The 88,904-nt window shown below is 34.0% G+C and carries 77 protein-coding genes and 1 riboswitch; of the genes, 54 read left to right on the top strand and 23 right to left on the bottom strand.

From position 1 onward, the window contains the following. Positions 1-78: 78 nt before the first annotated feature. Positions 79-519, bottom strand: coding sequence for a hypothetical protein (locus J2S19_RS18235; RefSeq protein WP_307344699.1), 441 nt, complete (start codon positions 517-519; stop codon positions 79-81). Then, positions 516-1,226: a response regulator transcription factor gene (locus tag J2S19_RS18230; RefSeq protein WP_307344697.1), complete on the bottom strand. Its 711-nt coding sequence runs from the start codon at positions 1,224-1,226 to the stop codon at positions 516-518. The genes J2S19_RS18235 and J2S19_RS18230 overlap by 4 nt, the downstream gene beginning before the upstream one ends. A 151-nt stretch (positions 1,227-1,377) precedes the next feature. On the opposite strand from J2S19_RS18230, the gene J2S19_RS18225 reads away from it, so the two are divergent. The 11 genes from J2S19_RS18225 (at position 1,378) to J2S19_RS18175 (ending at position 14,507) form a co-directional block, all read left to right on the top strand. Further along, the gene (locus tag J2S19_RS18225; protein WP_307344695.1) at positions 1,378-2,568 is read left to right on the top strand and encodes a DUF418 domain-containing protein; all 1,191 of its coding nucleotides are present in this window, start codon (positions 1,378-1,380) and stop codon (positions 2,566-2,568) included. Positions 2,569-2,877: 309 nt separating this feature from the next. Then, entirely contained in the window at positions 2,878-3,870 is a 993-nt protein-coding gene (locus J2S19_RS18220) for a beta-ketoacyl-ACP synthase III (protein ID WP_307344693.1), read from the top strand. Continuing rightward, entirely contained in the window at positions 3,860-5,020 is a 1,161-nt protein-coding gene (locus tag J2S19_RS18215; RefSeq protein WP_307344691.1) for an ATP-grasp domain-containing protein, read from the top strand. The genes J2S19_RS18220 and J2S19_RS18215 overlap by 11 nt, the downstream gene beginning before the upstream one ends. Position 5,021: 1 nt before the next feature. Then, a complete protein-coding gene (locus tag J2S19_RS18210) occupies positions 5,022-6,014 on the top strand; it encodes an NAD-dependent epimerase/dehydratase family protein (protein WP_307344689.1) in 993 nt (330 codons plus the stop codon). Then, the gene (locus J2S19_RS18205; protein ID WP_307344687.1) at positions 6,004-6,855 is read left to right on the top strand and encodes an MBL fold metallo-hydrolase; all 852 of its coding nucleotides are present in this window, start codon (positions 6,004-6,006) and stop codon (positions 6,853-6,855) included. The genes J2S19_RS18210 and J2S19_RS18205 overlap by 11 nt, the downstream gene beginning before the upstream one ends. Continuing rightward, positions 6,848-8,197: a F390 synthetase-related protein gene (locus J2S19_RS18200; RefSeq protein ID WP_307344685.1), complete on the top strand. Its 1,350-nt coding sequence runs from the start codon at positions 6,848-6,850 to the stop codon at positions 8,195-8,197. Before J2S19_RS18205 ends, J2S19_RS18200 begins: the two co-directional genes overlap by 8 nt. Before the next feature lie 166 nt (positions 8,198-8,363). Continuing rightward, positions 8,364-9,434, top strand: coding sequence for a GGDEF domain-containing protein (locus J2S19_RS18195; protein ID WP_307344683.1), 1,071 nt, complete (start codon positions 8,364-8,366; stop codon positions 9,432-9,434). Between the two features lie 386 nt (positions 9,435-9,820). After that, complete coding sequence (locus J2S19_RS18190; protein WP_307344681.1) at positions 9,821-11,485, top strand: hypothetical protein; 1,665 nt, start codon at positions 9,821-9,823, stop codon at positions 11,483-11,485. Between the two features lie 222 nt (positions 11,486-11,707). After that, positions 11,708-12,325, top strand: coding sequence for a class D sortase, LPxTATN-specific (srtD, locus tag J2S19_RS18185; protein ID WP_307344679.1), 618 nt, complete (start codon positions 11,708-11,710; stop codon positions 12,323-12,325). Positions 12,326-12,473: 148 nt separating this feature from the next. Further along, positions 12,474-13,451, top strand: coding sequence for an aldo/keto reductase (locus J2S19_RS18180; protein ID WP_307344677.1), 978 nt, complete (start codon positions 12,474-12,476; stop codon positions 13,449-13,451). A gap of 24 nt (positions 13,452-13,475) precedes the next feature. Beyond that, complete coding sequence (locus J2S19_RS18175; RefSeq protein ID WP_307344675.1) at positions 13,476-14,507, top strand: phosphotransferase; 1,032 nt, start codon at positions 13,476-13,478, stop codon at positions 14,505-14,507. 51 nt (positions 14,508-14,558) lie between these two features. Here the strand turns inward: J2S19_RS18175 and J2S19_RS18170 are convergent, their stop codons facing one another. Both J2S19_RS18170 and fbpA read right to left on the bottom strand, forming a co-directional pair. Beyond that, positions 14,559-14,702: a hypothetical protein gene (locus tag J2S19_RS18170; protein ID WP_307344673.1), complete on the bottom strand. Its 144-nt coding sequence runs from the start codon at positions 14,700-14,702 to the stop codon at positions 14,559-14,561. 318 nt (positions 14,703-15,020) lie between these two features. Continuing rightward, complete coding sequence (gene fbpA / locus J2S19_RS18165; protein WP_307344671.1) at positions 15,021-15,188, bottom strand: Fur-regulated basic protein FbpA; 168 nt, start codon at positions 15,186-15,188, stop codon at positions 15,021-15,023. A 347-nt stretch (positions 15,189-15,535) separates the two neighbouring features. Between fbpA and J2S19_RS18160 the strand changes: the two genes are divergently transcribed. From J2S19_RS18160 to J2S19_RS18150, 3 genes are all read left to right on the top strand, one after another. Further along, complete coding sequence (locus J2S19_RS18160; protein WP_307344668.1) at positions 15,536-16,423, top strand: AraC family transcriptional regulator; 888 nt, start codon at positions 15,536-15,538, stop codon at positions 16,421-16,423. Positions 16,424-16,529: 106 nt separating this feature from the next. Further along, positions 16,530-17,813 (top strand): glycoside hydrolase family 27 protein, encoded by a 1,284-nt coding sequence (locus J2S19_RS18155; protein ID WP_307344666.1) that lies wholly within the window; start codon positions 16,530-16,532, stop codon positions 17,811-17,813. 62 nt (positions 17,814-17,875) lie between these two features. After that, positions 17,876-19,045 carry a serine hydrolase domain-containing protein gene (locus J2S19_RS18150; RefSeq protein ID WP_307344664.1) on the top strand — a complete coding sequence of 390 codons (1,170 nt, stop codon included), beginning with the start codon at positions 17,876-17,878 and terminating at the stop codon, positions 19,043-19,045. Between the two features lie 129 nt (positions 19,046-19,174). On the opposite strand, the gene J2S19_RS18145 is transcribed toward J2S19_RS18150, so the two are convergent. Next, positions 19,175-19,915 carry a L,D-transpeptidase family protein gene (locus tag J2S19_RS18145; protein WP_307344662.1) on the bottom strand — a complete coding sequence of 247 codons (741 nt, stop codon included), beginning with the start codon at positions 19,913-19,915 and terminating at the stop codon, positions 19,175-19,177. 496 nt (positions 19,916-20,411) lie between these two features. Here J2S19_RS18145 and J2S19_RS18140 point away from each other — a divergent pair, with 496 nt between their 5' ends. Genes J2S19_RS18140 through J2S19_RS18130 form a run of 3 tightly spaced genes read left to right on the top strand, consistent with a single transcriptional unit; the run spans position 20,412 to position 23,367 of the window. Then, entirely contained in the window at positions 20,412-22,070 is a 1,659-nt protein-coding gene (locus tag J2S19_RS18140) for a PTS transporter subunit IIBC (protein WP_307344660.1), read from the top strand. A gap of 3 nt (positions 22,071-22,073) precedes the next feature. Continuing rightward, complete coding sequence (locus tag J2S19_RS18135) at positions 22,074-22,865, top strand: endonuclease/exonuclease/phosphatase family protein (protein ID WP_307344658.1); 792 nt, start codon at positions 22,074-22,076, stop codon at positions 22,863-22,865. A gap of 13 nt (positions 22,866-22,878) precedes the next feature. After that, complete coding sequence (locus J2S19_RS18130) at positions 22,879-23,367, top strand: PTS sugar transporter subunit IIA (protein ID WP_307344656.1); 489 nt, start codon at positions 22,879-22,881, stop codon at positions 23,365-23,367. A 72-nt stretch (positions 23,368-23,439) separates the two neighbouring features. On the opposite strand, the gene J2S19_RS18125 is transcribed toward J2S19_RS18130, so the two are convergent. Then, positions 23,440-24,315 (bottom strand): helix-turn-helix domain-containing protein, encoded by an 876-nt coding sequence (locus tag J2S19_RS18125; RefSeq protein WP_307344654.1) that lies wholly within the window; start codon positions 24,313-24,315, stop codon positions 23,440-23,442. Between the two features lie 282 nt (positions 24,316-24,597). Here J2S19_RS18125 and J2S19_RS18120 point away from each other — a divergent pair, with 282 nt between their 5' ends. Continuing rightward, on the top strand, positions 24,598-26,883 hold the full coding sequence (locus J2S19_RS18120; RefSeq protein WP_370875174.1) for a beta-L-arabinofuranosidase domain-containing protein: 2,286 nt from the start codon (positions 24,598-24,600) through the stop codon (positions 26,881-26,883). A 206-nt stretch (positions 26,884-27,089) separates the two neighbouring features. Here the strand turns inward: J2S19_RS18120 and J2S19_RS18115 are convergent, their stop codons facing one another. Next, entirely contained in the window at positions 27,090-28,871 is a 1,782-nt protein-coding gene (locus tag J2S19_RS18115; RefSeq protein ID WP_307344650.1) for a methyl-accepting chemotaxis protein, read from the bottom strand. Between the two features lie 430 nt (positions 28,872-29,301). On the opposite strand from J2S19_RS18115, the gene J2S19_RS18110 reads away from it, so the two are divergent. Both J2S19_RS18110 and J2S19_RS18105 read left to right on the top strand, forming a co-directional pair. Continuing rightward, a complete protein-coding gene (locus tag J2S19_RS18110) occupies positions 29,302-29,835 on the top strand; it encodes a nitroreductase family protein (RefSeq protein WP_307344648.1) in 534 nt (177 codons plus the stop codon). 297 nt (positions 29,836-30,132) lie between these two features. Continuing rightward, entirely contained in the window at positions 30,133-30,717 is a 585-nt protein-coding gene (locus J2S19_RS18105; protein ID WP_307344646.1) for a YitT family protein, read from the top strand. A gap of 3 nt (positions 30,718-30,720) precedes the next feature. Here the strand turns inward: J2S19_RS18105 and J2S19_RS18100 are convergent, their stop codons facing one another. Together J2S19_RS18100 and J2S19_RS18095 are read right to left on the bottom strand one after the other, a co-directional pair. Further along, positions 30,721-31,956 carry an MFS transporter gene (locus J2S19_RS18100; protein WP_370875173.1) on the bottom strand — a complete coding sequence of 412 codons (1,236 nt, stop codon included), beginning with the start codon at positions 31,954-31,956 and terminating at the stop codon, positions 30,721-30,723. Positions 31,957-31,982: 26 nt separating this feature from the next. Then, positions 31,983-32,483 (bottom strand): DUF3231 family protein, encoded by a 501-nt coding sequence (locus J2S19_RS18095; protein WP_307344644.1) that lies wholly within the window; start codon positions 32,481-32,483, stop codon positions 31,983-31,985. 591 nt (positions 32,484-33,074) lie between these two features. Between J2S19_RS18095 and J2S19_RS18090 the strand changes: the two genes are divergently transcribed. Next, the gene (locus tag J2S19_RS18090; RefSeq protein ID WP_307344642.1) at positions 33,075-33,602 is read left to right on the top strand and encodes an NfeD family protein; all 528 of its coding nucleotides are present in this window, start codon (positions 33,075-33,077) and stop codon (positions 33,600-33,602) included. Between the two features lie 12 nt (positions 33,603-33,614). Beyond that, positions 33,615-35,150: a flotillin lipid rafts scaffold protein FloT gene (gene floT, locus J2S19_RS18085; protein WP_307344639.1), complete on the top strand. Its 1,536-nt coding sequence runs from the start codon at positions 33,615-33,617 to the stop codon at positions 35,148-35,150. 323 nt (positions 35,151-35,473) lie between these two features. Here the strand turns inward: floT and J2S19_RS18080 are convergent, their stop codons facing one another. Next, the gene (locus J2S19_RS18080; RefSeq protein WP_307344637.1) at positions 35,474-36,298 is read right to left on the bottom strand and encodes an STAS domain-containing protein; all 825 of its coding nucleotides are present in this window, start codon (positions 36,296-36,298) and stop codon (positions 35,474-35,476) included. A 268-nt stretch (positions 36,299-36,566) separates the two neighbouring features. On the opposite strand from J2S19_RS18080, the gene J2S19_RS18075 reads away from it, so the two are divergent. After that, positions 36,567-37,832 carry a DEAD/DEAH box helicase gene (locus tag J2S19_RS18075; RefSeq protein ID WP_370875175.1) on the top strand — a complete coding sequence of 422 codons (1,266 nt, stop codon included), beginning with the start codon at positions 36,567-36,569 and terminating at the stop codon, positions 37,830-37,832. Between the two features lie 66 nt (positions 37,833-37,898). Here the strand turns inward: J2S19_RS18075 and J2S19_RS18070 are convergent, their stop codons facing one another. Together J2S19_RS18070 and J2S19_RS18065 are read right to left on the bottom strand one after the other, a co-directional pair. Further along, complete coding sequence (locus tag J2S19_RS18070) at positions 37,899-38,027, bottom strand: hypothetical protein (protein ID WP_307344635.1); 129 nt, start codon at positions 38,025-38,027, stop codon at positions 37,899-37,901. 135 nt (positions 38,028-38,162) lie between these two features. Beyond that, positions 38,163-38,531, bottom strand: a complete 369-nt coding sequence (locus J2S19_RS18065; RefSeq protein WP_307344633.1) for a hypothetical protein — start codon at positions 38,529-38,531, stop codon at positions 38,163-38,165. 347 nt (positions 38,532-38,878) lie between these two features. Beyond that, positions 38,879-39,071: riboswitch (cobalamin riboswitch) on the top strand. 346 nt (positions 39,072-39,417) lie between these two features. Here J2S19_RS18065 and metE point away from each other — a divergent pair. Then, the gene (gene metE, locus J2S19_RS18060; RefSeq protein WP_370875172.1) at positions 39,418-41,703 is read left to right on the top strand and encodes a 5-methyltetrahydropteroyltriglutamate--homocysteine S-methyltransferase; all 2,286 of its coding nucleotides are present in this window, start codon (positions 39,418-39,420) and stop codon (positions 41,701-41,703) included. Between the two features lie 530 nt (positions 41,704-42,233). Beyond that, complete coding sequence (locus tag J2S19_RS18055) at positions 42,234-42,533, top strand: hypothetical protein (RefSeq protein WP_307344631.1); 300 nt, start codon at positions 42,234-42,236, stop codon at positions 42,531-42,533. A 117-nt stretch (positions 42,534-42,650) separates the two neighbouring features. On the opposite strand, the gene J2S19_RS18050 is transcribed toward J2S19_RS18055, so the two are convergent. Then, positions 42,651-42,812 (bottom strand): hypothetical protein, encoded by a 162-nt coding sequence (locus J2S19_RS18050; protein ID WP_307344629.1) that lies wholly within the window; start codon positions 42,810-42,812, stop codon positions 42,651-42,653. 98 nt (positions 42,813-42,910) lie between these two features. Between J2S19_RS18050 and J2S19_RS18045 the strand changes: the two genes are divergently transcribed. Next, complete coding sequence (locus J2S19_RS18045) at positions 42,911-44,332, top strand: NAD-dependent succinate-semialdehyde dehydrogenase (RefSeq protein ID WP_307344627.1); 1,422 nt, start codon at positions 42,911-42,913, stop codon at positions 44,330-44,332. 397 nt (positions 44,333-44,729) lie between these two features. After that, complete coding sequence (gene katA / locus J2S19_RS18040; protein ID WP_307344625.1) at positions 44,730-46,184, top strand: catalase KatA; 1,455 nt, start codon at positions 44,730-44,732, stop codon at positions 46,182-46,184. Between the two features lie 157 nt (positions 46,185-46,341). Here the strand turns inward: katA and J2S19_RS18035 are convergent, their stop codons facing one another. Further along, complete coding sequence (locus tag J2S19_RS18035) at positions 46,342-46,848, bottom strand: acyl-CoA thioesterase (protein ID WP_307344624.1); 507 nt, start codon at positions 46,846-46,848, stop codon at positions 46,342-46,344. A 222-nt stretch (positions 46,849-47,070) separates the two neighbouring features. On the opposite strand from J2S19_RS18035, the gene J2S19_RS18030 reads away from it, so the two are divergent. From J2S19_RS18030 to J2S19_RS17980, 11 genes are all read left to right on the top strand, one after another. Next, entirely contained in the window at positions 47,071-47,448 is a 378-nt protein-coding gene (locus J2S19_RS18030) for a sensory rhodopsin transducer (RefSeq protein ID WP_307344622.1), read from the top strand. 97 nt (positions 47,449-47,545) lie between these two features. Further along, entirely contained in the window at positions 47,546-49,318 is a 1,773-nt protein-coding gene (locus J2S19_RS18025; RefSeq protein ID WP_307344620.1) for a sensor histidine kinase, read from the top strand. A gap of 4 nt (positions 49,319-49,322) precedes the next feature. Further along, a complete protein-coding gene (locus J2S19_RS18020; RefSeq protein ID WP_307344617.1) occupies positions 49,323-50,864 on the top strand; it encodes a response regulator transcription factor in 1,542 nt (513 codons plus the stop codon). 223 nt (positions 50,865-51,087) lie between these two features. Further along, on the top strand, positions 51,088-52,389 hold the full coding sequence (locus J2S19_RS18015; protein ID WP_307344616.1) for an ABC transporter substrate-binding protein: 1,302 nt from the start codon (positions 51,088-51,090) through the stop codon (positions 52,387-52,389). A 268-nt stretch (positions 52,390-52,657) separates the two neighbouring features. Further along, a complete protein-coding gene (locus J2S19_RS18010; protein WP_307344614.1) occupies positions 52,658-53,557 on the top strand; it encodes a carbohydrate ABC transporter permease in 900 nt (299 codons plus the stop codon). A 3-nt stretch (positions 53,558-53,560) separates the two neighbouring features. Then, positions 53,561-54,454 (top strand): carbohydrate ABC transporter permease, encoded by an 894-nt coding sequence (locus J2S19_RS18005; protein WP_370875171.1) that lies wholly within the window; start codon positions 53,561-53,563, stop codon positions 54,452-54,454. Between the two features lie 4 nt (positions 54,455-54,458). Beyond that, the gene (locus J2S19_RS18000; protein ID WP_307344612.1) at positions 54,459-56,525 is read left to right on the top strand and encodes a glycosyl hydrolase 115 family protein; all 2,067 of its coding nucleotides are present in this window, start codon (positions 54,459-54,461) and stop codon (positions 56,523-56,525) included. 38 nt (positions 56,526-56,563) lie between these two features. Further along, on the top strand, positions 56,564-57,193 hold the full coding sequence (locus J2S19_RS17995; protein WP_307344610.1) for a YesL family protein: 630 nt from the start codon (positions 56,564-56,566) through the stop codon (positions 57,191-57,193). Positions 57,194-57,294: 101 nt separating this feature from the next. Then, on the top strand, positions 57,295-58,584 hold the full coding sequence (locus tag J2S19_RS17990; RefSeq protein WP_370875170.1) for an ABC transporter substrate-binding protein: 1,290 nt from the start codon (positions 57,295-57,297) through the stop codon (positions 58,582-58,584). Between the two features lie 22 nt (positions 58,585-58,606). Continuing rightward, positions 58,607-59,641: a glycoside hydrolase family 88/105 protein gene (locus J2S19_RS17985; RefSeq protein WP_307344608.1), complete on the top strand. Its 1,035-nt coding sequence runs from the start codon at positions 58,607-58,609 to the stop codon at positions 59,639-59,641. Between the two features lie 43 nt (positions 59,642-59,684). Then, complete coding sequence (locus J2S19_RS17980; RefSeq protein ID WP_307344703.1) at positions 59,685-60,368, top strand: rhamnogalacturonan acetylesterase; 684 nt, start codon at positions 59,685-59,687, stop codon at positions 60,366-60,368. Between the two features lie 54 nt (positions 60,369-60,422). Here J2S19_RS17980 and J2S19_RS17975 read toward each other — a convergent pair whose 3' ends face one another. Then, positions 60,423-61,223, bottom strand: coding sequence for a hypothetical protein (locus J2S19_RS17975; RefSeq protein WP_307344606.1), 801 nt, complete (start codon positions 61,221-61,223; stop codon positions 60,423-60,425). 263 nt (positions 61,224-61,486) lie between these two features. After that, positions 61,487-61,615 carry a hypothetical protein gene (locus J2S19_RS17970; RefSeq protein ID WP_307344604.1) on the bottom strand — a complete coding sequence of 43 codons (129 nt, stop codon included), beginning with the start codon at positions 61,613-61,615 and terminating at the stop codon, positions 61,487-61,489. 216 nt (positions 61,616-61,831) lie between these two features. Here J2S19_RS17970 and uxaC point away from each other — a divergent pair, with 216 nt between their 5' ends. The 4 genes from uxaC (at position 61,832) to J2S19_RS17950 (ending at position 67,470) form a co-directional block, all read left to right on the top strand. Continuing rightward, complete coding sequence (gene uxaC, locus J2S19_RS17965) at positions 61,832-63,220, top strand: glucuronate isomerase (RefSeq protein WP_307344701.1); 1,389 nt, start codon at positions 61,832-61,834, stop codon at positions 63,218-63,220. A gap of 202 nt (positions 63,221-63,422) precedes the next feature. Beyond that, positions 63,423-64,424: a LacI family DNA-binding transcriptional regulator gene (locus tag J2S19_RS17960; protein ID WP_307344602.1), complete on the top strand. Its 1,002-nt coding sequence runs from the start codon at positions 63,423-63,425 to the stop codon at positions 64,422-64,424. Between the two features lie 87 nt (positions 64,425-64,511). Beyond that, positions 64,512-65,996 carry a tagaturonate reductase gene (locus tag J2S19_RS17955; protein ID WP_307344600.1) on the top strand — a complete coding sequence of 495 codons (1,485 nt, stop codon included), beginning with the start codon at positions 64,512-64,514 and terminating at the stop codon, positions 65,994-65,996. Next, positions 65,980-67,470: a UxaA family hydrolase gene (locus J2S19_RS17950; RefSeq protein WP_307344599.1), complete on the top strand. Its 1,491-nt coding sequence runs from the start codon at positions 65,980-65,982 to the stop codon at positions 67,468-67,470. Before J2S19_RS17955 ends, J2S19_RS17950 begins: the two co-directional genes overlap by 17 nt. A gap of 246 nt (positions 67,471-67,716) precedes the next feature. On the opposite strand, the gene nadE is transcribed toward J2S19_RS17950, so the two are convergent. From nadE to J2S19_RS17920, 6 genes are all read right to left on the bottom strand, one after another. Next, on the bottom strand, positions 67,717-68,535 hold the full coding sequence (gene nadE, locus J2S19_RS17945) for an NAD(+) synthase (RefSeq protein WP_307344597.1): 819 nt from the start codon (positions 68,533-68,535) through the stop codon (positions 67,717-67,719). A gap of 14 nt (positions 68,536-68,549) precedes the next feature. Next, the gene (gene nadD, locus J2S19_RS17940; RefSeq protein ID WP_307344595.1) at positions 68,550-69,164 is read right to left on the bottom strand and encodes a nicotinate (nicotinamide) nucleotide adenylyltransferase; all 615 of its coding nucleotides are present in this window, start codon (positions 69,162-69,164) and stop codon (positions 68,550-68,552) included. A 42-nt stretch (positions 69,165-69,206) separates the two neighbouring features. Continuing rightward, positions 69,207-70,691 (bottom strand): nicotinate phosphoribosyltransferase, encoded by a 1,485-nt coding sequence (locus tag J2S19_RS17935; protein WP_307344593.1) that lies wholly within the window; start codon positions 70,689-70,691, stop codon positions 69,207-69,209. A gap of 49 nt (positions 70,692-70,740) precedes the next feature. Continuing rightward, the gene (locus J2S19_RS17930) at positions 70,741-71,289 is read right to left on the bottom strand and encodes a cysteine hydrolase family protein (protein ID WP_307344590.1); all 549 of its coding nucleotides are present in this window, start codon (positions 71,287-71,289) and stop codon (positions 70,741-70,743) included. A gap of 26 nt (positions 71,290-71,315) precedes the next feature. Beyond that, positions 71,316-72,095 (bottom strand): NUDIX domain-containing protein, encoded by a 780-nt coding sequence (locus J2S19_RS17925; RefSeq protein WP_307344588.1) that lies wholly within the window; start codon positions 72,093-72,095, stop codon positions 71,316-71,318. 333 nt (positions 72,096-72,428) lie between these two features. Beyond that, a complete protein-coding gene (locus J2S19_RS17920) occupies positions 72,429-73,148 on the bottom strand; it encodes a 3-ketoacyl-ACP reductase (RefSeq protein WP_307344586.1) in 720 nt (239 codons plus the stop codon). A gap of 449 nt (positions 73,149-73,597) precedes the next feature. Here J2S19_RS17920 and glnA point away from each other — a divergent pair, with 449 nt between their 5' ends. The 11 genes from glnA (at position 73,598) to J2S19_RS17865 (ending at position 85,526) form a co-directional block, all read left to right on the top strand. Next, on the top strand, positions 73,598-74,962 hold the full coding sequence (gene glnA / locus J2S19_RS17915) for a type I glutamate--ammonia ligase (RefSeq protein WP_307344584.1): 1,365 nt from the start codon (positions 73,598-73,600) through the stop codon (positions 74,960-74,962). Positions 74,963-75,887: 925 nt separating this feature from the next. Beyond that, positions 75,888-76,979 carry a non-hydrolyzing UDP-N-acetylglucosamine 2-epimerase gene (gene wecB, locus J2S19_RS17910; RefSeq protein ID WP_307344581.1) on the top strand — a complete coding sequence of 364 codons (1,092 nt, stop codon included), beginning with the start codon at positions 75,888-75,890 and terminating at the stop codon, positions 76,977-76,979. Then, the gene (locus J2S19_RS17905; RefSeq protein WP_307344579.1) at positions 76,972-77,958 is read left to right on the top strand and encodes a polysaccharide biosynthesis protein; all 987 of its coding nucleotides are present in this window, start codon (positions 76,972-76,974) and stop codon (positions 77,956-77,958) included. The genes wecB and J2S19_RS17905 overlap by 8 nt, the downstream gene beginning before the upstream one ends. Then, complete coding sequence (locus tag J2S19_RS17900) at positions 77,959-78,789, top strand: SDR family oxidoreductase (RefSeq protein WP_307344576.1); 831 nt, start codon at positions 77,959-77,961, stop codon at positions 78,787-78,789. It begins immediately after the preceding gene. Then, positions 78,782-79,678 carry an NAD-dependent epimerase/dehydratase family protein gene (locus J2S19_RS17895; protein WP_307344574.1) on the top strand — a complete coding sequence of 299 codons (897 nt, stop codon included), beginning with the start codon at positions 78,782-78,784 and terminating at the stop codon, positions 79,676-79,678. Before J2S19_RS17900 ends, J2S19_RS17895 begins: the two co-directional genes overlap by 8 nt. Positions 79,679-79,744: 66 nt before the next feature. After that, positions 79,745-80,464 carry a glycosyltransferase family 2 protein gene (locus tag J2S19_RS17890; RefSeq protein WP_307344572.1) on the top strand — a complete coding sequence of 240 codons (720 nt, stop codon included), beginning with the start codon at positions 79,745-79,747 and terminating at the stop codon, positions 80,462-80,464. 34 nt (positions 80,465-80,498) lie between these two features. Further along, positions 80,499-83,015, top strand: coding sequence for a glycosyltransferase (locus J2S19_RS17885; RefSeq protein ID WP_307344570.1), 2,517 nt, complete (start codon positions 80,499-80,501; stop codon positions 83,013-83,015). Between the two features lie 131 nt (positions 83,016-83,146). Then, the gene (locus J2S19_RS17880; RefSeq protein ID WP_307344568.1) at positions 83,147-83,860 is read left to right on the top strand and encodes a glycosyltransferase family 2 protein; all 714 of its coding nucleotides are present in this window, start codon (positions 83,147-83,149) and stop codon (positions 83,858-83,860) included. 306 nt (positions 83,861-84,166) lie between these two features. Beyond that, a complete protein-coding gene (cysC, locus tag J2S19_RS17875) occupies positions 84,167-84,763 on the top strand; it encodes an adenylyl-sulfate kinase (protein WP_307344566.1) in 597 nt (198 codons plus the stop codon). Positions 84,764-84,888: 125 nt separating this feature from the next. Further along, entirely contained in the window at positions 84,889-85,296 is a 408-nt protein-coding gene (locus tag J2S19_RS17870) for a DUF2642 domain-containing protein (protein WP_307344564.1), read from the top strand. Between the two features lie 17 nt (positions 85,297-85,313). Continuing rightward, positions 85,314-85,526 carry a hypothetical protein gene (locus J2S19_RS17865; protein ID WP_307344562.1) on the top strand — a complete coding sequence of 71 codons (213 nt, stop codon included), beginning with the start codon at positions 85,314-85,316 and terminating at the stop codon, positions 85,524-85,526. Here the strand turns inward: J2S19_RS17865 and J2S19_RS17860 are convergent. Further along, a complete protein-coding gene (locus J2S19_RS17860) occupies positions 85,523-86,809 on the bottom strand; it encodes a glycosyltransferase family 2 protein (RefSeq protein ID WP_307344560.1) in 1,287 nt (428 codons plus the stop codon). The genes J2S19_RS17865 and J2S19_RS17860 overlap by 4 nt on opposite strands. A 574-nt stretch (positions 86,810-87,383) precedes the next feature. On the opposite strand from J2S19_RS17860, the gene xylA reads away from it, so the two are divergent. Further along, positions 87,384-88,706: a xylose isomerase gene (gene xylA, locus J2S19_RS17855; protein ID WP_307344558.1), complete on the top strand. Its 1,323-nt coding sequence runs from the start codon at positions 87,384-87,386 to the stop codon at positions 88,704-88,706. Positions 88,707-88,904: the final 198 nt, after the last annotated feature.

Below are 88,904 nucleotides of genomic sequence, written 5' to 3'. Positions count from 1 at the left end.
GTGCTTACTAAATTCGACATTTTGGGGAGGTACTCCTTTTTTTAGTGCTTGAAAGCCTTGAGCCCGTAGGGCTCAGATTTACGAAATTGATTCACCTAATATAAAATAATAAAGTTCTTCATAAGTGTTATCAAGTCTTGATAATACTGTATAACCCTCTAATTCTTGATTCTTCTCGATTGAAAGTATATCACTAATATCATAATTGCTAGGTAGGTCCCGGGGAGTATTAAATTCTCCAATCACGTCGCCATTATTATTTATTACTTGGACCCACATTTGTCTAGGTTTTAGTATTTCTTTCCAATTATTAGGGATGATTGCTTTATCTTCATATAATTCAGTCTCGTTAAAAATGCCCTCTAACGTTCCAACAGCAATATTCCGTTTCATTTCATCTTTAGCTATGTAATTGAGTAATATAAACAACAAGACGATTACAATTAAAGCAATCGCAATAGATATTGTAATAAATTGCAAGGTGAAATGGAAAATTAGTCGATTCCGTAGCTTTTTCATTGTTTCTTTTCCTTCACCAGCTTGTAGCCAAGTCCTCGAACCGTGAGTAAAAGTTCAGGTTTACTTGGATCCGTTTCAATACGCTCTCTTATTCTCCTAATATGGACAGCGACAGTATTATCATCGACATAATGATCAAAGCCCCAGACTGCTTCAAGTAATTCATTTTTTGATAAGATTTGATTCGGATGCTTGCAAAAATAAAGCAGCAACATATATACCTGAGCGGGGCAAGGAGTTAACCTACCGTTCACAAATAATTCACCTGAATTACTATGCAAAGTAAAACGTCCAAAATCATAATTGTGAGAAGGTTTATTCGCCTGTTGTTCATCAATCGGATTCCGTCGTAAGTAAGCTTTTAGCCTTGCAACGATTTCTAATGGATTGAAAGGTTTCGTTACATAATCATCTCCACCGATTGCAAAGCCTGTCAACACATCTAAGTCAGATACTTTTGCTGTTAAAAATAAAATATAGGCATTTGTTAGCTGTCTAATTTTCGGACATAAGTCAAAACCGCTCTCATCAGGAAGCATAACATCCAAAACAATTATATCTATTGCATGTTCCTTAAGGATATGTAGTGCTTCCTTTGCGGTATAAGCTGTATATATTTTTGTGAAGCCTTCTTTGCGCAATACTGTTTCGAGCATTTTTACAATAGAACGCTCATCATCGACGAGTAGTATTTTTTTCATTTCCAAGTTAAGTCACCTCTCCAATTATCCTAGCATATGAACATTACGAGAAGTTGAACAAAAATTGAAAAAGTTTACTTACTTGTTAACTAGTCGTTTCTTTTAGGAAAACTACAGCATGTAGAGTAAGGGCATAACAGAATAGAGGAGAGTTGTAATGAGTATACAAAACCGTATTCATGCGATAGATGGATTAAGAGGCTTAAGTTTGTTCGGAATTTTAATGGCTAACATGCTAATTTTTCAATATGGAATGTGGGGAAAAGATGATTTGGACTTTTTCACATTGAGTCAAGTGGAGCATATCGCATATTATCTGCTAAAGATTTTCATTGAAGGAAGTTTCATGCCGATATTTGCATTTTTATTCGGATATTCAATGGTCATAATGCAAAAGGGTCTGAAAAAAAGAGGAATAAAGATTAAGCGAACATTCTTTAGAAGGGCGATATTTTTAATAATCGTAGGGTTATTACATTCATTTTTTCTTTGGGAAGGTGATATTTTATTATTATATGGAGTGATGGCAATTTTCCTGCTCTTATTCCTAAACCGTAAACCAAAGACTTTACTTATATGGACAATTATATTGCTTTGTTTAGTACCGTTATCAGGTTATGGTGGTAGTAATTTTGAAACTGCAGCTGAAAAAAAGAGTACAGAAGACTATATACAAAATACGATAGAAGTTTACGGTAATGGTAGTTATTTTGAAATTATGGACCATCGACTTAATGAGACACCAATTGATTTTCCTATATATTTTGTTATGTTTGGATTGCTTTTGACACCACTGCTTTCTGCTACACTTTTTTTATTAGGTATATATTGTGCGAAAAAAGAATGGTTCGTTACACCAAATATTGAAAAGAAAAGGTATTTCCTTTTCGCTGCTTTTTTAATACCTGTTGGATTAATATTAAAAAGTATCGTTTACATGTTACCAGAAAGTAATTGGGGAATGGTCTTTAATATATTTGGTGCTAATTTGTTATCATTTGGTTATATATGTCTATTTGCACTTATGTACATTGGTACAAGAAGGATTATGATTGTAAAAATGTTTGAGAGTGTCGGAAGACTATCGTTTACAAACTATATATCACAGACGGTAATATGTACTACGATTTTTTACGGTTATGGGTTCGGTTTATTCGGTGAACTAGGTGTAGGTTTAGGCATTGGCCTTTCACTACTCATCTACATGTTGCAAATGGTTGGAAGCTATTGGTATTTAAAGTGTTTTAGAATTGGACCATTAGAAAGATTATTACGAATGTTTACTAATTTAACATGGAATGGAGCACCAAAGGGTAAAACAAGTAATAATCAAACAGTTAGCATGTAGTATTTTAATTAGATTGATAAATTGGTTGTTTTTCTTCAGCATAATTATGCTGGAACGATCGTATATTATAAAGCAGCTCAGTCCGCATAATCCAGATAGTAACGTGACCATATATTTTACAGTGATTAAAATCGACATAAATAGGTAATTGGCTACATGACCAATTGTCTATTTGTGTCGATTTTATTTGTAATACCAACTAAGTTGAAAATTGATTATTTCCGAAATAAGCAAAAAGCGGTAAGATAGCATCATATGAATCTTACTAATCAAAGTTTTCTTGATTATCATTATATATGGGGTGCTATTATGTTTAAAAGAAATATAAAAATAAGTGGAATTGGCACATATGTACCAAATCGAACTGTATATTCTTCAGAAATTGATAGTTTGATAGGTGCTAAATCTGGATGGTCGGAAAGAAAGTCGGGTGTTAAGAAACGATATTTTGTTACGGATGAGACTGCTTCTTTTATGGGTGCAGAAGCAGCTAAAAGGGCAATCGAAGATGCTTCTATTAAGCTGGAAGAAGTAGATTGTATTGTTAGTGGTAGTGGTACGATGGAGCAAGCGATACCTTGTAATGCTGCGCTCATCCAAAAGCAATTAGGGTTACAACATTCTGGAGTTCCTTCATTTGATGTGAACTCGACATGCCTAAGTTTTCTTACTGCATTAGATATGATTTCTTATGCTATAGAAAGTGGACGTTTTCAAAATGTATTAATTGTTTCTTCTGAGATAGCTTCAGTAGGTCTGAATTGGAAGCAGGATGAAAGTAGTATCTTATTTGGTGATGGGGCTGTTGCAGTTGTCGTTTCAAAGTCAAACGGTCAATCAAAAATTATTTCATCACATATGGAGACATATAGTGTCGGAGCACATCTATCAGAAATTAGAGGCGGGGGAACGAAACTTCATCCACGGGAGTATTCAGAACAGAAGAAAGAGGACTTTTTATTTGATATGGATGGGAAAGCAATTTTTAAGCTTTCGTACAAAATAATGCCAACATTTATTAACAAATTATTTAAAGATACAAATCTTGCAATGGACGATATCAAAATGGTGATACCACACCAGGCAAGTGCATCTGCAATGAGGATTATCCGTAAAAAACTTGGTGTAAATGAGGATTCTTTTATGACGATTATTGAGAATTACGGAAATATGATAGCAGCTTCAATTCCAATGGCTTTATTTGAGTCGATAAAACAAGGGAAAGTACAAAGAGGGGATAAAGTTCTATTTTTAGGTACTTCTGCAGGCTTATCAATAGGAGGAATCATCCTTGAGTACTAATTCAAAAAGAGTCTTAATAACAGGGGCAAGAGCCCCTGTTACATTGCATTTTTGTAGATTATTGGCCGAATCCGGAATGGTTGTCTATACAGCAGATAGTATTCCTTATGCCTTAACGAAAACATCAAACTCTGTTCAGGAGTTTTTCTTATATCCTTCACCAAAGTTTGAAACGAAGCAATGGTTAGAAATATTAATACAATATATAAAGAAAAATAAGATTGACTTATTAATTCCAACATGTGAAGAAACTTTTTATATTTCAAAATTTAAAGAACAATTAAGTAGTTATTGTGAAGTGTTTGTTGATGAATTTGTAAAATTGGATTTGCTCCATAATAAATATAAATTCATTCGGTTTATCCGTGAAATTGGATTAAAAGCACCGAAAACATATTTACTTTCCGAAACATACAACATGTCCAATCTTCGGACTACCTTTTTAACTAAGAAACTTGTATTGAAAAAAGTGTTTTCGCGATTTTCTGATGGAGTACATTTTCTGAACAATATAGATGAGTTACCTGAAAAAATGCCGAAAACATCGTCAACTTCGTGGATTATTCAGGAGAAGGTTGACGGGGAACAATATTGTTCATATAGTATCGCGAAAAACGGTGAATTAGTAGCCCATTCGATTTATCGTTCTGAATTCACAGCTGGATTAGGTGCAACATTATCATTCGAAAATATAGATAATGAAGAAATTGAGGCTTTTATTAGACAAGTAGTGAAAAAACTTTCGTTTACTGGACAAATTTCGTTTGACTTTATTATGAATCAAGATGGTGTACCGATTCCAATTGAGTGTAATCCAAGAACGACAAGTGGATTACACTTATTTGATGAGGATTTAGGTTTGATATTTCAAAACAATCTGTCGAAGAAAATTACTCCGAAATCTGGTAGGAAAGAGGCGATTAAATTGGGGATTTGCATTTACGGATTAAGTCAAATAACATCCCCTAACCGCTTTAGACGCATAGTTCAGATTCTCTTTTCGTTTAAAGATATTACATTTCGAAAAAATGATCCTAAACCATTTTTTTATCAATTTATTAGTATGTACCAGTTTTGGAAAGAAAGCAAAAAATCGAATTTAAACGTAATAAGCCAATCGACAATCGATATAAATTGGGATGGTGAATAACTTGAACGTGTTAGTTACTGGTGCAACAGGTTTTTTAGGCAAACATTTAGCAGAGCGGCTTGTTAGAGACGGACACACTGTTACTGGAATAGGGCGAAACCATGTAGTAGGAAATCAACTTATAAATAATGGTATTATTTTTAAACAGGCAGACCTCGAAAATAGACAAGAAATGATAAGACTGTGTGAAAAACAGGATATTGTATTTCATTGTGGGGCTCTTTCTTCACCATGGGGGAAATATATCGATTTTTACAATGCAAATGTACTTGGGACAATGAATGTTATTGAAGGATGCAAAACAAACAATGTGAAACGGCTTATTCATGTTTCGACTCCTAGTATTTATTTTGCTTTTGATGAACGAAGAGATGTAAAGGAATCAGATTCAATTCCTGCTCAAGCAGTCAATGCCTATGCAAAAACAAAATATTTAGCAGAACAAGAAATTGATAAAGCATTTATGGAGGGATTGCCTACGATTACAATTCGACCACGTGCGATATTTGGTCCAGGTGATAATGCGATCCTTCCTCGGCTAATAAAAGTATGTGAAAAAGGAATTTTCCCTAAAATTGGTGATGCAACTGTAGAAATTGATTTAACCTATATTGATAATGTTGTTGACGCTCTTATCCTTTGTATTAATTCTAATGAAATAACGTTAGGGCAAAAATATAATATTACAAATGGTGAAACGGCAGACTTATATGAACTAATTGATAATGTTACAAGTCTACTTCGCTTAAAAGTTAACTATATAAAAATATCTGCTAAGAGTGCTTTCTTAATTGCTGGAATTTTAGAGAAGTGTTCTATTCATTTTTTAAACGGTAAAGAACCACTATTAACACGGTATACAGTTAGTTTGTTATCACAATCTCAAACCTTATCAATCGAAAAAGCAAAATTAGAATTAGGTTACCAGCCAAAAGTATCGATAGAACAAGGGATTAATACGTTTATAGAATGGTGGGAAGAACATGACAGTTAGCTCATTATCATTTTACGAATGTGGGTATTGTACGCATAGTAAAAAAATCATCTATTCAAAAGGTTCATACCAACAGATGAAGTTTCCTGCGACTGTTGCCTTGATAAAACACGATAAAATTGGATATATCCTTTTCGATACAGGATATGCATCGCATTTTTTTGAAGCCACAAAATCATTTCCGTATTCTGCATATGCTAAAATCACGCCAGTATACTTTTCGGAGGAGAAGTCCATCAAACGTCAATTAGAGAAAGATGGAATTGACCGTAGTCAAATTAAATATATAATTCTCTCACATTTTCACGGAGATCATACAGCAGGTTTAAAGGATTTTCCTGAAGCAAAAATTCTCTCATTTAATAAGGCATATCAAAATATATCAACGAAATCCAAATTTCATGCAATAACGAAAGGTTGTTTACATGATTTACTTCCAGATGACCTTGAAGCTAGAATTTCCTTTATTGATAAAATGATAGAATTACAGCTGGATAAAAGTTACGGTGAGTTTACTATCGGTTTTGATATTTTTAATGATAATAGTTTGATTGCAACAGATTTGACAGGTCATGCAATCGGACAATTTGGAATATTTGTCAATTTGAAGAGCGGGAAAAGAGTTTTTCTTGTTGCAGATGCAGTGTGGATTAGTGATACGTATGAGAAACTTGTATATCCACATTGGCTGGCAAATATAATCATCGAAGATAAAAAGTCATACAGAAGAAATGTCGAGAGATTAAACGACTTACATACTCGTTATCCTGAGATAGATATAGTACCAACACATTGTTATCGGACAGGTGAAAAGGTAAAGCGAGGAATTATCTATGAATAAATTTAACATTTTAAAACAATATCTAGTCATTAAATACTTTCGTAAATTTAAAACGAAAGAACAACTGGAAACCTACCAAAACAAAAAGATAGCAAAGCACTTGAAGTATGTTGTACGCACTTCGCCATTTTACCAAGAACTTTATAAAGGGTACGAGGATGAAATAAAAATCAATAACTGGGCTAAACTTCCTGTAGTAAATAAAGAAATTATGATGGCTAATTTCGATACATTCAATACTGTAGGAATAAAAAAGAATAAAGCGTTAGAATTTGCTTTTTCAGCAGAAAAAACGAGAGACTTCTCGTCAAAATTACAAAATATATCAATTGGATTATCCTCAGGAACTAGTGGGAATAGAGGGATTTTTTTAGTGAGTGATGAAGAGTCAGAAATGTGGTCTGGGGCTGTTTTAGCAAAGTTATTGCCGGGTAGCATACTTGGTCGTCATACGATTGCCTTTTTTTTACGTGCGAACAATAACCTTTATTCCTCTACAGAAAACGGTAGGATTCGTTTTCATTACTTTGATTTATTTGATGATATTAACTCACACCTTTCAAGATTACAAAAAATAGAGCCAACAATATTGATTGGCCCTCCTTCGATGTTAAGAAAAATAGCTGAATGGCAAACTGAAAATGTACTAAAGTTAAGGCCGAAAAAAATCATTTCAGTCGCAGAGGTTTTAGAAGACATTGACCGTGGTTATATCGAAAAAGTCTTTGGACTAAAAATCGACCAAGTGTATCAATGTACAGAAGGATTTTTAGCATCCACATGTTCATATGGAACATTACATATAAACGAGGATTTGGTTGTGGTCCAAAAGGAATACCTTGACCAGGAGAAAGGGATATTTGTCCCAATAATTACTGACTTTACAAGGAGAACTCAACCAATTATCCGATATAGGCTAAATGACCTCCTTATAGAGAAAAAGGATGCATGTCCGTGTGGATCTCCCTATCTTGCCTTAGAACGTATTGATGGTCGGTGTGATGATTTGTTTTATGGATATACTAACAACTCGAAACAAATAAAAGTTATTTTTCCTGACTTTATTCGCAGAGCTATAATGAAGGCTTCCGATAATATTTCAGAATATAAAGTAATCCAAAAAGATTTTTTGAAAATCGAGGTGCAATTTGAGGTTAATACTGGTCATTATGAGGATAACACAAAACTATCTATCATTAAGGAATTATTAGAATTGTGGGAACAACTACAATTAGAATCGCCTAACATACACTTTTCTGCTTATAATAGAAATCCATCAGCTACTAAATTGAGAAGAGTTGAATGTCACTTAAAACAGCAGTTTGAAGGGAAAATTCATTAATTTATGGAACAACTGGAATTGTCTTTTTGTTTTTATGTACTAATAATACATTCTGAGTAAATAAACATGTACAAATTTATATATACTAACTAAATAGTATCTTTTACTTTATCATGCCTAAACTTGTGATATTATCACTTATTGAGTGTCCTAGGAGGCTTTAAGATTGTTACAGGATTTATTTGTACATGTTTGTATACTAGTTACATTTATTTTTATTGGTGGAGTCATCTTTAAAAATACTTCAGAAAATACAGCAAAACAAAACAGATTAATTTTAGGGTTGCTTACAGGTGTGTTAGGAACGTTATTAATGGCCTTTAGTATTCAAGTAGACGTGGAAACGATTATTGATTTACGCCATCTTGCAATTATTATCGCTGCTTTTTTTGGAGGTTTAACTTCAAGTGTAATTTGTGCAATTATTATTGCGCTTAGTCGGTTAATATTTAGTCCATTATCATCCATGATGTTATTAGTAGCATTTACCTCGATTTCTATCGGTATTATATTGGGATTAATTAGTAAGTTAAAGATTACATATAAATCAAAATGGTCCATTATGATATTGGTTAGCACATTGCTATATACGGGACTGTTAATGATACGGATACATGATGTTAATAACTACCTCCAAATTGTCATTTATTATTGGTCTTTATCCATTTTTGGTAACTTATTTACATATGTTTTGGTCATGTATATTAGTCATTCAAATTTTTTATTTAATGAGTATAAAAAACAGGCGACGTTCGATTTTCTTACTGGCTTAAAAAATGTGAGACAATTTGATCATGATATGACTAACTTGAAACTATCTAATAAGGCAAAAGGTCAATTTGCATTAATGCTGTTAGATATTGATTATTTTAAGAAAATAAATGATACATATGGACATCAAGCGGGTGACTTTATCTTAAAGCAGTTTGCCAATATTTTAAGGGGGGCATTTCCGGAACAAGAGAAAGTGTTCAGAATTGGAGGGGAGGAGTTCTCAATATTATTATTGAACACGAAATGTTCTACCGCTGTACTTGTTGGTGAAGAAATAAGAAAAAAGGTGGAAAATCATAAATTTATCTTACCGGATTTAAAAGAAATTCATATATCTATATCTATTGGTGTTACGATTAATCATGTTGCTGATGAATCTAAAGAAGATATCATTCGACGGGCAGATATTGCTTTATATGAGGCGAAAAAAAGCGGCAGAAACAGAGTATGCTGCAATTGTTAAGCATAAAGAAAATATACGATTTGATACTAAAGGACGATAAAGTTACGGGTGGAAATATTGATAGGAGTTAACTCCTATTTTTTTCTATTTTTAATAAAAAGTAAATGTAAATGATAAGCTAGAAAATCCCTAAAATAATAGCTTTAACGAAAAAAGAAACATATTCATACTCCTGTAATTGTGACTATTTCCTAAGTATGTCAAAAGTTTCATTTCTCCTTGTATAGATTGATATAAATAATCTTCATCCATTAATATAATGTGAGAAGTATGTAGCTACCTTTCAAAATAGATTACTAGGGTTTGAACATTAAGAATTGATCCAAATAATTAGTATTTTGAGTTTGATATAGCTACTGAAAAATGTTTAAAGGGGAGTGGATTTTTTGTTAAAAAAGGCATCAATTGTCACGATAGGATTAGCGGTAGCAATAGCTCCAGGAGTTGCAGCAGCAGAAGAAAACAATGAGAATCAAAATCAACAAACTATCGTCGAAGCTGAAGTAGAAACAACTGAAAATGGGGTAGAGTCTGCTGAATTAACAACGGATCAAAATGAAGAGGATACGGTTGTTGAAAATGAAGATGGAAACTCTACTGAAGAAAATTCATCAGGCGAGGAATTAGTAGAAGACGAAACAAACGATTCTGAACAAACTGATTCTGCGACAGATGAACAAAGCGATAATCAAGAAAATACAGATGAAGTTCCAGTAGAAAATGACCAAAGTCAAGAAGAAGTTGCTCAAGATGATGAAGCAGGTCAAGATGATGGACAAGCTGTACCAGTTGATGAAGACGAAGAAAAGGTTGAGGACGAAAATGATGAACAACCTGAATTAACGGTTGAAGATATCGTTGCGCAAATGAAGGCATTTGTATCTGGTGGAGTTTCTGAATATGATAAAGAAAAAGGGTACTATACATTAGAGCTTAAGGCGTCTGTTACAAACAACTCTTCACAAGAAATTTCGGACATCTATACATCCTTTGATATCCCTAGTGATATTATGGTATTGGATACAGCGGAGACACCTGAAAACTTCGAATTATTGAATGTTGGAGATAAAACAGCTATTGCATTACCTGTTGGAAAAATTGGAGCAGGTGAAACGAAAGATATATCACTTAATATCCCTGTAATCGGCAAAACTTCAGTTCAAGAAGTAAGTCCTACTATAACAGCAGTTTACATTTCACAGGGAGGTTATGCTCCGATTGGAGAAATCTCTGGGTCAAGTTCGATCGATTATACTTCGATGAACCAAACAACATATTTCGAAGGAAGAGCACAAGCAGTTGTTGACCATCCAGGTTTAGAGAAGAATCAATTTGCCATGCAATTTGGTTTCAAATTACATAATCTAACCACGGAAAATATAGATAATGTAAAAATTGAGTATATCGTTCCTAATGGTGTGACGATTCAAAAACCAGATGGTTATAAAGAAGGAGAAGTTCCTGATGGATTAGATGGCTTCCTAGATGGTGGGATTGACCTTGGTCTAGGTTCAAGCTCAATGGATATTGAATGGAATGGAAACACAGCTACAGTTGACATCGGGTTACTTGAAAGAGCTAATGGATACCAAGGATTTTTCTCGGCATTTGGTAAAAGTGAGTTAGGCTTTAACCAATTAACAGGCTTGAAGGTAAAAATAAGTTTATACAGTGGAAATGAAGAAATTGACTCGTTTACTACTCCAATTGAACTTGTGAAATACCAAGGAAACGACAAACCTGAGGATGACAATACTGAAGATGATAAAGAACAAAATAACGGTGGGGTAAAACCTGTAGTTAATAAACCAGTCACCGATTCTACAAAAGATGACCAGGAAAAAGGTCAAAATAAAGGAAACGACAAGCAAAGCAGTGAAAAACCAGATGAAGACGTAACTGTTACTCCAGTAGACGGAGATAGTGACGATGAACAAGGTGGCAAACTACCTAAAACCGCAGGAACTAACCCTGTTGGAGCTTTAATGGGTGGAGTGATTGCAGCATTTGGTGCAGCAGTACTCGCTGTAAGAAAGAAATTATTTCAATAAAAAAATAACGAGAGGGTAACTCAGGAAGGGTCTGTCCACACAAACACATGGTTTGTTAGAATGTGAGTATTTTTAATCTATGTTTAGTGTTTGTGAGGTCTGTCCCTTCGTTTTGAGTCACCCTTTCTATTCTTCTATTATTTTGAAATTTATAAAATTCTTGAACTGTGGATAAGCGCTCTACATCAGCTTTTAGCGCTTTTGTTCTTGGGAGGGTTATTAATGTCCCGATTAATTGGCTTACTTGCTGTTGTATTAGTAATTGGTGGTGTTACTTATTCAGTATGGAATTTATATCAGTGGAATGAAAGTAAGCAATCCGTTCAGGCAATTGACCATTCTAAGTCAGTAACTGTAAAGAATACAGAATTACAACCTAAAAAGGCTTTAGAAAAAGAGAATTCATCTAAAGGTACATCAACCTTAGTATACGATTATCAAGATGGAGAAAAAATTGCCAACCTCGAAATACCTAAAATTAATTCTAATTTTGATGTTTTTTGGAATACAGATGACTCAACGTTAGAAAAAGGTGTAGGTATGTACGTTAGTAAATGGACTACTATACCAAATGAAACAGGTGGACACACCGTTGTAAGTGGACATCGTGATACTGTGTTTACTGAGCTCGGTAACTTAGAAAAGGGAGATACAATTAACGTCGATTATGATGAGGATTCTTATACATATATCATCAAAGATATTTGGATTACTGATGAAGAAGATCGGACTGTCATTGTGAAAAAAGACAAACCTACGTTGACATTAACGACGTGCTATCCCTTTGATTATATAGGTGCTGCACCAGACCGGTATATTATCCAGGCTGAGTTAGAATAAAGATTATATGTAGTTAAAGGCTGATTATTGTTATCAGTCTTTTTTAATTGTATGATAAATGTGGTGTAAATGAGAATTATTAAAACCAATGTTTATTTTAAAAAAGGCTCTTTTATAAAACAGCTTTAAAAAAGAAAGGAAGTATAGAATGAGAAAAATGCCTTTACAAGAAAGAGGAATATCTTCAAGCAGGCTTGTTTTGGGATGTATGGGATTTGGAGGTGGATGGGACAATCAGTCAATTACGAAAGAGAATATATTAGTAGCTGAAAAGGCAATTGATGCCGCTTTATCAACCGGGATAAGTATGTTTGATCATGCTGACATTTATAAGATGGGAAAAGCAGAGAAAATATTTGGAGATATTTTAAAGAATCAACCACAGCTACGTGAAAAGATTATAATTCAGTCAAAATGTGGAATTCGGTTTCCGAGTGAACATGCACCACACCGCTTTGACTTTTCAAAGGAGCATATCATCAAGTCGGTAGATGGTATTTTAAAACGTCTTCAGACAGAATATCTCGATATTTTATTGTTGCACCGTCCAGATCCGTTAATAGAGCCAGAGGAAGTGGCGGAAGCATTTGACTATTTAAAGTCAGCCGGTAAAGTAAAACATGTTGGCGTATCAAATATGAGTGCAGCACAAATGAAATTTATAAGATCATTTAGTAAAGAGCCGATTATTGTGAATCAACTGGAAATGAGTTTAAAGAGGATAGATTGGCTTGAGCAAGGGATATTAGTTAACCAAAAAGCAGGAACATCCATCAATTTTGCGGATGGGATTATTGAGCACTGTCGCCTCGAAAACATCCAATTACAAGCATGGGCACCGTTAGCTTATGGTCTGTATTCAGGAAGAGATGTGAACAATCAATCACAAGCAGATATCACTACGAAAAATCTCGTTCGTCAAATGGCTGAAGAAAAACAAACTTCTCAAGAAGCGATTGTACTTGGATGGCTAATGAAACATCCTGCTAAAATCCAACCTGTTATAGGTACAACAAATCCAGAACGAATTAAAAATTGCCAGGACTCTATTCGTCAAGCTGAATTGATGACGAGAGAAGAATGGTACACTTTGTACACTGCCTCACGTGGTGAAAAGCTCCCATAAAATTGTAGCAAAGGATTAACCTACATGAATATAAAAACTGAGACGTTAAAGGAAATTTTACAACAGTATTTTCCGAATACTCTACATACGATAAATGTAAGGAATGGAAAGAACGGTTACAATAATACAACAAAATATATTGAAGATGGTAGAAACAAATACGTACTAAGGATTTATGAAACACATAAAGATGAAGAAAAAGTTAAAATAGAGCATGAAGTCTTAATGAAATTAAATGAACGAAAGCAATTACCATTTAATGTCCCAAAACCTGTTATACATAACAACGGACAATCATTTTATCGACTGCGAGATGAAACTAATAAAATTGTGAGTCTTTTTTATTATATTGATGGTCAGAATCCCCAGCTTGATAGTGAAGGACAAGTATATGAGTTTGGATATTTAGCGGCGTCATTGCTACATGCATTTGATAAACTATCAATTACTCAACCGTTTATTTATCGACCGTACTATGAAATTGAAAACGCTCATCCTAAATGTGGAATGACAGACATGATAAATTGGTGTTCAACACCGCCTGATGAATTTAAAACATACAAATCAAAGCTACTTTTGATAAAAGAACAATTGATGACAATTCAAAAGGTTATACCTAGATTAAAGACATTACCTCATCAAATTATACATGGCGATTTAAATCACTCGAATATCTTGCAAGGCAAAAATGGCCATATAAATACAATACTAGACTTTGAGTTTGCAACAAACGATTTACGAGCCATGGAAGTTGCTGTTTGCTTATCCGAATTAAGTGTAAAAGAGGCAAATATTGATGATAGATTTTGGCGAAAAGTAAGTGCATTTCAGTCAGGATTCTCGTCTGTGATGAAACTAACAAACGAAGAAATCGAAGTATTGCCAACGTTGATTCATTTAAGAAGATTAGATGTATTTGTCCACTTCTTAGGTAGATATTTGGATGGAATAGATGAAATTGATGTATTAATCGAGCAAATTGAAAATTTAGAGAAAAATCAGCAATGGTTAAGTGAAGGAAAACAAAAGATTCTTCAAATATGGGGGTATCAATAAGAGGATTAATTATTTATTAGGTTAACGAGGGGAAATATGACCCCTCGTTTATTACTCGATATTTCCATCCATTTCATCTTCCTGAGCTCGTTCCACTTCTTCCTTAACACAAATCCTAGCAATTTGCTCATTCAACATATGGTGGAGATAGTCAATATCTTTATTACATAATTCATCTTGTTTTTCTTTCGACATATACGATCCCTCGCATTTAATGTTATAGTTATTAGCAATTCGAAGAGGTATCTTACTTATCTACTACTATTAACCGCTATTCAATTTTGTTTGACAATTTTATATTGCTTTGATAATGAACTTAACTTTTATATCTTGACAAATACACTTGCTTTTTATACAAGACTTACCTAAAAAAGAAGCTATTAATTCAAGTGAAAAAATTTTACGTTTAATTAATCCAAGTTGCGCTTAATAACCGTGAAAAAACAAAAAACAAACCAAATTCAAGTTTATCTTTGAATCTGGCTTGTTTAGAATATATTATGACTATATGTTTTAGCATAAACCCTCAGCGTAGGCATAAGTATTTAGTATGTTTTTTAATTCCTTTTCTGATGCTTCATATAATTGTCTTCCATCTGGCATTTTATATAAGTTCATATTAAGTAAGATTTCGATGATGTCACCCTTATTAGCATTCATTTCAGTTGTGATTGTTGACATTCAAATCACCTCGCGATTTGTAAGCGTTTACAATATAAATTATAATAAAGATTATTTCATTTGTCAACTAAACATCACCATAATTATGATATGTTACCTTTATTTGACTACCTAGTTTTATTGTGCAATTTTCTAAAGATGTACTTTGGCAAAGTTACCTTTTTGTAAGACGTTATAAAAAGACTTGTAATGTAACTGACTTATTAGAAAGTAAAATTCATCAGAAATGAATTTTGCCTTGGAAATGTATATTTATCTACTGATTTTTAGTTAAGTACTTTATATACTATTAATGTATTTTATAATTGAAAGTGTCATCCAAAATTTAAAAATACTGAGGTAATGGTATGAACCGAAAAGAATTAATAAATACATATGGATTTCGATTTTTAGATACATTAAATGGACCATTTTGTCAGTTATTTGCAATTGGTTATGACATTGTAAAAAGAGGAAGTGCATATGATTGGGACGGACTTAAACGTATCGATGGTCCATTATTATTATTTCAATATACGTTGTCAGGGGTAGGGGAAATAATCATTAATGATATTCCTCATCAAGTAGGGGCTGGAACAGCATTTATGGTCGATATTCCAAGCAAGCATCGTTATTATCTACCGGAAGAAAGTGATAGCTGGGAATTTTATTTTATCTTAATAAGACCTACAAACATTTACGAGCAATGGATTGAATTAGTAAATCAGTTGGGCAATGTTTATAAAATACATGATCATCATTTAATAATTCAATTTATAAAAAATACGTATTTCTCTGCTCGTATGAACTATATTACAGACGGGTATCAGGCTTCTTCTATCGTTTATCAATTTATTATGGAGCTCTATCGTTTCGCGAATGAGTACAAAAAAGAAAAGCATAGCTGGCCATTGAAAGTTCGTGAAGCAGTTATGTATATGGAAGAAAATTACAAAGAAATACAAAGCTTAGAAGAATTAGCAAGTGCTGTCGGCCTATCAAAATATCATTTTACGAGAATCTTTAAAAACGCAACGGGATTAACTCCAATTGAATATTTAACAAAAGTTAAAATGGAAAAGTCAGTTACGCTCCTTCGACAATCTAATTTAACAATTGATGAGATTGCAAAGCAAGTTGGTTATTCAAACGGCAGTTATTTTATTAAAGTGTTTAAGAAGTGGTTAGGATTTTCACCTGGAGAATTTAGATTAGGCAAAGATTTAGCGGTAGTTAATCAATTAAAATTTGATTAAGAGCAATATATTACATATGAGAGCAAAAGGTTATTGTAGCTAATGACGATTCCTTCATTTTATTATATTAATAGGATAGCAATAATTAATAGGAAGGAAGATGAAAATGACTCATCAACAATTTGCTGTGACTCCTCCAATGGGATGGAACAGCTGGGATTGCTACGGGGCAACAGTGACCGAAGAAGAAGTAAAAGGAAATGCCGAATATATGGCGAAATATTTAAAAGAGTATGGCTGGGATTATGTAGTTGTTGATATACAATGGTATGAACCTGGAGCTGTTTCTTCAGTTTATCGCCCTTTTGTTCCGTTAGAGATGGATGATTATTCAAGACTGATTCCAGCGACGAACCGTTTTCCATCTGCAGAAAATGGGAAAGGATTTAAAGCGTTAGGTGAATATATCCATCAACTTGGACTGAAGTTTGGAATCCATATTATGAGAGGTATACCTCGCCAGGCTGTACACGCAAATACGCCGATACTTGGAACAAATATACGAGCAAGAGACATTGCACATCCAAATTCTATTTGTCCTTGGAATACGGATATGTATGGAGTTGATGCCTCAAAGCCAGGTGCACAGGAATATTACAATTCATTGTTTAATCTATATGCTGAGTGGGGTGTCGATTTTATTAAAGTCGATGATATTGCTGCATCTCGTCTTTATGATATCCATGTTGATGAAATAAAACTAATCCGTAATGCAATCGACCAATGTGGCAGAGATATCGTATTAAGCTTATCTCCTGGCCCAGCACCTTTAGAGTTTGCAAATGTATTAAAGGAAAACGCGAATATGTGGAGAATGACAGATGATTTCTGGGATACATGGGAATTGCTGTATGGAATGTTTGAAAGATGTGAGAAATGGAGTGAACATGTAGCGATCGGAAATTGGCCGGATTGTGACATGCTGCCATTGGGACATATAGGGATTCGCTCTGTCGATGGAGGTGGCAGTGACAGATATACTCGGTTTACTAAAGATGAACAGCTTACGATGATGACACTTTGGTCAATATTTAAATCCCCGTTAATGTTTGGTGGAGAGTTAAGAGATAATGATAAATGGACGCTTTCTTTACTTACAAATAAAGAGGTATTAAATATGCATCGGAATAGTACTCAAGCAAAACTCATTTTTAGGGAAGATGATAAAATTGTTTGGTCTACTAAGGTAGAAGATACGACATATGTTGCACTTTTTAATGCTACTGATAATGTCGAGACAGTGAGAGTTACTTTCGAACAACTGCAACTTCAGTCACCACTTAATAAACTTGACGTTTGGAAGGAAAATGAAGAAGGAATTATCGACAAGGAAATGAATGAAGTCATTCCAGCACATGGGGTGAAATTGATTAAATTATATAACGAATAGATTTTTTAAACTAAAATTAAAAATAATATTCCGAAAATTGAGGTAATTAATGAGGTGAAAAGATGAATGGATTAGCTGACAGACTAGATCCTTTGTTAAGTAATATTATTAAAAATGGACCCCCAGGTTGTGCTTGTTTAGTAACGTATCAAGGGAAAACAGTGTATGAAAATTATCTAGGATTATCTGATATAGAAACAAAAAAGCAAATAACACCTAACACAATTTATCGGTTATTTTCCTTGACAAAGATAGTAACATGTGTGGCGGCACTTATTTTATATGAACGTGGAAAGTTTCTACTTAATGACCCGTTAGAAGAGTACTTGCCAGAATTCAAGAATTTAAAAGTATTTAAAGAGACTAATGGTAAAGTATATACAGTTCCGTCTTCAAAAAAGCTAACGATAAAAGATTTATTTACAATGACTTCAGGTATAACATATCCAGGCGTGGGTAATGAAACAGAACGAATGACAGAGTCAGTAATGAAGGGTATACAAAATAGAATTGATAATGGACAAAAAATTAGTCTACGAGATATTTCACGTGAAATAGCGGAAGTACCATTAGCATTTGAACCAGGGACCGAGTGGCAATATGGGTTAAGCCATGATATTTTAGGAGTATTGATTGAGGAGATATCTGGAAAACGCCTTGGCCAGTTTATGGAAGATGAGATTTTCCAGCCTTTATCTATGAGCGATACTTTTTTTACAGTTCCTAAAGATAAAATAGAAAGAATTGCTTCTGTTTATTCTATCGATGCAGATGGAGTTTTATCTACCGGAGTTAATACAGTAGGTCCAATACGAATTAATCAGCCATATGAAAGTGGCGGTGCTGGTTTGTACTCTACATTACATGATTACAGCCAGTTTGCACAAATGCTTGCAAATGGTGGAAGCTTAAATGGTGTTCGTATAATCGGAAGAAAAACAATTGAACTTATGGCTCAAAATCATTTAACTGTAGAGAATAATAAAAACTATAACTGGGACTATTTGAAAGGTTATGGATATGGTCTTGGTGTGAGAGTAATGGAAGATTTAGCGTTAGGGGGTATCAATAGTTCGAAAGGTGAGTTTGGTTGGTCTGGTATTTTAGGTACATGGGCATTAATTGACCCAAAAGAACGAGTATCTGCTGTTTATATGCAACAATTATTTCCTAATTTTGAAGCGCATTATCAACCACGACTTCGAGCTGTGATTTATAGTTCAATACCTTAAACGATAAAGAAAGCCTACCAATTACGTATTGGAGGCTTTCTATTTTTCTTTTATTTAAGAGGATAAGATTCTTTGTAAATTTTGCTAGAAGATATTTAAGTGACGACTTCACTACAGGTAGGACAAAATTTAATATTTATTAAGAGCCTTATTTGTCATAGGACCTACAATTCCGTCAGCTGTTAATCCATTATTACGTTGGAATTGAATAACTGCCTGCTTCGTTTGTGTACCAAAAATACCATCAATACCACCTGTACTGTAACCGTTGTTAGTCAATTGTTGCTGTAATTCACGTACTGCTACCCCTTGACTTCCTATTTTTAATAAGCCAGAAACACTCTGAGCTTGAACTTGTTGAGTTTTATAGTCTAAAGATGCAGCGATATCCTGAAATGATTTAGAACTACTAGTGATATGAACAGTCGTATGAACAGGCACACGATTAAATAACCACTCAATCTCTTCATCATACATCCGAATACAGCCATTACTTACATATTTACCAATCGAATTAGGATTATTGTTTCCGTGGATTGCATAAGTATCTCCGTTTGTGCCGCGGGCATTTAACCCTAACCATCGATTCCCTAATGGATTGTTCGGGTCACCACCAGCAATATTACCTGAATAATAGGGCCTGTTTTTAATTTTGTTAACAATTGTAAAAGTACCTTCAGGCGTATATGATGCTTGCTTTCCAGTTGCTACAGAAAAACTTCGTATAAATACTCCATTCTCGAAATAGGCTAGTTGATTAGTAGTCTTATTAATAATGATGAGACTACCCTCGACAGCATCTACTTTAGGACTATGGAATGAAAATATAACAAAGAAAGATAAAGTACAAAGTAAGATAAATTTTTTCATGAGTACATCTCCTATTATGAACCAATTTTAGTATATATTCACTCAATTACATGCAATTGTTAGTCGACAACAATCTTTATTTTATTACATTTATCTCAGGGTAAAAGTTATAATAGACATAGTATATTTGCCTTATGGAACATAGAATGAATCATTTGTCTCATCTCTGATATGAATTGTTATATGATTATGTAGGAAGGCATTGATTAGTAGTGCAAATTACTCCTGATTTTATGTAAGGTATGATTAAAAGACTATGATTAATAGAATTTTGTAAGATAATTGAAGTAAAAGTCGGATATTCTTCTTAGATAAGATTTTTTAAGTCTTAATAAATATATATACTAGTAAAATGTTAATATAAATATAATGCAAACGATTGCGCTAATATTTTATATGTGGTAAATTAGTAACTGTAAAAAATAAATATATTAATTAATACTTCTAGATTTAACATTATGCAAACGGTTGCTCTAGTGGTTGTAGGAGGTAAACAATGAAAATTTTATCTTTTGATTTCTGGCAAAAATTTGGTAAGGCATTATTGGTTGTTGTGGCAGTCATGCCTGCAGCGGGGATAATGATTTCTTTAGGGAAATTAGTTGGAATGGTAGGTGTAGATATATCGCTAATCCAGACGATAGCTTTAGTGCTTGAAGAAATAGGTTGGGCTATAATCGGAAATCTTCATATTCTTTTTGCTGTTGCAATTGGGGGTTCCTGGGCAAAGGAAAGAGCTGGAGGAGCTTTTGCAGCATTAATAGCTTTTGTTTTAATTAACCGGATAACTGGAGCTTTATTCGGTGTGAATAGTGGTATGTTAAGTGATGAAACAGCGACAGTTCAATCTTTATTTGGTAGCGATTTACTAGTTAAAGATTACTTTACATCAGTATTAGGCGCACCTGCATTAAATATGGGGGTATTCGTCGGGATTATTTCCGGTTTCATTGGTGCAAATATTTTTAATAAATACTATAACTATAGTAAATTACCACAATCATTAGCATTCTTTAATGGTAAGAGGTTTGTTCCCTTCGTAGTGATTGTCGGCTCTATTATAGCGGCAATTATTTTAGCTGTAGTTTGGCCATTTGTTCAAGGTTTACTAAATGATTTTGGTAAATGGATCGCAACTTCAAGAGATACAGCGCCTATTGTTGCCCCATTTATATTTGGTGCACTCGAGCGTTTGTTACTACCATTCGGATTGCACCATATGTTAACGGTTCCTATGAACTATACTGAATTAGGTGGCACATATACGATTTTAAGTGGAGCAAGTGCAGGCCAAACAGTTGCTGGACAAGACCCTTTATGGCTGGCATGGATTGCTGATTTAAATAATTTTCTTGCTAATGGTGATACAGAAGGGTATAAAGCTTTGTTGAATGATGTAACTCCTGCGAGATTTAAAGTAGGACAAATGATTCTCTCTTGTGCGTCACTAATAGGGATCGCACTTGCAATGTATCGAAATGTTGATAAAGAAAAACGCACGAAATATAAGTCAATGTTTTTTTCAGCTGGTTTAGCCGTGTTTTTAACAGGTGTAACAGAACCGATTGAATTTATGTTTATGTTTGCAGCACCAGTACTATATGTTGTTTATGCAATTATGACAGGTTTGGCTTTTGCTATCGTTGATATCATTGATATTAGAGTGCATGCTTTTGGAATTATCGAGCTATTTACGAGAACACCAATGATTATTAAAGCGGGTCTCTGGCTCGACTTATTAAACTTTGTTATCGCATGTCTTGTATTCTTTGGTCTGAATTTTGCGGTAGCCTCTTTCATGATAAAAAAATTCAAATTACCAACACCAGGTCGATTAGGTAATTATATAGAAGAAGAAAATAATGATACAAATGAAGAAAGTAACCAAAATAAACAAGTAGGAATGCAAAATGACGACAGTCAGGCATCTGTTATTATTAGTTTATTGGGTGGTAAAAGTAATATTGAAGAAGTTGATGCATGTATGACAAGATTAAGAGTGACAATAAAGGATTTGGATAAAGTTGCAGATGAACACGAATGGAAGAAAAATGGTGCATTAGGTTTAATTTTAAAAGATAAAGGTGTCCAGGCTATATATGGACCTAAAGCCGATGTTCTAAAATCCGATATTCAAGATAAACTAGGAGAATAAGCGATGAAGTTGTTAACGCTTAATTGTCACTCATGGCAAGAAGAAGACCAATTGAATAAAATAAAGATACTAGCTAATACAATAAAGGAACGTGACTATGATATAATTGCCCTTCAAGAAGTTAGTCAATTAGTAAAAGGAAATAATATCGGTTTAAAGGTTAATGAAGGTAACTTTGTTTCGGTACTGCTTGATGAGCTTCAAAAAATTGGTGTTACTAATTATGTGTATCATTGGGATTGTTCTCATATTGGCTATGATAAATATGAAGAAGGATTAGCGGTTTTATCTAAGCATAAGATCGTTAATAAAACCTCATTTTACATCTCGCATTCTAATGATATTGAATATTGGAAGACTAGAAAAATTGTTGGGATATCAATTAATAATGGAAATGAGGAAATATCATTTTATTCTTGTCATTTAGGTTGGTGGAATGATGAAGAAGAGCCTTATTCAAATCAAGTTGATACGCTTATTAAAGAAGTTGAGACAAAAGGAAGATATTTTTTGATGGGAGACTTCAACAATGATGCAAACAAGCGTGAAGAAGGCTATGATTATATTTTAAATAAAGGTCTGTTTGATTTATATCATCTAGCACCAATAAAGGATGATGGATATACTGTTGATGGAAATATTGCCGGCTGGGAACAAAATGTACAGGCAATTCGAATTGATTGTATATTTTCAAATTTCCCAGTTGAAACAGTGTCATCACAGGTTATTTTTAATGGAAAAAATAAGCCGATTATTTCCGACCATTATGGTGTGGAAGTCGAAATAAAGCTATAAAGGTGGAATCGTAATGCTTGGATCATTATTTAATAAGAAAAAAGAAATCATATTAGTAGCACCATTAACAGGCAAAGTCGTTTTACTTGAAGATGTTCCAGATCAGGTGTTCTCACAGAAGATGATGGGAGATGGAGTTGCAATTATTCCTACAGATAATGAGTTAGTAGCTCCATTTGACGGTGAGGTAGTTGATGTATTTCCTACAAAACATGCGATAACTCTTCGCTCAAAAGAAGGGCTAGAAATATTAATCCACATGGGATTAGATACTGTTAATTTAAATGGAGAAGGATTTACTGTTCATGTTAATGGTGGCGATAAAATTAAAAGCGGTCAAAGCTTAGCTAATTATGATATTCAACATGTAGCAAATGCTGGATTAAATGTCATTACCCCAATTATCATTATGAATCAGGACCGTTTTGAAATTAGCGACAGAAAAAATGATGTAAATATAATAAATGGTAAAGATGTCATATTAGAAGTTAAAAAACGATAATAAAGATTAAAAGAACTAGGGTCTATACTCTAGTTCTTTTTTTATGAATCGACATATAAGCAATAAGTGAATCTAACTTCGATATGTTTGATTTAAGTAAGTAGTAGGGGCGACACCAGTAATTCTTTTAAAAACCCTGCTGAAATAAAATGGATTAGAAAAGCCTAGCACATCACTGACTTCTGAAACATTGACAGACTCTCTTTTAAGTAGAGTTATTGCTTGCTCAATTAAGAGCTCATCCTGAAATTGTGTGATACTTTTACCTGTTTCTTTTCGGAATAAAGTAGATAAATAGGCATAATTCATGCCTAATTCCTGTGAAATCTCTGAGCTAGTTAACTTCCTCTTGGCATGATGAGTAAATAGCTCAATCATTTTTTGGACGGTCCTATTTTTTTTCGATGTCTTTACTTCTTCTAGTTTTTGTGCATACAGGTCAATGAAGAATTCAAAAGTTGAAACAGATAAAGATAATGGTCGAATTGGATGTGGTGAATGATAAGCATCGACTAATTTTTTTAATTGTAGTTCTGTATACTCGCAATTGGTCACCTTTCCCTGTTTAGGTAAAATAATTTGAGATGCGTAGGTTTCTTCTAATATGAGGGAGGATTGTTGATAAAATTGTGTATATTCAATTGTGTCTTTCGATTCCTTTAAATATGGCGAGTCGTAAAAGTGAATATAAAACCATTCAGTTCCAGGTGAATATAAGGAACCACCCCAATGATGTATGTTTTTTCTAAGAAAAAGATATGAGCTATCATATAGATTGTATTCATGATTATCTTCAAATACTTGAATATGCCCCTTCTTAACATAAACGAAGACGTTGATTTTTTCCATAAGTCGATCTGGATGCCCGCTTGTTCCATCATTATCCTTCATATGTCCGATTTCTCTAATAAGTGGAAGAGAAGTAGAATTTATACTAACTTCATACATTTAATGGTATTCCTCCTAACGTTTTTTTCAGTTTTATTAATGTATGGTTATGTTCTAATTATGTAATATCTCTAGTAAATGGATGGATAGCGAGTTAAATAGCGGAGACGGCTCTGTAACATAAAAAAAGAACAATGCTTATAAAAACAGTTTTGTCTCAGCCTCTTATTGAATTATATCAAAAAAGCTAAAAATAAGATATGGATTCTAATATTTTGTGAATTCCGTTTCAGGCCTATAAGTATCATAATAGAGGTAGCCAAAATGTGAATGGGGGACATCATGTTGAAAAATGTAAATTTGCTAGAAGGTCTTTTTAAAGATTCACAAATAAAGGGTAAAGAGTATTTACTATACCTTGATGTTGATAGATTAATTGCGCCGTGTTATGAAGCAGTTTCTCATACACCAAAAAAGCCAAGATATGGAGGGTGGGAATCAACAGGAATTAGTGGGCATTCTATCGGTCATTGGCTATCTGCAACAGCTACAATGTATTCGATTACGTCAGATTTACTATTAAAGAGTAAACTTGAATATGCAGTTGATGAGCTTGAACTTGTCCAACAGCTGGATGATGAAGGGTATGTTAGTGGCTTTAGTCGGTCTTGCTTTGACAAAGTATTTAGCGGGGATTATGAAGTAGATAACTTTAGCTTAGGCGGAGGCTGGGTACCTTGGTATAGCATCCATAAAATATATGCTGGATTAATAGATGTATATAATTTAACAGGGAATGAAAAGGCACTTTCAATCGTTACGAAACTCGCTAATTGGGCAAAAAAGGAAACAGATAAATTAAGTGAAGAGCAATTTCAAAGAATGTTAATTTGTGAGCATGGAGGAATGAATGAAGCTTTAGCTGATTTGTATCTGATTACGAACAATGAAGATTATTTAAAACTAGCTAAACGCTTTTGTCATCAAGCGGTACTAGAACCTCTATCTAAAGGAGTCGATGATCTCCAAGGAAAACATGCAAATACACAAATACCAAAAGTAATTGGTGCGGCAAAATTATACGAAATCACTGGAGAATATACTTATCGTAATATGGCTGAGTATTTCTGGAGTCAAGTGACAAATCATCGTTCCTATGTTATTGGTGGTAATAGTATTAATGAACATTTTGGACCAGAGGATACAGAACAACTTGGTATCCAAACAACGGAAACATGTAATACTTATAACATGTTAAAGTTAACAGAACATCTTTTTAAGTGGAGTAAAGACGTAAAATATATTGATTATTATGAAAGAGCCCTCTATAATCATATTCTTGCATCGCAAGATCCTGATTCTGGAATGAAAACCTATTTCGTTGCTACTCAACCTGGACATTTTAAAGTTTACTGTTCACCAGATGAATCTTTTTGGTGCTGTACAGGTACGGGAATGGAAAATCCAGCGAGGTATAACCGAAATATCTATTATTACGAAAATAATGAGTTGTATATAAATTTATTTATAGCTTCAGAGCTTTCTATACCAGAACACAATCTTAAGCTTAGACAAGAAACAAACTTCCCAGAATCTAATTTCGCGAAGTTAACGTTTACACAAACTACGAATGAAGAGGTTACAATCCGTATACGTGTTCCAAAGTGGATAGCTGGACCAGTGTTAGCTACGGTAAATGGAAAGACTGAATATAAATGCTATGAAAATGGATATTTAACAATAAGTGGTAAGTGGAAAGATGGAGATGTGATTGAGATTCAGATCCCGATGAATTTATATCTCGAACATACAAAGGATGATAAACGGAAAGCTGCAATATTATACGGACCAATAGTTTTAGCAGGTGCTTTAGGAAGAGAACAATTCCCAGAGTCAGATATTTTAAAAGACCATTTATCCCTGAATAATCACCCATTAATTGAAGTACCTGATTTAATTACAGATGAAAGGGATATAACAAAGTGGATTAAACGAACAAATGATAACTCTTTATCATTTATTACAGCACCAATCGGACAACCAGGTAACATAAGGATTACACTAATTCCTTTTCATAAGCTACACCATCAAAGGTACAATCTATATTGGAACATAATGGATGAAGGTGCATATCAAACGTTTATTGACAAAGAATTAGAAGAAGCAAAAAAAATAAATGAAATGACAATAGATGTTGTAAGTCCACATGAGCAGCAACCTGAAGTTGAACATTCAATAGAGAAGAAAAACTCACGATCCGGTTACTTAAATCTATTTAATCGTGGTTGGAGAGATAGTATTGGTGAAGGATATTTTAGTTATCAAATGAAAGTTGACCCTGAAAAAACGTCATATTTAGTTGTCACCTATAGTGGAAATGATACGACTGTACATGAAAATGGAAGGGCATATGATAGAGAGTTTGATATCATGATTGATAATCAAACTATTACATCAGTTAGTCTTAAAGCAAATCAACCTGGACAATTATTTGATTGTTTATATGAAATTCCGCTATCGTTAACATTAGGAAAACAAAGTGTTAAGGTTAAATTTGCATCTAGTGAAGGAAAGGTTGCAGGTGGAGTGTACGGAGTAAGGATTGTTAAAGGAACAGACTACAAATAATAAACAATGATAACCGGCAAGGGAATTGTTCTAACAAAAAGAACAAGAAAGTCGATAACACGACATTTCTTGTTCTTTTTGTATTGTTATTAGGGTTAGACACATATCGCATGAACGTGCTTTGTGTGCATTGTTAGTGTAAACATACATTAATCTAACCTTCCTACGCGTTTCGTTATTTGCAATTTGCATCGGCAAACCTGGCCTTATAATTTAAACCGTTCAATAACAGTTCTTAATTCTTCGGCTTGTTTAGATAGATGAGAGGTTGAGATCGTTATTTGTTCCATTGCTGCAGAACCTTGCTCTGAAGCTGCAGCTGTATTTTCAGTATATGATGCAGTTTCTGTTGTAATTTCAATAACTTTCTCAAATGATTCGGATACTTCTTTACTTAATTTTAGTGTTTGTTGAATATGGTCAACCATTTCATTGACGACGATTGTTGTTCGCTGTGTTTGATTGATGATATCGCTCAAAGATGAATTCGTTTGATTTGTCATTTCAACACCAGCAATAACTTCTTTTACACCTTGTTGGTTCTGTTGGACAATATTTTTTACTTCAGTTTGAATTGAGTGGATAATATCTTTCACACCTTGTGCGGCTAGTTGTGACTGTTCAGCTAGTTTTCTAACTTCTTTTGCAACGACAGCAAAGCCTTTCCCATGTTCACCAGCACGTGCAGCCTCAATTGCCGCATTTAATGCTAGCAAATTCGTTTGTTCAGCAATATCTGTAATCGTTCCAATAATCGAAGTAATTTCATTTGATTTATTTCCAAGTGCTTCAACGGTTTGACTTGTGTTTAACATAATTTCTTCTATAGAATTAATCTTTTCAGATGAGGCCTGAACAGTCTCCCCACCTTTTTTAGCAACTACTAGCATTTCGGATGAATTTGTTTTAACAATTTCAGCTTGTTGATTTAAGAAAGTAGCGGCACTTTCAAGCTCTTCCATCTTTTCAGAAGAAAAATCCATTTTTGATTTTGTCGTCTCACTACCTGATGCAATCTCACTTGTTGTTTTTGCAATCGAGTGAATAGTAGTCGACGTTTCTTCCGCAGACGCAAGTAATTCCTGACTGGTTGCGGTTACATTTTGAGCCATAAGTGAAACTTGACGAACTAAAACGGCGATACTATCAATTAATTTATTTGCATCATTTGCTAAGTCGGCAATTTCATCTTGTGTATTGACTTCAATCCGTTTTGTCAGGTCACCGCCAGCATTGGCAATTTCCAAAATAGACTGGCTAATTTTAGATACATTTTTACGAATTCCTCTTGATAAATTAATCATGAAAAATAGTGCTAAAAGAATTGCAAACAAAGTTAAACCAACTGTAATCACTTTAAATACTGAAACTTGTTTATTTAATTCATCAATTCGTTCTGCTTGAATATTTTTTTGTTCAGACGTAATAAATTCAATTTGTGTCTGTATAGCCTCCATGAAGGCAGTTCCTTCACCTGCTTCTACAATTAAAGCTGCAGCTTCTAATCCTTCAGTTTTTCGAATGGTGATAAGCGAATCAGCATACTCAATCCAATTATTATAGTTTTCCTCAATAATCGCTAACTTTGCAAGTTGGGCTTCATTGTTTCTAAATAGTTCTAGCAATATTTCGTACTCTTCCGTAAATTCATACTTTCCATTTTCAAAAGGATAAACTAAATCGGTTAGCCCTGTAAGCACAAAACCTCTTTGACTCGACTCCATCTTAGTTAAAGTTTCTGATAGATTCTGGGAGCTTCTATTAATCTCTAAATCATTTTCAATTAAGTAATCGATTTCATTGTCAAGCTGTGTCATATTCATATATGATGTCGTAGCTGACACTAGTAAAACAATAGACAAAATTCCAAATGAAACGGTAATCTTACCTCGAATCGTTTTAAAGTAGTTCAATACAGCAGTTTTCCTTTTAGTTTTTGTTGTCTTCGACTCCTTTTTTGCACGTCTTTTCTTTTCGTTACTGTCCACGTTCTAACCCCCTAAAACATAAGTCTTTTTACCTAAGTAAATGTTTGTGTTTATATTTAACATTTAAGTTAATAATAAACGGAACTTATGAATATTTCTACTATTTTCGCAAAATATTTTCAAATAAAATTTCTATAATTTAGTAGAAATGTGCTGTTGACTGTCAATTAATACAATCATTATTATTTATAACATTTTTATTAATCTAATATAAATGAATAGTGCTATTTACCTATATGTGTAGCAAAGGAGTTATTCGCTTTCCATAGGTATAACAGTTTTTAAGTGACAGTTTTCCACATATTCACTTTTTTATAGTGGATTCGTTCATTCGTTCCAAACATCAATGCGAATAATTTAGCTTATATAATAAATGCTGGTAGAATAAAGTAGTAAAATATATACATCATTTTAAAGAGGAGGATATTTAATGGAGTTTTACGAGGTAATAGAAAAAAGGCGTGAGATTACGAGTTTTTTAGAAAAGGAAATATCCGATGAAGTAATGGAAAAGATAATAAACGCTGCATATTTAGCACCTACAGGAAATAATTTACCTTCAAGAGAATTTATTTCAATAAGAAATAAGGAAATGTTGACTAAGCTATCTGAGGCAACTCCATATGTTAAGTGGTTAAATAAGGCTAATCGTGCCATTGTTATTACTGGGAGACCAACTATTAGTAAGTACTGGATTCAGGATGCGTCAATTGCTAGTAGTTTTATTTGGTTAGCGGCTGTAAATGAAGGGGTAGGCTGTGCATTTGGTGCAATAGTAAATACGATGGATAATGTAGAGTCTTATCAGAGGGAAAGTTTTGTAAGAGAGGCACTATCAATCCCAGAGGATAGAAGAGTACTAGCTATATTAGGATTGGGTTATGCTAACGAAAAGCCATTATCAAAGGAAATGTTAAAGAAATCAGACATTATCTTTACTGAGAAATTTGAGACTCAATCTTAAAATTAGCTAATTTGGATGTTGGGATGAAAGGTTCTAATCATAGACAAATCCGAACGATGATTTGATATTTCGATTTTATCTTCGTATTATTTATTACGAGTTAGACGTTTAGGTTGATTACAGCATGAGTACTGGCTCTCATGCGGAATAGGAATGTTCCGAAGGCTATCCAATGAACGAAGATTTTTATTGAAGTGATGAAATGATATTACCTATTCAAATCATAAATAGTACAAGCAGGGAATAGATTATAACATATCTATACTTTAAAAATCGAAATAATTTCAGGATGGTATGATGAGAGAATTTTATAAAAAGGCAAGCTTCGTCTTTGTTGGTGGTTTTACTCAAGGCTTGGGAATGGGAATGTTTTTGTTTCCACATGCTATACCTTCAGGAGGTGCAGGAGGTATAGCCGTTTTATTTCATTATTTTTTTCAAATAAATATGGGACTTGCATTATGGATCGTCAACTTTTCAATGCTTTTACTTGCAATAAAGTACCTAGGTAATAGCAGTACACTTTGGACAATGGTGGCAATGACTGTTACATCAATGTCTGTCTACTTTTTTCAAAATATATTGGATATTACACTAGGAAATACGTGGATAGATTTAATTTTAGGTTCGCTATTTCTCGGATTAGGAATTGGATTATTACTGAGAGAAGGCGTCTCCAACGGTGGGGTTGGAGTAATCGCCTTAATATTTGCAAATACACGAGGAATCCTGCCTGGGAAAACATTACTTTGGCTCAATGGGATTATTTTTGTCATTATTGCATTCATTGTTAGATGGGAAATCATTATTCAAGCATTAATTAGTCAATGGTTAGCAACGAAAATGGTTGATAGAGTATTTAAGTCTAGACGTTATCGATAAATGTTAAACGTAGTTATATCTGATGGTTCTTTTTTTCTTGCCTTTAGAGTCCTTTTCAACATGAATGAGGACAAGGGCTAACAGTCCAGCGACAAGAGTTAAAATAGCCACTGAAAGGAACATACCAGTTCTTGACCATTCAAGTAATCGTGTGAATACAGGTGGTCCTACAGCAACACCTAAGAAGCGAACAGAACTATATAGAGAAGTAACAAATCCTCTGCGCTCCTTTCCTACAGAGCCTGTTATTAAGCTGTTTATACAAGGTAACACAAGACCTGTTCCAACACTACTGATGACGAGTATCAGTAAAAACGGCACCAATTTTTCAACTAGTACTAATAATCCATAAGATATTGTCATAAGACTAAGGCCCATTACAATTAAACGCTTCATTGCTATCATGTTTTTGCCGATTTTGCTACCAGTCAAATAAGACGTTGTCACCATAACTAAAAGTGGAATCGCTAATATGAGCCCTTTAACAACCCCGTCAATTTTATAAGTTTTCTCAAGTACATCGGATAGATAAAATAATATTCCAAATAAAGTGAATAAACAGATAGAGCCTGCTAAATAAACTGTAAATAGCCATCTCCCTTCGTATTTAAATACTGATAATAAACCTCTTACATATTTACCAAATGGGGGAGGGGCTTGTCTATTTCTTTTTTCTTTAATAAATATCCAAGTAAGTAGAACAGAAACAACAACAATCGCTGGGAAAGCAAAAAATACCGAATACCAAATGAGTAGTCCTAGCAAAGAGCCTAGAATAGGGGACAGAACTTTACCTAGCCCGTTTGATGCTTCAACTATCCCTAAAACCCTACTTTGTTCACCGCCTTTAAATAAGTCGCCAGTCAATGCCATTGCAATAGGCATACTTCCAGCAGCACCGATACCTTGTAAAGTCCTTCCTACTAATATCCATATATAAGGGTTTGACATTTTCCATGCAGCGAAACCTGCTAGAAGGCCACCAAGTCCATAAAGGATAAGTGCCGGCAGAATGACAATTTTTCGTGAGAAGCGGTCAGATAAGTAACCTAATATAGGGATAAAAATAGCTGCAACAACAGAAAAAACAGTAATTGTTAAACTAACTTCCATCTGAGACAGTTTTAAACTTGACTTCATTTGGGGCAAGATTGGAATAAGCATTGAATTTCCCAATGTCATAATTAGAGGTATTGACCCAATTGCCGTTATTGTCATTCCGTTAGATTTTGATGCCACGTATGCTTTCACACCCTTTAAAAAATTTATTTCACCAAGAGCGGTGGCGGAACTAACCAACCCTTCTCTTTACTTATTTTTAAAAGCTTTGCCTCATATTCTGTTCTTTGTACTAAAAATTCATCAAACATCGTAGCAATATCTTCTCGTATAGAACTGCTTGAAACGTAACTAAAGAACATTTTCCCTGACAATAGTTCTTTCTGTATAAGAACCGCAATTTCCGGGTCATTAAAGCGAGCTCCAGCCGGAATATCTTCAACTTGTACATCAGGACGAGCAGGAGGTGCAGGTGGAATTCGTATTCCGTTTTGTTTAATTATTGCTTCTGTTTGCTGCTCTTCTTGTTTTAGACAGTTTTCCGTTAGGTCCTCTAAAAAGACTTTCAAATCGTGATCTCCTGTATGATTTATTAAAACTTGCAAAGTAACAAGTGTTCCTTTTGTTGCGAAAAGATGTGACCACAAATTATATACTTCACCTGAATGTAGAGGTTCTTCTTCAGGTTTGCCGCTTAAAATTCCCATTTATATTCCTCCTCTGTTATTAAAAGTAAGCTTTTATATTCTTTCTTATAGCATGATAATTTATGTCAAATAATTTATAGATCAATTTTGGCTATATTTTCTGCTTATTGATAGTTAAGTTAGTAAATAGTAATTTTTGCAACTTGTTAATTGGAGCGATGCTGAAAAAACTGTTGTTCTAAGGAGGGAAATGAATTTTTAGCGTAACAACCAACAACAACATCAAAGTCATCTAGTACATAATCACAACAAATTAATGCAAATTTGGAACCTTTTCCGGTCTATTACGTAATACAAGTAGGCACTTTTCTGTTAGATTGTTGTTTTGCATTTGCAATATATAGGTTGAATGGAGCTGATAAACCTTGGTGTTGTCCGGAAGTAAAATATGAGTAGAAGTTTTGTAATGGATACGAAAAAATGGATTTTTTCGACTGAGGGTGGAAAGTAATCAATGATGGGTTATCGGATTGAAATCAACCTGAAACAAATATAGAAGGAACAATGTTTATGAAATGTGCCTCAAATAAGAGATAAATTACGATAATCAGTTGGATACATAATCGTAATCCTTTAGAAAGGTGGTGAAGTATGGAGATTTTAGGCATATCTTTAGAATCCCTATATTTGGTTGCTTTAATCATTGCTGGAGCCATTACATTAATATATATCCTCATCGGTGATGTATTAGAGGGTTCAGGATTCTTAAACCCTACGCTTTTATTGTCTTTTATTACTATCCTTTCTGGTACTGGGTTTCTGCTTGAAAAATTTACAAACATACAAAGCATATTTATTTTGTTATTAGCTGTAACGGTTAGTCTTATTTTAGTTACGATTTTAAATTTATTTGTATTCATCCCATTATCGAAGGCGGAACAGTCACTCGTATATACGAATGATTCCCTTAAGGGGAGAGTTGGCAAAGTCATCACTACGATTCCTAAAGACGGTTTTGGAGAAGTGGTGCTTAATGGTAAGGGTGGAACAATTGCAAAATCTGCCGTTAGTTTTGATGAGGAAGAAATTAAAGAAGGAAAAATGGTTTTAGTGATTGATGTGAAAAATGGAGTGTTGCATGTAAGTCCACATGAAGTAAATCATTCATTCACAATATAGGGGGAGATTTATATGACATTAATCTTAACAGTTGTTGGTGTAGTTGTTTTCTTATTAATAGCTTTAATTGCAGTATTTGTAGCAAAATACAAAACTGCAGGACCTGATGAGGCCTTGATCGTAACTGGTAGTTATTTAGGAAATAAAAATGTACATGTAGATGAGTCAGGAAACAAAATTAAAATCATTCGTGGTGGAGGAGCGTTCATTCTCCCAGTATTCCAACAAGCTGAACCATTAAGTTTATTATCGAGTAAGCTTGATGTAACAACTCCTGAAGTCTATACAGAACAAGGTGTCCCTGTCATGGCTGATGGAACAGCAATTATTAAGATTGGTGGTTCAATTGAAGAGATAGCAACAGCTGCAGAACAGTTTCTCGGTAAAAAGAAGGAAGATCGAGAAAATGAGGCAAGAGAAGTATTAGAAGGTCATTTACGCTCAATTCTAGGGTCAATGACAGTTGAGGAAATATATAAGAATCGTGATAAATTCTCACAAGAAGTTCAAAGGGTTGCAACACAGGACTTAGCAAAAATGGGTCTAGTAATAGTATCTTTTACGATTAAAGATGTAAGAGACAAAAATGGTTACCTAGATTCATTAGGGAAACCAAGAATTGCCCAAGTTAAACGTGATGCAGATATTGCAACGGCTGAGGCTGAGAAAGAAACGAGAATTAAACGTGCTGAGGCTAGTAAGGAAGCAAAAAAATCAGAATTAGAACGTGCAACAGAAATCGCTGAAGCTGAAAAAGAAAATCAAATGAAAATGGCAGATTTCAGACGGGAACAAGACATCGCAAAAGCTCGTGCTGACCAGGCCTATGATTTAGAAACGGCTAGAGCTAAACAGGAAGTAACCGAGCATGAAATGCAAATAAAAATTATCGAAAGACAAAAACAGATTGAACTTGAGGAAAAAGAAATTCAACGTCGTGAGCGTCAATATGATTCTGAAGTAAAGAAAAAGGCCGACGCTGATCGTTATGCAGTAGAACAAGCTGCATCAGCAAATAAAGCAAAAGATATTGCCCAAGCTGATGCAAACAAATATCGTATAGAGGCAATGGCAAAAGCCGAAGCTGAAAAAATTAGGATTGATGGTTTAGCAAAAGCCGAAGCAGAAAGAGCTCAAGGTGAATCTGAAGCAGACGTTATTCGTCTGAAAGGTTTAGCTGAAGCAGAAGCGAAACGTAAAATTGCAGAGGCGTTTGAACAATACGGAGAAGCTGCAATATTGGATATGATAATTAAGATGCTTCCTGAATATGCAAAACAAGTTGCAACACCATTATCGAATATTGATAAAATTACAGTAGTCGATACAGGTGGGAACGGTGAAAATAGTGGAGCAAATAAAGTAACAGGATATGCAACAAACTTGATGACTTCACTTCAGGAATCATTAAAGGCATCGTCTGGTATTGATGTAAAACAGTTGCTAGAAAATTTCTCCGGTAAAGGGAATATAAGAGCAAGTATAGATAATCTTTCAAGTGATTTGGTAAAGAAAGAAGAAGCAAATACTAACACAGAAGCAAATTAATTCCTGTACGTTCATAATTGTATGTACTTGAATAAAATTGAATGAACTATTGCGAAACTTTTGCTATGGTGTTGTGTTAGAAGGAGTGTTTTCTTAAAGAAGTGCTAAAATAATAGTACATCTAAATAGATAATGTTAGGAACGAACAAAAAAGATGAAGATGTTCATAATGAACTTTTTCATCTTTTTTAGTATTTAAATTGGTGCCTCTATTGGCGCTACATGGCCGCCTATATTTTAAAGTCAAGACTGTAGTCTATAATAAATAAAAAGTTATTAGATCGAGAATTAAATTAGAACGTACATTGTAAGATTGTAAACATCTAATTCGTCTGAACAACCTTTAAGTCAATACTAGCTAAAGCTGTAGGAAGGTCAGCGAAAGTAGTGATTCCTTTGAAATCTACACCGATAGAAATGATTGTTTGAGCTATTTCAGGTCGTATTCCGGTAATAATTGTATGTACTCCTAGAAGACGTAACGCATATATTACTTTAAATAAATTATCGGCAACCATCGTATCAATAACTGGAACACCTGTAACATCTAAAATTAAATACTCTAGTTTTAACTTCGAACATTCTTCCATCGTTACTTCTAAAATTAATTGTGAGCGATGTGTATCAATTTCACCTATTAGAGGAACAACAGCAACATTTTTATTAATAGGTACGACAGGTACTGATAATTCTTCGAGTGCTGTGTATGCAACTTTCATTAGTTTATTGCTATGTTCCTGAAAGACCATGCCATACTCTGCACTAATTTCATCAAGTAAAGGATCGATAATTTTACTTACATCTAACATCGTAATTGCTGCAAATTGTTGTTGCTCCAATTCTTCAGTAAATACATCCCATATTACTGTTCGATAATATGCTAATGAACGTAATGCAGTTGTTAATGACGTATTATCAACTAGACTACTAGCTTCCTCATTCGCCCATTTTATGATATCTTTTGATACTTCTTGATGATCAATTAATGATTGCCCTAATAACTCAATTAATTTGGAGGAGCTCTCATTCCTTTGACTTTTGATACTATCTATTGGTAAAAGACTTTTTTGAAGCTCTCTTACATTATTCGCTAAAATTTCTTTGTTTTTAATGATCTTTTGACCAATATATTTCAATTCGTCCTTCATTACTTGTCAACTCCCTATAATTCAGTCACCAAAACAATGATAACATATTTTATTGATGTTGGGATATTCATACTATCCATTGAAATATTAGTAATGATTGCTTTAGGGAACATTCACAATTTAAATGACTAAAGCAATATAAAATAACATTATTAAAAAGGAGCCACTGCATTGTATTAACAAATTTATTCTGTTTCATAATAATGATTATGCTATAGTATAACTTTAACAGAGAAAATATAGAGATATGAAAAGAGATGTGATAATGTTGTCTGATTTCCTACAACTAGGGATAAGTAAAGATATAAATAATTCATTAAAATCTTATGGAATAACTAAGCCAACGAAAATTCAAGAGTTAACAATACCCCCGATTTTACAAGGAAAAGAAATAATTGCTCAGGCTCAAACTGGAACAGGTAAAACACTCGCCTTCTTGTTACCTATTCTAGAAAAAATTGATGTAGCGAGTTCTGAAATTCAGGCATTAATTTTAACGCCTACACGTGAATTAGCTCAGCAAATAGCAAAAGAAGCAAAAAAGCTAATTGAGAATCTAGATGGTGTTAACATCTTATCAATTTATGGTGGACAAGATGTTGCCCATCAATTAAAGAAACTGAAAGGTGCTCAGCATATAGTTGTCGCAACACCTGGGCGTTTACTCGACCATATCAGGAGAGAATCCGTAGATTTATCAACAGTTCAGACACTGATATTAGATGAAGCCGATCAGATGTTGCATATGGGTTTTTTACCAGAGGTAGAAAACATCATTTTTGAAACGATGTCAACGAGGCAAACATTACTCTTTTCTGCTACAATGCCAAGTGAAATCAGGAAACTTGCAAACAAATATATGAACAACCCTGAAACAATTCAGGTCGTTACTAAGCGAATAACTGTTGATGAAATAAATCAGATTGTCATTGAAACGACTGACCGAAGAAAACAAGAAACTTTATTATATCTATTAGAAGAACAGAAACCATTTTTAGGGATTATATTTTGTCGAACGAAAATTCGTGCGAAAAAATTATATGATGTATTACGTTCTAATGGATATGAGGTTGATGAATTACACGGTGATTTAACACAAGCAAAACGCGAAAAGGCTATGAAAAGGTTTCGCGAAGCAAAAATACAGTTATTAGTTGCGACAGACGTAGCGGCAAGAGGATTAGATGTTGAAGGGGTTACACATGTTTTTAATTATGACATCCCACATGACGTCGAAAGTTATGTTCATCGCATCGGTAGAACCGGCCGAGCAGGTGGAGATGGTGTTGCTTATACGTTAGTTGCTCCAAAAGATCTGGATTTTCTTAGAATGATTGAAAAGGGTATAAAGCAAGTACTTGTTAAGAAATCAATAATAGGAGTAAGTATTCCGGAAAAAGAAAAATATAGTCGTAAAGATGAATCGATTTCGAAGCAACACACGAATAAAAAGTCCAGCAGGATAAATTCAGGTAAGAAGAAAGTAAGACAAGAACAGAGTTCGGGAAAGAGAAGGAATCAAAGGAAGCGTTAATCAATATGATGGAAATGGTCAGATAGTTTACGATAATTTTTTTATGTAAACTGTCTGACCGTTTCATTATGATTTATTATTGATATCTTTTTTGGTCATTTCACTACGGATATGAATGTCTTTTGAAAATTCAGTATCCAATTTATTTTTTGGATATTTATTTTTTCTTTCACGGTTATCGTTTCGATTCGTCATTTGAACACCCCCTCTACACTGTTCAATCTTATAGTTCACATTGTGAGGGGATATAAGCCTTGAAAAAGTTCCCATTAAAGGGTGGCTTTCATGAACTATTTAGTTAAGATTCATTATGATAATATTATGAACCTATTAAAAACCACCTTCGCCAGGAGTAAATGGAACATTTAAGTTTCTTTCAACCGCACGTAGTCGTTGATTCAAACGATTTAATCTTCTAGTATGTTGCTCAATTTGATTACTAAATTCACGGTTTATGCGGGTGATTTCTTGGTTTATACGATTATGCTCCTGGTTTTGTCTTCTAATCTCATTATTAAGTCTTGTTAATTCTCTAGTTTGTCTTTCTGTTTGTCGCTCTAACGCATTAATTCTTCTCTCAAGAGCAGGCTGTCTAACATCATCAATATTCATTTGGTTTTGAAAGTAATAAGGGTCATGAGAATTCAGATACTGTTCATGCTGTGGTAAATACTCATAATACTGACCATATGGATTCATGATTTACTCTCCTTTTTTTGTAAATAGGTTAAAATCCATATAAGTGTATGTTAATAAATGTGGAGTGTGTGGGTAAAAACCTAATTTTAATTTCAAAAGATATGAAATTATCTTGTATCAATTATTTCTCGGGAAAGCGCATAATTCAACATATTGCTACAAATGTTCCAAATATTTGTTACTAGGAGAATCAATATGCATACAGGACTTTCCTGTATGCAAAGCTGCTTACTATAAATCTTCAATCATGTCCATGAAGCTTGAAAAATAAATATGAGAATAAAACTTCTTGCTTATTAGATTGAAATAAGATAATCTAAAACACATATCCAAATTTTAAAAAATTTAATAATGTTCAGTTAATAGGTGATAAAAGATGATTTTCTTTTATCTTAAAAGGGAAGTTCGGTGTAAATCCGACACGGTCGCGCCACTGTAATGGGGAGCTTCATATCAAGTCCACTGTTTTTCATATAAACGGGAAGGGGTTAGGAAGCGGTGATTCTAAGTCAGGAGACCTGCCTATTAATTGCACTTGTACCTACGCGTAATAGGGAGGAGTGGTGGTCATATGTTGAACAACTATTTGAATTTCAACTCTAGTTAACTATGTCTATCAAAATATATCGGATCCCTCTATAAAAGAGGGATTTTTTATATGTTTATCATTCGGAATAAAGTTTGGATAGAATATGTCTAAAAATAGACGATGTTGAGACTATCTTACAAAATATTGCCATGAACGCACGTTTAGGGTTTTAGACTTCTAAGTGTAATATTTATGCAACTCAACCGCTTCATGAAAAGCGATCGTTTAGTGAGAAAATTAACAGTATAGCTTAACAGAGCTTTTTTAGAAAATAGATGAAAATGGAGTTGAATATTCATGTTAAAGAGTTCAAATATTGGGTATCCGAGAATCGGAGAAAATCGCGAATGGAAAAGAACATTAGAGAGATATTGGACTGGCCAAGTAAATGAAGAACAATTTTTACAAGATATGAAGCAAATAAGACTATCACATCTACGGAAACAAAAAGAACTTGGAATAGAGTTAATACCGGTAGGTGACTTTAGCTATTATGACCATGTATTAGATACAGCTGTAATGTTTAATTTAATTCCATCAAGATTTAAGCAAGAAGATGAGACTATCTCTCTATCAAAATACTTTGAGATAGCTAGAGGTAGTGATGGAAAAGTCGCAGCTGAGATGACCAAATGGTTTAATACTAATTATCATTATATTGTTCCAGAATTACAAAATGCTGAACCGAAACTAACACATAACCGATTACTAGAATTGTATAATGAAGCGAAAGTGAACTTAGGGATTAATGGAAAACCTGTTATTGTTGGTCCTATTACATTATTATCATGCTCGAAAGGATTTACTGAAACAAATAGAGAAAAATTGCTTCAATCGTTAATTCCATTATATATAGAAGTATTTAATGAACTAAAAGATGCTGGAGCAGAATGGATTCAAATTGATGAACCGATTTTAGTAAGGGACAAAGAGACAAATATAGTGGCTGAACTACAGCATGTTTATCATGAATTCCATAAACATGTCAAAGGGATAAACTTAATCATTCAAACTTATTTTGATAGCACAGAATATTATAATGAGCTAATTCAACTACCAGTAAAAGGAATCGGGCTTGATTTTGTTCATGATGATGGAGAAAACCTTCAACAACTACTGAACAGTGATTTTCCACAGGACAAGATATTATTTGCGGGTATTATTGACGGTCGAAATATTTGGAAAACAAAATTATTGAATAAATATCAACTAGTCCAAGAATTGCTAACGGTTGTCGATAGTTGTAGACTTTTTCTGCAACCATCGTGTAGTTTGCTTCATGTACCAGTAACTGTTAATAATGAAGAGAAGTTAGATTTACAAGTTAAAGAGGCATTAGCATTTGCTGATGAGAAGTTAAACGAAATAACGTTACTGTCACGAGTATTAAATGAAGAAGAACCATTCTCTACAATTGAAACGTATGATGTGGCTGTAGACACAATTGCGAAATCTTCAGTCAGGAATGTGGAACATGTACAAAATGCGATCATAAATCTAAACCAGTACTCTACCTCACGAATAGAGGCAGCGGAGCGAAAGAAACTCCACGCCAAAAGGTGGAAACTACCGATTCTCCCAACAACGACAATTGGTAGTTTTCCGCAAACAAAAGAAATACGTAAGCAACGATTGAGATGGAGAAAAGGTGAAATCACCAATCATCAATATGAAACGTTTATTCAAAATGAAATTAAGAAATGGATAAAAATACAAGAGGATTTAAATTTGGACGTACTCGTGCATGGAGAATTTGAACGAACAGATATGGTAGAATTTTTTGGTGAGAAATTTGAAGGAGTTGCAATAACAGAATTCGGTTGGGTTCAATCTTACGGATCACGATGTGTAAAGCCTCCTATCATATTTGGTGATGTGTATTGTAAGGAAAATATGACAGTAAAAGAAACAGTATATGCCCAATCATTAACAAAGAAGCCTGTTAAAGGAATGCTAACTGGTCCAGTAACAATTATAAACTGGTCTTTTGTACGAGATGATCTTCCATTTGCTGATGTATTAAATCAAGTAGCATTAACGATTAGAAAAGAAGTTGAAGCTCTTGAACAAAGTGGAATCTCTATGATACAAGTTGATGAGGCTGCACTACGAGAAGGATTGCCTTTGAAACAAAAGAAAAAAGATTTATATTTAAACTCGGCAGTATATGCGTTCAAATTGGCAACATCATCTGTTCAAGATAACACTCAAATTCATACACATATGTGTTATTCGAATTTTGATGATATTATTCATGCCATTGATGCACTTGATGCAGATGTTATCTCGATTGAGACATCAAGAAGCCATGGTGAGTTAATTGCCTCATTTGAGGAACATCATTACCAAAAAGGAATTGGACTTGGTGTATACGATATCCATAGTCCTCGTGTACCTACATTAGAAGAACTCATTCAAAACATTGAGCGTGCTCTTGAGGCCCTCGATTATCGTGCGTTTTGGGTTAACCCAGATTGTGGGTTGAAAACACGTGGTGAAAGTGAAACAATTGCCGCTTTGAAAGTAATGGTTGAGGCAGCACACTTGTATCGTAGTAAATTACAAACAGTGAGTAAAGTATAAAAAGTAATTATTGATCTTATCCTAATAAGATGAGAGAGTGACTCAGGAAATATTGAATTATTAAACCTTTTAACACAATGAATAGGATGAACAAAAGGTATAAATCCTATTTATGGTGCTTGTTGGAGGGTTGAGTATTCATTTGAGTCACTCTCTTTTTTTGTTAATTTCTTAACTAGTCTTGCTTTTTTCGGTCCTACTAGACGGAAATGTAACTTCAAACTTGGTGGAGTACAGAATGAGGGAGAAACGAAATTTTAGAGTCATAATAGTTCTATAAATGAAAATATCAAAAGGTTTTTGGGAAGGATTGTAGAATATGACATATAGAATACCAACTTATACTGCTAATTCATTACATTATTTATAGTAGTAATAGAAGGATTGATTTTATCCTATGATTCTGTGTGTTTGATAGACTTGAATTGTAGGTGTTTCATCGAATTACATACTTAGGTAAGTACTGCATGTTGAAACTTTTGAGTATAAGCTAATAAAACGATTATACTATTTATCAAGGAGGGGAATAAATGGAGCTAATTATTATCGGAATGCTAATAGTTTCGATTTTAATATGTGCAACATTCTTTTCTAAAGGAAAGCCAAGGAAGAGTAAATTTATCGTTTGGGGTTTGACGATAATGCTAGGTCTTGCACCTCTCTTATCATGGATTATTAGTATTTCATATACGATGGTTGATGACAACCCTTGGACTGGGATATTGCTTTTACTTATACTGTTCCCAACTATTTTTTTAATTGGTTTCATTTTATTACTAATAGGTATATTTTTAAGGCAAAACAAAATGAAAGAAACGATAAAAATGTAGGTAACAACAATTCTCTATATGTATAGTGAGAGGGCTAACCAGCTGAGCGCATGTAATAAACTAATGAAATTAGTTATATAGTTACTAAATGGTTAGCCTTTGAAATTGGTTAAAAGATTATGGTAGGTCAGAACGTTTCCCAGGTTCATCTTTTCCATTTGTATCGTTGCCGGTGCCTGCGGTATACCCTACACGGTAAACAGAGTTACGTTTGCTTTTTAGCGCATTTGGCATTTTATACTGTTCGTCACCATTTTGGAATTGTCCTTTATCAGACATTGAACATCTCTCCTTTTAAACTGGACTAACTATATTATTACCTATTTAGTTAGGTTGTATGAAAATAATTCGATACTAAACATTATTGGAGGTTAATAATGAAAGATTTTCAATTCTATATAAATGGTAATTGGGTGGGGGGAAGTTTGGATAAGATTATTATCCGAAATCCTGCAACAAACGAGGACATAGCATCTGTTCCATGCGGCGGTAAGTCTGAAGCTCAAGAGGCAGTTGAGGCTGCTCATGCAGCTTTCCCTAATTGGTCTAGCCTATCTGTATACGAACGCTCAGATTATATTAGAAAATGGTATGAACTAATTGAAAATAACCAGGATGAACTAGCTCGTATTATGACTTTAGAACAAGGTAAGCCACTTAAAGAAGCAATTGGCGAAATAAATTATGCGAATGGATTTCTCTCTTGGTATGCTGAGGAAGCAAAACGAATATATGGTGAAATGATTCCAGCAACAAGTAGTAATAAACGTTTATTTGTGCAAAAACAACCTGTTGGTGTTGTTGCTGTTATTACACCTTGGAATTTCCCTGCGGCGATGATTACGAGGAAAGTAGCACCTGCGTTAGCTGCTGGCTGTACAGTTGTAATGAAACCTGCTGAGCAGACACCATTAACAGCAATTAAATTAATCGAGTTAGCTGAAATTGCAGGGATACCAAACGGTGTTATTAATCTTGTCACTGGTGATGCAAATGAGATTGGCAAAACGTGGCTTGGAGATAAGCGTGTAAGAAAGTTAACTTTTACTGGCTCTACAGAAGTGGGTAAACTGCTATTAAAGCAATCAGCGGAAACGGTTAAAAAGATTTCCTTAGAATTAGGCGGTCACGCTCCTGCAATAATTTTTGATGATGCAAATATAGATAAAGCAGTAAATGATGTAATTGCATCAAAATTCAGAAACGGTGGTCAAACTTGTGTATGTGCTAATCGAATATATGTGCAAGATAGCATCTATGATAACTTTCTTACGAAATTTACTGAAAAAGTAAAGGAATTAGTTGTCGGTAATGGGTTAATTGAAGGTACCGACATAGGCCCCCTAATTGATGAAGCTGCAATTGAAAAAGTACAGCAACATATTGACGATGCAGTCAAAAAAGGGGCGAAAATTGAAACAGGTGGTAAACTTATTGATGGTCTATATTTTGAACCAACTGTTTTATCGGGTGTAAAGGACGACATGCTTTGCATGGTAGAAGAAACGTTTGGCCCTGTTGCTCCGGTATGTAAATTCACTACTGATGAAGAGGTAATAGATAGAGCAAATGATACGATATATGGATTAGCTGCATATGTGTTTACAGAAAATATTAACCGTGGATTAAAGGCTACAGAACAATTGGAGTATGGAATAATCGGTTTAAACGATGGCTTGCCTTCAACACCACAAGCACCATTTGGCGGATTAAAACAGAGCGGTCTTGGTCGCGAGGGCGGTCATTATGGCATTGACGAGTACTTAGAAATAAAGTACGTATCATTAGGCATTGGATAGAAGCTAGATTAGAAGACGACACACTCTTTGTAATATCATTTAAGATTATTAATTGATATTTCAGAGAGTGATTTTTTTTGAATTTATCTTTTAATAGTAAATTCCTCAATTCGTATTGGTTTTTAAAGCAGTTAACTGTAAGTATAAACCCATGTTCAGAACGTACTAGTCATTCGCTAGTGGATTCTTAGAAATCCTTTCAACTTAGGGGTTCAAAGTGATAAATACTCAGAACAATAGTAAAAGTAGCAACTTAATTTTTATAAAAATATTCTAATTTAAAATTACTAATATATGATTTTAAATATTAAATTATAATAATTATAAAAAAGTATTGATTTTTAATTAAAACATGTTATTATAATAATAGATTAAAACATTACGAGGTGATTCTATAATGACAAATAACAGATTAACTACTAGTTGGGGTGCACCAGTCGGTGACAACCAAAATTCTATGACTGCAGGGGCTAGAGGCCCAGTATTAATTCAAGATGTGCATCTACTAGAAAAACTGGCACATTTTAATAGAGAAAGAGTTCCAGAGCGTGTCGTACATGCAAAAGGTGCAGGTGCGCACGGATATTTTGAAGTAACAAATGATGTTTCAAAATATACAAAAGCAAAATTATTTAATGGTGTAGGTAAACGAACACCAATGTTTATTAGATTTTCTACTGTTGCTGGTGAACTAGGTTCTGCTGACACTGTACGTGACCCTAGAGGATTTGCAGTTAAGTTTTACACAGAAGACGGTAACTACGATATCGTCGGGAACAACACACCGATATTCTTTATACGTGATGCAATTAAATTCCCTGATTTCATTCATACGCAAAAGCGTCACCCACAAACACATTTGAAAAATCCTAATGCTGTTTGGGATTTCTGGTCACATTCACCAGAATCTTTGCATCAAGTAACATACTTAATGGGAGACCGCGGTATTCCAGCAACTCTTCGCCACATGAATGGTTATGGAAGCCATACATTTAAATGGACAAACGCTGAAGGTGAAGGCGTGTGGATAAAATATCATTTTAAAACGGACCAGGGTGTAAAAAATTTAGACCCAGCTGTTGCTGAGAAATTAGCAGGTGAAAACCCAGATTATCATACTGAAGATTTATTTAACGCAATCAAAAATGGCGATTTCCCATCATGGACATTATATGTTCAAGTTATGCCATTAGAAGATGCAAATACTTACCGTTTTGATCCATTCGATGTGACAAAAACGTGGTCACATAAAGATTATCCATTAATTGAAGTAGGTCGTATGGTTCTTGACCGTAATCCAGAGAACTATTTTGCTGAAGTTGAACAAGCAACATTCTCACCTGGAACTCTTGTACCTGGTGTAGATGTATCACCGGATAAGATGTTACAAGGTCGTTTATTTGCATATGCGGATGCACATCGTTATCGTGTTGGTGTTAACCATAATCAATTACCAATTAACCGACCTCATGCAGATGTCGATAACAATCAACGTGACGGATTTATGACGATGACTAACGGTAAAAATCCTGATGTATATTACGAACCAAATAGCTACGGTGGTGCTGTTGAAACTTCAGAAAATAAACAAGCAGCATTCCCTGTTACAGGAGTTGCTGAAAGTGTGCCTTACGATCATAATGATCATTACACGCAAGCTGGAGATTTATACCGTTTAATGAGTGAAGAAGAGCGTACTCGTACAGTTAATAACATTGTAGGTGCAATGAAACCAGTTGAAAAAGACGAAATCAAATTACGTCAAATTGGTCATTTCTTTAAGGCAGACGCTGAATTTGGTGCTCGTATTGCTGAAGGTTTAGGCCTTTCTGTTCCTGAAGAAGTAAAATAATTTAAAACGTATTAATAAAAAGGAATTCTCAAACTATTCTCATTCTCATTCTCAAAAAAAAGGTACCCATTTTATAAATGGGTACCTTTTTCTTGTTGAACTGTATGGCCATAAACATTTACTATAAGCTATTATTGACTGGTAGAAACACACCTGCTTAGAGGGTAACGACTTTTGCAAATGCCTCGCTATGTTCTCTCCGTTCCTTTCGATGGTTAATTCGCTGTTGTGCACTATGATATAACATTTTTTCCTCATCAGATTCAGGGACAACTTTTGGCACAGTTACCGGTTTTCCTTCATCATCTAAAGCTACAAATGTTAAAAAAGAAGTGGCTGCAAGTTTTCGTTTTCCTGTTCGCAAGTCTTCAGATATAACTTTAACAAATACCTCCATTGAAGAGCGACCAACAGATGAAACGTAGGACTGTAAACTGACGGCTTCACTTTGTCTAATTGGGACAAGAAAATCAACAGAATCGGTTGATGCTGTTACGACATCACATCTAGAATGTTTTGCAGCAGAAATAGAAGCGATATCATCAATATAGCTCATTAACTTTCCGCCAAATAACGTGTCATGATTATTCGTATCTAAAGGAAATACCCGACTAGTTTTAATAACTAAAGATTCCTTACATGTTTTTTCAAGTCTCTCGTTCACTTTAATCTCTCCTATATTAAATATAATGACTAATTTATATTCTCCGCTAAATACATATCATTAGTCAATTTTTAAGCCACAAACTAATTCTGAAGTGAATAGAGGTGATTTTGAAAATTATTTATTGTTGTTAGAAGGAAAAAAAGATATTATAATGAACATTAACATACAAAAGAATACCATAATATACATTATTGTTTATTTAGAAGGGAGAAGAAAATAATGAATAGAAAAAAAGGTGAAACACATTGGATTATCCCAGACGGTTTTATCCCGCCATTAAGTTCCGGTGAATTAATAAGTCATGAATCTATTTGTATAGTAAATTGCAATAACGAGGATACAGCTATATATATTACAATTTACTTTGAAGATCGGGACCCGATAGAAAAAATACCAATGATGATCCATTCAAAAAGAAGCCATCATATTCGTACCTCATCATTAGAATTAAACGGTGAAAAAATACCTGTAAATGTTCCATATTCAATTGAAGTTGAAAGTGACCTTCCGATTATCGTTCAATATAGTCGTTTAGATTCAACACAACCAGGATTAGCACTGATGTCAACAATGGGATACCCACTAAAGAGTGAATAATGACAAATCTAACAAAAATGTTAGCGTTTAAAATTGAAAGCCTTTTCAGTAAGTGGCCGAGATAGTTTGATATCTTTGAAGCTGGAGGATAACAGAAGTGAAAAATAAAATAACAAATTTCGTTTTGTACCTCCATAATATGTATAATAATTCAAAAATTAAATATAAGTTGATTACAATTATCTCTATTATAATGCTTATTTGTCTGTTATTTACAGTGGTTGGTTTTCAGTTTGCCTTTAACATGTATGATCAACAAATATATCGAAAATCATCACAAGTATTAATTATGTCATCTAAACAAATTGAAGATGAACTGACAAATATTGAGGAATTATCTTTTAACATATTAAAAGATAGTGTACTTCAATCACATCTAACAAGGACGAAAGAAGAAATCTCAAAATATGAACAATTCCAGATTGAAAGTGAAATATGGGAAAAGTTAACTAGTTTTATAGGAAATGAAAAATATATACAATCAATTTATTTATATGATCAAAGTGGCAGAGAATATCGTGCAGGGAGTAATCATTCTAAAAGAATTGATAAAATGAAGGATGTATTAATTGATAAGGCAGTTGGTGGAAACGGCAGTAATGTATGGGTTTCTGATGCGAAAACAAATAATTACATTTACTCAACTCGTCAAATAAAGGCATATAAAAATTTAAGCTTAGAGTTTTTAGCAACATTAATTATCGAAGTGAATTTAGATGAAATTATCAAGGAGCTACCGAAAGTATGGGATGGTCATGAAGGGGGCATTATCATTTCAAATCGACAGGGGCCCTTTTATAGAGAAGAAAATATATTCAATTACGAACATTTAGTTTATTCGACTGCTGATAGTCAAGGCTATTTTATCCAAAAGGTAAAGGGACGTAGCTTTTTCATTACATACTTTCAATCACCCTATTCAGATTGGACGTACTGGAATATCATCCCTTTTGGTTCGATGTTTGCTAAAGTCACAGCAATGAAATATATTGTTATTTTTATATTTTTATTATTATACTCAGGAGCAATATTTTTAGCGGTAAAGTTTTCAAGACATATAACAAATCCAATAGAGAACTTAGTATCATCAATGAAAAATGTCCAACAGGGAGATTTTAATATATCTGAAACATTGAAATTACACGACTATGGTGAAAAAGATGAAGTAGGAATCTTACATCACAATTTTTATACAATGATTGAACGAATAAACGAATTAATTAAAGAAAATTATGAAAAGCAATTATTAATTAAAGATACAGAGTTTAAAGCATTACAATCACAAATAAATCCGCATTTTTTATATAATACACTCGAATCTATAAATTGGTTAGCAAAAATAAATAAACAACAACAAATATCTAATATGGTAGAATCTTTAGGATATTTACTTAGAAATGCTATAAGTATTAAAGAAGATGTCATTACGCTTCGGGAAGAAATTGAAATTGTAAATCATTATGTAACGATTCAAAAGTTTAGATTTGAGGAGAGATTAAATTTCAATTTATATATTGATGAACAAGTCCTAGATTGCAAACTTCCTAAATTAATCATTCAACCCCTAGTCGAAAATTCAATCAATTATGGACTAGAGTCAATGATTGAATGTTGCCATATTTCAGTCTCCGCATATAAAGCTGACGGAAATATTCACCTGATAGTTGAAGATAACGGAGTAGGAATAGATGAAAATCAAATCTCTAAGATTATTAAAGGTAATGTGAATAGTAAGGGTAATGGGATTGGGATTAAAAATATTGACTCTAGAATTAAGTTAGTTTTCGGCGAGGAATACGGTGTGAAAATAGAAAGTACATTGAACTTAGGTACTAAAGTTATCATAGTCATTCCATGCGAAACGAGGTGAAACCATGTATGATGTTCTGTTAGTAGATGACGAGCGGATTATTTTAGATGGTATTTCGAAAATAATAAATTGGCAAAGCTTAGGTCTTCGATTAATCGGCACTGCTAGAAATGGAATAGAAGCATATCAACTAATTAAAAAAAATCAGCCTGATATTATCATATGTGATATAAAAATGCCAGGTTTAACTGGACTTGAATTGGTCGAAAAAGTTGCGAAAGAGAAAATAAATGTAAAATTTATTATTCTATCTGGGTTTGGTGAATTTAATTATGCAAAACAAGCGATGGAATATGGTGTTAAGCAATATCTATTAAAACCTTGTAATGAAAAGCACATTGTAGATGCATTAACTTCAGTAAAGAAAGAATTATTAATTGAAGAAAAAAGAGAGCGCTTTCTAGATGACATGAAGTCACAACTAAGCCAAATCCAACCATATGTAAAAAAACAACTTCTTAGAGAGTTTATATCGACAAAATTGGATAATAAGAGAAGCGTTACTTTTTACGAGAGACTAATTCAAGTCAATTTTAAAGGTCAAACTATACGTGTTATGCTTATAAAGCCTGAGGGAGAAAGTTTTGATGAGCAAATGTTTGTCATTAATAATCTAGGAGTTGACATTTTTGCTCCCTCAGTACTTTCCACAACAATAGGTGATTATGCGATATTTATCATTGCCGAAAGAAGCATTGAAATTCTTAAAGGAAAAATCGAACAGCTAAAACATCATTTTAATGCTATCTATGGCTTAACCTTAACGATTGCAATTAGTGAACATGACCATATTTCAAAAGCTCGAGCATTATATTTAGAAGCATTAGAATGTTTAAACCATCGTTTCTTTTTAGGTGATGGAAGTCTAATCACAAAAAAAGAAATTCAGCAAACAAAGAAAAAGAATCAGTATGAATATGATGGGAAAAAACTATGTCTATTAATAAAATCAGGAAACTGGGAAAAGGTCGAGAAGGAAATAGCAGCATTCTTTAATGAAATGACGAACATGATGTTATCGACTAGTTTAACGCGGTCATACGTCATGCATTTATTTATGGAGATTATTCAATATTCTGATTCATATTGTGTGAAAACGTATATGGAAAAGATGTCTTCATTAATGGAAATGGATACGATTCAACAGATGAAGTCTTTCTTTATACAAAATGCTAAACAAATTACAGACTATCATCTTGAGAGGCATATGTCTAATCATTCAGGAATTATTAATAACATGATTAGTCTAGTTGAGCAAAACCTCAGTAACACGGAACTTTCATTAAAATGGATTGCAAATAAAGTTTATATGAATCCGGATTATTTAGGTAAATTGTTCAAGCAGGAAACAGGTGAGAAATTTTCTAGCTATGTCACGAGAATTAGAATCGAAAGGGCAATTGAACAGATTCAGAAAATGGACGATGTAAAAGTGTTTACTTTGGCTGAGGAAATTGGTTACGGGGATAACCCACAATATTTCAGTCAAGTTTTTAAAAAATATACAGGGTATACTCCTTCTGAATATCGGAAAGTAATTTGTTAGAAGTACACATCCATTATCTATTTGGTAATGGTTTTTTTTATTTCGGAGTACAATTTCATCCGATGTATTTATTAATATTTAGTCCAATAAAGGTTCATCAATGTGTAGAAACGATGAAAACTCTGTTTTTTAAACATTTATGTCTGATTTTTCAATTCAAATGACAGGAAAAAGGCTCTAGAATAGTACTTGTAAGCGTTAACAATAAAAAAGGGGGATGAAAATGAAGAAATTCTTGGTGTTATTTTTAGCGGTTTTTATGGTGTTTTCAATGGCTGCTTGTAGTGGAGGAACAAGCTCATCAGGGGGGTCTAGTTCTAATTCTGGTAAAGATAAAGATGGGAAAATTACCCTTCGAATCGCTTGGTGGGGTGAGCAAACGCGAAATGATTATACACTTGAAGTAATCAAAAAGTACGAGGAGAAGAATCCTAATGTGAAAATTCAAGCAGAGTATGCAAGCTGGGATGATTACTGGAAAAAGTTAGCACCACAAGCTTCTGCTAATCAATTACCTGACATTATTCAAATGGACTTGTCATATTTCTCACAATATGCTGAAAACGGACAATTAGCTGATTTATCTCCATTTATTGGTGAGCAAATTGATACAACAAATTTCACTGAAAATTATATCAATGGTGGAAAAATCGATGATAAGCTATACGGATTTAATGCAGGGGTAAACGTCGTTGGATTCAATTATGACCCTGAGTTATTGAAAAAGGTAGGGGTAGATAGTCTTGAAGAAGATTGGACTTGGGATGACTATAAAGAACTAGCTAAAAAAGCAAAAGATGCTGGATTATACGTTGATACAGGTATGAAAGCAGATGTGTTCTTTAACTACTACTTAAGAACACTAGGAAAATCTTTATATAGTAAAGATGGTACTGGATTAGGCTATGATGACGACCAATTATTTATCGACTTCTTCGAAATGACGTCTGGACTAGTGAAGGATAAAGCAGTTCCAACACCTGATTATCTTGCACAATTAAAAGGTATTGAAGATGACCCTGTCGTAACACAAGATGCAATTGGTATTTGGCAATGGTCTAATCAATTTGTCGGCTTACAGCAAGTTGCCAATCGACCATTAAAAATTCACAATATGCCAGGACCTAATGCAAGTGACGGCTTATATTTAAAACCAAGTATGTTCTGGTCAGTAGCTGAAAATTCTAAACACCAAGAAGAAGCAGCAAAATTCATCGACTACTTTGTGAATGATATAGAAGCTAATAAAATCATTCTTGGTGACCGTGGTGTTCCAGGCTCATCTGCTGTTAAAGAAGCATTAAAATCTGAGTTAACTCCTGAACAAACATTAGTGTTCGATAGTGTAGAATGGGCGGAACAAAATAGTTCAGAATTTGATGGTCCAGATCCAATTGGTGCTGGTGAAGTAATTGAAATGCTTGATAACTTAAGTGAACAAATGTCTTATGGGCAACTTGAAGTGAAGGATGCTGCTAAACAATTTAGACAACAAGCAGAAAGTATCTTATCACAAAATAAATAAACAATCTTTTGATTGATAAGAGTGGCTCGACAATAACTAGTGGAAATATGTAAACGCATTAAGTAGGTGGGTGACTCAAAACCAAAGGGGCAGTTCCTTAGAATACATATATGGATAAAGGCTTAAGGCATGTAGTCTATAAATGTATTAGTTAAAGGAAACAGACCTTTATGAGTCACTCCCTGTTTTCTGAGATTATGCAACTTCTTATATTATCCTGAGTCATTCTTATTTTGAAGGTTAACGAGCCGAGAAAGGAAATGATTATATGAGTGCTCAAGCTATTAGACAAAACTTAAAGGGATACTTATTTATTAGTCCCTTTGTTATAGGGTTCTTGGCATTTACACTAATCCCAATAGTTACCTCACTGTATTTATCGTTTACAAAGTACAATCTATTTGGTGCACCTGTTTGGATTGGTTTGGAAAACTATCAAAAAATGTTTACACAGGATCCAAGATATTGGCAATCGTTAAAGGTCACCTTAATTTATGTTTTGGCAGGGGTACCATTAAGACTTGGTTTTGCCCTTCTTATTGCCATGATTTTAAATACAGCCTCTCGTGCCGTAGGACTATATCGAACTTTGTTTTATCTACCGTCTTTAATTGGTGGTAGCGTTGCTGTTGCTATCATGTGGAGAAATATTTTCGGTGATGAAGGAATCGTCAATATTTTATTAAACTTATTAGGTATCCCAGATGTACGCTGGTTCGGTGACCCGACTGCAGCACTATGGATGTTAATCTTTTTATCTGTATGGCAATTTGGCTCATCGATGTTAATATTCCTTGCTGGTTTAAAGGGAATTCCAGCAACATATTATGAAGCAGCTAGTGTTGATGGAGCTAATTATTGGCAGAAATTCATGAAAATTACGTTACCAATGTTAAGTCCAGTTATCTTATTTAATACGATTATGCAAACAATCGCAGCATTTATGACATTTGTACCTGCGTTTATCATTTCTAAAGGGACTGGTGGTCCATTAGATGGTACACTCCTATATTCACTCTATCTTTTCATTCAAGGATTTGAATTCTTCAATATGGGTTATGCATCTGCGATGGCGTGGATCATGTTAATTATTGTTGGTCTTTTAACAGCTATCATTTTCTATACATCTAAATTCTGGGTGCATTATGAATCAGAAGGGGTGAAATAACGGATGAGTTCAAGTACAAATGTAAAAACAGTCACAAGTCCTCCTATTGTTAAAGCATCTAACCTAAAGTCACCTAGGTGGTGGATTTATCACATACTTGTCGGTGGCTTTGCATTATTAATGCTATATCCGGTTATTTGGCTCCTAATGAGTTCATTCAAACCGACGGAGACGATTTTTTTAACAGCTAAACAATTGATTCCTGAAACGTGGACTTTTAATAACTTTACTCAAGGTTGGGAAGGAATCGGTGGAAATTCATTTGGATTATTTATTAAAAACACGGTTGTATTAGTTTTCTTTACAATGATTGGGCAAGTGATTTCTTCAGCTTTTATTGCATTTGGTTTTGCGAGATTACAATTCTTTGGAAAAAATTTTTGGTTTGCAATCATGATGGTCACACTTATGCTTCCTTATGAAGTTGTTATGATCCCGCAATATATTATTTTTGCTCAGTTAGGATGGCTAGATTCAATAAAGCCAATTGCAATTCCTGCATATTTCGGACATCCATTTTTCATTTTCTTATTAGTACAATTTATCCGAACTATACCCCGAGAATTGGATGAAGCAGCGACAATTGATGGATGTAACACGTTTAAAATCTTTTACAAAATTATACTGCCTTTAATAAAACCTGCATTAGCAACTGTTTCAATCTTCTCATTCTATTGGACATGGGATAACTTATTAGGACCAGTATTATACTTAAATAATCCGGCGAAATATACTGTTTCAATGGCGCTAAATATGTTCTTAAGTAATGATTCTGTTTCAAACTGGGGAGCCATGTTTGCAATGTCAATCGTTTCTTTAATACCGGTATTCGTTATCTTCTTTTTATTCCAACGCCATGTTGTTGAAGGGATTAGCACTAGTGGGTTAAAGGGGTAAAAATATGTGTCAATACGATATGTTCATCCTCAATAAAGATACGAATATTAAATATCAAGGTCCCGATATAACTAGTATTAATCACTTTTTACATGTATTGGAAAGGGATAAAAATAAAGTATTCTATGAAGAGGAGATGACTAGAAACTCGACAATCCGCCTTCTGCTAAATGAGGAGAATAATGAGGGTTTACGTCCTGAACAGTTTTCAATTGGATTTTCTCATGATCTGTCTGAGATGGTCGTCACGTCAGCAGATGAATTAGGGATGGTTTATGGCATTCTTCATATTAGTGAAACATTTCTAGGCGTTGATAAGTTTTGGTTTTGGAATGATATCGAACCAGTGAAAAGGGGAAGAGTCGAAATCCATCCTATAAATTTTGTTTCTGAAAAACATATGTGTAAGTATAGAGGCTGGTTTATCAATGATGAAGTACTCCTTTCAAAGTGGACATATCAAAATTCGAATACGTATGTATGGGAGATGATCTTTGAAGCTTTATTACGTTGTCAGGGAAATATGGTTATACCTGGGACTGATATTGAACATTCACCATATAAAAAAATTGCCTCAAGGATGGGACTATGGATAACACATCATCATGCTGAACCATTAGGGGCAAGAATGTTTAGTCGAGTATTCCCAAACAAAAACCCTTCATATGTCGAGAATGAAACATTGTTCAAAGAGTTATGGAAAGAAGCAATTCTAGAACAGACAACAAACAAAGTCATTTGGAATATCGGATTTAGAGGACAGGGTGACAGGCCATTTTGGTTAGATGATCCGACATTTGACACAGATAAAAAACGAGGACAGCTGATTTCGAAAATCATCATGGACCAATATAAAATGATTAATGATATTCAAGAAAATCCGATTTGCTGTGTGAACTTGTACGGAGAAATTACAGATTTATATAAAAAAGGACTTTTAACATTACCTGAAGGTGTTATTAAAGTATGGGCAGATAATGGTTATGGGAAAATGGTATCAAGAAGACAGGGGAATGATAATCCAAGAATCTCCTCTATACCAGCTCATAACGATAGAGGACCACATGGTATCTACTATCATATTACATTTTATGATTTACAGGCTTCTAATCATTTAACTATGTTTCCGAATCCAATCCAATTCGTTAATGATGAACTAGATAATGCTTTTCAACATCATATGAATGAGTTTCTCATTGTAAACTGTGGAAATATAAGACCACATATAATGTTTTTAGAATTGCTTAGTCAAGTGTGGAAAAGTGGAAGAGTAGATTCAACACAATTTTTAAAAGACTATGTGTCAAGAGCGTATCCAACCAATTCAGACGTGATGTGTAATCTTATAAATGAATATTTCAACGCCATTATTAAATATGGAGAAGAAGAAGATGAACGTGCCGGAGAGCAATTTTATCATTTCGCAATTCGAAACATTACGAAGCAATGGATTATAACACAGGGGGATGAATCAGCAACTAATCTTCAATGGGCAACCGGTAACATCTCTTTCGAGGAACAATGTACCTGGTTCAACAAAAAGGTGAAAAATCACTTGCCAAGTTTTGAAACATTGTTATCAAACTTGACTGAACTAATCCAAAAATCAACTAGTCTTGAAAAAGAGAGACTTCAAGACCAATTACTTTTGCAGGTGCAAATTCATAAAAGCGGATGCCAAGCAGTTTACTATGTAACAACGGCATTCGAAAAATTTAAAATAAAGCATTATTTTAAAGCCTTTCTTTTAGTTAATGCTGCTATCGAGGAATTATCCAAAACAGTAGAAAAGATGGAAAACCCATTAAATGAAAAGTGGAAAAGATTTTATGAAAATGATTGTTTAACAAATGTTACCTTAACAATCTATACATTGGAGACGTTAAGAAAATATATAAGAATGTTTGGTGATGGCCCAAACTTTTACAATTGGGAGAAGCAATATTTAACGACTGCTGAGGAAAGGTCAGTCATGCTTCTTACAAATAAAACAAAACAATTAGGTGATGAAGCGTTATATCAAAAATTAATGAATACATGTTTATCAAATCGAGAAGAACTCGAAAAATAAAAGAGTGATAGTGTCGGTATTTTGATGGAGGGAAACGTATGGAGACAACTGGATTTTTAGGTGGGATTAATAGTATTTTTGAGTGGATAACTAGATTAGCATTGCTAAACTTATTGTGGCTTTTTTTCACGGTAATTGGATTGTTTGTCTTTGGATTTTTCCCCGCTACAGTTGCAATGTTTGCTGTCGTTCGTAAATGGGCATTAGGTGAATTAGATATTTCCATTACGAAGACTTTCTGGCAATCTTACCGACATGAATTTATGAAGAGCAACATTCTCGGTCTATGGATTTTGCTAATTAGTTGTGTTCTTTTCATCGACTATATTTATTTACAACATACGACAGATATGAAACAACTACTAACTGCCCCATTTTTTATCGTGACGCTTCTGTTTGCTTGTATGCTGTTTTATATTTTCCCAATGTATGTTCACTACGAAATGAAAATTTCACAATTATTAAAAAGTTCGTTTTTTGTCATGATTATGAATCCAATTTCAACTTGTACGATGTTAGTTGGTACATCGGGTTTATTATTTCTTCTTTCGTATGGACCACCACTAATGATTGTATGTAGTGGGAATGTAATAGCACTAGCAATTGTAAAGCCTGCAATTAATGCATTTAATAAAATCAATCGTAAGTATCAATTCATGCAACAATGAAATGATGTTATAGGTTAAAAGTAGCATATCCGTCATTAATAGAAATATCATCTTGTGTTCTTCACTTGTTTGATTTAGCTTAAAAACAAGGGGGAATAGCATTGAAAAAGGGACTAATCGTCACCATTGTTATCGGAATGTTACTAGCTACTACATCTTGTCAGTTAGGTAGCAAAGAGGAAGTTAGTAATCAAATAGAGCCAACAACTATAAGAATTGCTTGGTGGGGTACACAACCTCGGCATGAACAGACAACGAGAATAATAGAATTGTATGAAAAAGCAAACCCTCATATAAATATTGAAGCTGAATTTGATGATTGGGATAACTATTGGCGTAAACTTGAACCTATGGTAGCTGCTAACGAACTTCCCGACGTTATTCAAATGGATTTGGCCTTTTTAGCACAGTATGGTGAAAAAGGGTTGTTAGAAGATTTAACACCGTATATTGAAAAGCAAACAATCGATACTTCTAATATTGACAAAAATATATTAGACAGTGCGAAAATTTCTAATAAATTGTATGGTTTTACAATTGGAATAAATGTATTATCTGTGATTACAAATGATGAATTGTTAACGAGAGCAGGAGTCGAATTTGATAGTGAAAAATGGACTTGGGAAGACATGGTGCAGGTTGCATTAACGATAAAACAAAATACAGGTGTATATGGATCAAATGGAATGAATCCACCGGACATTTTCTTCCCCTATTATTTGAGAACAAAAGGAGAATCTTTTTATAACGAGGAAGGTACAAAGCTTGCATATCAGGATGACCAATTATTTGTTGATTATTTTAAATTACAACTCAGATTAATAGAAGCGGGAGCATTTCCTACACCCGACATTGGCTCGACTGTAAGAGGTATTGAGGATGACTTTATCGTTAACAGAACATCAGCAATAACGTGGAATTATTCAAATCAATATGCCGCCTTTAGTCAAATAATTGATGATACATTGACACTTCACTTACCACCAGAAAATTATATACAAAATGCGCTGTTTTTAAAACCGAGTATGATGTTATCCATTCCAAAGACATCAACGGTTAAGGAAGAAGCAGCAAAGTTCATTAATTTTTTTGTGAATAACATTGAAGCAAATAAAATTATGAAAGGTGAAAGAGGTATTCCTGTTTCAGCGAAAGTCAGCAGCAAGATTAGAGGAGAACTTTCAAAAGATGAAATAAAAATTATGAACTATGTTGAAAAAGCGAAAAACCTCACAAAGCATTTTTATAGACCTGACCCGATCGGTAGCGGTGAGGTTATGGTGTTGCTTGAAGATATTTCTAATCAAATTCTATTAAAAAAGATAAGTCCAGAAGAGGGTGCGAAAAGATTTAGAGCAAGTGCAAATGAAATATTAAAAAGAAATAATTGAACTTATCTAGGAGGAGTAGGTTATGCCGAAATTACAATTTAATGAAGAAGAAATTCGTTTAGTAATTGATAAAGTAGTAAATCGAACATTTCAAATGGACTTTAATTGGGACTGGCCTGGTGGAGTTGCATTTTACGGCGTTGCAGAAGCGTATGAAGCAACAGAAAAACAAGAGTATATTGATTTGTTAAAAGGTTGGGTTGATGAGTGGCTTGAGGATGGCTTACCACGACTTTCTATTAATGGAGTATCGATTGGACATTCATTAATTACACTATATAAGGTTACTGAAGATGATAAGTACTTGGAAGTTATTATGGAAATGGCTGAGTACTTAAAGAACGACGCCCCACGTTTTGCCGATGGGATATTCCAACATACTGTGAATTCAGTTAAAGATGTTTTCCCAGAACAAGCTTGGGTAGATACGATGATGATGGCTGGACTCTTTTTATTACGGGTTGGGAAACTATTAAATCGTGAAGATTATTTCGAGGATGGCTTAAAGCAATATCACGGTCACGAGGACTTTTTACAAGACCCGATAACAAACTTATATTATCATGGTTGGGACAATATCGCTAAAAACCATATGTCATCTATCTATTGGGCCCGTGGCAATGGTTGGGCTGCATTGACGATGGCAAAAGCGTTAGAGCTCGTTGAAGTACAGCATCCATCCTATATGATCATTGATTGTTCATTGCGTGACCAATTAAGTTCATTAGTAAGACTGCAAGATGAATCAGGGTTATGGCATACGATTGTCAATGATTCAACTTCTTACCTAGAAGTTTCAGGCTCATCGGCTATTGCAGCAGCGTTGATTACAAGAGGTACTCTTTATAATAAATATATCCAAAAATCGATTAATGGAATTGTCAATGAGATTGAAGATGATGGAAAAGTATCAAAAGTATCCGCTGGAACAGCAGTTATGAACGATGCTGACGGATATAAACATGTACCATATAAGCGTATTCAAGGCTGGGGTCAAGGCTTAACACTTGTTTTTTTAGCGGAATTATTAAAATCTAGTAAACAACTATATAGCTAGTATACTAATTTTTAATAAGGGGAACGAGGTGAATATATTTCATATGTCAGAAACAATTAAACCAATTTCAATTTACTTAGCAGGTGATTCCACTGTAGCGAATTGTCCTAAGCATGAAGCGCCTATGGCAGGCTGGGGTCAAGTGTTTCAACAGTTTTTTACAAATGAACTGACTGTACACAATGAAGCAAAAGGTGGGAGAAGCTCTAACAGTTTTATTGAAGAAGGTCGATTGACTAAAATACTTGATAGTATTCAAGAAGGAGATTATTTATTCGTCCAATTTGGTCATAATGATCAAAAATCGTATGGAACAGAACCTTTTACTACCTATCAATCTTGTTTACAGCAATATATTTTTGGAGCGAGAGAAAAAGGAGCGACTCCAATATTACTTACTTCTGTACATCGCAGAAAATTTGATGAAAATGGATTCGTCGTAAATACATTAGGTGAATACCCTATAGCGATGAAACAGGTAGCTAAAAATCTTGATGTAACACTCATTGACCTCTGGAAAAAAACAAAGGTGCTTTATGAAACACTCGGTGTGGAGGAATCAAAATCTCTTTTCACTATTTTTCCACCTGATGTAGAGGAAAATTACCCTGATGGAATTGAGGATAATACTCATTTTTGTGAAAAAGGTGCATTTGAAGTGGCAAAACTTGTCATAGAGGCACTGAGAGAACAAAACATACCTTTAATAAAGTATATAAAAGAATAACCGCTTTTTTGAGGTTATTCTTTTCATTTTATATATCAGGTGAGAAATGAAACCTTAAAGATTTTTATATTCTGTATCAATGGCCTTTCTAATTGTATTTATTGTCAGGAGTTTAAACTGGTCGGAAACTGTTTCACCATTTGGGTTAGAATAGTACAGACCAAGCTTTCCTTCTAGTTGAATAAATCCTAAATCAGAAAGTTGAGTTTTAAGAAAGTTAGGTATATCGTTTATACCAGTATTTTCAATAAAATAAGCAGTGGGAAGGATTGTCACATCAATATCGCCTTTCCCTGTATGGATTTCAAATAAATTTGTCGTTTTCCTAAAAAGCCATTGCTTTTTCGTATAAAGAGTAATACGAGAATTTTCTAATGTAGATAGTCCTCTTAAGTTAACTCCATAAATAAGATTTAATATTCTAATGACCTCTTCATGTGATTGTACCCGAAAATAATCGATATAAATGTCCATAACTTCTGCCTTTGTTAACGACATAATTTCCTTATCTAACTCAGCTGTCGGTAATTGCTTATGATTCAGAGCTTTCCTCATCCCATCCATTACTTCGTCAGGATATACCGATAGTTTTGCACCTTCTCCTTCATTCGATATATAATCTAAGTCCATACCAAAAACATAGTAAACAATCTTTCGGAAATGCTGACCAGTTAAAGGCTGATTAGTATGCTGAAAGTAAAGGTTAAGAACCTCCATCTTAGGTAAGCTTTCTATTAATTCATCAACATTTTGACTAGAATTAGAAGAAGTGATACAGGTTTTTAAAATTTCAGTAATTGACGTTGGGTATTTATCGTAATGGTTATGTATCTTGCTTTCTATATTAGCCTGCATAGATAAAGCCACCTTTCACATGTGATTAATATTTTTGAATATATTATTAGTTTAATAGTGTTATAGATAAATGACCATAAAAATAGTAAGAATAGTCTAATTTTTTAATAAAAGGGTGTTTTTGTAAACATTGTTGCTTTTAACTGATTTGTCTGTTCAGGCTTTGTCTCCGCTACAGTACTCGCTTTCCGCGGGGTGGTGAGCTTCATAGCTCCTTGCGGCACGAACAAGCAAACTTCAGGTCTTCTCCCTACGATAAGTCATCATCGATTCGCCATTCGGCTCATCGTGATTCCTAAATCTTTAGTCGATGCCCCTTCAGTTTGTACGTCGATGGGCAAGCCGCCTACGCTTTTCTTTCTCCTCAGCGTAAACGCCTGCTCACGTCTCACCTCTCCCACGCATGCCGCAGGAGTCTCGCACTTTAAGCTCCAACAAACCCTAAAAAAGGTTTATTGCAAAAAGCCACAATCTTTTAGAAAAGAGCCTAATAAAATTATTGATTACTTACAAAGTATTGCATATAATATTAGTAAATGTTCACGTGTGCAGGGGGAATATTGTTCACGTGTGCAATCAAAAAGGGGTTGAATGCGTTGTATACATTTATGGGAGAGAATTTCTTACTAACGAACGATGTAGCTGAAACACTTTATCATGAATATGCAAAGAATATGCCTATTTTAGATTACCATTGTCATCTCAGTCCACAAGAAATATATGAAAATAAAAAATTCAAAAATATAACTGAGGCATGGTTATACGGTGACCATTATAAATGGAGAGCAATGAGAGCAAATGGAATCGAAGAGAAATATATTACAGGCTCTGCCAGTGATTATGATAAATTCATGGCATGGGCTAAAACTGTCCCAATGACAGTCGGTAATCCTTTGTATAATTGGACACACTTAGAGTTACGACGATATTTTGGGGTTGAGGAAATTCTAAATGAAGAAACAGCACCGAGCATATGGGAGACTGTTAACGAATTATTAAGTCGTGAAGAATTTACAGTTAGAGAATTAATAAATAAGTCAAATGTTGAAGTCATCTGTACGACTGATGATCCAGTTGATGAGTTAGAGTATCATCAAAAACTAAGGGAAGATAATGGGTTTAAAGTTAAGGTTTTGCCAAGCTTTCGTCCTGATAAAGGGTTAGAGATAAATCGGGATAGTTTTGTAACCTGGGTTGAAAGGCTGTCGATTGTAACAGGTAATTCTATTAATAGTTACGATGAGTTTGTATCTTCTCTAGAATCACGAATAGACTTTTTCCATGAGCTGGGAGGTCGAGTTTCAGACCACGCAATCGATGTAATGATGTACGCTCATGCTACAAATAATGAGGTTGATGAAATTTTCAAAAAGGCCCTTAATGGTGAAAAAGTTTCATTAGAGGAGGAAAAGCAGTTTAAAACGCTCACTCTCATTCATTTAGGTAAAAAATATGCAAGTCTTGGTTGGGCAATGCAATTCCATATAAACGCCCATCGAAACAATAATAGTAGAATGCTTGCAGAATTAGGACCTGATACTGGTTACGACTCTATGAATGATGATTTAATTGCTAAACCGTTAGTTCAATTATTAGATGCTTTAGACCGTGAGCAAGGCTTGCCTAAAACGATTCTATACTCGTTAAATCCACGTGATAATCATGTACTTGCTAGTATCATTGGAAGTTTTCAAGGTGATGGTATTAGGGGGAAAATCCAGTTTGGTACTGCATGGTGGTTTAATGACCAGAAGGAAGGCATGTTAGAACAAATGAAAGCACTTGCAAGTATCGGCTTATTTAGTCAATTTATTGGCATGCTAACAGATTCGAGAAGCTTTCTCTCCTATACAAGACATGAATATTTCAGAAGACTAGTTTGTAATTTAATCGGTGAATGGGTCATAAACGGAGAAGTACCCTATGACATCGAACTATTATCTGGAATTGTTAAAGGCATCTCCTATGAGAATGCAAATGAATATTTTCAGTTTTAACGATTAGTTATACTACCTTTTAATAAAGGCCATATTTCTAATAGCTGTTTGTACTTCTAGATATATCCTTCTAGTTTTGAGTGTGGTCAACAATTGCATAGGGAGATTATCAAACCATATTTCTACTAAGATTAAAGTATATTAGGGATATCAGCCATAATTAAAAGTAATCAAAGCATATTGAAAGTAGGTAACAGAGTCAATGGCAGTAACAATTAAAGATATTGCAAAGATAGCAAATGTTTCACATACAACTGTTTCTAGGGCATTAAATAATAGCCCTCTAATAAAAGAGAAAACAAAACAAAAAATTCTTGCAATTGCGACTGAACTTAATTATTCACCTGATGTCCATGCAAGAAGTCTTGTGCTACAAAAATCCTATACAATCGGGTTATTTTTCACAAGTTTATCGAACGGTACTTCATCAAGTTTTTTAGCGGAGACAATTCGCGGTGTAAATAGTGTCATCGACGAAAAATATCATTTATTCGTAAGAGGCATAGATGATTTTAAAGACTTTTCAGCGATTTCAGAGAAAAGATTTGATGGGATTATTTTGATGAGTCAAAGTGATGTTGACGATGCGTTCATTCGACATGTAACAGAACATAAAATCCCATTAGTAGTATTAAATCGTTATGTCGATAATGAAAGCATTGTCAATATTCTTTCAAATGATAGAGAAGGGGCATATGAAGCAGTTAAATATTTAATTAGTGAAGGACACCGAGATATAGCAATTATTGAAGGAACGGCACAATTTAAATCGTCTATCGAAAGGAAAGAAGGGTATGTTCAGGCGATGCTTGAACTTAATGTTCCTATAGATCACAAGTTTATTGTAAAAGCAAACTATGATATGGAAAGTGGGTATGAAGCAATGAGATCTTTACTATCATTGCCGACAATCCCTTCAGCAGTATTTTGTTCAAATGATGATATGGCAATTGGAGCAATGAAGGCAATTTATGAAGCTAACTTGAATGTACCAAATGATATTTCCATCATCGGATTTGATGATATTGGCTTCTCACAATACACAATCCCTGCCTTATCAACAGTGAAGCGACCTATTGAGCAAATTAGTAAAGTTGGTGCAGAGAAACTGATGGAAAATGTTGAAAAACAGATAGGGAAACGGTGTCGGACATTCTTAAAGACTGAACTTGTAAAAAGACAATCTGTAACAACAATTAACTAAAAATGTAGGAACTTTCAAGACCGCTATAGCAGCGGTTTCAATTAAAAGTAAAATGTTAACGTGTGCAAACATATAGGAGGGATACTATTGAAACAATTAAGTAATGAGGTAATCGGGGAGAATCGTTATCAACAGCTACCCGAAAAAGCTATACAATTTGGTACTGGTAACTTTCTCAGAGGCTTTATAGATTGGCAAGTCCATGAGATGAATAAGCAAAATTTGTTTAATGGAAGAATTGTCGTCATACAATCTACTAAAAGCGGGGCAGTTCAAATTTTAAACAAACAAGATGGATTGTATACTTTATATACACAAGGTATTAAGAATGAAAAACCTGTAAGTGAATATGAAATTATCGAAAGTGTTAGCAGAGGAATCGATGTAACATCAGCATACGAAGAGTATCTAGAATTAGCTGAAAATCCACATCTTCGATTTATCTTCTCGAATACGACAGAAGCGGGAATTGCTTTTATGCCAGAGGATCGTTCATTAAATCAGCCTCAAAAGAGTTATCCGGGAAAATTGACTGCATTTTTATATAAAAGGTTCCTCACTTTTAAAGGTGATAAGACAAAAGGCTTTATTGTATTTCCATGTGAACTTATAGAACATAACGGAGTAGAACTTAAAAATATCATTAAGAAGTATGCTGAATATTGGGGGTTAGGTTCAGAGTTTATAAAATGGGTGGAAGATGCGAACATATTTTGTGATACACTAGTTGACCGTATTGTTCCAGGCTTTCCAAAAGATACGATTCAAGAAAAAACGGCTGAACTTAATTATAAGGACGAGTTAATCGTCGTTGCCGAGCAATTTCATCTATTTGTCATTGAAGGTCCAGAAACAATAAAAGAGGAATTTCCAGCAGAATTAGCAGGATTAAATGTCCATATTGTCGATGATTTACTGCCTTATCGATTAAAGAAAGTTAGAATTTTAAATGGGGCACATACGTTAATGACTCCTGTTTCATATTTAGCAGGTATAAATACTGTTCATGAAGCGGTTACTTCAGATATAACATCGGACTATATCCAACATGTTATTTACGAGGAAATTATTCCAGCTTTAAATTTTCCAAAGGAGGATTTAGTCGATTTTGCAGACGATGTAATCAACCGCTTTAAGAATCCGTTTATCCAGCATTATTTATCAAGTATTGCTCTAAATTCAATCTCAAAATTTAAAGCAAGAGTACTTCCAACAATTGTCGATTATTACGAAAAACATCATTCATTACCAAAGGCTATTATTCTCTCATTAAGTTCGCTGCTACTCTACTATCGTGGAAAAAGAGCCAATGAAGCTATCACTCTTACAGACGATGAATACGTATTAAATACCTTTAGTAAAACTTGGACTGGATATGATTCAGGAAACAAGTCACTTGAAAATATCATTCAAGCTTTACTAGGTGATGAAAAACTTTGGGGTACAGATTTAACAAAACTAACAGGATTAAAAGAGGAAGTGTTGATGAATGTAACAATCATGATTGAAAAAGGGGTAAAAGAAGCATTATCAATATTTTTAAAGGGTGAAGCAAATGAAGGCGTCTATTAGAATACATGATAAGGATAATGTAGTTGTTGCTGTTAGAACAATCGAAAAAGATGAAGTGATCGAAGTTGACCAATTAACGATTCATGTCAAAGAAGGAATCGAAAAGGGACATAAAATTGCGATAAAGCAAATAAGCAGCGGGGAAAATATTATCAAATATGGCTTCCCGATTGGTCACGCTACAGAGAATATTGAAGCAGGTCATCATGTTCATACTCATAATACAAAGACAAATTTATCAGGAGTAGAGGAGTATGAATATAAGCCAAATATGCAACCTTTACCATTTACACAGATAGATAGAACGTTTAAAGGGTATCGAAGAAGCAATGGAAATGTTGGGATTCGCAATGAGCTTTGGATTGTTCCGACTGTCGGCTGTGTCAATGGTATTGCCGACCAAATTATTCGAGAGTTTAAACATAGAGTTGGCGATATTGCACCTTTTGAACAAATTCAAGTATTGAAACATAATTATGGATGCTCACAACTTGGTGATGACCACCTCAATACAAGAACAATCCTAACAAATGCAGTTAAACATCCGAATGCTGGGGGAGTGCTAGTATTAGGGCTTGGCTGTGAAAATAATGATATCGAAGAATTTAAAGATGCACTTGGAGAGTTCGACATGTCTAGGATTAAATTTCTGCGGTCACAATCAGTATCTGATGAGGTAGAAGAAGGTGTAAAGTTATTAATTGAAATCTTTGAAAATGCGAAAGAAGATAAAAGAGAGGAAGTTCCACTAGCAGAATTGAAAATAGGATTAAAGTGTGGTGGTTCTGATGGCTTCTCAGGAATAACAGCAAATCCTTTACTAGGTTTACTTTCTGATTTCCTAATCACACAAGGAGCTACAACCGTACTAACGGAAGTTCCAGAGATGTTTGGTGCTGAAAAAATTCTCATGGAACGTGCAGAAAATGAAATAGTGTTTGAAAAGATTGTCCAACTAATAAATGACTTTAAACGATACTTTCAATCACATAATCAACCAGTCTACGAAAACCCTTCACCTGGAAATAAAGCAGGTGGTATTACAACGCTTGAAGACAAATCATTAGGCTGTACACAAAAGGCTGGAGCCGCACCTGTTGTAGATGTTTTAAAATATGGCGAAATGCTAAAAAAGAAAGGTCTAAATTTATTAAGTGCACCAGGAAATGATCTTGTTGCTTCGTCTGCATTGGCTGCATCTGGTTGTCAACTTGTATTATTTACAACTGGAAGAGGAACGCCATTTGGAACGTTTGTACCTACAATGAAAATATCAACAAATACACAGCTTTTTGAAACGAAAAAACATTGGATTGATTTTAATGCAGGAACATTAATTGAAGCACAAACTCATGAAGAGTTATTACAGGACTTTATTGATTATGTAATAAGCGTGGCAAGCGGAGAATTAGTTAATAATGAAAAAAATGATTTTAGAGAGATTGCCATTTTTAAATCTGGTGTTACTTTGTAAATTTAAAAAAATAATATAAATACAACCACACAGTTTAATATAATTTAATTATGTTAACTAAAATCGGATTGGTTGGTGCAGCATAAAAAATTTCAAACTACATGATTAGCCATCAGATTCGTCCGTTGTGCTCATCGAGATTCCTTTATTTCACTTGATGCACGAGCTGACTTTAGAAAGGGCAAGATAAATGCTACTTATATTAAGAGAGTAACGTAATATAAGTAGCATTCTTATCACTTTTGCTTATTTCCACCAATTATCATGCATCGTTGCAGGAAGTTCACGCTTATGTTGTGACATAAGGTAGCGGTTTTCGATTTTCTCCGCTATTTCCTGAGGTACATTTTTACCTTCTAAGTAATCGTCTAATTGGTCATAACTGATACCGAGCTCTGTTTCATCTGCTTGTAAAGGTGTATTGTCAAGTAAATCCGCTGTTGGCGTTTTTAAATATAATCTTTCTGGTGCATTTAATTCAATGAGCAGGCTCTTTCCTTGGCGCTTTGTCAAACCTGCTAGAGGCAGTAAATCGGCTCCACCATCACCATATTTAGTGTAAAATCCTGTCACTGCTTCGGCTGCATGATCCGTTCCAATGACTAATAATCCGTTTTGACCGCCAATGGCATATTGTGTAATCATGCGAACTCTTGCTTTAACATTGCCCTTATTGAAGTCCGATAATTGTTCCCCTGTTGTTTCTAAATAGCTTTTTGCAAATATATCAACTGTGTTTGCTATATCGAAAGCAATACTTTCGTCTGGTTTAATAAACGATAACGCTAGTTGTGCATCATCTTCATCTTTTTGGATATTGTAGGGTAATCTAACTGCAATAAATTTTGCTTCATAGCCTTCATTTCTTAAATCCTCTACTGCTAATTGCGCTAGGCGTCCAGCTAAGCTTGAATCCTGACCACCGCTAATACCTAATACTAATCCTTTTGCTTTCGTCCGTTTTACATAATCTTTTAAAAAAGCAATTCTTTTTTTGATTTCTTCTTGAGGATGTATTGTACTGTTAACTTGTAAATCAGTCATTATTTGTTTTTGTAATCGCATGAATATTTTTCCTCCTATTTATATAAGGAATGTTTTTTAATGTATTGGTAGCATTCCTCAGGTAGTAAGTACCTTGGTTCGCCGTCTAGTGAAAATTCTTCTCTAATATAGCTTGAGCTTATTTCCATCGCAAGTCCTTTATCAATCAAATGAAATGTTTCACCGTCATCATTGTTTCGTAAAATAGGTGAGCTGCTTATAGTTTTAAGCATATCTATACCATCTCGAGCCATAACTATAAATTTGTTTTCTTGAACGAGTAAGTCAGAATTTCCCCATTTTCCTTTTCCGATATCTACAAGTAAATCTGCACCCATGATAAAATAAATTGTGTCTTGTTGATATTTTGATTTGAAATATTTTAATGTTTCATATGTTGAGATATTCCACGCATTTTGCTTCATTTCATAATCATCAGCACTAAAAGCCGGATTATTTTTTATCGCCAAATGAAGCATATTCCAACGATGTTCGTCCTCAGTTTTCATTTGCTTATCTTTCCGTTTATTAGAACAAGGCAAGAATATTACTTGGTCTAGTTTGCAGCGGTGATGAATTGTGCTTGCAGTCCAAAGGTGGACATTAGTAATTGGGTCAAAAGAAGAACCGTATATTCCGATTTTACCCATAGAATGCCATTCCTTCCGCAGTGGATTTACTAAAGAGTTAAATTAGTTGATTTCTCTCTGTTTTGCGATCATGTCAGAAACTTTTTGCCTAACTTCATCAATATTTCTCATTTTGTTATCCCAGCATTGTTGGCTTAAATCTACCGGATATTCTTCAGGGTGTAAAGAACGCTTATATTCATCCCATAATAGTTGTAAGTTTTCCATTGTATATGCTTGCATTTTTTTCAAACTAGGACTGCTATATATAAGATTGCCATTATCAAATATTTTCTCATGTAGTTCCTTAGCTTCGAAGTTTGTCACAAACTTGCTAATAAATGTATGCACAGGATGGAACATTTTTAATCTTTCTTCTTCTTGAGGCTTCTCATGTTCAAGGGTGATATAATCACCTTCAGATTTATTGTTAAGGCGATTAATAATCCGATATACTTTCTTTAGACCCGGAGTAGATACTTTTTCTGGGTTTCCGCTAATTTTTATCGTGTCAACCATTTTCCCATCTTCATCTTCAATAGATACTAGCTTATATACAGCTCCCAATGCAGGTTGGTCAAAAGCTGTAATTAATTTTGTACCGATTCCCCATATATCAATTTTTGCACCTTGTGATTTTAGGTTCATAATCGTTTCCTCGTCTAAATCATTAGAAGCAACGATTTTCGTGTCATGAAAACCTGCTTGATCAAGCATTTTTCTCGCTTCCTTACTTAAGTAAGCTAAATCGCCACTATCAAGCCGAATTGCTTTAAAATTAATTTGGTCGCCTAATTCCTTAGCTACTCTAATAGCATTAGGAACACCTGAACGTAAAGTATCATAAGTATCAACTAAAAATGTACAATCTTTATGACGTTGTGCGTATTTATGAAAGGCTACGTACTCATCTTTGTATGCTTGGATAAAGGCATGTGCATGAGTTCCTGATACAGGTATCCCAAATAATTTACCAGCACGAACATTAGATGTTGCATGGAAACCTCCAATATAAGCAGCTCTCGTTCCCCATATTGCAGCGTCTAACTCTTGAGCACGGCGAGTCCCAAATTCCATTAGTGTATCCTCACCTGCGACTTGTTTAATACGTGCAGCTTTAGTTGCAATAAGTGTTTGGTAATTAACGATATTTAATATTGCGGTTTCAACGAGTTGTGCCTCTGCTAGAGGTGCCTCTATTCGCATAATTGGCTCATTACCAAACACCATTTCACCTTCTACGACAGAGTATACTGTCCCAGTAAACCGTAATTCACTTAAATATTGTAAAAAATCTTCCTTATACCCTAATTCATCTCTTAAATAGGCGATATCTGAATCACTAAACTGAAAATGATTAAGGTACTGGATAATTCTTTCAAGCCCAGCAAAAACAGCGTAACCATTACCAAATGGTAACTTGCGGAAATAGACCTCGAAAACGGCTTTACGGTCGTGAATATGATCGTCCCAATAAGATTCTGTCATATTAATTTGGTATAAATCAGTGTGTAAAGCTAAACTATCATCTGTATAGTTATTGTGCATTTGAAAATCCTCCAATTATTAAGTCATAAAAGTTTTTGCGTGAGTGTAACTAAATAACTGATGCATTTAAACAATTTTTAACATGGTCAAGAGCCCATTCATGGCCTACATTGTTAAAACTTGCACAAGCATCTTTATGAATAACGATCGTAAAGCCTTTGTTATAAGCATCAATAGCAGTGTGTAGGACACAAATATCTGTACAAACACCTACTAAATGTAGTTCTGTAATATTTCGTTCTCTAAGTTTAATTTCTAAATTAGTCCCTGCAAAAGCACTATATCTAGTTTTATCCATCCACTGAACGGTACTAAGGTGTTTATTTTTTTCATACAAGTCGTTTAAAGCACCATATAAATGACGTCCGGGTGTATTTTGTATATTGTGCGGTGGAAATAATTTATTTTCTGGATGAAACGTATCTTTTTCATCATGCATATCAATTGCAAAGACAACATACTCACCATTTTGAATAAAGTTATTTGTAATTTCAACTACCTTATTTTCAATCTCTTGACCAGGCTTTCCACATGTTAATGCTCCATTATCAGCAACAAAATCGAACGTATAGTCAATGTTTATTAATGCTTTATTCATTTTGTCTCCTCCTGATATTTAATATTTTAATATCTAGCAGTATAAATCGGTCTAATGAGATTAAACTCATCTTTGAATTTATATAGCTGTGTTGGTGTTTTCGATGTTCGCTGTGTTTTTTTTCCTGGTACTTCCTCTATAAAGGGAAGTGTTTTTATTTTTCTTGCAAATGCTTGATCACTTATAATTCCAGGATCATTTGTAACTGTTTTTAATACTGCTTGTAATTCTGAGTAAGTAAAGCTATCTTGTAAAAAGCTTTTTGCGATCGTTGTTTGTAGTAAATCATGCTTAATTACCGTTATTGCGTCTTGGATGATTTCTTGATGGTCAAAAGCTAAATCTAATGAAAGAACTTCATCAACTGGAAATAACTTCACATCGGTTGCATCATCATTTGCTTTGCGGTTAGAAAGTTTATGCTCTGGCACAATGGCATAATGCGCATTTGAAATTATCCAACCACGAGGGTCTCTACCGGGTTTATCATAAACACCGTAATGCTTAATATGAATACTTTTTACATTTGTTTCCTCTTGTAATTCTCTTTTGGCAGCTTCAAATGCTGATTCATTTTCCTGAACAAAACCACCAGGGAGGGCCCATTTACCGGCTTCAATGTTTGGTTGACCTTCTGCATTTAATTCTGACCTTTTAATAAGCATAACCATCAATGTCATCGTTGGAGGTTTAAATTCACCAACTTTCGTTGAAATAATCGTAAAGACTGCAATATCTGATGTATAGCCATCTGGTGTGCGAAAGAGCTTTGAATTGTAATGTTTTAATGCTTCTTTATTTGACATAGTTTGCACTCCTGTGATGTTTTTAATTAACAAAATGTTAATTGTTAATAGTATTATATGTTAAATCCATTTAATTGTCTACGGAAAATTTATAAAAGTGGAAAAATTATTAAAAATAAATGTTTGTCTTAGATATTGTTTGTAAATTGGAAGGAAAATATTTTGATTGATAAAAGAGAAGGAGTTAGAGGAGAAAGTAAGAATTGAAATTTCCTCATTAAAGAAATGAACGATAAAAAATATCGGGTGACCCGAATTAAAGTGTATGTCCTTCAATAACAAATAGATAGTGTGCTTGAGCAGGGCATACACTAATGAGTCACCCTATAATCTTTAAGGATTAGTTGACCATAAACCTGCAGATTTTACGAAAATACGTGGATGTAGTTTTAATTGTGCAACAATATATTCTGCTAAATCTTCAGGTTGCATGACTTTTTCAGGGTTACCGTCTGTTAAATTCTCTTTATATGCTAATTCTGTAGCTACAGTACTAGGGGTTAGTGCAGTTACACGAATATTGTGCTTCCGTACCTCTAAAGCAAGTGATTCTGTTAGTCCGAGCAGTCCGAATTTTGAAGCGCTATAAGCACTAGTAACTGGTGCGCCTTTTTGTCCTGCAGTTGATGAAATATTAATAATATCTCCGCCGTTTTTCTCAATTAATTGTGGGAGTGCGGCACGTGTAACATAATAAACTCCAAGCAAGTTCACATCAATGATCCGTTTCCATTCTTCAGGCTCTAACTCTAAGAACTTTCCGAACTTTCCTATTCCAGCATTATTAATAAGAATATCGATTGAACCGAGTTCATTTTTCAACTTTTCAACTGCTGCATTTACTTCCTCAATTGAGGATACGTCTGTTGTTGCGATTGCTGTTTTTACTCCAAAAGCTTTAATTTCTTGAGCAACATTAACTAAATCTTGTTCTGTTCTTGCCAATAATGCTACATGTACACCTTCTTTTGCTAAGGCGATAGCTGTTGCACGTCCTATACCTTTTCCTGCGCCTGTTATAAGTGCAGTTTTACCTTGTAGAGATTGGGCCATCATGTTTACTCCTTCCAATATGTAAATAAATATTCGTTTCATTTATACCGATAAATGAAGGGGAAGTCAAAAGAATTGCTTATTTAGTATCTACGATTCTAAAAAAAATATTGTTATTTTATTTACTTTGTGACAGATGTGTAAGCTGCATGTTGTAATGTTTTGCAAACGGCAGAAGGCTATTAAAAATTGGACTTCCCGGAATGTGGATAGTTGTTGTGCGTATTGAAGTAGACAGAACCTTTGTTAGTTGATAGTCGCTGTTACTATGTAATCGTTACCACTTGAGGGGAAATGGAAAATAATCATAAGATAACATGTAAACGCTTCCTAGTGAATCTATTAAAAATACTGAATATTTTTAATAGAAAGCACTTGTCAATTAGATATCATTTACATATAATATACTCATGTTATAAAAATAGACGTTGAATGAGAGGTTTTCTAACATGGCTGAAGCGGTTATTTCAAAGGATAAGAATGATTCGGAAATTTTAGCAGAAATAAGAGAAATAATAAGAGAGAAAAGTGTTGAATTAATTCATTTACAATTCGTCGACATAGAAGGTATTCTAAAAAGCATTACTGTTACAGCTGAACAAATCGAGGATGTAATTGAAGGAAAGCAAATGTTTGACGGCTCGTCTGTAAAAGGTTTTTCACCGATTAATAAATCAGATTTATACTTAATGCCTGATTACAGTACATTTGCTGTTCTACCTTGGACTGTAGAAGATGGTTATTCAGAGGCTAGGTTTCTATGCTCAGCAACAAATCCGGATGGTACGCTATTTGAAGGTGATACACGCAATGTATTAAAAAAGACAGTTGACCGTGCTGCGGCACAAGGTTATACAATTTCTGTTGGCCCAGAATTGGAGTTCTTCCTATTTAAAGCAGATGAAAATGGGAACCCTACAATGGAACTAAGTGATAATGGCGGATATTTTGAGCCGTCACCAAAGGATTTAGGAGAAAAGGTACGATTAGAGATATATCGTGCTTTAAAAGCAATGGGATTCATTATAGAGGCATCGCATCATGAGGTTGCAGAAGGACAACATGAGATTAATTTTAAATATGCAGATGCATTAGGTGCTGCAGATTTAGCAACAACTTATAAATGGGTCGTCAAAACAATTGCGCAAAAATTTGGTTTGCATGCAACATTCATGCCGAAACCAGTCTTTGGAATTAATGGTTCTGGTATGCATGTAAATATGTCATTCTTTAAAGATGGTGAGAATGCATTTTATGATCCTACTGATGAGCTCCAATTGTCAAATAAAGCTTATCAATTTATTGGTGGTTTAATAGAGAACGTTAAGAATTTTACAGCGGTGACGAACCCGTTAGTAAACTCTTATAAGCGGTTAGTACCAGGCTACGAAGCACCTTGCTATATTGCATGGTCAGCATCTAACCGATCAGCGTTAATCAGAATTCCTGCGAAAAAAGGAATGGCAACTAGAGTAGAACTACGTTGTCCAGATCCATCTGCTAATCCTTACTTAACATTTGCGGTAATCGCATCAGCTGGTTTAGATGGAATCGAAAAAGATTTAAAAGCACCAGCTCCGATTAACGAAGATATCTTCCATATGACTGATGAATATCGTACTCAATTAGGTATCGAGAATTTACCGGGGAGTCTTGAGTCTGCGGTTGCAGAGTTAGAGAACGGAGAGATTGGACGCAAAACGTTAGGAGAACATGTGTATAATAAGTATGTCACTGCAAAGAAAGCTGAGTGGAACAATTATCGTACAGCAGTTCATACGTGGGAACTAGTTAATTACCAATCGAAATTTTAATAGAATGCTATGCTATCAATAATGATTTAGACATTATTGTATGGTAAACAAAAAGAGGAAAAGAGGCTGAGACAAAAGGTTGTTACAAATTCTGTAAAGGTTGATTGGAGCTGATTGCGAGACTCCTGCAGGATGCGTGGGAGGGGTGAGACCCCACAGGCGTTAGCGCCGAGGAGGCTCAGCACCCACCCCGCGGAAAGCGAGTACTGCAAGTGGAAATCAACCAGAACGTCAACCTTGTAAAACCAACATGAAGGTTTAAAGAGAAATATCAACTAATAGTTCGTATTTTTCATATCTTTATGAACCTCTAAAAACACTGTTCGTATTTAACTAGGTTTGTTTTTTGTTATGCCCCAGCCTCACGGTAATCAAAAAGAGCAAAAGTATGTAGTTTTTTATTCACTACATGCCTTGCTCTTTTTTTTATATTTTTTTAAACATTTTTGCTCCTAGTCGTCAATTTAGTTTGGTATCAGCATAAGTACTAAAAAAGCATGAGGTAAGCTTCGAAATTGCGGTTCAACGAATAAGCAAACATCAGTTAATCTACTTGCAATAAGTCATCATCAATACACCCAATTTACTTTATGTGAGTCCTTTACGATTAGTTATTGCCTTCTCGTCGCCGGACTTTCCGGATTCGTTTTTCGGACTCCTCACGTATTCGTCTACAAAATCCTTTCCTCTTTCACGATCTCAAGAGAATCTTTCAATTGAACATTAACACAAAAATAAACTATTCCATATGTTAGCTTATATCATTAATTTACTAGACAAATCAACTAGAAAGCGAATAAGGTCTGATTCCATTAACTAAAGATAATAAGTTAATAGTTTTGCCTAAGGCAAGTTTGCTTTACAAACATAGTGTAGTAATAAAGGATAAAGTCGAACAAAATCTTCTAACATAAGGGGAATGAAAATGAAAGTAATGACGATTTTAGGTACTCGTCCTGAAATTATACGCCTCAGCTTAGTTATAAAGAAACTTGATATATTCGCTGACAAACATGTATTAGTTCATACAGGGCAGAACTTCACTTCCTCATTGAGTGATATCTTTTTTGAACAATTAAATATTAGGAAGCCTGACTATGTGCTAAAAAATGACCAGCAAAGCCTTGGAGAACAATTGGCGACAATGTTTAAAAGTCTAGAGCAGCTATTTATAAAGGAAAAACCTGATAAAGTGTTAGTTCTAGGCGATACAAATAGTGGTCTAAGTGCTATCTTAGCTGAAAGAATGGGGATTCCAGTGATTCATATGGAGGCAGGCAATCGATGTTTTGATTTGGAAGTACCAGAGGAAAAAAATCGTAAAGTGATTGATGCAATATCAAGCTTTAATTTGCCATATACTCCTCAAAGTAAAGAAAATTTACTAAATGAAGGGATCCCAAAAAATCGAATCATTACCTCAGGAAACCCAATATATGAAGTATTAAATCACTATCAAGAAGAAGTCAATAAAAGTACTATAATGAAAAATCTTTCGTTAAAATCAGATGATTATTTTCTTGTAACGACACATCGGGCAGAAAACGTCGATCATAAAGACCGTTTACTTGAAATCATGAAAGGGTTAAATATTATTGCTGACTCATACAAAAAGAGAGTAATCTGTAGCATTCATCCGAGGACGAAATCAAGAATCGATGCTACAGGTGGATTTGATTTACATCCAAACATTGAATTCCATGAGCCGTTTGGCTTTTTTGATTTTGTTAAATTGGAGCAAGAAGCCTTTTGTGTCTTAACAGACAGCGGAACCGTCCAAGAAGAGTGTTGTATATTTCATGTACCTGCTGTGACAATTCGAAAAACGACGGAGCGTCCAGAAACAATTGAATGTGGAAGCAATATGTTATCTGGGATTCATGCTAATCAAATTGTAAATTGTGTAAAGGTAATGGTAAACCAACCGAAAAATTGGCCAATTCCAGAAGGATATGCCGATGAGAACGTTTCAGATAAAGTAATTAAAATTATTTTAGGAGGAATGAAAGTTGTTTAAAAATCAAACAGTGTTAGTAACAGGTGGAACAGGTTCATGGGGATATGAACTAGTACGACAGCTTATAAAAGAAAACCCAAAAGAAATTCGTATCTTTACCAGGAATGAATCTAATCAATTTACGATGAAACAAGAATTTGATAACCATCCAAAACTTCATTTCATAATAGGGGATATTAAAGAAAAGGATGCTTTGATCGAGGCATGTCAAGGTGCAGATTTTATCTTTCATCTAGCAGCGTTGAAACATGTCCCGGTTTGTGAAGACCAACCAATCGAAGCATTAAAAACGAATGTAATAGGAACACAAAATGTAATCGAAGCAGCGATTGCTTGTAAGGTTCATAAAGTTGTATATATTTCAACTGATAAAGCAGCAAATCCATCAAATTTTTATGGTCTATCAAAAGCGATGGGGGAGAGATTGATTATTCATGCAAATACCTTAAATACGGATACAAAGTTTGTCTGTATAAGAGGTGGGAATGTATTAGGGACAAATGGAAGTGTTATTCATGTATTTAAACGGCAAATACAGGAAAAACAAAAAATAGGGGTTACTGATTTAAATATGACACGCTTCTTTTTAACTTTGCAAGATGCAATAAAACTAGTTTTTAAAGCGACATATGAAGCAATAGGTGGAGAAATTTTTGTTATGAAAATGCCAGCTTGTAAGATCGTAGATTTGGCTCATGTGTTAATTGATGCATCGGGGAAAAAGGATGTAGAAATAGAGGTTCTCGGCATTCGTCCAGGTGAGAAAATTAATGAATTATTACTTTCTAAATATGAAAGCCAAACGACGATAACCTATGATGAAGAATATTTTGTGATTCTACCTTCTATTTATATTCCAGGATTAAAAGAGCACTATGAAGGATATCATCCTGTTAACCTTGAAAGCTATCATTCTGGTACAGGATTAATTAGTCGAGATGAAATTAAGGATATGCTTGAGAAGGGAGGTTTTATTTAAGTGAAACTATTAATCCTTGGAGGAAAAGGGATGGCAGGTCATATGCTAACCTCATACTTCCGTTCTAAAAAAGAGTATGAAGTTATATACACATCTAGAGATAAACACGACCAGGAAGGATTATTTTTAGATGTGACAAACGCTCATCATGTTGAAGAAGTTATCGAATCTGTTAAACCAGACATTGTCATAAATTGCATTGGAATACTAAATGATTTTGCTGAGAAAAATCCATTATTAGCATTAAAGATAAATAGTATTCTACCAAATGAATTAGCCAAATTGTGTGACAGATACAATGGTAAGCTTGTTCATATTAGTACAGATTGTGTTTTCTTAGGAACAAAAGGTGACTATACAGAAAACGATATCCCTGATGGTACCACAATGTATGCTCAATCAAAAAAATGGGGTGAAATCATCTCAGATAACCATTTAACAATTCGAACCTCAATTATTGGTCCAGAATTGAAGGATGATGGAATCGGATTATTTTTATGGTTTATGAAACAAAAGGGAACAATTAATGGATTTGACAAGGTTTTTTGGAACGGTGTTACGACACTTGAATTGGCAAAGGCAACTGAAGATATGATTAAACACAATGTTACAGGTCTATATCATTTAGGTTCGGAAACAAAAATCTCTAAATATGAGCTATTAAAATTGATTCAAAAGGTCTTCAATAAAGAGGATGTTACGATTAGCAAGGATGAGCAGGTTGTTCTTGACCGAACGATAAAAAGTACAAGAACCGATTACCATTTTACAATCCCTTCGTATGAAAGAATGCTTACTGATTTAAGGGACTGGATGAAGGAAAATGACTAAACGAGGTAATATCCTCATTACAGGTATAACTGGTTTTACAGGTCGACATGCAGCAAAATATTTTAGCAGTGAAGGTTATGAAGTAATAGGTGTTTCTAGAAACTATGTACCAATTCATAATATCAAAATTGAAACATGTGACCTCTCAAATAAACTCGAAGTAACAAATCTTCTAAAAAAAATAAACCCTGAATTTATCCTGCATTTAGCTGGCCAAAATCATGTTGGAAGGTCGTGGGAAGAACCACTTCATTCTCTAGAAGCGAATAGTTTATCTACCGCCTATTTAATAGAGGCAGCTCGACAATATACTAATGTTAAGAAAATCGTAGTAGTTGGCTCGGTGCTTCAGTTTAATCCTGATAATTTGGAGACGTTAAAACATCCGTATAGCTTAAGTAAGACTTTACAATGTATGATTGCACAATCGTGGTCGCGCTTATATCAAGTTCCGGTTGTAGTTGCGAAACCAACAAATTTAATTGGACCGGGATACTCTAATGGCATTTGTTCAATCATCGCAGAAAAAGTTGCAGTAATTGAGAAAAAACAGGCAGAACCTTTGATAAATGTGAATAACTTATATGCGACACGTGATTTTCTTGATGTTAGGGATGCAGTTCGGGCATATGATGTACTCTGTAAACATGGAGAAGTTGGCCAAATCTATGATATTACAACTGGCTTTAATCGGACCTTAAAGGATGTTACTGACTATTTTCTAAATAATGCAAACGTGGATTTTGAAGTCAAAGCGAAGGAAGCAATCATTGAAGAAAGTTACCAGATAGAACCCGCAAAACTAAAAAACCTCGACTGGAAACCTTTAATTTCCTTCGAAGCCAGTTTACAAGATACCCTCAATTTTTATCGGAACAAATTAAAATAGGTTATAGTTTCTTCTATACAACTAGTATAAAGACTAATATGTGTTTAAAGAAAGGGGGGAAGCTTCTTGACCATTTTAAATCCGTTAATATCAGTTGTGATCCCTTTTTATAACTGTCGATATGTGAATCAAGCAATCGTCAGTGTATTAAAACAATCCTACCCTCATATTGAAATTATTGTTGTGAATGACGGCTCAACGACAAACCAACATTTAATCACACCGTATATGTCAAAAATCACCTATATTGAGCAAGAAAACAAAGGTGTTGCAGCGGCTCTTAATGCAGGGATAGAAAAAGCAAATGGCTTATTTATTGCATGGCTCAGTTCTGATGACTTATTTGAACCGAATAAAATAAAGAAGCAACTGAAATTTATGAAGAGTAAGAACGCAATGATTAGTTTTACAGATTTCAATTTAATAGACAAAAATTCATCTATTATTAAGAAAAATCTAAGTAAAAATTATGTGAATGAGCAGGAAATATTAGAAACATTTCTTGAAAGTTGTCCGATTAATGGCTGTACTGTTATGATGCATAGAAATGTAATTGAATCTATTGGAACATTTAATGAACAATTGAAATTTACACAAGACTACGAATATTGGTTACGTGTTGCTCTTGAACATCCAATCTATTACTTACCTGTTGCATTAACAAATTATCGTACACATGAACAAATGGGATCAATCGTTTATCGTGAAGAGCAAATGACAGAATTTCAACACATTAAAGATGAATACTCACCTAAAATTAAGCAACTTTTAACAAACGGAAGATAAACTTATAAAAACTCGAAGGAAAGGAGAATATAATTTGTTTCAATTACCTGAAATACCACCATTTTTAGTTAATAGCATTCATAAAAGTGGGACGCATTTACTAAGACAATTATTGTCAGGCATCCCAAGTCTTGTATATAAAGGGTTCATTTATTCAGGTATAGATACGCCGAAGCAACATTTTGAACAAATCGTTGCTGCTGGACAAAATGGATATATATGTGGACATATTCATTATGACAAACAATTTTCACAATGGTTAACTGATAATGAAATAAAGCACATTTTGCTAATCAGGGATCCAAGAGATATTTTAATATCGTTTGAATATTATTTAATGAAAGATTTAAAACATACGCCTATTGCACAATACTTCGTGAAGAAGGAGTATGACAGAGAGGAACGGTTATCAAAATTAATACGAGGATTTGAGGATGAAGAAGCACAATTTAAGTATCCGTCTTTTTATAAATCTATTAATTATTATTTAGATTGGTTAAAGGAATTACAAATTCTAGTGATAAGATTTGAAGATTTAGTTATTTCAAGAGATTCACAAAGATATCAACTTAAAAGGATACTCAACTATTTATATAATGATTCACTACCAGAAGACGTTATTCAAGATGTATTATTACAGATGGAAAATAGCAATAAACCGGAAGAATCAGTAACATTTCGAACTGGTAAAATAGGTAATTGGAAAAAGGAGTTTTCTAAAAGGATTGAAACAGAGTTTTATGAATACGCAAAACAATTAATTGTCAAAATGGAATATGAAAAGCCGAGTGCATCTATTACATTAAGAAATGAAGTCATCGGGATTAGTAAAAGTGTTACGACGATTCATGATAATTTTACACTAGAATGTTGGGTAAAGCCAGAAAAGACACATGTTATTGATGAAATAGGGGAGGTTGCAACAGGAGAAAATAAATCATTTTTATTTGCACAAAATCGTATGAACAGTGTTAGTGTATCGATAGCAACGAATGGTGTAACCGTATATGAAAAAAGTCAAAATGATGAACTAGTAGCAACTCTTATTTACGAGGGAGAATTAATAGGGTGGAATTATGTTGCGATCGTTTATCATGAAAGGCAACCGAGTTTATACATTAATGGTGTTCACGTTAAAGATGGTGTTACTAGTGATAATCAACTTGCACCGACAAATTTACTAGGGGGCAATCTAAACGGTAGTCATTTTCATGGTGAAGTTCGTGCGCTGAGAATTTGGAGCAAGAGTCTATCAGATGAAGAAGTAAAAGAAATTATCGATAAAACAGAATTTGAAGGTGAAAGCGAACTTATTTGGGGAAATGATTATTACAACAGTAGAATGTATAGAAATGGCAGAAAACAAAATATAAAAGTAAGCGTCGTAATGCCTAACTTTAATAAGTTTCCTCAAAATCAATTATCACTAACCTCATTTGACCATCAAACTTTTAATAAAGATGAGTATGAAATATTAATGGTTGATGATGCTTCAACTGACTTATCTATAAAAATAATGGAAGAAAGCGATTATTCTTACCCTTTTAAATTTATCAGAAGCAATCGCAAACTTGGACGCCCAAACATCCGTAATTTAGGAATTAAACATGCTGTCGGTGATGTGATTGTGTTTCTAGATGCTGAAATACTCGTTAAAGCAGATTTTATTCAACAGCATTACTCGGCACATCAACTACATGACTCCTTAGCCGTTAGTGGGAGCATGGTATTAAGAGGAGTATATTCAACTTATTTTCAAGATTTCTCACCTAAACAAAAAAATCAATTGACCCAATTAATGAAGCAATATCCAAAAGAAGCTCAACAGCGATATAAAAAGTATAGTGAGCATGAGCAAGACAAAATCGTCCAATTACTAAATGAGGATGATATCCGAGAACAAAAATTTATTCATCTCTCTTTTGAAAAAGAGCATGAACGTTATTTTAGGGAAATTCTTTTCAATCGTTTTGGGAATGAACTAGAGAGCTTTCACTTTCCGTGGTTCATTTTTTGTACCGGTAATGTTTCGGTAAGACGTGAAAATTTAATGAAAGTTGGCTTGTTTGAGGAATACCCGGGTTACGGATGGGATGACATTGAAATGGGGTATCGTTTATATAAGTCAGGTATCAAATTTCTAAATCATCTTGGTTTACGAACATTCCATCAGGAACATCCTGTTGCAAGTACAAATAATGATGAAGCAAATCGAAATTTCTATTTTTTCTTCAAGAAATATCCTGAACTACAATTAAGAATTTTTGCCCTTGTACTACTTCACATTTCTCCAACAAATGTTCACGATATTTATCAATCATATATATCACTATTGAACAAGTATCCTACTGACTATGAGGAAGTAAAACAATCATTCACTTACATGCTCGAACACGTTGCTTTCAGAAAAGGGAAGGGTCTACCTATTAAAAATATTTTCGAAGGTTCAGAATATGACATAGCGAAAATCAAAAAAAAGCTAAAAGAGCTAGTTATCGACCCGGAAATAAACACCTTCGCATTAAATTATCTAAAAATGATTAACTATTAATATAGTAAAAGGGAATTGATAGCAAACTATCTGTTTCCTTTTACCATTCTTTAAGGTGAGAATATACTATACTCAATTTATTTTTCTTCAACAGGTATTTCTTCAAATGATATAAAATCAAGGAGGATTCGATGAATAAAGTTTCGGTTATTATCCCTTTTTATAATTGTGAGTACATTAACGAAGCGATTGAAAGTGTCCTAAACCAAACTTATCATGACATTGAGCTTATTGTCGTTGATGATGGTTCGACGGAATTTATGGATAAAATGATTCCTTACCTACCTAAAATAACATATATTCGCAAAGATAATGGTGGTACTGCTAGTGCTTTAAATGCTGGAATTAAAGCGGCTACAGGTACTTATTTTTCTTGGTTAAGTTCAGATGACCTCTTTGCAATAGATAGAATTGAAAAGCAATTAGCTTTTATGGAACAAGAAGATGCTATCATTTCCTTTTCCCCATATACAATAATTAATGCAAGTGGAGATTTTGTAACAGTTTCCACGACACCGTTTCACAATAATTTGGAGTTTATGAGAAGATTTTTAAAGAATTGTCCAATCAATGGCTGTACTGTGTTAGCGAAGATAGAGCTTTTTGACGTAGTCGGGTTTTTTGACGAATCACTTCGGTTTGCAAATGACTATGATATGTGGTGTAAAATACTGCTTCATTACAATTATTCATATTTTAATCAAAATCTAGTATTTTATAGGGTACATGAAAGCATGGGCACGAAACGACACTCCGATGCAATATTAGTTGAAACGGAGATTGTTAAGAAACGATATAAGCAAGCGATTCGAGAATTAATAAAAAGAGAAAAATTGAAACGATGATAACTGTTACATCCCCCTGGCTCCTACTCTGTAGACAACCCCTACGTAAATAAACGCTTTTATAATCTCAACTTTCTAATTATATCTGCCTCATTTTAGTGATTATAGGATAAAGATGGAGTCATATTTTTCCAATATACATATTGTAGTAATGAATGCAACTGCGGTAGTCTCCTCGATATGCACATTTGTAGTCTCACTCCCATCATTTCATTCGGGCAACACGTCTTGATCATCTTTATTTGAAGGTGATGGTAAGTAGGTGACTTCTTATAGAGATAAGAAATTTTGAGAGGATGTGAGCTAATGGAAAATCTCTATAATCATCATTTCCATATAAGTAAGAGGAGTAGACAAGAATTACACGGTCATAATAGCTTTGTACTTTGGTTTACCGGACTGTCTGGATCAGGAAAGTCAACAATTGCAAACTTAGTAGAGAAAAAGCTCCACGTCAGTGGACATTCTACCTATATATTAGATGGAGATAATATAAGGAAGGGTATAAATAATAATTTAGATTTTACTGAAGAGGATCGTAAAGAAAACGTTCGAAGAGTAGCAGAAATATCAAAACTTTTTGTAGATGCTGGCATTATCGTATTGACTAGCGTCATTTCACCTTTTCAAGCAGATAGAGAGAGCGCGAGAAAAAAGGTCGAAAACAATGAGTTTATTGAAATCTATATAAAATGCCCTATAGAGGAATGTGAAAAAAGAGACCCGAAAGGTTTATATAAAAAAGCGCGTTCAGGATTAATCAATGGGTTTACAGGTATTAACTCGCCTTATGAAGAGCCATTAAATCCTGAATTGACGATAAATTCAATGAAACGAACACCAGAAGAATGCGCTGAAGTGATAATCAATTATTTAAAGGATAACCAGTATATTCGTTTGTAATTAATAGAATTCATTATTCAAGAAGCGGAATTTTAACTGAATTAATCAATTAGCTTAGTACACAATCTACCACAGTTCATAATATATAGTAGGGGACATAATTAATCACAGAAAGGATGAGTAATTTGGCGATTCGCTTTTCATTCAGAAATGAAAATAGAGCGGCATTATTGCGTAGACTTGTAGATTTAACTAATGCTCTCTCAGATAACAGTTCTAGTTCTTTTAATTTGAGTGCTAATTTGGGGAATCTACTAGACTTTGATGTCAATGTAGAAGTAAGTTGTGGAGATGACAATGGTGATACACCAACTCCACCACCTGTAGATCCGACTCCAACTCCAGTATTACCTGAAACACTTTACGGTTTATTGAGAACTTTATTAAATGAGAGAGTTCAAGTGACTACTGCGTTTGATACACTTACAGGAACTCTTATCGGAGTGCAAGACGACTATATCTCATTAATAGAGAGCACTGGAAACCTCGTCTTTGTATTATATGACCAAATTGAATCAGTAGTTGAACTTTAAGGAGGGAGGATGTAAGCATGTTTAGTGAAAATTTGATAGATGAACTACAAGATAGAATCGGTACACGTGTTCAAGTAACAACTGATAACAATGTATTTGAAGGTGTTCTAGGTCTAGTATCGGGCGAGATTATCCGTATTGTTCTAAGTTCAGGCTATGGCGAAGGAACAACAACAAATGTTTCTCTAAATGCAGTGAACTTTATTAGATTTCTTTCAGCAGCTGCTTAAGTAATGTGCTTTAAAAAGTCATTCCATTTGGAATGGCTTCTTTTTGTGATGCTTCCGTCATGTTCTCTAATATTGTAGACTGTGAAATCCTTGTAACTAAATTGGCTAATCTTTAGTAATTCATAAAGTGTACTAACATCTTCATAAAATCTACCCTGTTCAAATTTAGTTATCGGGAACCCTCCAATATCTCTTATCGTACGTGTTTTATAAATCCTAGGTCCTAACGGAAAATGATACGAAAGGAATTGCTCTTTAGTTTGTATCGGGTATCCTTTACTAATGTTTTTATATAGAAGTGTGTCATGTTGCTGTTTCCACCTTCGGAAATTCCCATAAAATACAGAGATATTTTGATTTAAGTTTAGTAGCTGTGATTTTATAATTTGAATTGCATCGGGGTCTAACCAATCATCAGCGTCAAGCTCAAGAATATAATCAGTCTTTATAAGTGGTAAAACAGTATTTAGAGACTTCGCCTTACCTAAATTTATAGCCTGCTTCTTAACAATAACGATTGGTAATGTTGAATAATTTGAAATTCGCTGATATGTCTCATCAGTTGACCCATCATCAATGATGACAATTTTCTCTGGCAGCTCCGTTTGCAGAAGACAAGAGCTAATCGCTTCCTCAACATATTCAGCCATGTTATATGTAGAAATAATGATACTTATTGTAGGTGCAGAAGTTTGTAGTGACTTAGGTTTGTACAAGTATTTACTGATAAATTTCATTCTTTCTGCCACATTAGGGTTCTTACTACTTGTCGTTTGTGAAAGTGATTGTTCAAATTGAATAGTAAATACTGCCCCTTCCTGAACAAGTGAATGAAGGAAACCGTTCAATATCGCTTCATTAAACGGAACCTTCATTAGGTGAAAGAAATTTGTACGTTTAAGTAGTGAAGTATGGATAAAGAAAGGCCTTAGTAAAGTTATATTCCTTATCTTATTCTTTTGGACGAAAATTGTTTGTTTACTCTCCTTTAATTTTTCAATAAATGAATAATTGGATAAGTAATCTCTATCAAATAAAAAGAGAACATAACCTTCTGATACGGATTGTAATGTTTCATTTAAGTACTTGTTCAGATTGTTCCGCTTGAATTGAGTGATTTTAATTTGTTGAAAAGCGAGTGGTGTGTCAATCTGAATTTGATCGTTTACGAATGCTGTCGTAGTCAGTATAAATCTGTTGATTTTAAATAATGACTTCAAGGCGACATTGATTGATTTAGTGCTTTTATAATCAATTAAAAATACATGGATCTTCCTATTCATCTTAAATCACCTCGTTGTTTGTATATTGTACTCTATGATTATCTTATTTAAGCTATGTTATCGACTATTGGTGAATGATAAAGTATTTATTATACTTGTCTAAAAATGACGTAGTTGAATAGACAATAAATAAACTTAGTAAAAATAATATAAATAAGAAATTTCTTAAATATATTGATTAATTATGGATATACTAAAGATGAAAGCATGAAATAAAACTGCTTAGCAAACTTTATTGCATTTATTATGTTGTAATTTTTAGTTGAATTCAGCTACTTACTCGGTTTTTGTAAGGTGGTGACCAACATTATCAGTTTAAAAGCATGAGTCTCAAAATGTGCACGTATCTCCCTAGGGTCTTGAATCCAAACAATCCACCTATTAAGAATTTATACATAAAAAAACAAAGATTTATAAAAGAGTAAAAAAATAATAAAAACTTTGTTTATTGGATAGACAAACTAACTATTATTTGATAATATAATTATAGAAGTTACAAAGTTAACTTGCTAAATGAGCAACTATTGAAAGCGATAACAGTATAACTAGCTTTTATTATTAGGAGGAATATAACATGGCTTATTTTGAAAACATTAACGCAATTAAATATGAGGGTGCTTCATCTAAAAATCCTTTCGCATTTAAGTACTATAATCCTGAAGAAGTTATCAATGGAAAAACAATGGAAGAGATTCTTCGCTTTGGTGTAGCTTACTGGCATACATTTGATGCAGATGGTTCAGACCCATTTGGAGTAGGTACTGCAATTCGTCCTTGGGACCACCTTACAGGTCTAGACCGTGCAAAAGCACGTGTTGAAGCGGCATTTGAATTCTTTGAAAAATTAAATGTACCATTCTTCTGTTTCCACGATGTTGATATTGCGCCAGAAGGAAGCACATTAAGAGAGTCTAATCAAAACCAAGATATAATTGTTGCGATGATTAAAGAATATATGGCAACTAGTAAAACAAAGTTATTATGGAATACTGCAAATATGTTTACAAATCCAAGATACGTACACGGTGCTGCAACTTCTAACAATGCTGACGTTTTTGCTTACTCAGCAGCAAAAGTGAAAAAAGCTTTAGAGGTTGGTAAAGAATTAGGTGCTGAAAACTATGTATTCTGGGGTGGCCGTGAAGGTTACGAAACATTATTAAACACAAATATGAAATTAGAGCAAGATAACTTAGCTCGTTTCTTCCATATGGCTGTTGACTATGCAAAAGAAATTGGCTTTGATGCACAATTCTTAATCGAACCAAAACCAAAAGAGCCTACTAAACACCAATATGATTTTGATGTTGCAACAGGATTATCGTTCTTACAAAAATATGATTTAGCAGATAAATTTAAATTTAATATTGAAGCGAACCATGCAACTTTAGCAGGTCATACTTTTGAACATGAATTACATGTAGCACGTATTAATAATATGTTAGGTTCTGTAGATGCTAACCAAGGTGATCCATTACTTGGATGGGATACTGATGAATTCCCAACAGATCTATATTCTACTACTTTAGCTATGTATGAAATCCTGAAAAATGGCGGCCTTGGAAGAGGTGGATTAAACTTTGATTCTAAAGTAAGAAGAGGTTCATTTGATGTTGAAGATTTATTCCATGCTCATATTGTTGGAATGGATGGATTTGCAGTTGGCTTAAAAGTAGCAAATAAACTACTTGAGGATAGAGTGTTTGAAGACTTTATTGATGACCGTTATAGCAGCTATAACGAAGGAATTGGTCTTGAAATCGTTGAAGGTAAAGCAGATCTTCGTAAACTAGAAGCATACGCTTTAGAGTTAACTGAAATTAAAAATCAATCCGGTAGAACAGAACGATTAAAAGCTATTTTAAATCAATACTTATTAGAAACTATTACAAAATAATTGAAGATTAGAGGATGGAGCACTGAATATTTCTTGTTGAAGTATTCAGTGCTACCATCTTCTTTTTTATTTTTGAAATAAAAAATACGGGAATTAGTTATATGTAAGCCCGAATTATAAAATAAGCGCATCCTTTCGGTACGCATTACAAATAGCCGTAAATCCCGACTTTTTTAATCGAATTACGGCTATTTCATT

It is taken from the genome of Metabacillus malikii, assembly GCF_030813355.1.
In the GTDB taxonomy this organism is placed as follows: Bacteria; Bacillota; Bacilli; order Bacillales; family Bacillaceae; genus Metabacillus; species Metabacillus malikii.
Note: the sequence above shows the minus strand (reverse complement) of the source record. Positions and strands in the feature narration are given on the sequence as shown.

Excerpts from the sequence above, each read along its gene's own strand:
- J2S19_RS18235 (WP_307344699.1), bottom strand. The coding sequence starts at position 519 with ATGAAAAAGCTACGGAATCGACTAATTTTCCATTTCACCTTGCAATTT.
- J2S19_RS18225 (WP_307344695.1), top strand. The coding sequence starts at position 1,378 with ATGAGTATACAAAACCGTATTCATGCGATAGATGGATTAAGAGGCTTA.
- J2S19_RS18220 (WP_307344693.1), top strand. The coding sequence starts at position 2,878 with ATGTTTAAAAGAAATATAAAAATAAGTGGAATTGGCACATATGTACCA.
- J2S19_RS18205 (WP_307344687.1), top strand. The coding sequence starts at position 6,004 with ATGACAGTTAGCTCATTATCATTTTACGAATGTGGGTATTGTACGCAT.
- J2S19_RS18200 (WP_307344685.1), top strand. The coding sequence starts at position 6,848 with ATGAATAAATTTAACATTTTAAAACAATATCTAGTCATTAAATACTTT.
- srtD (WP_307344679.1), top strand. The coding sequence starts at position 11,708 with ATGTCCCGATTAATTGGCTTACTTGCTGTTGTATTAGTAATTGGTGGT.
- J2S19_RS18180 (WP_307344677.1), top strand. The coding sequence starts at position 12,474 with ATGAGAAAAATGCCTTTACAAGAAAGAGGAATATCTTCAAGCAGGCTT.
- J2S19_RS18175 (WP_307344675.1), top strand. The coding sequence starts at position 13,476 with ATGAATATAAAAACTGAGACGTTAAAGGAAATTTTACAACAGTATTTT.
- J2S19_RS18170 (WP_307344673.1), bottom strand. The coding sequence starts at position 14,702 with ATGTCGAAAGAAAAACAAGATGAATTATGTAATAAAGATATTGACTAT.
- fbpA (WP_307344671.1), bottom strand. The coding sequence starts at position 15,188 with ATGTCAACAATCACAACTGAAATGAATGCTAATAAGGGTGACATCATC.
- J2S19_RS18160 (WP_307344668.1), top strand. The coding sequence starts at position 15,536 with ATGAACCGAAAAGAATTAATAAATACATATGGATTTCGATTTTTAGAT.
- J2S19_RS18155 (WP_307344666.1), top strand. The coding sequence starts at position 16,530 with ATGACTCATCAACAATTTGCTGTGACTCCTCCAATGGGATGGAACAGC.
- J2S19_RS18150 (WP_307344664.1), top strand. The coding sequence starts at position 17,876 with ATGAATGGATTAGCTGACAGACTAGATCCTTTGTTAAGTAATATTATT.
- J2S19_RS18145 (WP_307344662.1), bottom strand. The coding sequence starts at position 19,915 with ATGAAAAAATTTATCTTACTTTGTACTTTATCTTTCTTTGTTATATTT.
- J2S19_RS18140 (WP_307344660.1), top strand. The coding sequence starts at position 20,412 with ATGAAAATTTTATCTTTTGATTTCTGGCAAAAATTTGGTAAGGCATTA.
- J2S19_RS18135 (WP_307344658.1), top strand. The coding sequence starts at position 22,074 with ATGAAGTTGTTAACGCTTAATTGTCACTCATGGCAAGAAGAAGACCAA.
- J2S19_RS18130 (WP_307344656.1), top strand. The coding sequence starts at position 22,879 with ATGCTTGGATCATTATTTAATAAGAAAAAAGAAATCATATTAGTAGCA.
- J2S19_RS18125 (WP_307344654.1), bottom strand. The coding sequence starts at position 24,315 with ATGTATGAAGTTAGTATAAATTCTACTTCTCTTCCACTTATTAGAGAA.
- J2S19_RS18120 (WP_370875174.1), top strand. The coding sequence starts at position 24,598 with ATGTTGAAAAATGTAAATTTGCTAGAAGGTCTTTTTAAAGATTCACAA.
- J2S19_RS18110 (WP_307344648.1), top strand. The coding sequence starts at position 29,302 with ATGGAGTTTTACGAGGTAATAGAAAAAAGGCGTGAGATTACGAGTTTT.
- J2S19_RS18105 (WP_307344646.1), top strand. The coding sequence starts at position 30,133 with ATGAGAGAATTTTATAAAAAGGCAAGCTTCGTCTTTGTTGGTGGTTTT.
- J2S19_RS18095 (WP_307344644.1), bottom strand. The coding sequence starts at position 32,483 with ATGGGAATTTTAAGCGGCAAACCTGAAGAAGAACCTCTACATTCAGGT.
- J2S19_RS18090 (WP_307344642.1), top strand. The coding sequence starts at position 33,075 with ATGGAGATTTTAGGCATATCTTTAGAATCCCTATATTTGGTTGCTTTA.
- floT (WP_307344639.1), top strand. The coding sequence starts at position 33,615 with ATGACATTAATCTTAACAGTTGTTGGTGTAGTTGTTTTCTTATTAATA.
- J2S19_RS18080 (WP_307344637.1), bottom strand. The coding sequence starts at position 36,298 with ATGAAGGACGAATTGAAATATATTGGTCAAAAGATCATTAAAAACAAA.
- J2S19_RS18070 (WP_307344635.1), bottom strand. The coding sequence starts at position 38,027 with ATGACGAATCGAAACGATAACCGTGAAAGAAAAAATAAATATCCAAAA.
- J2S19_RS18065 (WP_307344633.1), bottom strand. The coding sequence starts at position 38,531 with ATGAATCCATATGGTCAGTATTATGAGTATTTACCACAGCATGAACAG.
- metE (WP_370875172.1), top strand. The coding sequence starts at position 39,418 with ATGTTAAAGAGTTCAAATATTGGGTATCCGAGAATCGGAGAAAATCGC.
- J2S19_RS18055 (WP_307344631.1), top strand. The coding sequence starts at position 42,234 with ATGGAGCTAATTATTATCGGAATGCTAATAGTTTCGATTTTAATATGT.
- J2S19_RS18050 (WP_307344629.1), bottom strand. The coding sequence starts at position 42,812 with ATGTCTGATAAAGGACAATTCCAAAATGGTGACGAACAGTATAAAATG.
- J2S19_RS18045 (WP_307344627.1), top strand. The coding sequence starts at position 42,911 with ATGAAAGATTTTCAATTCTATATAAATGGTAATTGGGTGGGGGGAAGT.
- katA (WP_307344625.1), top strand. The coding sequence starts at position 44,730 with ATGACAAATAACAGATTAACTACTAGTTGGGGTGCACCAGTCGGTGAC.
- J2S19_RS18030 (WP_307344622.1), top strand. The coding sequence starts at position 47,071 with ATGAATAGAAAAAAAGGTGAAACACATTGGATTATCCCAGACGGTTTT.
- J2S19_RS18020 (WP_307344617.1), top strand. The coding sequence starts at position 49,323 with ATGTATGATGTTCTGTTAGTAGATGACGAGCGGATTATTTTAGATGGT.
- J2S19_RS18015 (WP_307344616.1), top strand. The coding sequence starts at position 51,088 with ATGAAGAAATTCTTGGTGTTATTTTTAGCGGTTTTTATGGTGTTTTCA.
- J2S19_RS18010 (WP_307344614.1), top strand. The coding sequence starts at position 52,658 with ATGAGTGCTCAAGCTATTAGACAAAACTTAAAGGGATACTTATTTATT.
- J2S19_RS18005 (WP_370875171.1), top strand. The coding sequence starts at position 53,561 with ATGAGTTCAAGTACAAATGTAAAAACAGTCACAAGTCCTCCTATTGTT.
- J2S19_RS18000 (WP_307344612.1), top strand. The coding sequence starts at position 54,459 with ATGTGTCAATACGATATGTTCATCCTCAATAAAGATACGAATATTAAA.
- J2S19_RS17995 (WP_307344610.1), top strand. The coding sequence starts at position 56,564 with ATGGAGACAACTGGATTTTTAGGTGGGATTAATAGTATTTTTGAGTGG.
- J2S19_RS17985 (WP_307344608.1), top strand. The coding sequence starts at position 58,607 with ATGCCGAAATTACAATTTAATGAAGAAGAAATTCGTTTAGTAATTGAT.
- J2S19_RS17980 (WP_307344703.1), top strand. The coding sequence starts at position 59,685 with ATGTCAGAAACAATTAAACCAATTTCAATTTACTTAGCAGGTGATTCC.
- J2S19_RS17975 (WP_307344606.1), bottom strand. The coding sequence starts at position 61,223 with ATGCAGGCTAATATAGAAAGCAAGATACATAACCATTACGATAAATAC.
- uxaC (WP_307344701.1), top strand. The coding sequence starts at position 61,832 with ATGGGAGAGAATTTCTTACTAACGAACGATGTAGCTGAAACACTTTAT.
- J2S19_RS17960 (WP_307344602.1), top strand. The coding sequence starts at position 63,423 with ATGGCAGTAACAATTAAAGATATTGCAAAGATAGCAAATGTTTCACAT.
- J2S19_RS17950 (WP_307344599.1), top strand. The coding sequence starts at position 65,980 with ATGAAGGCGTCTATTAGAATACATGATAAGGATAATGTAGTTGTTGCT.
- nadE (WP_307344597.1), bottom strand. The coding sequence starts at position 68,535 with ATGCGATTACAAAAACAAATAATGACTGATTTACAAGTTAACAGTACA.
- nadD (WP_307344595.1), bottom strand. The coding sequence starts at position 69,164 with ATGGGTAAAATCGGAATATACGGTTCTTCTTTTGACCCAATTACTAAT.
- J2S19_RS17935 (WP_307344593.1), bottom strand. The coding sequence starts at position 70,691 with ATGCACAATAACTATACAGATGATAGTTTAGCTTTACACACTGATTTA.
- J2S19_RS17930 (WP_307344590.1), bottom strand. The coding sequence starts at position 71,289 with ATGAATAAAGCATTAATAAACATTGACTATACGTTCGATTTTGTTGCT.
- J2S19_RS17925 (WP_307344588.1), bottom strand. The coding sequence starts at position 72,095 with ATGTCAAATAAAGAAGCATTAAAACATTACAATTCAAAGCTCTTTCGC.
- J2S19_RS17920 (WP_307344586.1), bottom strand. The coding sequence starts at position 73,148 with ATGGCCCAATCTCTACAAGGTAAAACTGCACTTATAACAGGCGCAGGA.
- glnA (WP_307344584.1), top strand. The coding sequence starts at position 73,598 with ATGGCTGAAGCGGTTATTTCAAAGGATAAGAATGATTCGGAAATTTTA.
- wecB (WP_307344581.1), top strand. The coding sequence starts at position 75,888 with ATGAAAGTAATGACGATTTTAGGTACTCGTCCTGAAATTATACGCCTC.
- J2S19_RS17895 (WP_307344574.1), top strand. The coding sequence starts at position 78,782 with ATGACTAAACGAGGTAATATCCTCATTACAGGTATAACTGGTTTTACA.
- J2S19_RS17880 (WP_307344568.1), top strand. The coding sequence starts at position 83,147 with ATGAATAAAGTTTCGGTTATTATCCCTTTTTATAATTGTGAGTACATT.
- cysC (WP_307344566.1), top strand. The coding sequence starts at position 84,167 with ATGGAAAATCTCTATAATCATCATTTCCATATAAGTAAGAGGAGTAGA.
- J2S19_RS17865 (WP_307344562.1), top strand. The coding sequence starts at position 85,314 with ATGTTTAGTGAAAATTTGATAGATGAACTACAAGATAGAATCGGTACA.
- J2S19_RS17860 (WP_307344560.1), bottom strand. The coding sequence starts at position 86,809 with ATGAATAGGAAGATCCATGTATTTTTAATTGATTATAAAAGCACTAAA.
- xylA (WP_307344558.1), top strand. The coding sequence starts at position 87,384 with ATGGCTTATTTTGAAAACATTAACGCAATTAAATATGAGGGTGCTTCA.